A 101,867-nucleotide genomic window follows, 5' to 3' on the forward strand; every position below is an offset into this window, starting at 1 on the left:
ACCTGCTGGCGCAGGTACTCGGGGCGGGCGTTGGTACGCCAGATCTGAGCCCAGGCCAGGAAGAAGCGCTGCTCGGGGGTAAAACCATCGAACTTAGGTCGCGCTCCGTTGCCATAAGTTTTCTGTAGTTGCTTTTCCAGGGCTGAGTAAGCAATGTTCAACCCCCCGAGGTCAGCTAGGTTTTCACCCATGGTCAGCTTCCCGTTTACAAACACGGAGTCGAGAGGTGAGAAAGCGGAATACTGCTTCCCTACCATATCGGCGCGCTGCTCAAACTTGGCAGCATCCTCCTTGGTCCACCAGTCGCGCAGATTGCCTTCCGAGTCATACTGACGGCCTTGGTCATCGAAGCCATGGGTGATTTCGTGACCAATCACGGCGCCCATACCGCCGTAGTTTACCGCGTCATCGGCCTTGGGGTCGAAGAACGGGGGCTGCATAATGCCGGCCGGGAACACGATTTCGTTCATCGGCGGATTGTAGTAAGCATTTACCGTGGGCGGCGTCATGCCCCACTCAGCACGGTCGATGGGCTTACCAAACTTGCTGTTGTTGTCCATGATGGCCCACTTGCGAGCCGCCAGCACGTTCTGCAAGTACGACTCGCGCGAGATATTCAGGGCCGAGTAGTCCTTCCACTTGTCGGGGTAGCCAATTTTTACGGTGAAGGCGTTCAGCTTTTTCAGCGCCTCCTGCTTGGTGGTTTCGCTCATCCAGTCAGCCTTGCGGATATGCTCCCCCATGGCTTCCCGAATGTTCTGCACCATCGTCATTGCTTTGGCCTTGGTGTCGGGTGTGAAAGCCTTGTCCACGTAGAGCTGACCGAAGGCTTCACCCAGGGCGCGGTCGGTAGCGGCATTCATGCGCTTCCAGCGGGGCTGCTGCTGCTTGGCACCACTGAGTACCTGCGAAAAGCGGAACTGCTCGTCGCCAAACGCCTTGGGCAGCGCCGACGTGAGAGAGGAAGCCATGTGCCACCGCAGGTAGGTTTTCAGGTCGCCCACTGGCTCCTGCTTAAGCATGGTGCTTTCCTCTTTGAAAAACTCCGGCTGGCCTACAATTACCGTTTTAGCCGCGCCCAGCTTCATGGCGGGCAGCATGGCCGTCAGCCCCAGGTTGGGGAACTGCTTATTGGCCTCGGCCACGGTCATTTTATTGTAGTTAGCCTGGGGGTCGCGCAGGGCCACGCGGGTACGGCTAGCTTTGGCCAGGCGCGTCTCCAAGCGCATCACCGTGGCGGCATTTTTGGCGGCTGCGGCCGGGCTGTCGCCCAACAGCTTGAAGGTGTTGGTGAGGTAAGTGTTATATGCCGAGCGGATGCCTTTAGAGCGGGCATCGTCTTTCAAGTAGTAGTCACGGTCGGGTAAGCTGAGGCCGCCCTGATAGAACTGCACGGCATACTCAGTGCTTTTCTTTTCATCCTGACCCACGCCCACATAGAAAAAGGCACCGGTGCCATACAACTGCTGACGCACCAACTCATTCTGCACGCCTTTCAAGTCTTTGATAGCGTTGATGCGGGCTAGCTCGGGCTGGAGGTATTTCAAGCCGGCTTTTTCAATAGCCACCGTATCCATACCGGAAGCGTAGTAGTCCCCAACTTTTTGGGCGTTGGTGCCCTTCGCCGCTGAGGTGTTGGTTGCTGCTTCCTGCAGAATTTGCCGCATCACAGCGTTATTCTGGTCAGCCAGCAAATTGAAAGAGCCCCAGCGCACTTCCGACGCTGGAATAGGGTTGTTTTTAAGCCAGCTACCGGAGGCGTACTGGAAGAAGTTGTCGCAGGGCGATACCGAGGGGTCGATATTGGCCACGCTGATGCCTACGCCTGGGGTGGTAGCTTCCTGGGCTGGGGCGGCCGGAGCAGGTGCGGTTGTGGCGGCAGCGCTGGGAGTCGCCGTTTTGCTGGAAGCACAACCAGCCAGGGCCAAACCGGCAGCTGCCACGGTGGCCAGCGTCAGGTTATTACGGTTTTTCATGCAAAGGAATGGATTAGGGGAATGGAATGGGAAGCAAGGTAAACACAAAATCCGCGGGGGCTACGTTCAGCTTTGTGCTCTCGTATGGCCGTTTGCGGCCCGCAAAGACGTTTGCCTACCAGGGACGTTGCATTGCTTATCCGCGTTGAATGCGCCACTAGCGCCTAGCACACTAGGCCCTGCGTACGGTAGCGGGCGTGTCGTCGTCTGGCATCATTGCCCTTCCTTCGTCCTGGGTTGTGGTGCCCATGCCTGCCTTCTGCGTAACTTGCACCCACATGCCGCCTCTGTACAACCGCCGCCCAGAACCAGGGCTCTCCGCTCTTCCACCTGCCGCTTTGCCCCTAGCCGAGCTACTGGCGCGCGTGCGGCAAACGCTAAGTGAGCGGTTTGCTGATTCTTACTGGGTAGTAGCTGAAATTGCCGACCTCACCCTTCCTCGCTTCGACGGCGCCCATTGTTACCTCACCCTCACTGACCAGCATACCACGGGCCGCGGTGCCCAGCTGAAGGCCCAGGCGCGCGCTACCATCTGGAGCCAGCGTTTCCAGCAGCTCGCCCCTGCTTTCGAGGAACATACCGGCCTTACCTTACGCCCTGGCCTCAAGTTGATGCTGCGGGTACAAGTGAAGTTTCACGAGCAATTTGGCTTAAGTTTGGATGTGCTGAGCATTGACCCTACGTATACCGTGGGTGACTTAGCACGCCAGCGCCTTGAAACACTGCGGAAGCTGGAAGCCAAGGGGTTGCTAGAGCGCCAGCGCCGCCTCGTACTACCTATTGGGGTGCAGCGCGTGGCGGTCATATCTTCGCCCACGGCGGCGGGCTGGCAGGACTTTGTGCAGCAGTTGCGAGAGGCACCCTACGATTTCGCTCTTACCTTATTTCCGGCCACCATGCAGGGCGACGATGCCCCTGCCAGCATTCGGGCAGCGCTAGCATCCATTCGAGCCCGCCGACGCCAGTTTGATGCGGTAGTACTTATCCGGGGCGGGGGTTCCAAAACCGATTTGCTAGCCTTCGACGACTATGGGCTGGCAGCAGCCATTGGAGCTTTCCCATTGCCGGTACTCACTGGTATTGGTCACGAGCGCGACGAGGCGGTAGTAGACCTTACTGCCCATACTGCACTAAAGACCCCAACGGCCGTAGCCGCCTTTCTTATTGAGCGCCTAGCGCGCTTAGAGGCCGCCCTCGATGGCTACGGTAGCCGTATTCGTGAGCTGGCACTAAGCCGGGTACAAGATGCTCAGGACCACTTACGCCGCTTGGCACGACGGGCGCACCAACATGCTCGCCAGCAACTAGAGGAACAGCGCGACGCCTTGCACGCCCGCATTCGCGTAGCTGCGGCTGCTCCTCGCGCCCAATTGCGCCAGCTCGAGCAGCAGTTGTCGCGGCGACGGCACCAGTTGCACCGGGCCGCGCGGCGCGGGCTCCGGGAGCAGGAAAGCCGGTTGCGCACGCTGGGTCGCGCCTTGGCGCGCCGCTTCCGCCATCTGCATCGGCGGCGGCGGGAACAGCTTCTGCACCGGCGCTACCAGTTACAGCTTGCTACTCAGCGCCTGCTGCACGCGGCGGCCCTGCGGTTAGCCCGCTTGGAGGCAATGCCTACTGGTCCCGTGGGCACAGTGCGCCTGCTCACTCCTACTGGCAAGCCCATCATCAAAGCCTTACGTGCCGGCGACGAAGTGCTACTACGCCTACCCGACGCTGTCGTTCCTGCCCGTATTGGTGGGCAGCTTCCGCTGTTTCGCCCCTAAGTTTTTGCTTTACTCTCATGCCTCAGAACACTACCTATCGCCAAGCCATTGAAGAGCTAGAGACCATTCTGCGCGCTCTGGAAACCGATGCTGTAGACGTAGACGACCTCACGGCCCGCGTGCAGCGTTCCGCTGAGTTGATTCGCCTTTGCAAGCAGAAACTCCGCTCCGCTGAATCGGCTATTGACCAAGTTTTCGAAAATTTGGACGATGAAGATGATGCTGCATATTCAGATGAAGAATAGAGTATAGCCTCTAGCTGGTCGCTCGTCTCTCTGAGGCAGTAGCTCTTTTATAGGCTTGTTTTTCAACTGTTAAGCTCTGCCCTCAACTGAGCGTTTTACTACTTCAGCTTACCTACCGCTGCACATTTAGGCAACCAGCATAGCCGCATAGGAAAGCAAGTGAGGCCACAGAAAAAACTCAGTATATGGATGTTCCAAGCTATTCTCCTTATTTTACTACCCTCTTCCACTGATTATACTCTAGCATGCAGGCTCAGTTATACAAAATAGCTGAGGCGCAGGTGGCTGGTATAGGCAGACATTCACGGAAGAAACCGTTTTAAAAGCAAGAGTGCTATTCTGTCGCTTATGTCAAGCAGACGTTCATTTACAGCCGACTATTTATTCTCCTAGCAGCAGGGGTACTCTACCGTATGGACAGTCGGCTATTTCCCGTTTTACTGGCTACTCCAGTGCTGCTGCTCCTTGCCTTGGGCATAGTAGCCTTCGTACTGCGCTACCAGCGCCGGTTGCTACGCCAACAGGAACAAATGCGGGAAATGGGGGAAATGGCGCAACAACAAGCCCTAGAAGCGGCCCTACTAGCTCAGGAGGAAGAGCGGCGGCGCATTGCCGGCGACCTGCACGATGGAGTGGGTACTACCTTGGCTATTGTTAAGCTTCACTTGAATACACTGGCCCAACCTGAGCTAACTCAAGAGGCATCCCTACTCCTCGACCAGGCAATTGGGGAAGTGCGTCGTATATCCCGGAACCTATTGCCAGCAGCCCTGCAAAAGTTTGGGCTTCCCTTTGCCCTTGATGCGCTGGCCCGCACCATGCCCGCCGATGGCCCCACGCATATTACCCTTGAGCAGCACGGCACCCCCCGTCGCCTCGATTCTCACTACGAGCTAATTGTGTATCGGGTGGTGCAGGAGCTACTTGGCAATGGGCTCCGCCATGCCCACGCGGCACACATCGACATTCAGGTGGAGTTTGGGGTCGATACGCTGTCATTGTATTACGCTGATGATGGCGTGGGCTTCGACCCAACTGCCACCGACCAGCCTCCCCTTCCGGGAAATCGTACCGGCCTGGGACTCACCAACCTCCGCAGTAGAGTAGCCGTATTGCGGGGGGGCCTGCGCCACGAGTCGGCGCCGGGGCAGGGGAGCCGGGTTTGGATTTCTTTACCTATCCCTTATCTTTCTAAAAATCAGCCTGCTACCCCCTCTTACGCATGAACACACCTGCAATTCGCTTAGCTGTGGTGGACGACCACATCCTTTTTCGGAAGGGACTAAGCGCCCTCATCAGCGGCTTCCCAACCATGGAAGTCCTCTTCGAAGCCGGCGACGGCCAAGAAGCCTTGGAGCGCCTCGACCAAGGCCTCGTACCTGACGTGCTGCTCATGGACTTGCAAATGCCCGTATTGGATGGCCTGCAAACCGTACGGCTTCTACGCGTACAGTATCCCCAGGTGCGCACCATCATCATTTCCATGCACGACGAGCCAGAGCTAATTGACAGCCTGCGCTCAGAAGGCGCTCATGGCTACCTACTCAAAAACGCTAGCCCAGAAGAAGTGCATTCGGCTATCTTGAGCATGGTGAGCAGCCGCCCCTCGCCCTACCGCCTGCAGAAGTCTTCTATCTAGTCTTTCGCTATTCTACCTACTCCCGATTCGGCTATGAATCAAGCGGGGCTGCTTCTACTCTGAAGCAGCCCCGCTTGGTTTTTACCGGTTGGCGTACCTACCTCAGCAAGCACCTGTAAGTTGGCCTTTACCCGCCAAGGCGTGTTATTCTAGTTATTCCAGTTCCGTAGCGGGGTCCCAGAACAGCTTCTTGAATTCCACTACTTGGTCGTTTTCCACGCGTACGCCTTCCGCCTCCAAGGCTTCTTGCATGGCCGTGGGGGTAGCAAAGTGATGACGGCCCGTGAGTAGGCCGTTGCGGTTTACTACCCGCTGAGCCGGCACGTTCTCTAGGCTCAATGCCGGGGCCGCAGCTATGAGCGCGTAGCCTACCATGCGGGCACCATGTCGGGCTCCGAGGTAATGCGCAATTGCTCCGTAGGTGCTCACGCGGCCAGTTGGTATCAGGCGCACTACCTCATGCACGTCCTGAAAGAAATTACGTTCGGTTTTGGGTGAGGGAGCGGCAGTTTTCATACGTACCTGATACGGGGAACCGGTCGGGTACGATGTGGCTAAACAAGCTCAACACTAGCAAAAAACTAATTTTTTATATCAACCTACCAGGATAGCTACCCGTAAGGACAAAGGCTTGGCGGCCCTAGCGGCACTCAGCTACGTTCCACCCATTCTCTTACCTAAAAAGCTATGTCCGACAAATTAGAAACCCTGGAAGACTTATTCCAACACGAATTGCAAGACCTGTACAGTGCCGAAAACCAACTGGTAAAAGCACTACCCCAAATGGCTGCTGCTGCAAAAGATGAGCGCCTGCGCGCTGGCATTGAGCGCCACCTGCAAGAAACCGAGCAACAAATAGTACGCCTTGAGAGCATTGGCAAGTCGCTGGACATTGATCTGGACGGCGAAACCTGCAAGGCAATGGAAGGCCTCGTAAAAGAGGGCCAAAAAACTTTGTCGGAAAATGCTACCGACGAAGTAATGGATGCGGCCATCATTGCTGCTTCCCAGCGTATTGAGCACTACGAAATTTCAGGCTACGGCACGGCTGCTCACTACGCTGAGCGCTTGGGCTACGACGAAGCTGCTCAGCTTCTGCGTCAGACACTGGATGAAGAGCAATTGACGGACACCAAGCTCAATGACTTAGCTAAAAGCTATATCAACCAGAAAGCCATGTAGTGACACCTTGAGTGGGCAGAGAGAAAGGGAAGTTACTCTTCTTTCTACCGGCTCAGTGTTTCACTTCCATTAAAAAGCCTGCAACCCGCAGGCTTTTTTTGTGTCTTAACCGCATTGTTTCCCCCCAACCTTGCTTGCGAAGTAAACCCAAATTCGCTGGTTAGCGTTGTGGACTTTTGCCCGTCTGCCCCCGGACGGATTTTATTTTACCGGGCGCCCACCCTCTCGCTTGCATGCAAACTCAAGAACAAGAAGATCTGGAAGTTACTACCGCTAGCCCTACCCCTCAACGCTCCGGCGGGGCTAGCCGCCGCATCCTGTGGCTGCTGGTTACGCTTGGTATTATTGGTGCACTTGTCTTCGTGAAGATGAAGTACTTCCCTTCCCAAAATGCGGAGGCCAAAGGCGGCGGCAAAGGGGGTGCAGGCGGCGGCAAAGGCGCACCCGGCGGGGCGGGCGGTAAAGGCGGTGGGCAGAAGCTGCCGGTGCAAGTGTACGTAGTGAAAGCTACCAGCCTGGCTGATGAAGTAGCCGCTACGGGCTCCATCTTGGCCGAGGAATCGGTGGTACTGAAAAGCGAAATTTCGGGTAAAATCACTAGCCTCAACATTCGGGAAGGCCAACCGGTACGCAAAGGCCAGCTCCTGCTGACCATTAATGCCGACGAAATTCAGGCTCAGTTGCGCAAGCAGGAGTTCAATATCAAACTCTTCCGCGACCAGGAGAAGCGCCAGCGCACCCTTCTGGATAAGGAATACATCAGCGCCCAGGAATACGAACAGGCCAACAATCAACTCCTGACGGCTCAGGCCGATTTGCAGGCTCTGCGCGCTTCGCTCACCAAGGCTTACATCCGGGCGCCTTTTGATGGGGTCCTGGGTTTATCGACGATTACAGTAGGTACGTATGTGAGCCCCGGGGCCGAAATCACGACCCTTTCGCGCGTGAAACCGGTGAAAATCAGCTTCACTGTGCCTAGCCGTTTCTCTAACCTAGTGCGTACCGGTGACCCCATCACCATCACCGACGAGGCTTCCAACAAGAAGTACGAAGCTAAGGTGTATGCCCTCGACCCGCAGATTGACCCCGTGAGCCGCACCCAAACGGTGCGCGCCCGCTACGCTAATACCAACAATGAATTGCGCCCCGGTGCCTTTGTGAAGGTTAACCTGCAACTCGGCCAAACGTCAGAGGCTTTGCAGGTACCCACTGAGGCGGTTATTCCCGAGGCTGCCGGCTACAATGTGTACACTGTGCAGCAAGGCAAGATGGTGCCCAAGAAGGTGAAGATTGGCGTGCGCTCCACACGCCTGATCCAGATTACTGAAGGCGTCGCCGTTGGAGACTCAATTATCCGTACTGGTATCCTCCAGGTTAAACCTGGTGACGCCGTACGCGTCACTAAGTAATACAACCCTACCTGCGGCGAGGCAGCGGGCGGGCACGTGCTTCATGCTGGTGCGCGCCGTGCTGCTGCGTAGTAGGCTTCCCACCGCGAATCACTGCGTGAAAACAACGTATGAGCTTATCCTCCACTAGTATTAACCGGCCAGTACTCGCCATTGTGATGAGTATGGTCATTGTAATTTTCGGGGTGATTGGGTTTCGCTACCTCAGCGTCCGGGAATATCCGAGCGTAGACCCACCCATCATTACTGTATCGGCCTCTTATACTGGTGCCTCTGCCGATGTAATGCAGGGCCAGGTAACAGAACCGCTGGAAGAAGCGCTGAACGGTATTCAGGGTATTAAAAACCTCACGTCGAACAGCCGCGACGGCCGTACTCAGATTACGGTAGAGTTTGACCTGGATGCCGACCTGGAAACGGCCGCCAATGACGTGCGCGACAAAGTGTCGGGGGCTCAGGGCCGCCTACCCCGCGACATTGACCCGCCAGTAGTGAGCAAGGCCAACGCCGACTCTCAACCCATTGTGATGACCTACCTCAGTTCTAGCCAGCGCAACCTGCTGGAGCTGACGGACTACGCCAACAATACCCTGAAGGAGCGCCTGCAAACTATTCCGGGCGTATCGGAAGTGCGGGTGTATGGAGAGCGGAAGTATTCGATGCGCCTCTGGCTAGACCCCGTGAAGCTGTCGGCGCTGGGTGTAAGCCCCGTGGACGTGCAAGCAGCTCTTACCCGCGAAAACGTAGAACTGCCTAGCGGCTCGGTGCAAGGCGAAGCCACCCAGCTTACCCTCCGCACCATGGGCCGCCTTACCTCCGTGGAGGACTTCAACAACCTGATTATTCGGCAAGACGCCTCGTCTTTGGTGCGCTTGTCCGACATCGGGTACGCGGAGCTTTACCCTGAAAACGACCAGACGATTTTCAAGGTGAACGGCGTGCCAATGGTTGGCTTGGCCGTTATTCCGCAGCCGGGTTCCAACCAGATTGACATTGCTGATGAGTTCAATAAGCGTATTGAGCTCTACGGCAAGGATCTACCCAAGGATTTAGTGCTCAAGCCGGGCTTCGACAACTCAGTCTTTATCCGCAAATCCATCAATGAGGTAGAGCATACCATCATTGAGGCCTTCGTGCTGGTAGTAATTATTATCTTTCTCTTCCTGCGCGACTGGCGCTCTACCCTTATTCCGGTGGTTGCCATTCCAGTGTCGTTGGTGGGTATCTTCTTCGTGATGTACTTGATGAACTTTTCCATCAATGTGCTCACGCTACTGGCCGTGGTGTTGGCAATTGGTCTGGTAGTAGACGATGCTATTGTGGTGCTGGAAAACATTTACTCCCGCATCGAAGAGGGCGAGGACCCCAAAACTGCCGCCATCAAGGGTTCCGAGGAAATTCTCATGGCCGTTGTCAGCACTACCATTGTACTGGCGGCGGTGTTCCTGCCGGTAGTGTTCCTCACGGGTATCACGGGCCGCTTGTTCCGGGAGTTTGGCATTGTGGTGGCTGGCTCGGTATTGATTTCAGCTTTCGTGTCGCTGACTTTGACGCCCATGATGTGCTCGGTGCTGCTCAAGCGCCAAGAAAAGCACAACTGGTTTTACCGCAAAACGGAGCCTTTCTTCGAGAGGATGATTGGGGGCTACCAACACAGCTTGGAAACCTTCTTGCGCAACCGGTGGATGGCTTGGCTGGTAGTAGCTGGCACGGGCGTAGGCATCTGGTTTTTCATGAAAACTATTCCTTCGGAGTTAGCCCCAGTGGAAGACCGTAGCCGCATAAATATCAATGCTACCGGCCCCGAAGGTGCTTCCTTCGAATTCATGGATGCTTACATGGCCCAGCTTACCAAACTGGCTATGGATACGGCCGGGGAGAAAAACCTGAGTAGCGTATTTGCCGTGACGTCGCCGGGCTTTGGTGGCGGTTCTAACTCGGGTAACGCCCGCGTGTTGCTTTTCGATGCGGATGAGCGTAAGGTTAGCCAGCAGCAGATTTCCGATAAGCTAAGCAGCGGAGTGAAGAAGCTCACGGCCGCTCGTACCTCCGTATCCCAGGATCAGAGTATAGGCGGCGGAGGCGGGGGCCTACCGGTGCAGTTCGTAATTCAGACTCAGGATTTTGATAAGCTGCGCACGGCCGTACCAAAGTTCTTGGATGCTGCCCGCCAAGACCCCACGTTCCAGTTTGTGGATGTGAACCTGAAGTTCAACAAGCCCGAGCTGCGCGTAAACATCGACCGGGAAAAGGCGCAAAGCCTGGGCGTGTCGGTGCAAAGCATCAGCCAAACGCTACAGTCGGGCCTGAGTGGGCAGCGCTACGGGTACTTTATTCGGGAGGGCAAGCAGTACCAGATTATCGGGCAGGTAGCGCGGGAAGACCGCAGCCAGCCCTTAGACGTGCGCCTGCTATCCGTGAAAAACGCCAATGGCGAGCTGATTCAGCTTGACAACGTGATTCGCCTGGAAGAAAGCAGCACGCCTCCCCAGCTCTACCGCTTCAACCGCTACAACTCCGCTACCTTCTCAGCAGCTCTTGCTCCTGGCCGCACCCTCGGCGGCGGTATTGCCGCCATGCAGGCCCTGGCCGACAAAACCCTCGATGATACTTTCTCCACCGAATTATCTGGTGCCTCCCGCGACTTCCAGGAAAGCTCTTCTTCTCTGGTATTTGCTTTCGGCCTAGCCCTTGTACTAATTTACTTGGTACTGGCGGCACAGTTTGAAAGCTTCCGCGACCCCGTTATCATCATGGTGACGGTACCGCTGGCGCTTTCGGGCGCGTTGCTTAGCCTGTGGTACTTCAACCAAACGCTCAACTTGTTCTCTCAGATTGGCATTATCATGCTGGTGGGCTTGGTTACGAAAAACGGTATCCTCATCGTGGAATTTGCCAACCAGCAGGTAGAAAACGGCAAAGACTACATGACGGGCCTGATTGAGGGCGCTACTGCCCGCTTCCGGCCCATTCTGATGACCTCCTTGTGCGCCATTCTGGGCATCCTACCCATTGCCGTTGCTACGGGCGCGGGCGCTCTAAGCCGACGGGCCATGGGTATTGGGGTAGTAGGCGGCCTGTTCTTCGCCACCGCCCTCACGCTGTACGTGGTGCCGGTTATGTACTCTTACTTCGCCACGGCCAAAAAGCACAGCCAGAAGGTGGAGAAGAAACAAGAGGCCTTAGCTGCCTAATAACTACCGTTTTCCGCTCCTGCTACTCCTAAGAAGTTGTTTCCTTTCAGAATGCTCTGCTTCCGCCTACTTGTTTGTTGCCTACTGGCTAGCCCCCTGGCAGCATGGGCCCAGCAACCCACCCAGCCCACGGCCCCACCACTTGAAAAGCCCCAGTCGAAGCCCCAAACGGAAAAGCCCGAAACAGTGGCTTCTGCCCCTCAGCTTACCTTGGCCGAAGCCATCCGTATTGGGATAGAGAATAACTACGATGTGCGCCTTTCGCAGCAGGATGTGCGCATTGCGGAAAACAATGTCACCCGGGGCAACGCTGGGCAGCTACCCACGGTAGCTGGCAATTTTACTCGCACGTTCAACGTCAATAACACCCGACAGCAGCGGGAACAGTCTAACCCGGTTGTTATCAACGGGGGGCGGGCAAATGCGCTGAACACCAATGTAACGGCCAACTGGACCATTTTCGATGGGTTGGGCATGTTTATCGCCTACGACCGACTGCGCGCACTGGAACAAAGCCAGCGGCAGCTGACCCGAGCTACGATGGAGGAAACAGTAGCCAACATCATGGATGCCTACTATGCCGTGGTGCGGGAAGCTGGCAAAATCAACTCTCTAGAGGAAGCCCTCAAAATTGGGCAAGCTCGTATTGATCTGACCCAGGCCCGCGTGGATGTAGGCGTGGCCGCTAAGGTGGAAGTACTCACCGCCCGCGTCGATTACAATGCCGACCGCTCTTTATTGGTGCAGCAGCAGGAAGTGTTGAAAACGGCTAAGGTGAATCTCAATAATCTATTAGGTCGCACACCAAGCATTGATTTTCTGCCGGCTGACTCCATTGTGGTAGCCCGCACCCTCGACCGAACCACAGTAGGGCAAGCCATTCGCCAAAGCAATCCGCGCTTGCAGCAAGCCAAGATTAACACCCAAGTAGCCACGTTTGACCGCAAGCTGGTGCGCGCCAGCCGTTTTCCACAGGTTGACTTAGTAGGCGGCTACGGACTAAACCGTAACATTAATAATGCTTTCCTCATCAATACAGCTACTGGTAGTGTATTAGGCTCCAACGTTAACCGGGTGTACGGACCGAATTACGGCGTTGCTGCCTCAGTACCAATCTTTGATGGGTTCAACCGCACCCGTCTGGAACAGAACGCCCGCATTGCCGAGGCGCAAAGTCGCCTAGCCCTCGACCAGACCCAATTACAGCTCGATGCCGAAGCGGAGCAGGCATATGCTCAGTATCAGAACCGCCTTCAACTACTGGAATTGGAAGAAGGTAACATTCTGCTGGCCCGCGAAAACGTAGCTATTGCCCTGGAACGCTACCGCCTAGGCCTGCTCACCCCTCTAGACCTTCGGGTAGCACAACGCACCCAGCTCGACGCTGAAGTACGGCTGCTTGATATTCGCTACCAGGCCAAACAAGCTGAAATAGTATTGCGCCGCCTCAGCAGCGGCCTCGTTCAGCAGGGCGAGTAACCAATAAGCAAGCGTAGTATTACGCTTCAATCGGGCAATACGCAGTCTACTAGCTAAACAGGCGGCTACTAATCCTAAAAGGGGATTGGTAGCCGCCTGTTATTTTTATTCACCTAGGAAATAGTACCATTAGAAGAGATTGGCAACGCACCGACCGAAATAGCTGAAAACGGCTATATCTGTCCAGTAAGTTTGAATCACAAATACGGCGAACGGGCTTACCGGTTTGCCAAAAAAGCTTCACTCTCCTACTGCAATCCTCTTCACGCTCTGTTTATGAAAGCCTCATTCTACCGCCTGTTTTTGTTAGTTGTATTGGTAGTAACTACTGCGCTTGCTGCCTCTTCTACTGCTCAAGCTAGTCCGTTTAACCGTCTCATGCCCACGGTGCGGGCTAAGATGAAAGGCCAACAGATCGTACATCGTCCTATCTACCGTGCCTACAAGCCATACCGCCACCGCTAGGCCGTAGAGTAGTAAAATCTATACATGCACCGAGGGCCGGGCACGCAGTAGTTACGCTGCATGCGCCTCGGTGCATGTACGTGTTACTGCTGCGGTAAAGCTTGGAGCTCTTTCAGTGCCTCTATCGTTTCCTTACGCTTAGCTGCTTCTTTTTCATCTTCATCAACAGGCTCACGGGCCGGGCCGCTAAAGAAAGCCAAGATGTTTTCGCGTAAGGGCGGTGTGAGACCCGCAAAGTCTTTGTCGGCCAGCTTGCGTAGCAGTTCACCGTAGGTTTCATCTGTTAAGGCATACTCGCCGAGCTTGGTGGGTTTGCCTGTATCAAAATCGGTATTGGGTAGGCGCTGGGTGCTAACAGTGGCCGTGTCTCGGGGCTCTTTCTCTATAATTGTGCAATAGTTGCGCATCACGGACCGGAAGCTGGCTTTAAATAGTTCTTGCGCTTCTGGTGTAGGCAATTTGAAAGCGAACGGACGCAGGGGGCCTATTTTAGGCAGCACACGCACAAAGTAAGACAGAACGCGGGCGCCCGTACCTGGGTGCTCGTAGCCAGTACCGTAGCGTTTGCGGTACTCCCGCTCGCTCTCCTTGTATATGTACTCGCGGCGGCGCGCTTGGGGGCTAAGCCGGCGAATTTCTTTTTTCTGGGATTGCCAAGCTGCTCGGCTGGCAATGGGAATAAGCTGGCGCACCGCAAACCGGAAAGAGCCAACAGCCAGGTCTACATTGAAGATGATCTGGCCCAGTTCCAGCCCATACGTTTTCTGGAAGGCGCGCTCTAGCGCAGGCTTGCTCACCTGAAACCCAATGTAGCGCTGGTAGTCGCTGGTGCGGTAGCGGCCGGCGGCTACTTGTACTACATCGAAGGCAAACTCTAGCTGGGTGTGCTGAATGGGGGCTTCCTCGTAGGTGATGTTACTGCCGAACTTCGCTTTCAGATCGGGGTACACGCTGGGCATGGCCCGGTTGGTACCTTCCGGATGGCCCTTGATATCCGCCACGTAATGCGCTAGGGCACCCAGGGCAAAAGCGTACTCATTCCGATCGTGTGCCTCGTCGAGCATGTTGCGGACGAAGTCACCGGTACGCACGTAATGAGTTAGGTTGGTGAACAGCTCGGAGCCAAATGGGTAAAAACCCATGTCCTGAATAATGGACCCACCGTAGGCATAGCTCTTGGCCTCATTGAGTTGGTCTTCCGTAGCGCCGGGGTAGCGCTGTTGCAAGAGTGGCACTAAGCACGGCTGCCAACAGGAGTCGACGTTGGCTTGGTGAGTTAGAACAGAGTACGCGGCGGCGGGGCGGGCCGTGAGCCCAAGCAGGATGGCTGCCAGCCCAAAAATCCATTTTAGCATAGTAAAGAGCTTGGTCGGCCTACGTAGCTCGGCCACAAGCCCTGACTCTACGCGCTGGGCAGTGCCCTGGTTGTAGGCATGCACATTAGAACTTTGCTAGTTTTTCCCTGACCGCCAGCATACAGACACAAAATCCTCTTGATCAACTATTTACTATTGCCATAACTAAGAACCCCACCTAGTTGTAGACTACGCAGCCCTGGCCGCTCCAGAGCAGCTTTAAGACTCGTCTGAATTCATAATGTTTCCAAATTTCAGCTTTATCCTCTTTTTATAACACAACTCCTCCGCTGCGAAGTTATTTTTGCCGCTATGAAATCGGTGGTGTCGCTATTTCTGGGAGTACTTATGCTGATCAGTAGCCTGATTCCGCAGAGCGACCTATCCGAGCTGGGCAAGCTGCCCCAGTTGCTGGAGCACTACCGTTTTCACCGCGCCCTGGCAGGTGGGCACCTTTCGCCACTTGCTTTCTTGGTGTTGCACTACGGCCCGCACGGCTCCGACCACCGCCGGCACCCCTACTCCTCTCGCGACGCCGAGGGCCACCACAGCCTTCCGCTGGAACAGCACCACCACGACTGCGTGATGGTGAGCTTTATGCTACCCACCCTGCGCTTTCTGCTTTTGCCAAGCCCAGCCGAGTGGCCCACCGAGTTGTACCACATGGCCCCGGGCTCTTTGTATGCGTTTAGCGTGCATGCAGCCCTATTGCAGCCGCCTCGAGCGTAAGTAGTGTGCCGCCCCAGGCGGTAGTGCGCCCCGCGCAACCTAGGCCACTGTCACTCATACGGCTACTGGCCTATCTGGCTCTCAAGAGCCCCTCCTATTCTTTTCTTGTTCTGCCGCGCAGGTGCATAGCTGATCAGCTAGCCTCTGATGCATGCCGTTACTACTCTTTGGCGGAGTAACAGCTGAAGCGCATCGTCCCAACACGCCTTTTGGGTCCGATTCGCGTGCGTGGCCGCAGCACATTTGCCTTGAGTGCCCGCGGGCATTCCAGACCCTCCTTTCTCTATGCTTTCCCGAATCATAGCGGCTAGTATCCGCAACAAGCTGGTAGTAGCGCTGCTCCTGCTGGCCTTGGTGGCCTGGGGTGGCTACTCGGCAGCTCATCTGCCCCTCGATGCCATTCCCGACGTCACGAACAACCAAGTTCAGGTAATTACCCAATCGCCAGCCCTGGCGGCCCAGGAGGTAGAGCAACTGCTCACCGTGCCGTTGGAGCTGCAGCTGCGTACCGTACCCGGCGTCACCGAAATCCGCTCTACCTCCCGGGTCGGCCTTTCGGTAATCACCGTAGTATTCGAGGACGAAGTCAGCACGCTGGAAACCCGGCAACTGGTAGCCGAAAAGCTGCGCTCCGCTGAGGCCGACCTGGGTAGTGGCCTCGGCACGCCTACTATGGCCCCCATCACCACCGGCTTGGGCGAGATTTTCCAGTACACCCTGGGCGTGAAGCCAGGCTACGAGCACCGATACTCCCTGGCCGCTTTGCGCGATGTGCAGGACTGGGTAGTAAAGCGTCAGTTGGCTGGCGTGCACGGCGTGGTAGACGTGAGCAGCTTTGGAGCTACGTGCGCCAGTACGAAGTGAGCGTAAACCCAGAGCGTCTGAATGCCGCGGGGGTTAGCCTGCCTGAGCTCTACACCGCGCTCCAAGACAACAATGCCAACACTGGCGGCTCTTACTTAGAGCGGGGCCCCAATGCCTATTTCATTCGGGGCGAGGGCCGGGCGGCTTCCTTGCAAGACATTGGCAGCATTGTAGTGAAGCGAGTGGGTAGTAATCCACTGTTGGTGCGCGACGTTGCCGACGTGCGCTTTGGTCACTCCGTACGCTACGGCGCCATGACCCGCAACGGCCGCGGCGAAACCGTGGGCGGCATCGTGCTTATGCTCAAAGGAGCCTCCTCGGAGCAAACCATCAAAGGAGTGAAGGCCCAGGTAGCTGAGATTCAGCAGACGCTGCCGCCCGGCATTGTGGTAGAGCCGTTCCTGGACCGCACCAAGCTTATCGACAAAGCCATTCACACGGTTTCCAAAAACCTGATCGAAGGCGGCGTTATCGTGGTGGTGGTACTGCTGGTGCTACTCGGCAACCTACGGGCCGGGCTGGTAGTAGCCTCCATGATTCCGCTGTGCATGCTATTTGCACTAGCCTCATGCGCCTCTTTGGCGTGTCGGCCAACCTCATGAGTCTGGGCGCGCTGGACTTCGGGTTGATTGTGGACGGGGCCGTCATCATTGTGGAAGCCATGATTTTTCACTTGGTGCATTTCCGGGAGCGGGCCGCCAATGAAACTATGGACCAGGTGGCCGAAACGGCAGCTACCCGCATGATGCGCTCCGCTCTTTTTGGGCAGCTTATCATTCTTATCGTGTATCTGCCCATCCTAGCTCTCACCGGCATTGAGGGCAAGATGTTCCGGCCCATGGCCCTCACCGTGAGCTTTGCCATTGTGGGCGCCATGCTGCTGTGCCTCACCTACGTACCAGCCGTAGCTGCCTGGGCCCTCCGCAAAGAAGTGAAAGAAGAAGGTACCCTGGCCTACCGCATTATGGAGTTTCTGCTGCGAGGCTACCGGCCGCTTATTCGGGCAGCGCTGGGGGCGCGGGTGCTGGTGGCAGCCGTAGCGGTAGGCCTGCTGCTGCTTGCTAGCTGGCTGTTCACGCGTATGGGCGGCGAGTTTATTCCGCAGCTGGATGAGGGCGACTTTGCCGTGAACGTGACCCTTGCGCCGGGCTCTTCCCTCACCCAAAGCATTGCTACTACTACCAAAGTGCAACAGGTGCTGCTAAAGCAGTTCCCGGAGGTGTTGCAGGTAGTAGGAAAGATTGGTACGTCGGAGATTCCTACCGACCCGATGTCGCTGGAAGACTCCGACCAGATTGTGGTGCTGAAAGACCGGGCCGAGTGGACGTCCGCCGAATCCCGGGAGGAACTGGCCAGCAGAATGAGTGAGGCGCTGGCTGGTATTCCGGGCGTAAACCTAGAGTTTCAGCAACCCATCCAAATGCGCTTCAATGAGCTGATTTCGGGAGTAAAGTCGGATATCAGCATCAAGATTTACGGCGACAACCTCGATCTGCTGTATGAAAAGGCCAACGAAGCCGCTACCCTCATTCGGCCACTGGCAGGGGTAGGCGACTTGAAAGTAGAACAGATTGCTGCCCTACCCCAGCTGCGCGTCACCTACGACCGCACTAAGCTAGCCCAGTACGGCCTGCGGGTGTCGGAGCTGAATACACTGCTGCGGGCCTCGTTTGCCGGCGACATTACGGGGCAGGTGTACGAGGGAGAGCGGCGCTACGACCTGGTGGTACGCCTCGATTCGGCCCGCCGCCGTAGCCTCGACGACCTGCGCGGCCTCTACGTTGACTTGCCCGACGGCCAAAAAGTACCTCTGGAAGAAGTAGCCGATGTGTCGTTCCGCAATGCGCCTACCCAAGTATCCCGCGACAATGCCCGCCGCCGCATCAACATTGGGGTGAATGTGCGCAACCGCGACGTAGAAAGCCTGGTAGAAGAAATTCAGCAACAGCTCAGCACCCAGTTGCGGTTGCCCAGCGGCTATACGCTCCAATACGGCGGCCAATTTGAGAATCTGCAGCAGGCAAAGTCACGCTTGGCGGTAGCAGTGCCAGTAGCACTGGGGCTAATTTTCGCGCTGCTCTATTTCTCTTTCGGCTCGGTGAAACAAGCTGTGCTCATTTTCACGGGGATTCCGCTGGCTGCCATTGGGGGGATACTGGCCCTTTGGATGCGGGGTATGCCCTTTAGTATCTCGGCCGGGGTGGGCTTTATTGCCTTATTTGGCGTAGCAGTACTAAACGGCATCGTATTGGTAGCCAGTCTCAATGAGCTGGCCGTGGCCGGTGTACGCTCGGTGGAAGAACGGGTGCTTCGCGCTACGGCCGAGCGGTTCCGACCGGTACTGCTCACGGCCGCCGTGGCCTCCCTAGGCTTTCTGCCAATGGCCCTCTCCAATTCGGCCGGAGCCGAGGTGCAAAAGCCTCTAGCCACCGTTGTTATCGGGGGGCTGATTTCGGCTACCCTGCTCACGCTAGTAGTACTTCCCGTGCTCTACACCTTCTTCACCAAAGATGGCGAGGCAAGCCCCATTGCGGTAACGCCCGAAGCAGTTGAAGAAGCCAAGGAAGCGCATCATCTGTAAGCCCTGCCTTGCCCGGTTTTCCCCTGGATATGACGAGGAGGCCAACGGCCGAACCCAAGAAACTACTGCAATGCTCTATCGTCTCGTATGTGCATGTTTGCTGCTGCCCAGCCTAGTATGGGCCCAGACTACTCCCCGCACGCTACCACCGCCCCAATCTAGTACTTCCGCCCCACTAACACCAAACAGCGCGCTTTCCTTACAACAGGCCCTGCAAACAGGCCTGGGGCAAAGCTTGCTGGTGCAAACCGGAACCTTGGAAGTACAGCGCCAACGCGCCCTAAGCCGCACGGGCTACGATGTACCCCGGACGGTAATAGACTACCAATACGGTCAAATCTCAGGTCCCCTAGCGGACCAAAGCGTGAATATCGTGCAGCAGTCGCTTTGCCGGGAGTGTACTCGGCTACTCGCCGCTTGCTAGAAAGCCAAGTATCAACGGCCGAGCAGCGGGTACGGAGCCAGCGGCGGGAGTTGGCTCGCACTATTGGCAGCACGTATTACGAGTTGCTGCTGAGCTACCAGCGGGCGGCCTTGCTTCGGCGCCAAGACAGCCTATACCGCCGCGCCGCCCGCGCCGCCAGAATCCGTTACCAGACCGGCGAAACCAACCGCTTGGAACAAGTATCGGCAGAGGCCCGGTCGCGGGAGCTGCAAAACCGCCTTGCGCTTACCCGCACCGGCATTCTAGTGCAGCGGCAGCAGCTTGGTACGCTACTCAACCTAGGCCAACCCGTTACCATTGACACGGCGGCTGCCCTAGTGGCTCCGCTAGCCCCCACTGATACGGCCGGGCTTTCCGTTGGCTCTAACCCTACCCTGGCCTTGCTGGAACAGGAAGCAGAGGTAAGCCGGCGCCAAACCCGCGTGGAGCAGTTGCGGCGCCTGCCCGATGTGCGCGTGGGGTATTTCAACCAGACCATCAATAAGGAGCGAGGATTTCAGGTGGCACAAGCTGGGGTGGCGTTGCCTCTGCTCGGTGGGGTGCAGAAAGGCCGCATTCAGGCCGCCCGCATTGGCGAGCAAACGGCGGCGGCTCAGCTTCAGTACGCCACTGCCCAGCTGGCGGGCCAACTCCGGGGCATGCGTCAGCAGTTGGCCCAGGCGCGTACCTCCCTCACGTATTACGAGCAAACGGCCCTACCCCAAGCTCGCCTCATCTTGGATACTGCCGAGAAGAGCTTTCGCGCCGGCGACATTGAATACGTGGAGTACGTCGTCAATACCGAGCCAGCCTGGCAAATTCGTTTGGCCTACCTCGACCAAGTGCGCCAATACAACGAGCTGGTTTTGATGCTGCAAGCACTAACTGGCCCCGACCTGTAACATTTTCACTATAAGAAACCCATAGCAACCCAACCTACGGGCTTCGCTTCCTCGGCGCTTGCAACACGGCATTCCGGCTACGCGCCGACGGTGACAACAAATCGGCCTTTTCATATGAAATATACTTTTCTCCTACTGCTAGCTGGCTTGGCAACGGCCTGCGGCCGTGATACCCCTCCTGAAACCAAGACGGTGGCCCCAGCCGCTACGCCCGCTCCCCCCACCAACCCCGACCAGGTTAGCATCAGCCCGGCGCAGGCCAAGGCAGCCGGTATTGAGACGGGCTCCTTCGCCTGGAAAAACATGACCTCCGATGTGCAGGCCAATGGCAGCATTGACGTACCTCCCCAAAATCAGGCGTCTATTTCGGCGGTGATGGGCGGGTATGTGCAGTCGGTGGCCGTGCTACCGGGGCAGCAGGTAAGCCGGGGTGGAACGGTAGCCGTGCTGCGCCATCCTGATTATTTGAAGCTCCAGCAAGACTACTTGCAGAGCAAAGCCCGAGTCACGTTTCTGCGGCAGGAGCTGACGCGCCAACAGACCTTGGACGCGGAAGATGTGGGCGCCAAGCGCAAACTACAGCAAGCCCAGAGCGATTATCAGTCGGAGCAGGCGATACTGCGAGCTACGGCCGGCCAGCTGCGCATGCTAGGAATTGGTATGACCCAGCTTGACCGGGGCGTTATTTCCCCCACGGTGCCCCTTGTCTCGCCCATCGGCGGGTACGTGAAATCCGTCAACATCAACCCCGGCCAGTTTGTAGATCCTCAGGCTGTGCTGGTAGAAGTGGTGGACCGCTCCGATTTGCACTTGGAGCTAAAAGTGTTCGAACGGGATATTGTACGGGTGAAAAAGGGCCAGCGCATCCTATTTAAAATTCCTAGCCGCGGCTCCAATGAAGATCTGACGGCCCGCGTGTTTCTGGTGGGCAAGGCCTTCAATGATGACGCCCGCACGGTGAGCGTGCATGCCCACTTGGAGCCCGAGCGCGACGATGTGCTGCCTGGCCAGTACGTGGCGGCCCACATTCAAACCGCTGGTGCACGCCAGCGCACATTACCCGAAGATGCTGTTATCCAAGCCGGGGAGTTTAGCTACATCTTCGCCCAGGCAGCAACGGGTGGCCACACCTTCCAGCGTTACAAAGTAAAAACCGGCCCTGCCGAAAACGGCGACGTGGCCGTGACGCTGCTAGAGCAGCTTCCTGACACAATGCGCCTAGTTCGTCATGGCGCTTACTTCCTAGATGCCGAGCTTAAGAAAGGCATGGACGCAGAAGAGTAAGCATTGAACAAAGAACTGTATAACAGCTTCGTATCTAGCATTGCCGGTTGGCGAGCCAAACCCCCAAGCTAGCGCACTACCAGCCGGCCGCGCAGCATGTGCATGCCACAGGTAAACTCGTACGTGCCCGGTTGCGCAGGCGTAAGCTCAATGGTAGTAGTTTGGAAAGCTGACAGCTCCCGGCGGATGCGAAAATCAGGTAGTAGCAGTTCTTCGGAGCAGCTATTATCCTCGGCGCGGTGAAATCGTAGCTGTACGGGGCGGCCGTGCTCAACTTCTACCACTGCAGGAGAGTAGCCACCCTGCACCTGAATGTCTATAGCTTGCACACCTCCATCAGCGGCCACGGCCTGCGCGCTAGTTTGATGGGTAAAGAAGAAGTACCACACTACCAGTCCAATCAACAAAAGACCGCCACTTGTTACAAACAGTTCTGCAGTATCCATAGCTGTAATTGAAAAAGAGTAGGTGCCTGCGAGCTAGCGCCGCAAGCGCAGAGAGTTTGTAAGCACCGAGACTGAACTTAACGCCATAGCACCGGCGGCCAGCATCGGCGACAAGGTGATACCGAATAGGGGGTACAACACGCCCGCCGCCACGGGAATACCCAGCACGTTGTATACAAAAGCAAAGAACAGGTTCTGCCGAATGGTGCGGATAGTTTGCTTCGACAGCTCAATGGCCGTGGCTACACCGTGCAAATCGGAGCGCATGAGGGTGATACCGGCCGCTTCCAGCGCTACGTCAGTGCCCGTACCTACTGCCAGACCAACATCAGCCCGGGCTAACGCGGGAGCATCATTGATACCGTCGCCCACCATGGCTACCACGCGGCCCTCGGCTTGCAGCTCCTGCACTTTGCTGGCCTTGTCCTGAGGTAGTACTTCGGCAAAGTACCGCTGTACGCCTACTTGCTGCGCTACAGCCGCGGCAGTTTGCGCATTGTCGCCAGTAAGCATGACGACTTCCAGCCCTTGCCGCTGCAAACGCCGGATGGCTTCGGCAGCGGTGGCCCGCACAGTATCTGCCACCGCTAGTACTGCCACCGCCTGGCCTTCTTCAGCCACAAACAGCACGGTATTCGCAGCGGCCAATAGAGCAGTAGCTGCTTCAGCCAAGGCGGTTGGTAGAGGTATGTTGTGCTCCGTCAGCAAGCGGCGGTTACCAATTAGCAGAGCCTTGCTCTCAACTGTACCCGCTGCTCCACGGCCTTCCAGGGCCTGAAACTCGGTGGTCTTACCCATTATCACTGCTCCCTGCTGCTCGGCGTAGCGCACTACTGCCGCCGCCAAGGGGTGTTCGGATTGCCGCTCTACTACGGCCACGCGACGCAGGAGGCCCGCCACATCGGGGTAGCCGGGGGCTAGCGTAAATTCCGTCACGGCCGGCTCCCCTTCCGTGATGGTACCGGTTTTATCGAGCAGAATGGTATCTACTTTGTACGCTTTTTCGAGGGCCTCAGCATTTCGGATAAGCACGCCCTGCTCCGCTCCTCGCCCAGTGCTTACCATAATAGCGGTGGGCGTTGCCAGCCCCAGAGCGCATGGGCAGGCAATGATGAGCACGGCCACGAAGTGCACTAGCGCCAGCGGTAAGCGCTGGTCACTTGCAGCAAAGTCAAACCAGACCACGAACGTGAGTAGAGCCAAGCAGACTACAGTGGGCACAAAAATGGCGCTGACTTGATCGGCGAGGCGCTGAATGGGCGCCCGGCTACCCTGGGCTTCCTCTACCAGGTGCACAATGCGGGCCAGCATAGTGTCGGCACCTAGCTTGGTTACCCGAAAGCGAAACGAACCGGTTTTGTTAAGGGTGGCCCCGTACACGGAACTACCTAGATACTTGGCAACGGGCAGGCTTTCTCCTGTGAGCATGCTTTCATCTACCGCCGACTTGCCTTCTATTATCTCGCCGTCGGTGGCTACCTTTTCACCCGGGCGCACCAGCACTACATCATCGAGGTCAAGCTGCTCTACGGGCACATCTTCCTCCCGTCCGTCTGGGCGCACTACGCGGGCCGTACGGGCTTGCAGGTTCAGCAATGCCCGAATAGCAGCTGAGGTGCGGGTTTTGGCCCGCGCTTCCAGCACTTTACCAAGCAGAATAAGAGCAATGATGGTTGCCGTAGTGTCGTAGTACACCTCCGGGGTCAAACCCCGACTGGTGAAAAAACTAGGCACTACCGTAGCAGTTAAGCTGTACAGAAACGCGGCTCCGGTACCCACTGCCACCAGTGTGTCCATGTTGGCAGAGCGGTGGCGGAAAGCATTCCATGCTGAAATGTAAAACTCCTGTCCACTGTAAAGCAGCACCGGCAGCGTCAGCAGCAGTAGCCCGTAGTTCAGCACTGGCATGCTGATGCGGTGCATAAGCGTAGGCCAGAGCATTAGCATAGATAAGGGCATGATGATGACCGTGAGACCCACGGCTACCCACAACCGACGCTTAAGATGCGCGTAATCAGTAGCTTTTTGGCTTTCCAGCAGTGCTTGGCGCTCTTGGGCAGTGGTATCGGGGCGGGGCTCTGCTACTTGGAATCCGGCCTGTCGTACCACTTCCTTGAGCACCGCCCGGTTGGTGGCAGTAGGCAGGTAGTCAATGGTAGCCTTTTCGGTGGCGAGATTTACCCGAGCATCCTGCACGCCGGGGGCACGCTTGAGGGCACGCTCTACGGCGGCAGAGCAGGAGGCACAGCTCATGCCCATAATATCCAGGCTGGTTTTGGCAGCTTCCTGCGCGGCCTGGGGTTCCATAGGTGAAAGAGTGTCGTTCATAGTTTTGGAGCAGTAGGCATCTAGGTGCTTACTATCATCAAAGTAACAACCAAGTAGGGCCGCTGGTAGTGCGGGATTTAGGTGGGTACTGTACGAAATTCCGCCGCTACAGCCTCCTAGAGCTAAAAGCCCCGCCTCGCCAGTAGAAGTGGCAAAGCGGGGCGCTAAAGTAGGATGCGTGCGTATGAGAAGTAGCTAGCTGCTGAGCCGCTGGCGTAGTTCCTGCACTTCTCGCTCCAAGTCGAGCGTGCGGAACATTACTTTGGCTTCCAGATCGGAGTAGGCGCGCTCCAGTTGGTCTTGTAGCTGCTTTTGCTCGGTCACGTCGGTATGGGTACCGCACCACCGCACAATCTGGCCAGCGTCGTCCAAAACAGGTAGGGCCCGGCTTAAAAACCAGCGGTATTCGCCGTCTGCGCGCCGTAACGGAAAGGTATCTTCCCAGGCCTCACCCGTTCGAATTGCGGTTTGAAACTTCGTTCGGACCTGCTCGGCGTAGTCTGGGTGGTGTACGTGCTGCCAGTCTTGGTTATGCACGTGCTCGGATGAGGTGCCCGTGTACGCAAACCACCGGTCGTTAAACCAGAAAATACTACCCGCTTCGTCTGCCATCCATGCCATCTGCGGAATGGCATTTGCCAGCGTAGTGAAGTCCTGCTCCCGCTTGCGCAGGGCTAGCTCGTTCATCTTCTGGTCGTGAATGTCGGTGCAGGTGCCAAACCATTTTACTATCTGCCCTTCACTGCTATACACTGGTAGGGCTTGCCCCAGAAACCAGCGGTAGGTGTTGTCCTTGGCTTTGAAGCGGTATTCTATCTCGTAGAATTCGCCGGTAGCCAAGGAATGTCCCCAAATCTCGCGGGCCCGTTGCCGGTCATCAGGATGCAGAAGGTTGTTCCACATATCGGGACCCACACTATCCGCTAAAGTATAGCCCGTGAAGTCGGTCCAGCGCTGGTTGAAGTAAGTGTGAAAGCCCGTGGGGTCCGTGGTCCAGACAAGCTGAGGAATCAACTCGGCCAAAAAGGAAAAGTCCGCCTCTGCGCCCGTATTTCCGCCCGCGCTTTGGCGCGACACTTCTACGTCGATTGTGCTAATAATCCACTGTTGCACAATGCCGACATCGTTCATCTGCGGATAGCCCGTGCTCCAAACCCACCGGTACTGGCCGTCCTGCCGGCGAATACGAAATTCGACCTGATATATCTGGTTGGCTGCTAAAGCTGCCTTCCATTGCTCGCTCAGGCGCTTCTGGTCGTCGGGATGCACGAGTGACAGCCACTGCGCCTGCACCTCGCTCAGCGACAAACCCAGGAAGTGCAACAGCTGCGGGCTGGCATACACTACTCTGCCGCTCGCATCGGTGGTGCCTAGCATACCAGCAGCCGATACACTACTGCTGGCAGGAAGAGGTTGTTCTGTATTCAAATCGGCTATAGCCATGTAAGAAAAATGGTTTGGCGTCTGAAGCACCTCAAGGACGCGCCAATTGCATCTCCATTCCTGACTGGAAATATAGATTAAGTAAGCTTTCACTGCCACTGCGCGAACGACGCAGGCGTGTTACCAAGGCGCGGGTTTGCTCCCAGGTTAGGCTAAGTTCCAGATACGGCCGGTTCAGCAGCGCATCGCGGAGCACCGACCAGTGCCCACTATCACGTTGGTTAGGAGTCTGGACTTGCACGGCGCCGGGTTCCAGGTAAAACCGCTCCGCCTGTGCGAGTACACTTCCCGGCTCGGTGCGGTTCAGCACCCGATCTGCCACGCGCCATTCACCGGTGAGATACTCATCGGGCAACTGCTGCAGATTGACATCAAAAAGCAAGTCGGACATATATAGAGCAGTTAAACGCAGCCTCGCCTAGTATAGTTGAGCTTACTATCTCAAAGATAAGGCATGTGCTGGCAGCTAGTGTTACTGGTACGCTACGTTTTGAAGATACTACCCCAACATGAAAAGTTGCTGAAGTTGCCACTTCCTAAGCACTGTTCTTCGCCTAGGCGCAATAAAAAAGCCCTGCTTCTAGCTGAAGCAGGGCTTTTTGCAGAGGAGGAGGGATTCGAACCCCCGGAAGTTTAACCTTCAACGGTTTTCAAGACCGCCGCAATCGACCACTCTGCCACTCCTCTGGCAATTCGTACCCGAAGGTGCGAAAAAATTTGTAAAAACACACTTTCTCACCTGTTATGAGAAGTACTTAGTGCAGAGAGGGGGGGATTCGAACCCCCGATACCGTTGCCGGTATAACGGATTTCGAATCCGTCGCATTCGACCACTCTGCCACCTCTCTGTAAGGTTCCAAATCAGTGGTTTGGGATGGCAAAAGTAGAGAGCATTTAGTAAGGCGCAATAGACCAGCAGCATTTTTTTCTTCGCTACGATCTTGTGTGCTCATTTTCAGCCACAAAGTATTTACTGGTTACCACTTAGGGTTTGCGCAGGCGGCCTGTTACGGCATCAATGCTCACGTTTACCTCAAACCCTAGAATCAGGGTCATGCACACGAAATCTAGCCATACCATGAAGCCTACTAGCGTGCCAATAGAGCCATAAAAGTGGTTATAGCTATCGAAGATTTTAACGTACAAGATGAACAGGAAGGACACCAGAAATATCAAGAGGGTAGCCACTATTGCTCCCGTTGAGATAAAGGGCCATTTGTCGTGCACGGGCGGCACGTAATAGTACACCAAGCAGGTAGTAAGCAGAAACAGTCCCACCACTGACCCATACCGGAGCACAGCCGTGAGCTGGTCCGTCATGGCCTCCGGCACAATCTCGTGGTACACTAGGGCGTCGATGATGTAGGTTCCGAAGAAGATGCTGGCTACGGAGAACAGTAGTACCGATGATAGGACCACGGTGAGCAGCGTAGCAATAACCCGTTTACGAACGTAAGTGCGTTTCTTGAACGAAGGATATTTTTTCTCGAAAGCATCGAGCAGCGCCATGATGCCGTTGGAGCTAAGCACTAGAGCAGTAGCAAAACCAAACGAGAGCAAACCGCCGTGGGGGATGTTTACGATGTCCTCGATGGTACCCGAAACGGCCACGTACATTTCTCGAGGAATTAGATCGGCCAGGAACTGTAGAATATCCAGATTCAGGTTTGGAATAGGGATATACGGAATCAGCGTAAACAGGAAGATGATGGTGGGAAAGATGGCAATAGTGAAGTTGAAAGCCATGTAGCTGGCCCGCTTTGCTACACCATCTAGCTTAATTTCCTGCATAATGCGGTCCACCACGTCGTAGACCGACGCTTTTCCATTGTGAAACCGTAGCCGCTTAAGCCACACGATAAACTTGCGGTAGCTGCGGCGGCGGCGCACATCTGGAAGATGGTAGCGACGGACAGGAAGGCGCATAGTTTTCATAGGCCAACAAAGGAAGCAGGAGTGATAAAGGCCGCTGATACGGGGTATCTGCCGGCTAGCACCTCAACATCAAGTTTTACCAAATAAGGTCCCTCCTACTCTCCAGTCTCGGGCTCCGTGCCCTTCAAGAAGGCGGCAGGTGCGGGGGCGGTAGCGGGCCGTTTTTCGTGCGGTGGTGTAAGCGGGCCCGCCGTTTCCTCGTCGGAGAAATACCCAACTAGCTTCTCCTGTATGTGCCCTGGAATAGGTACCGGCCGGCCGGTAGCCATGCTCACAAACACCATAAGCGTATGCCCCTCCGTGAGTAGCTCTTTGGCTTCGTTGTAGATTTCGTACTCAAAAAGAATCCGCGACCCTTCCGCAGGCTGCTTCAATAGCAACCGCACCGTCAGCAGGTCATCGTAGCGGGCAGGAAGGCGGAAACGGGTACGAATTTCACCCACGGGCATCCCTACTCCTTCGGCTTCCAAATCTTTGTAGCTAATGCCTAGCTGCCGGAACGCTTCGGTGCGACATACTTCAAAGTACGCCGCGTAGTTTCCGTGATACACGTAACCCATTTGATCGGTTTCGGCATACCGCACGCGGATGTTAGTATCGGAAGTGTACATGAATTGCAACAGGGTGCTAGGGTGGAGAACTACAGATAGAGTAAGAACAAGCTCAGCTAATATATTTTACAGCACATTAGGCGCGTCGGGCGCCGGCTACATGCTGCCTAGTAGCTGGAGTTACTTCATGATGCCAGCCCGGCTCAGAGCCGCCTGGTACCGGCGCGCGTTTACCAAGTGCCCCGCCTCGTTGGTAGCAAACGCATGGTAGCCGCTGAAGTCTTCTTTGGCGCAGAAGTAGAGGTAATCGTGGCTTTCGGGGTTCAGCACGGCGTCAATGCTAGCAATGCTGGGCAGGTTGATAGGGCCGGGCGGCAGGCCCGCGTATTTATACGTGTTGTAGGGCGAGTCTTTAGCTAAGTGCACATTCAGCACACGCTTGATAGTGAAGTCGCGGTTGGCGTATACGACGGTGGGGTCGGCCTGGAGTTTCATTCCGCGCTTGAGCCGGTTGAGGTACACGCCCGCTACCCGGGGGCGCTCGTCGGGGTGCTGCTGCTGCTCAGCTTCCACAATGCTAGCCAGAATGCTCACTTCCGTGCGAGTAAGGCCTAATTTCTTACGCTGGGCGTCGCGTTCAGGCGTCCAAAACTTCTCATACTCCTTTTTCATCCGCTGCATTAGGTTGTCGGCGGACGTATTCCAAAGCAGCTCATACGTGTTCGGGATGAACATCGTCAGAATACTCGTGGTGTCGAAGCCTAAGCTTTTAGTGTATGCTGGGGAATTCAGCAAGGAATCGAACTGGCTAGGGCGAGCATCAATGGTGGTACTAAGCTTGCGAGCCAAGTCCTCACGGAGACGGATGTTTTGGAACGTCAGCATGAGGGGCAGCTTGTTGCTTCCAGTGCGTAGGTCGTTAATCAGCTGGCGGTTGGTGTAGCCGTCTTTCAGCTCGTACCGTCCTGGCTTCACCAGCTTCTCGTATTTCATAAGCCGGGCCACGAAGTGTAAGCTCAGCTTATCGATAATTACTCCGCTGGCGTCAATGGAGTCCAGCACTTGCTTGGCCGTCTCGCCGCGGCGCACTACCACGTACGTAGGACGGCCTTTGGTTTCTACGTTCGGGGTGAAGAATATCTGATAGAAATAGTACGAGAACGTAATGAGCAGCAGCCCGATAATGCCCGTGGTATACGCAAAGCGGTTGCGGCGCTTCGTGGCTTTAGCTTTGTAGTCGATGCGGGTTTTGGCCATGAATGACAAGTAGAAAGCAAACAGGTACAGAGGGGGTTAGGACAAACCCTTTGGGTAACCAAGGGGTTTGAGGTAGCTTTGGGCCTCCAAAAGTACGCGGAATCTGCGGCGGAAGTATAGTCTAGCCTCTTTGGTTCATCAGCGTCTTTTGTCCTACTCCCCTAGTACCCTTTCACCCTCCTATTTTATTCTTGATGAAACACACGTACTCTTCCTGGCCGCGCCGCGTAGCTGTGGTTGCCACGTTACTGAGTTTTGCTTCGGTAGCTCACGCTCAAACGCTACTAGGCCAGTACTCCTTCACGGGTGCCACCGGCTCAGAAGCCACTTTTAATGCGGATGCCCAACCTACTAATGCCCAGCTCAGCCCCGTTACCCGTGGAACCGGTGTAGTAGCCTCTGCCGGATCAAATACCTTCGCTGCTACTGACTGGAGCACTGCTGCTCTTGATGCTACCGACTACTTCAGCTTTTCTGTAACGCCTAGTGCTGGGTATACTCTCCGCCTAGACAGCTTGCGCCTAGATGAGCGCCGCTCCGGCACTGGTATTCGCGACTGGGCCATCCGTTCCAGCCTCGACAACTTCACTGCTAACCTTCTGGCAGTCAATGTACCCGACAACACCGATACCCGCAACAACACTTTGATAACTTTACCAGCTGCATTTGCGGCAGTGGCCTCGCCGGTAGAGTTCCGCATTTATGGCTACAATGCTGAGGCTGCTGCGGGAAGTTGGCGTATCGATGATCTGCGGGTACTTGGCACGGCGGTGGCTAGCTCCACTACTGTACCTACGATTACTTTTGGAGCTACTGCTGCTACGGTAGCCGAAAACGCTGGCACCGTGCAACTACCTATTACGCTAAGTGCAGCCAGCACTCAGGCTATTACTGTAGAAGTAGCCGTTGCAACTGCTGGGGGTACAGCTACCTCTCCCGCTGATTACACCTTTGCGACGCAAACGCTGACGTTTCCGGCCGGCTCTACGGCCGCTCAAAACGCTACGCTGACCATTGTGGACGACGCTGCGTTTGAATCAGCAGAAACTGTTGTTCTATCGTTGCGGAATGTGTTGCCAGCTGGTGCTGCTACTGCGGCCGGCTCCTATACCCTCACCATCACCGATAATGATGTTGCACCTACTCCTGTTATTTCGCCTATTGCCACTCTCACGGTAAACGATGCGACGGGTGTGCCCATGCAAAATGGTGCTGCCGTAGCCGTTCGTGGCACGGTATACGGCACAAATACCCGCACGACGGGCTACCAACTGACGGTTATCGACAACACCGGCGGTATTGGCATTTTCTCTTCTACTGCTATTGGCACCATTGTGCTGGCAGAAGGTGATTCGGTGGAAGTAGCTGGCACCCTGGGTCAGTTTAATGGCCTTACTCAGATTACCCTTACCAGCATCACGCCCGCCGGCCGCACCCGTCGCACCTACCAGCCCCGCGTTATCACCACGGCCCTCACGGAAGCCGAAGAGTCGGAGTTAGTACGTATTCCGGGCCCACTTACGGCTACCAACCCTGGCCAGTGGCTAACGAACTCGCCTGCTACAACTACGGGCTACAACGTAACAGTAGCAGATGCTAACGGCGTAGCCTACCAGATTCGTATCAACAACGGCACTACCTTATACAACCAGCCAGCTCCGGCCGGTCCGTTCTCGCTCACGGGCATTGGCTCCCAGTTCGACAATTCATCGCCTTACACGGAAGGCTACCAGATCATTCCGCGTGGCTTGTCTGACTTAGTGCTCGGGCGTCGTGAGGCTGCGTTTGCCGCTACCGTTGCTGTCTTCCCGAACCCGGCTACTACCCAACTCACCGTGCAGGTAGGCGCGGCTGGTCGTGGGGCTACGCTGGAGGTATTTAACAGCCTGGGCCAGCGCGTACAGCAAGCGTCAGTACTGACAAATGAATCGCAGCTAGACATATCAGCACTGAAGAGTGGGGTATATTCTGTTCGCCTCACTACCAAAGCAGGTAGCGTTTCTCGCTTGTTCGTGAAGCAATAAACTTTACCAATTCCGCATAAAAAAGGCTCCGGCACAATGCGCCGGAGCCTTTTTTATGTTCTCAAATAGCAGATAAAGGCAACTCTACGCGTCTTTTTATCGAAAGAGTAGCAGGTTTACTCCTCTCCTTGTACATTGACCGCCCCGCTGCTTCTTGGCGCGGAGGGCCCTGTTCACCCAAATTTCCCGTTTCGCTATGGCTGCTACGCTGCTTCGCATTCACCCCGATAACCCACCTCAGAACCGCCTCCTACAGGCCGTAGACGTACTTCGCAACGGTGGCGTTATTATCTATCCAACCGATACAGTGTATGGGTTGGGGTGTGATATCCACAATGCAAAGGCCGTGGAGAAGCTATGCCGTATCAAGGGTATTCATCCCGATAAGGCTAATTTATCCTTTATCTGCTCCGACCTCTCGCACATCACCGACTACGCTCATGGCATTACTACGCCGGTGTATAAAGTGCTAAAAAAGGCGTTGCCGGGCCCGTTCACCTTTATTTTTGAAGCTAGCCCCAAAGCGCCGCGATACGGCGGCGTGAAGCGAAAAACCGTTGGTATTCGGGTACCGACAATAACATATGCACGAGCCTCGTGCGAGAGCTAGGCAACCCTATCGTGTCCACGTCCATTCACGACGACGACGAATTGCTGGAATACAGCACCGACCCAGACCTGATCTTCGAGAAATACCGGCCTTTGGTTGACCTAGTGATTGATGGGGGCTTTGGTAATAACATTGCCAGCACTGTCGTCGACTGTACAAACGAAGATTTTGACATCATCCGTCAAGGTGCCGGCGATATAGAGCAGTATCTGTAACTCAGAACTAGGCAACCTAAATAAACTGGCTATGCTTAGCCAGTTACAAGTTTCGCTTGTGCTTCCAGCGGCGGTGCGACCAGAGGTAGTCGGGCGGACTAGCCTGAATATCTCGTTCAAGCTGCCGAGCAAAGGCTTCCGTGAGTACGTGGGAGCCTTTTATAAGCGATGTTTCACCGTCGTGGAACTCAGTAAACGTAATTTCATAGTAGCCACGACGTACACGCCGAATTCCTACGTACACTGCTGCACAATGCAGTTGAGCAGCCAACTTATCGGCTCCCGTGTAGAAGGGCGTGTCTTGGTGTAAAAAGGTAGTCCAGTACGGATGATCTTCGGGGCCAGCAGCTTGGTCAGTGAGTAAGCTCAAGGTACGGCCAGTACCTCTATACTGCACTAAGTCGCGCAGGGTAGCCAGCATAGGGACCAGATGGGCTCCGGTGCGGCTACGCAGGCGGCGCATGAAATCCTCAAAGAAGGGGTTCATCAGCGGCTTGTACACTCCGCCAGCCTGCCCCGGGTAGTTTAGTGCTGCCGCCGCCAGAATCCATTCCCAGTTGCCAGCATGAGAACCCAGGGTCAGCACCTGCCGCTTCTTTGCGAATAAATTGCTGAGTACTTCTGGATTGGTGAAGCGTACTCGGTGCCGCAGTTCGGTTTCAGATATGGCACGCAGTTTCAAAATCTCCACGATAACCTGGGCGAAGTGCCAGTAGAATTTCTTCCCAATGCGGCGGATTTCGGCTTCCGTTTTATCCGGAAAGGAATTGCGCAGGTTTTGTAGTACTACCCGCTGCCGGTAGCGTAGCACATACGCCATAAGGACATACAGCACCCCAGCTACAGCATACAGCGCAGACAAGGGTAAGCTAGCTATACCTACCAGTACCCACTCTAGCGGGCGGTAGTACCAAGACGCTGACTTCTTTTTACTCATTCATTAGGGCGTTACGGCCCCGGCAGGCGCGTAATCGTCGGGGTTACGACTTAATTTGGCTGTTTGAGAGGCAAGCAGTTGATTCTTGGCATTACGCACTTCCACAAGTAGCACGTACTCGCCGGCCGGCACCTTGCTAATATCTACTTCACCTGACACTACAGTAGGCTTGCCCGAAGCGCCCGTGACGCTACCAGTAGTAGTCACCAAGTCTTTCGTAGCAGTAGGAGTTCGTAATCGATACCGCAACGTGAGCGGCTGATCGGCTGTGGCATTATGTAGCTCGGAGTAAAAGTACACCTTCTCGGCTCCACGAGCATACAACCCACCGGGGGCACGGGTTAGACTAAAGCCGTTCCGAATAAAATTGTTGCCATCGGCTATAGTGCGCGAGGCAGGTTTTGCTAGCAGCACAATATCGCTTAAAACAGGCTTAATAGAGGTTGATTGCAGGACAAGCGGGACTTCCACAATGTTGGCGGTACCTCCTTTATACTGGTCACGGACTTGGCCTCGCAGCACATAGCTTCCATCAGGCACTACAATGCGCTTTTGAAAGCTAATGGGGTTTTTAATAACCGCAGTGGTGTCGCGCAGCACAGGGGGCTTCAATAGTACTGTTTCCTGGTACACTGCTGCCCCGTCAGGACGAATGATTTCTAGCGTAACAGTGGCTGCCGCTTGAAAGAGCTTAGGACCACGGCGCTTGTACGTCAACGACTGCCCCGAAACCGTAGCGTATACTTCCACCACTGCGCCTTTTACGGCCACGTTTTCATTGCGAAAGCGTGCAACATCTAATACCAGTTGCGGGGGGGCGGCAGCTTGTGCTGCGCCTAGTAGAAGAAAGAATAATAGAGTAAGTGCAGCACGCATCATGTCAGCTTGTCGGGTTCAAAGATATTGCTTTCCTTAAAATGCCTTTCGGCAGGATAATGGTTCGGTTCGTTCGGCAGAATGCTCTTCCTTACCGCTTAATGGTTTCTCAGAGCCCATAATCGCCTTTCGTATGCCCGTTCTGTTTGAAACCCACTACCATCCACCTATTGCATTTTTTGGTGAATTAATTGGCAACCAGACACTATGGCTGGAAACCCAGGAGCACTACCGCAAACAAACCTATCGGAACCGTTGCCTTATTCTCACTGCACAAGGAGTAAAGCCTCTTACCGTGCCAGTAATAGATGGCAACCGCAGCGAAAAAGTGCTGATTAACGTCGTAGAGATTGATTATCGTCAGAACTGGATTCATCAGCACTGGCGCACATTGCAAACCGCTTATGGTGGCACACCGTATTTTGAATATTACGCCGACTATCTGCACGATATTTACGTACAGAAGCCTAGGTTGCTTTTTGACCTTAATCTGGCTTTTCTGCGTTTCTACTTACGCTGCTTACGCCTGCCGCTTTCCCTTCAGCTTACTACTGAATATTTGCCCTCTTATCCCTCCTTTCCCCCTCACGTTCCTACTGCATCTGTGCTAGACCGCCGCGACTGGCTGACACCAAAAACTGCCGAACCTGACAGGAAGTCGGGTAAGTCGTATCGCCAAACGTTTGGTAAAGATTTTGTACCGGGACTCAGCATCTTAGACCTGCTATTCATGCAGGGACCGGCCGCCGGCAGTTTCCTTACGTAGTGTACTTGCCGCCTCCGAACCTTCGCCCGTCACAATCTGTTTTCAGATAACAACGGCCAAAACCCGCATTTGCTGCCTCCACTTACACTTGCGGGGTTCCGTTTTTCTTCACTACCTTATCTGCATGGAAGCTAAATTCTCAAATCGAGTCAAGGAGGTCATCTCCCTGAGCCGGGAAGAGGCCATCCGGCTCGGGCACGACTATATCGGTACCGAACACTTATTGCTGGGCATGATTCGCGAAGGGGAAGGCACGGCCATCGGCTTGCTCAAGAAATTGGGCGTTTCGGTGGACGAGCTGAAGTATGCCCTTGAGCAGGCCACTCGCAACACGGCCACGCAGGGCACGAGCATCACTGGCTCTATCCCACTGACGAAGCAAACCGAGAAAGTCCTCAAGATTACCTACCTCGAAGCTAAAATCTTCAAAAGCGAAATCATTGGCACCGAGCACCTGCTCCTGTCGATTTTGCGCGATGAAGACAACATTTCGTCTCAAATCCTCAGCAAATTCAACGTGAACTACGAATCCGTGCGCGATTCGCTGGACTACCACGGTAACACGGCGAACAACCCAACTAACGGCCCTGAGGCCGACGATGATGACAACGACCGCCTCTTTGGAGGTGGTGCAGGCCGCGGCGGTGCTGGCGCCGGCGCTACTCCAAAGAAAGGCAACGAAAAGTCGCGCACTCCGGTGCTCGATAACTTCGGCCGCGACCTGACTAAGCTAGCTGAAGAGGACAAGCTCGATCCTATTGTAGGTCGCGAAAAAGAAATTGAGCGTGTTGCCCAAATTCTGTCACGCCGCAAAAAGAACAACCCTATTCTGATTGGTGAGCCTGGTGTTGGTAAGACGGCTATTGCTGAAGGCCTTGCCCTGCGCATCATCCAGAAGAAGGTATCTCGTGTACTGTTTGGTAAGCGCGTAGTTACGCTTGACCTTGCTTCACTGGTGGCTGGTACTAAGTACCGCGGTCAGTTTGAGGAGCGCATGAAGGCCGTAATGAATGAGTTGGAGAAGTCGCCCGACGTTATCCTATTCATTGACGAGCTGCACACGATTGTAGGCGCTGGTGGCGCATCTGGTTCACTAGATGCTTCCAACATGTTCAAACCTGCCTTGGCTCGTGGCGAGATTCAATGCATTGGTGCTACTACGCTCGACGAATATCGTCAGTACATTGAAAAGGACGGCGCCCTTGCCCGTCGTTTCCAGATGGTAATGGTAGATCCTACCACTCCAGAAGAGACGATTGAAATCCTGAACAACATCAAGGACAAGTATCAGGACCACCATCACGTTCTGTACACCGACAAGGCAATTGAGGCTTGTGTGAAACTGTCGGACCGCTACATGTCGGACCGTTTCCTCCCCGATAAGGCCATCGACATTCTTGACGAGGCTGGTGCCCGTGTCCACATCAACAACATCGTGGTGCCCGAAGATATCCTCAAGCTTGAAGAGCAGATTGAGAATATCAAGACGGAGAAGAACCGCGTTGTGAAATCGCAGAAGTACGAGGAAGCTGCTAAGCTCCGCGACACGGAGAAAAAGCTGATCGATCAACTCGACCAAGCCAAAAAGGACTGGGAAGAGGAAACCAAGAAAAAGCGCTACACCGTAAAAGAGGAGAATGTAGCTGAGGTTATTGCCATGATGACTGGCATTCCTGTTTCCCGCGTAGCTCAGAACGAAAGCTCTAAGCTCCTGAAAATGGGTGATGAGCTGAAGGGCAAGGTGATTGGTCAGGATAAGGCCATTGCTCAGCTTGTGAAGGCTATTCAGCGTACTCGCGTAGGTTTGAAAGACCCTAAGAAGCCAATCGGCTCTTTCGTATTCCTAGGCCCAACTGGTGTAGGTAAGACGGAACTGGCGAAGGTGTTGGCTAACTACCTCTTCGATAAGGAAGATTCGCTCGTGCGTATCGATATGTCGGAGTACATGGAGAAATTCAGCATCTCGCGCCTGGTGGGCGCACCTCCCGGCTACGTAGGCTACGAAGAAGGCGGTCAGCTCACAGAAAAGATTCGTCGCAAGCCATATTCGGTTATTCTGCTGGATGAGATTGAAAAAGCTCACCCCGACGTGTACAACCTGCTTTTGCAAGTGCTAGATGACGGCATTCTGACCGACGGCCTTGGCCGCAAGGTGGACTTCCGCAACACCATCATCATCATGACCTCTAACATTGGAGCTCGTGACTTGCAGGACTTCGGGGCTGGCATTGGCTTCGGCACTAAGGCTCGTCAGGAGAACATGGACGAGATTACGAAGGGCACTATCACTAATGCTCTGCGCAAGACCTTCTCACCAGAGTTCCTCAACCGTTTGGATGATGTTATCGTGTTCAACTCGCTTGAGAAGCACGACATCCACCGCATCATTGACATTTCGCTATCGAAGTTGCTCAACCGCATCCAGACACTGGGTTACCGTGTAGAGCTGACCGATGCTGCTAAGGACTTTGTAGCCGAGAAAGGCTACGATCCGAAGTATGGTGCACGTCCGCTGAACCGGGCCATCCAGAAGTACATTGAAGATCCAATTGCGGAGGAAATCCTGAAAGCAGAAATCGCCCAGGGCGATGTTATTACGGCCGATTACACTGCCGATGCTGAGGAGCTAACCTTCTCCGTAAGTAAGAGCGGTGAAATGCCCAACCTTGCCAGCGATGAGCGCCCGGAAGAAACTCCCGAGCCCAACGATGACGAGCCAGACACTAAGAAGAAAGGCGAGTAATCGTCATTCAATATGAGAAAGGCCGGCTCCCACCTAGGAGCCGGCCTTTTTTGTAGCTTAATAAGCTAACCGTTATTAGTACAGTAGTACAGGTTCTAACTCATTAACCTTAGTACTTTCAAGATACAAGTGTCAACAACAGCACCTCGATATCCTAGCCATTGCTAAGCCGCCCCACAATTCTGGTGCGGCTTTTCTTTGTTGGTGCGTTACCTTTGGTTTCCTGACCTAACTAGTACACTCTGCATTTCCTACTCCCGCCCAATGTCTGATTCACGCGCTGAAGCCCACCTGAGTAAACTCGAAATTCTTGAACGCAAAAACCAGGAAGCTTTATTGGGCGGCGGCCAAGCCCGCATCGACGCCCAACACAAGAAAGGCAAGCTTACTGCCCGCGAGCGGATTGATCTGTTACTTGATGAAGGATCGTTTGAGGAGATAGGAAAGTTTGTAATGCACCGCTCTAAGGACTTCGGTCTTGACAAGGAATACTACCTAGGCGATGGAGTAGTAACGGGTTATGGTACCGTCAACGGCCGCTTGGTATATGTGTTCTCCCAAGATTTCACCGTTTTCGGCGGCTCTCTTAGCGAAACCCACGCCGAGAAAATTGTAAAAATCATGGACCTAGCCATGAAGAATGGAGCCCCCGTGATTGGGCTTAATGACTCAGGCGGGGCCCGTATTCAAGAAGGAGTAGTAAGCTTAGGTGGCTACGCTGATATCTTCTACAAGAACACCCTGGCCTCAGGCGTAGTACCTCAGCTCTCGGCTATTATGGGGCCGTGCGCAGGCGGCGCGGTGTACTCGCCCGCCATTACCGACTTCATTCTGATGGTGGAAGATACGAGCTATATGTTCGTGACCGGCCCCAACGTAGTGAAGACGGTGACCCATGAAACCGTTACGAGTGAGGAGTTGGGCGGTGCTAGCACGCATTCTACCAAGAGTGGCGTGACGCACTTCACAGCACCCAACGAGGTAGCGTGCATTAACCAACTCAAGGCCCTGCTGAGCTACATGCCGCAGAACTGCGAGGAAACGGCACCCGCAGTACCCTACGAAACGGGCTTGGATGAGTCGCGGCCGGTGCTGGACTCCATCATCCCTGACAACCCAAACCAGCCGTACGACATCCGCGAAGTAATTGAGGGCATAGTCGATACTGATTCGTTCTTAGAAGCACATCAGAACTTCGCTGAGAACATTGTGGTCGGGTTTGCCCGCCTTGGTGGTCGCAGCACTGGAATAGTAGGCAACCAGCCGGCAGTACTGGCCGGTGTGCTCGATATTAATGCCTCGACCAAAGCGGCGCGGTTCGTACGGTTCTGCGACTCGTTTAACATTCCGCTGCTGGTGCTGGAAGATGTACCGGGCTTTCTACCGGGCACCGATCAGGAATGGCGGGGCATTATTACCAATGGTGCAAAGCTGCTCTATGCCTTCTGCGAAGCTACGGTACCGCGTATCACGGTTATCACCCGTAAGGCGTACGGTGGAGCTTACGACGTAATGAACTCCAAGCACATTGGAGCCGACATGAACTACGCTTGGCCTACTGCCGAAATTGCCGTAATGGGCGCCAAAGGAGCCGCCGAAATCATCTTCAAGCGAGAAATTGCTCAGGCGGCTGACCCGGAAGCGAAGCTGCAAGAGAAGGTAGATGAGTACCAGGAAAAGTTTGCTACTCCCTACCGCGCGGCCCACCGCGGCTTCGTAGATGAAGTAATTTTACCTTCTCAGACGCGCCAGAAGCTAATTCGGGCGTTTAAGATGTTAGAAAATAAAGTAGACACCTTGCCGCGCAAGAAGCATGGCAACATCCCCTTGTAAATAAAGTCCCTGTTACGATCGAGCGAGGTAGCGCGAAGGACTGAGAGCTACCCTGTTCTGACCTAGAAAAACAACCTGGTGCGAAAAGGTCCTTCGCATAGCCCAGGATGACACCTACCGTATGCGTCAAGAATCGTTTGACTTCCTCCAGAAGTACCTAAATAACCCCTCCCCTACTGGTTTCGAGAAGGAAGGACAGAAACTCTGGCTCGAATATATCAAGCCCTACATCGACGAGTATTTTGTCGACACCTATGGTACCGTAGTGGGCGTTATCAACCCCGAAGCTGAGTACAAAGTAGTGATTGAGGCCCACGCCGACGAGATCAGCTATTTCGTAAACTTCATCACGGAATCGGGCTTCTTGTATCTGCGTAAAAACGGAGGTTCCGACCCCTTGGTAGCGCCAAGCAAGCGCGTAAACATCCACACAAAAAAAGGCATAGTGAAGGCCGTATTTGGCTGGCCAGCTATTCATGTGCGGAAAGTAGAGCAAGACAAAGCCCCTACTATTGAAACTGTGTATTTGGACTGCGGTGCGTCTTCTAAGGAAGAAGTAGAGCAGTTGGGTATTCACGTGGGTTCGGTAGTAACCTTCGAAGATGAGTTCACCGTCCTCAATGACCGGTACTACGTAGGCCGCGCCCTAGATAACCGTATCGGTGGCTTCATGATTGCTGAAGTAGCCCGCATGCTAAAGGAAAACGACAAGAAGCTACCTTTTGGCTTGTATGTGGTAAATGCCGTGCAGGAAGAAATTGGCTTGCGCGGCGCGGAGATGATTGCTCACCGCATTAAGCCCGATGTTGCCATCATCACCGACGTGACGCATGACACGCAGTCGCCGATGTATGAGAAAAAAACTGCCGGCGACATTTTCTGCGGAAAAGGCCCCGTAATCACCTACGGCCCGGCGGTACAGAATAACCTGCGCGACCTTATCATTGAGACGGCTCAGGCAGCGGAGATTCCCTTCCAGCGGGCCGCCGCTACCCGTGCCACGGGCACCGACACCGACGCATTTGCTTATTCGGGAGCAGGCGTGGCTTCGGCCCTGATTTCGCTACCCTTGAAGTACATGCACACCACGGTAGAAACCGTGCATAAAGACGATGTGGAGCATGTAACGCAGCTTATCTACGAAACGCTGTTACGCATTGAAGACAAGCAGGACTTCCGCTATTTTAGCTAAGTAGTGCCGTTGGGCTGCCCGTCGAAGAGGCGCTGTTCTGTGGTATGCAGAGCGGCGCCTCTTCTGCGTATGGCTATCGTTTGAAGCAGGTCAACTTTTTATTTCATGCTGGATTTTCTTCCGCCGCTTACCGTTACCGACCAAATGGGACGGCGTGTGGCAGTGCCCTACCCCCCGCAGCGAATCGTGTCGCTTGTACCTTCCCAAACCGAATTGTTCTACGACCTGGGCCTGGGTAGCCGGGTAGTAGGCGTTACGAAGTTTTGTATTCACCCGCGGACAGCGCGGCAGCAGGCCCAAGTAGTAGGCGGCACGAAAAATTTTGATTTCGCGAGAATTGCCAGCTTAAAGCCCGATTTGATTTTGGGCAATAAGGAGGAAAATTTTGAAGAGGGAATTGCAGAGCTGGCAAGTAAGCACCCGGTCTGGATGAGCGACATCACAAACCTGGAGGCCTCCCTGGATATGATCCGGCGCGTTGGACTCATAACCGGCCGACAAGCGAAAGCAAATTCGCTAAGCGCAGCAATAGCAGCATCTTTTACGGCTTTACAGGTTTCTGATTCGCTTGTGCCTGCTGCCTACTTTATTTGGCGTAAACCCTATATGGTAGCAGCAAGCGGCACGTTCATTAATGATATGCTGCAGCGGGCGGGCTTTCAAAATGTGTTTGCGCAGCTACAGCGCTATCCTGAAATTACCCCTGCTCAACTAGCAGAGGCTGCACCACACCAGATTTTGCTTTCTTCGGAGCCTTACCCGTTCGGCGAAAAACACCGAGTGGAGTTTCAGGCCATCTGCCCAGGGGCTACCATTCGAATCGTAGACGGCGAGTTATTCAGCTGGTATGGCAGCCGGCTCCTACACTCAGCGGATTACTTCCGAACTCTCTGATACGTGCGGTTTACTTTCGCCCGCTTCTCTTTCAAAATAGATTACCAAACAACTGCGCCCACTAGTATGCTAGCGGGGCGCAGTTGTTTGGTAATTGAGAAGCAGATTAGCGGACCTCGAAACCTATTTTTCCCAATTCCTGCCAGAACTGTGGGTAGGATTTGCGCACTACACGGGGAGCCTCAATAGTTAGAGGTCCACGCAGGGCTAAGGGCGCAAAAGCCATAGCCATGCGGTGGTCGTGATAAGTAGCTACCGTTTGATTTTTAACTTCGAAGCCATCAGCTGAAACGCGGAAGCGGCCCTCTCCTTCGTCCGTGAGGGCACCACCAAACTTTGCTAACTCCTGTTGCAGGGCAGCAATCCGATCCGTTTCCTTAATGCGCAAGCTTTCCAGGCCTGTCATGATAGTAGGCACACCAAGAGCAGCAGCTACCACGGCTACAGTTTGCGCCAGATCGGGGCAGTCGGTAAAATCCTGCTCTACGGCGGCGGCAGGTGCCGTCTGGGTCAGGCGCACCGATTCATTAGCTAAGAATTCGGTCTGGACCCCAAGCTGTGCCATAATACCCACAATAGCTTGGTCGCCCTGCCAGGAGTATCGGCGTAGCGTGGGCAAGGTTAGGTGGGAGCCGCTGGTGCTAAGGCTACCATTGCATACCAATAGCTAGCCGCCGACCAGTCGCCTTCCACGGTGTAATCGGTGGGCTGGTAGGCCTGGGAGCGCACTTCCAACACCTCGCCCAAGTCGCGGCACTGAGCACCAAAGTGCTGCATCAGTGCCTGCGTCATGCGGATGTAGGGGCGCGAGCCGACCTTACCCGTAAGCCAGATACGCAAGCCACTTGGCAAGGTGGGCCCAATCATCAGAAGGGCCGAGATGTACTGGCTGCTGATGTCGCCGCGCACTGTTAGCTCAGTAGGATCTTCCTCTGCTGGCTGGGGCGTACGCCCTTGCAGGCGCAAGGGTGGGTAGCCCTCCTGCCCGGCATACTCTATCCGGGCTCCCAATTGGCGGAGCGCTTCTACCAGAACCCCAATGGGGCGCTCCAGCATGCGAGCAGTACCTACCAATTCGGTTTGGCGCCCGGTCATAGCAAGATAAGCCGTCAGAAAACGCATCACTGTGCCGGCATCTTCAGCATCGAAAGTAGCGGCAGCGGGGTCTTGGAGCAGCCGCTCCATGAGTTGGGTATCGTTAGCGTCCGACAGATTACGTAGCTGGCCGCCACCAGCCAAGGCTTGAATAATCAGGCGCGGTTGCTTTCACTTTTGGAAGCCGGAACTTGCGCACTTCCGCGCAGAACTTGGCTTGGCCACGTCAGCTGGAGAGAAGCAGGGTACTCAGGGGAGGATGAAATCGTCATGCAAAAAAAATGAGGCCGGGTACTAGCTAGCATCCGACGCTAACCGCAGGCTCAATAGCAGCGGCAACAAACAGAAATACCGGCCAACTCAGAGCCGGTGGTAGTAACGCAAGGAAGCAGCAATTTCGGCAGGAGTTACGGGTTGGTCATACACGGCACGGCCAATTCCTTCCAGTAGGGTGCAGTTGATAGTGGAACCCACGTTCTTCTTATCCTGATAAGCAAACTCCGCAATAGCCTCCGTCTCAAGTGTTACGAACTGCACTTTCTCGAAAACCGAAAACAGGAAGGTCTCAATCGTATCAAGTTCCTGCTCGCTCAGAAGCCCCTTTTCGCGGCTCAGCCAAGCCTCGCATATCATTCCGGCAGCTACAGCTTCGCCGTGCAGAATTTCGCGGCCAGGCTGAAGTAGCAAATAGCTCTCTAGGGCATGGCCGACGGTATGCCCGTAATTGAGCACTTTGCGTAGGCCACTTTCCAACGGATCTTGGGCTACTACCTGTTCTTTCAATAGTACCGACTCCCGAATCAGGGGCAGCCATTCCTCCACGAACATACCAATGCTCCGGTTCTGCTGGAAGGCGTCGGCATCGGCAATCAGCCAGTGCTTTACTATCTCGGCGTAACCAGCTTCAACTGCCGCGGGTCCAGGGTCTGCAAGAACTGCGGATCAATGCACACGGCCGCTGGCTCCTGAAATACGCCCAGTTGGTTTTTGAAGCCGAGGAAATCAACGCCTGTTTTGCCTCCTACACTAGCATCTACCTGCGCCAGCAAGGTAGTGGGCACCTGAATGAAGCGAATACCCCGTTTGTACACCGCCGCACAAAAACCACCCAAGTCCGTCACTACCCCACCGCCCAAGTTCACGAGCACGGCGTGGCGGTCTGTGTTCTGCTCCGTAAGCTGCTGCCACACGGTATCACAGGTAGCAAGCGTCTTAAATTCCTCGCCGGCGGGAATTTCAATTAGCCGATGAGTAGGCGGCAAATGCGGTTGTAGCAGGGGGTAGCACAAGCGGGCCGTGTTAGCATCGGCTAGTACCCAAACCTGTCCTACAGCTGGACGGCGGAGCAGTTCTGCCAGTGCGGGCAGCGCTTCTGCGCCCAAAAATAATGTGTCTGTCAAGGTCGTGTCGGTTTCAAAAAAACTTATGCGCTTTGGTAGCGTGAAATTGCCCAAAATTCACTTGTTTTGATGCAACTATTTAAGCTTTATATCGCTCATAGTAGCGCAACTTAAGCTCTATTATTTTATGAATTCTTTCTTACGTCAGTTATTCATTACTGGTGGGGCTGCAGTATTCTTGGCAGCATGTAACCGTGACTCATTACCAACCGCAGAGGAACAGCTAGTGGGCCGTTGGGAGTGGGTGGAAAGTTCTATTGTTTCGGATCCGGCTCTTACTCCGGCCGTTACCGGGCACCGGATTCGGATTGAGTTTGACCGGCGCGGGCGGGCTCGGTTTTTCGAGGACGGCACTTTGCGGGGTGCAGCAGCATATTCTGTACGGCGCGCCGCCCGTAGCAATGCCAAAAACAAATACCGTCACGTTATTATTTACCGTGGTTACCAAAGCAGTCAATACTATCTAGTCTCCGGCAACCGGTTATATCTCCAGGACGCCAACGGCAAGCTTAGTAACCACCAGTACATCCGCGTAGCTAATTCTACTACTCCTGTAGCAGCTAACGCTCAGTAAGTATAGAATTACGCAGCATAGCGACGGTATTGGCTATAAGCTACCTAAGTGGCGAGGCGAGGCGCAACCTTCGAAAAAGCAAATTGCAGTTAAGTAACTATCCGGTTTGAAACGATGTTAACCGGCTATCTTTGCCCTGCGAAGTCCGCCCACTCGTCGCTAAACTGACTGCTTAATGTCCCTTACGCAAGCCCCCCCCCTATCCTTCGAGGATACTGCCGTTGCTTTCGCCTCCAAATCGGATGGGGAGCTACGCAAAATGTACGCCCTGTTTGCAGCCATGAATAACAACTCCCTTGTGAAGACGGGCGGAGGCCTCATGAAAACAGCGCTGAAGTGGCATGTGCCCGGCACTAAGTTTTTGATCAAGAACTCCATCTTTGACCAGTTCTGCGGGGGTGAGAGCATTCAAGAATGTTTGCCAGTTATCCAGGAGCTAGCCCGCTATCAGATCGGTACCATCCTCGACTACTCAGTGGAAGGAGAGGGTACCGATAAGAGCTTTGATGAAACCACCACCGAGCTGCTGGCTACCATTGATTTGGCCCATCGTTCGGAATCGATTCCATTCTCCGTATTTAAAGTAACTGGTGTAGCTGATAGCGCCATTTTAGAGAAGGTGCAACGCGGGGTAGCCCTCACGCCTACTGAGCAAGCCAGCTACGAGCGCAGCAAAAAGCGTATTAACGCCATCTGTGCGCGCGCCCACCAGTATGGGGTACGCGTATTTATTGATGCTGAAGAAAGCTGGTTCCAGGAAACCATTGACCAGTTGACGTACGAGATGATGCAGCGCTACAACCGGGAGTCGGCCATTGTTTGGAACACGTATCAGCTGTACCGCCAAGACCGGCTCGACGCTATCAAAAAGGCTTACGAGGATGCAGTGCAGGGCGGCTACTACCTAGGGGGCAAGCTGGTGCGGGGCGCTTATATGGAAAAGGAAGCCCGCGTAGCAGCTAGCCAGGGCCGCCAAAACCCAATCAACCCGAGCAAGCAAGCTACCGACGACCTCTATAATGAGTCGTTACGTTTCTGCGTAGAGCATGCCGATCATATTAGCATTTGTGCAGGTACACATAATGAGGCTAGCTCTCTACTGCTTACTGAGCTTATGCAGGAAAACGGCTTGCAGCCCAACGACCCACGCATGTGGTTTGCGCAGTTATATGGCATGAGCGACAACCTCACCTACAACTTGGCTAATGCGGGCTATAATACGGCCAAATACGTGCCTTATGGTCCAGTTGCGTCGGTAATGCCCTATCTCCTGCGGCGTGCTGATGAAAACACCGCTATTGCCGGCCAAACCAGCCGTGAATTTTTATTAATTCAAAAGGAGATGAACCGCCGTAAAGCGCAGAAACGCTAGTTTTTGTAGCCCGGCACAGTTTTGGTTAGCGCCCGCCCGCCGTCTTTACTCGGATGTAAAGACGGCGGGCTTTTTTTTGCTACATTCCGCTCCCCTAATACTTTCTCCCTCATGATCGGCCGAGTACGCAGCCATTTAATTCGCTTTGCCCGCACCCAGGTGGGTACTACTAGCTACCTCAACTTGGTTCAGGAAGCTGAGCTTGGCCTTAACCTAGACATTTCCCACGAGAAAGCTCGACTCAATGAACTCCTTGCCGAGCTTTCTGAACAGGAACATGCTGCCGGCCGTCCTATTCTTAGTTGCTTGGTGAAAGTAGAAGGCTCAAAGGGCCAGGGCGACAACTTCTATAAGTTGTGCGAGCGGCTAGGACTGGGCGAATGGCGCACTCTTAAGCAACAGGAAGACTTCCTGAAAACAATGCGCCGCGAGTGCAGAACATTCTGGCAAGATTCGGTCAATTACGAAAAATTCGCCTAAGTACAAGGCCTAAAGTTGCTTAGCTGATGAGGCTAGGAGGTAAAATAGATTTATAAGCAGATTTTTTTGCAACCCCATTCTGACTGCTCCCGTTAAGCTACTCAGATCACCTGCTGCTCCCTTTCCACTAGTACAACCCAGCAGGCGAAAGCAAAACTCTCTCCTTTCAATCATTTAAATCTCCCACTCCATGAGCACTAACGATTCGATCAATCCGACTAATTCAGGTACAGGTTCAGGCGCTAACTACGGTACTGGCTCGGCTGGCACTGGCTACGGCACTGGCGCAAACACTACCTCTAGCGGCAATATGGGCAACTCTAGCACCAGCGACTCGGGTGTTGCTGGCTCAGACAACAGCGCACACCATGACTACAGCGCCACGCAAAAAGGCGGTGCAATTGCTGGTTCAGCAGGCGCAACCATCGGTGCTGGCGTAGACGCAGTACAGAATGCTGCTGGTGACGCAGCACGTGCAGTAACTGGTAGCAACACCACCTACGGTACTTCTACTTACGGAACATTCCGCGACCGTGACAGCGCCGAGCGTGCTTACCAGTCGCTTTCGTCACGTGGTTACTCTAAGGATGACGTAAACGTATTGATGTCGGACGACACCCGCAAGACGCACTTCGGCAGCGATACTCCTGACACTGAGCTTGGCGACAAAGCCATGGAAGGTGCTGGCGTAGGTTCAGCAATCGGTGGTACGGCTGGTGCTGTAATCGGTGCAATTGCTGCCATTGGTACTTCAGTAGCACTACCCGGTTTGGGCTTAGTAATTGCTGGTCCTATTGCTGCCGCTCTGGCGGGTGCTGGTGCCGGTGGTTTGACGGGCGGCCTAGTAGGAGCCTAGTAGGCTCGGGTATCCCAGAAGAGCACGCTTCTGAGTACGAAAGCGACATCAAGAGCGGTAACATCGTAATGGGTGTGAAACCCCGTAGCGAAGAAGATGCTCGCTACTTTGAAGAAGAATTCCGTCGCAACAATGGCGAGAAAGTACGTCACTACTAAGCAGACCGCTTTTTAGTCTTGAAGGCCCTTCCACTTGAGTGGAAGGGCCTTTATTTTTTGTATATTGATCATTCCATAGGACTTTACGGAGGCTATTCTGTTGTATCTCAACCCCCTGCTTTCAGGTTCTTATGGTTCACCTTTCAGCAAATGCAACCTAGAGTCGGTTACTTACTTCTTTCTCTCAGGCAAGCAGCTAACAGGGCACTTATTTTACTGGTTTTGGCGTTTTTGCTTATAACCAGTCTTTCTGGTAGCACGTAGCATTAGCGTGTGTTGCCTTCTCAATTGACTTTTTCATTTCATCCCGATTCTTCATGTCCTCCACCCGAATTAAAATAGGCCTGTATGCCTCGGTGCTGATGGCAGTGTTTGTGCTGGCTTCCTACAAGCTGTACCGGCGCAACGACAACCGCACGCCGCAGAAGGACGAAGTCCTGGTAAAGGCAATGCTTCAGGCTCTCACTCAGGCTCACTACCAGCCTGAGAAGATTGACGACACATTCTCTAAGCGGGTGTTCGACTTGTACCTCAAGCGTCTGGATTCTAGCAAAAAGTTCTTGCTGCAATCGGACGTAGACCAACTGCGCAAATACCAAAACGACATTGACAACGAGGTGCTGCGGGGCACGCACGAGTTCCTAGACGTGAGCACGCAGATCATGGACCAGCGTGTGAAGGATGTGCAGGCTCTCTACCACGATATTCTATCGAAGCCTTTCGACTTTACCACGGACGAGACGTTTGAGACTGAGCCCGATAAATCTACGTTTGCGGCCAATGCAGCAGCGCAACGGGAAGAGTGGCGCAAGTTCCTGAAGTACCAAACTATGGTACGCGTATCAGAGCTGATGGACGAGCAGGCCAAGAAGAAAGACAAGCCGCTGGCTTCTACCTCTGCTCAGCCTTCTGTAGCTACTACTTCAGAGCCTGTGCGCACGCCAGCCCAAATGGAAGAGGAAGCCCGGAAGCGGGTGATGAAGTACTTTGATGCTTACTTCAAAGACCTTCAGCAAAACGATGCAAACGACCGGTTGGCTACGTACGCCAATACCATCGCCAACACCTATGACCCTCACACGGAGTACTTCGCTCCGCGCGACAAAGAGACCTTTGATCAGGCCATGACTGGCCGTTTCGAAGGGATTGGCGCCTCATTACAGGAGAAGGATGGTCAGATCAAGGTATCTGACATCATCCCAGGTAGCGCCTCCTACCGTCAGGGCGAGTTGAAAGCCGGTGACATTATTATTCGCGTGGCTCAGGGAGCTGCTGAACCGGTATCAGTTGAAGGCCTTCGTCTTGACAAAGCTGTATCGATGATCAAGGGTAAGAAAGGCACGGAGGTACGCTTAACGGTGAAGAAACCCGATGCAAGCACCAAGGTCATTTCTATCATTCGTGATGTAGTAGTGCTTGAGGAAACCTTCGCGCAGTCGGCTACCATCAATGACAATGGTAAGAAGATTGGCTACATCAAGCTGCCAACGTTCTACGCCGACTTTAACGACAATGGCGGCCGCAGCTCAGCAGCCGACGTGAAGAAGGAGCTGGAGAAGCTGAAGCAAGAAAATGTGCAAGGAGTAGTACTTGACCTGCGCTTCAATGGTGGTGGCTCCTTGCAGGATGCCGTAGAAATGGCGGGCCTGTTCGTTGATAGCGGACCAGTAGTACAGGTGCGTGGTGGTCAGGGCGCAGCTAGCATCCTCAACGACCGTGACCCTCGTGTGCAATACAGTGGGCCACTAGTGCTGCTCGTAAACAAGTACAGTGCTTCGGCCTCTGAGATTCTGGCAGCGGCTATGCAAGACTACAAGCGTGGCGTTATCATGGGTTCGGCCAGCACATACGGTAAGGGAACTGTGCAGCGCATCTTCGATCTGGATGACGCAATGCCTGCCGAGTTTAATAACATCAAGCCTTTTGGCTCGCTCAAGCTGACCACGCAGAAGTTCTACCGCATTAATGGTGGCTCTACGCAGTTTAAAGGAGTAGTACCTGATATCATTCTTCCCGACGCGTATAGCTACCTCGACCAGGGTGAGAAAGAGTCAGATTATCCTTTGAAGTGGGATGAGATTACCCCTGCTCGCTACCGCGTTTGGAGTGGTGCTCCTTCCATCGATAAGTTAAAGCAGGCTAGTGCTTCCCGCGTGGCTTCAAGCGCCAGCTTCAAGCAGTTGTCGGACATGGTACAGCGCATGGTAAAGCGTAAGGATGATACCAAAGTATCATTGAAGCTGACTAACTACCGTGCTGAGCAGCAGCAGGCCAAAGTGGAGTCGGATAAGTACGAAGCCATCCAGAAGACAGCTCCAACTTTGAGCATTGCGCCCCTATCGGCTGACATTCGCGCCTTAGGCACCGATACTATCAAAGTAAATCGTGCTTCACGCTTTACGAAGCCTTTGAAGAAGGACATTACCTTGCGGGAGGCTGTATCTGTATTGAAAGACCAGATCTAAGCTACCAAGAGCTACGAATGAAAAGCCCCTGTACTACTTTGTATAGGGGCTTTTTCTTGCCCAATGCATACAACTAATCTTAGTAGTAAATAAGCCATAAAAATAAATTTTGCTTATGCGCTTTCATCAAAACATAAAACATTGAATTACAAATGATTAAAAACATAAAATACATGTCAATATTTTTAGCAAATAAGAACTAAGAAAGTGCTACATTGGTTTATAAAGCATGACAACGACGAACATGGAAACGACCATTATTCCGCTCGTAACGGACGAGCAGAAACAAGCGGAGGAAACGTGGCGCAAATCCATTCCTGCCCAGGTTTTCCTGAACTACTTCTTTGCCATCAACTATCACATTCAGGAAGGCGACGACGCGCAGGGTGGCCTACAGCATCTTCCCTTCTTCCGGGCTCACCAGGCTGAGTTGACAGATGCTGATGTGCAAGCAGTAACCAAACTGCTTAGTGCTTGCTGGAGCACCGAGTATGCCTTACGCTCTACGGCAGAGCTAGGCGACGAAGACTACCTGCGTAACGCATTACACTGGACCTTCCCCCAGGCGTATCATACCATCATGGCTGGCTTACAAGCCTTCCTGTACACGGCTGGGGTGCGTAGCAACAACCCATCGTTGATTCGCCGTGAGGTGGGCCGGTTGGTCGTACGCAATGCCTACCCCCGCCCTATTTCCTTCTATGCCGCCGGTGCCTACGGCGACTTTAGCATCCACCGCCTGCCACTGGCTGGCTACAAGGCAGGCCTGCACATTGCCGGCAAGGAGATTGACGCCCAGGCGCAGATTGGTCAGTTCTTACGCACTACGCGCAAGATCAAAGCCGTCTCGACCCGCCAGCAGGTACAAGCCAACCCCAATACCGCCATCCGCAGTCAGAAAACGGGCAAGGCGTTGGATAAGTGGACGGCTTCGCACTGGCAGCAAATTACGTGGCGCCTTGGCTACACGACCATCTTTGATCTACTAGGTCGTCTGCGTATTTCTCAGACGAGCCGCGAGATTGAGCGCTTCGTGGAAGCCGAGATTGACTTCAAGCTCTTTCACCAGTCTTTGCTAAACATTGTAAGCTACCTCAATGGTATTCACGAGACCTACGTAGCGAAAGCAATTGGCCTGGAGCGTTACCAGCAGTTGGTAGCAGGCCTGCCTAAGCACTTGCAGAACACCTTTGTTCATGAGCGTCTGCAAATCCGCGTTGAGCCAGTGCTCCGCGACGACGAGCCGACCATGCGTATGGCGGCCTAAGGTACCCGAGCTTTTTTATCATCCGACCGCATATACACGTAAGCGCTGGCCTCTTAGGCCAGCGCTTTTTGTTTGCTCCTGCTTTTCAGCTACGGCAGCTCAGTTACGGTATTCGCTACGAACTACCTAACTCTTCCTCGGTTTATGCAAATAAGTGTGTGAGCCACGCTATTTTTGCAGCTTGACTTTTTCGACCCCATGCGGGTCCTCTACTTACGCCTCGCCCCATGCAGCACCTCAGCGAACAGGAGATAATTCGTCGTAACAAGCTGGAAGAGCTTCAGAAGCTCGGTATTGAGCCTTATCCGTCTGAACTGTTCGATGTAAACTTTTACGCCCAGGAAATCCTGGACAACTACCACCCAGAGCTCAACAACTTTCAGGAAGTAAGCCTAGCAGGCCGTCTGATGTCAATTCGGGTGAAGGGTAAGGCCTCGTTTGCTGAGTTGCAAGACGCTTCTGGCCGCATTCAGCTCTACATCAACCGCGACGAAATTTGCCCTGGCGAAGACAAGGAGCTGTACAACACGGTATTCAAAAAGCTGGTAGACCTCGGCGACTTCGTGGGGGTATCGGGCCACGTGTTCAAAACGATGGTGGGCGAAACGTCGGTGCATGTCACCGGCTTCACGTTGCTAAGCAAAAGCCTACGCCCCCTTCCCGTTGTAAAGGAGCGAGTGGATGAGGCTACGGGTGAGAAAATCACCTATGACGCGTTTACTGACCCCGAGCAGCGTTATCGGCAGCGCTACGTAGACTTGGTTGTGAACCCGCACGTGCGCGAAGCTTTCATTAAGCGTACGCAACTAGTGCAGGCTATGCGCAACTACCTCAACGACAAAGGGTACCTGGAGGTAGAAACGCCCATTTTGCAGCCTCTGTACGGAGGTGCTGCTGCTCGTCCGTTCAAAACCCACCACAACACGCTGGACATGACGCTGTACTTGCGCATTGCCAACGAACTGTACTTGAAGCGCCTGATTGTGGGTGGTTTCGATGGAGTTTACGAGTTCTCCAAAGACTTCCGCAACGAGGGCATGAGCCGGTTCCACAATCCCGAGTTCACTCAGATGGAACTGTACGTAGCCTACAAAGACTACTACTGGATGATGGACCTAGTAGAGGAAATGGTAGAGCGCGTAGCACTGGCCCTGCACGGCAAAACCGAAGTGCCGGTAGGGGAGAACATCATCAACTTCCAACGGCCGTGGAAGCGCTTCACCATGGCCGAGTCTATTGAGCACTTCACTGGCTTCAACATTGACGGCAAGAGCGAAGACGAGCTACGAGCTGCTGCGAAGGAATTGAAAGTAAGTCTTGACCCTAGCATGGGCAAAGCCAAAATCATTGACGAAATATTTGGGGAACACGTGGAGCCGAAGCTAATTCAGCCTACGTTCATCACCGACTATCCCGTAGAAATGTCGCCGCTGGCCAAGAAGCACCGCTCGAAGCCAGGCCTAGTGGAGCGCTTTGAGGCTATTTGCAATGGCAAAGAAATCTGCAACGCTTTCTCGGAACTCAATGACCCTATCGACCAGCGCGCCCGCTTTGAAGAGCAGCTGGAGCTAGGCAAGCGCGGCGACACCGAAGCCATGGTACTCGACGAAGATTTCTTGCGGGCCCTGGAATACGGTATGCCACCTACCGCTGGCCTAGGCATCGGCATCGACCGCCTGAGCATGATTATGACTAACTCTAGCTCGATTCAGGATGTGCTCTTCTTCCCTCAGATGAAGCCAGAGTACACCAAATCGGAGAATGCTCCTAAGCCTGAAGGAGACGAGTAATTATATCTGGGCCTTACATGCAGAAAGCCTCCCGCAGTAAAGAGCGGGAGGCTTTCTTTTTATAACTAACTCAAGCAATTGGCAGGATAGTAATGCCTGGAGAAGCTTGCGATGGGCATGTACGATTTTACTACCAAGGGTTGTTAACCATTCCTTACTAGAAGCTCTACAGCCGGCAATTTTACAACAGGTTCTTATCCAACCTCGAATAAGTTGGTTATATCTTCTTTAACGGCCGTGTCAAAAGAAGGTTACCAAAGCGTGATTTTTCTTCGAAACTTTTCAAACCCAAAGCCTCTAAAGTCAGAAAGCCTCCCGCTAAAATAAATGCGGGAGGCTTTCCTTATAATACAATTGACTCACCCTTCCGATTGGGTAACACAGAAGAAATGTGCGATGGACAGCGTACGATTTTACTGGCGGGTTGTTTGACCAGATCCTGTCAGAAGCTCTACGGTCGGCAATTTTGCTTCAGTATCTTCTCCAATCTTCTCTTGAGCCGATTGTATATTCTTTAACGCGGGGTGCTACCTAAGGTTACAAGTAGTGCAACTTTTTTTAATGGACCGGGCCTGAATACCTTCCATCACCACCTGTTCCGTCATAATCCGAATCAAGATCATCGTAGGAATGGCTGCCGTAGGTGGTGTCCACTTCGGTGGCACTCATTGAGCTGAGCAGATTATCGGCGGCAGTGCGGTCAGAAGACTGCTGCTCAGTGGTAGTAGCTTGGCCGGAGAGCGAGCTTAGGCGCGACTTGCCATCTTTCAGCAGCTTGCTTAAATCGTCGCCGAGTTTAGAGGCTGATTTCTTTAGGCTGGAACGCGTTTCGTTACCAGTCTCGGGGGCCAGTAGCAACCCAGCTACGGCGCCTACGGTGGCACCGGCTAAAAGCGAGAGGATTACTTTTCCTTTGGTGTCTTGCATGGCAGATATAGCAGTTGAAGTGAACTAGTGGGCCGTATATTGCCCGCACCAGATATAACGAATTGTTTCGCGTGGAGGTTAAGCAAAACGCCCCCGTCTTCCGAAGAAAACAAGGGCGTTTACTAATACGAACTAGACGGTTAGGCCTACAGGTCGTTGAGGAGCTTTACAACTTCGCTCTTGGCTTTGCCGAGCTTGTTTTGCAAGCGGCCTACGAGCTCGTCGCCCTGGCCTTCAGCGTACTCCAGATCTTCGTCGGTCAACTGGGCGTACTGCTGCTTCAGCTTGCCTTTAGCTTCGTCCCAATTGCCTTGCAGCTTCAGCTTTGAGCCAGCGCCGGTTAGGCCTAGGTCTTCCAGCTTCTCTATATAGCCTTTGAATTTAGAATCCAGATCTTCGCCGTATTTCGACAGTTGCTCACCTAGCTGGCCGCTATATTTCGTAGCCGCCTCGCCGATTTTGCCACGCGTAGCTTTGCCTTTGTCGGGAGCCATCAGCAAACCAGCAATGATACCAGCACCGGCACCGGCCAGAGCAGCAAGGAGAATTTTACCGGAGTTGTCTTCTTCGTGATACGACATGATATTGGGGGAGAGAATGGGGTGAAAAAAGAGGTTCTAGTTCAGCGACACGTAGTAGCTACCCGGGAGCGGGAATTACTAGCTGCTCAAGGTAAGCAGCACGTATCAATCTAGGGGGACTATACGCAGGTAAGTTGACGGGGTTATAGAATCCGGGCAAAAATTAGCAAGGCTAAATATTTCACAAGGTTGACCCCGTTTAGTACTAGCTACCGTACTTTGCCTCTGCTCACCTCCTATTTTACCTGGACTTTACTCTACCACTCATGAAAAACTTTCTTGCCTGCATAGTTGCCTTGCCCTTGCTTATCACCTGCCAGCGTCCTGCCACTACGGCTCAGCAACCCTGCATTGATGAGAGCAAGATTCGCAAGGATGCCATATGCACCATGGACTACAACCCCGTGTGTGGCTGCGACGGCAAAACCTATGGCAACCCATGCCAAGCTACCAACGCCGGGGTTACGCGCTTTACCGAAGGCGCCTGCGCCGGCCAGTAATCATTCCCGGGGTAGTCTTTCCCATATCCATCGTGCCGGTTGCTACGCCGCGCACGGGGCAGAGTACCTTGCCCATCACTTCCCACCACTACGCGTTGCATTACATGTCCGAGAAACGCTATTTCCGCCAGCAAAATCCATTCGTTGTTCCCACTACCGATGGCAAACTCATTGAAGAGCATATTGGCTTAGCCAGCACCAATACGCCCCGCTACAGTGTGGCTCATATGATAGCGCCGCCCCAATGGAGTGAACCGCACCAGCGCCCAGAATTTGATGAAGTAACCATTGTAGTGCGCGGGCGCAAGCGATTTGAAATCGACGGCGACGTAGTAGAGTTGGGTGCCGGTGAATCGTTGTTGATTAAGGCGGGCGCCCGGGTGCGCTACTCCAATCCGTTTGGGGAAGAATGCGAATACTGGTCAGTATGCGTGCCCGCGTTTAGCCCAGCTACGGTGCACCGCGAAGAAGAATAGCCGAATTGTAGCTGGCCCGCCGCGGCTTCGTGTATGAACTTACTGTATCTGGTGTTTGGAGAGAATGTGCGCATTCACTTCCAGGCACACTTTTCTATTCTCACCTTTCTGCGCCACCGGCCGGCCGGGCTGGGCACCATCACCGTTGTGACAGATGCGCCCGACTTCTACCGCCACTTAGCCGACCACGTAACGGTGCTGCCAGTGAGTGCGGCTACGCTGCAAGCGTGGCGCGGCGAGTTTGACTTCTTCTGGCGCATCAAGATCAAAGCTCTGGAGCACGTTGCGGCCCTATATCCTGGGGTGCCCCTCCTCTACCTGGACTCCGACACCTTTCTGCACGGCTCCTTTACCGATCTGCACAAGGGCCTGGCGGCGGGTTACGCCTACATGCACGAGCCGGAGGGCGCCCTAGCCGCGTTGGGCAGCAAAACTGAAAAGCGCATGTGGCAGCAGATTGGCAGAAAAACCTTCGGCGGCATTACCCTGCACGAGCGGCATCAGATGTGGAACGCAGGCGTGGTGGGCATACCAGCCCAGGGCGGGCCCGAGGCCATTGCGCTAGCCCTACGTATCTGCGACGACCTAAGCCGAGCTGGCGTTACCCCGCGGCTTATCGAGCAGTTTGCCCTAGCCCTGGCCTTACAGGAGCGGTTTGAGCTACGGCCGGCTCGCCCCTTCATTGGGCACTACTGGAGTAACAAGGAGGAGTGGAACGAGGCCATTGCATCGTTCCTGCTCGAATCGAGTTTGAAGGGGCGCTCCGTAACAGAAGATGTTGCCGCAGTAGCCCACTTTAACTTTCAGGCGGTACCCGTAGTGAAGAAGCTCAAGAACACCCGCTGGCGCTTAGTACGACTGGTAGACCGACTTTTTCCGCCCCGGCAAGTACGCTACGTGGAGTAAGCCCCCGTCGGCCTATCCCTGTACTACATCTGTTGTCAACTGTACTGCCACCGAGCAAGGGCTTTGTGTCGCCGGAATCGAGTTGCCTAACAATCAGAATGCTCCTCCAGAATGTCAGCTAACGGGTGTGGGCCTGGCACCAGCACCGGCTTATTCATTACCTTTCTTCTCTCACTGCTCACTTCCGCCCGCTATGGATCAGCGCATTATCAATCTGTTTGACGAGTATACCCACGCACCACTCAGCCGCAAAGAATTTCTGGATCGGCTGGTGAAGCTAGCGGGCGGCACGGCCCTGGCCGCAGCCGCGCTGGCTGTGTTGGAGCCCGGCTACGCGCAAGCCGCAACTATTCCCGCCGACGCCGATGATCTGGTAACAGAGGACGTAAGCTGGCCTGGGGCGGCTGGCGTTACTATGAAGGGCTATCTAGTGCATCCCAAAGGCAAGAAAAAGCGCGGCGCAGTTGTGGTTATCCACGAAAACCGGGGCCTTACTCCGCACATTAAAGATGTAACGCGGCGCGTGGCTAAAGCTGGCTACGTGGCGTTGGGCGTAGATGCACTATCGGTGTTTGGAGGTACGCCAACGAATGAGGATGAGGGCCGAACGCTCATTGGGAAGCTCGACAAGCAACACAACCTGAGCAACTACCTGGCCGCGCTTGATTACCTGCGCCAGCGCCCCGACTCAAACGGCAAAACCGGCTGCGTAGGCTTCTGCTGGGGCGGAGCCATGGCCAACAGCCTCGCTACCCACGATCCTAAGCTGAATGCGGCCGTGGCGTACTACGGCACCCAGCCTCCCACGGAAGAAGTTCCCAACATCAAGGCCCACGTACTGCTACACTATGCGGGCCTCGATGAGCGCGTAAATGCTGGTAAGGATGCCTACGAAGCGGCCCTCAAGGCCAGCAATATCCAGTATGAGCAGTACGTATACCCCAACGTAAACCACGCATTCAACAACGACTCTTCGCCTGCTCGCTACAACGCCGGGGCAGCTCAGCAAGCCTGGGAACGAACCTTAGACTTATTCAAGAAGCAGCTAGGCTAACTTTCGTCTTTTACCGGATGAAACCGCTAGTGTTGGCTTTGGTGCTTACAACCCCTCTGCTATGGCTAGGTGGTCCCCCCAACTCGCTGTTAGAGGCTGTCTGCATAGTAACGGCTTTCCTACTGCCTCCTAGCAGCCATACTCCTTATGGCCTGGTTTTACCGCTTGGTTTTACCGCGCTTTAATACCCGGTTCAGCTATTATCGACACCGGCTATTCACGTGTACGTATTTTGAAAAAGCTCCTATTACTTGGTACCTGTATAGTGTTTGGCTGCGCTGAACCGAATGGCATGAATAGCTACTTTGTGTCGCAGCCCAACCACAGCAACTCTCAAGACTTTGAGCAGCGCATGCTTGATAACGCTGAGCATCTTGGCGCTCAGTTTCGCATTCGACAAATCTCCTTTGATTCGGAGTGTATCTATGCGAAAGAAGACCTGACGGCCTTGGTGCTACAGTTTGTGCGCGACCTGGGCCAGTTTCCAGCCGTGTGTGTTGAGGATGGCCTGGACACTCGCACCCAGGAGTACTTTACCCGGCTCTACATCCGAGGCCAGCAGTACGAGTTTCGTACTTCAGCGGAAGGTGACTACGTAAATTTAGATAAGGTAATGCCTATGCTCCAAACCATTGCCCGTGAGCAGCAGCCAACCCACACGTTCGAGATTATTCATCCACCCTACGACCAGACAGGCATCGTTATTTTTGCCGCCCTTACCGATTTGCAGGAGGCCGTAGATCGGGGCTACCCTTGTTCTCTGCCCAGTAGCCACTGGGTTTGGCAAAAGCACGAGTGGCCTTGGGGGGTGTATTCCGACGTGACGGTAGATCACATGCCCGAGTTATCGGAACTTCAGACCCGCTACTACCAAACGCTTCACCAACTGTACACCGCCGGCTACAACGTGCCTCAGCTAACGGCTGAGCGCATCTACCTCACCGATATGTTTGAGCAAGGAAAAATTGACATCTGTATTGACGGCTCAAACCACACCTCATTCAACGACGTGCTGACAGGTGGCAAAGTGCGTTGTTTCTGGGAAGGATGGGGCGTCGTGCTGGCTTACACGCTGGTGCAGCACTACGGCGGGCAACCGGCCCTCTACAACAAAACCTCCAGGCAGGTTACGCGGCTTACACCATCGGCCTATCTGCGCCAGGCGGAGGTAGCTTTTGGCCGCCGCCCTGCTACTACTCACTAGTTAATCTATTAAAAACCAAGGGCCCCACCGAATTATCAGTGGGGCCCCTTGTTTTATCTCAGACTATAAACTGCTACATCCGAGCTTCGGGCTTGGCGGTAGGCAGCGTTTTGCGGGGCAACTTCTGGTCGCGCATGGCGGCCTGGTACACGAAGGACGCCACTACCACGGAGGCCTGCTTCATGTCGTCGGCAGGTAGGCGCTCGTAGGTATCCATGTTGGTGTGGTGAGTACGGGTACCGTAGTCCAGCGGGTCCTGAATAAACTGGAAGCCAGGCAAGCCCACGGCGTCGAAGGCCAGGTGGTCGGTGCCGCCGGTGTTGCGTAGCGTAACGGTGGTAGCCCCCATATCGGCAAAGGGCTTCAGCCATTCCTGGAAGATAGGAGCGGCAGCTTCGTTGCCTTGGGCGTAGATACCCCGGATTTTGCCAGCACCATTGTCAAGGTTGAAGTAGGCAGCCAGCTTTTCGTGGTCGGGCAGCAGCTTCATAGTGGCGGGGTCGGCGAAGTGGTTCTTTACGTAGTTACGCGAGCCGTGCAAACCCTGCTCTTCCTCGCCCCATAGTGCAATGCGAATGGTGCGGCGCGGCTGCACGCCAGCAGCCTTCAGGATGCGCACAGCCTCCATCATTACGGCGCAGCAGCGGCGTTGTCGGTGGCACCTGTGGCGGCGTGCCAAGAATCCAGGTGGCCACCTAGCATTACTACCTCATTTTTCAGCTTTTTATCAGTACCTGGAATTTCGGCTACCACATTGTAGCCTTTCAAGTCTTGGCTTTGAAAACGGGTGCGCGTTTCTAGCTCCAGCTCCACCGGAATACCAGCGTCGGCCAGGCGAATGAGGCGCAACTGATCTTCCGGGGCCATTTCCAACTCGGGCAGTACGGGCTTGGCATCAGCAGCGTAGGGGGCCCCGTTGGAAGTGAAGAACGTACCATCGGAGCCGCCGCGGGTGCTCAGGATAGCCACCGCGCCCTCGCTCAAAATCATATCCGACATCTTCGTGCGCAGGGCCATCATGGTACGGCGCTGCGCCATGCGCTGCTCCATTTCCGCATCGTTGGGTTTGGCAGCTGGGGCCTCCAGTTTGTACTCGGCCATCTTCTGCAGCTCCTCGGCTGTGTAGCGCTTGGCGTCGGCTTCAAAGCTTGGTTTAGGAACGTTTGTTACGTCCAGCAGCACAATCTTGTCCCGCAGCTTTCCTTTGTACTTGTCCAGTTCTGCTTCGGTGGTGGCCTTTACTACTACTACCTGCTTTTTCAGGACCCCACTGGTGCTGGGCGTCCAGGCTTTGGGAGCCCCAATGAGGGTATGATAGTAAGGTGCCGTCATGGCTACGTACGACTTCTCAATGTCCCAGCCGCGGCCGAAGGTACCCCAAGGCTCGATGGTTGCCTTGGTAAGGCCCCAGCTGGTGAGTTGCTTTTGGGTCCACTGGTTGGCGCGGTTCAACCCGTCGGAATTAGCGAGGCGCGGGCCACACACGTCAGTCAGGTAAAAGGCTGTTTCCATCACCTTCGAACGATTCAGACCTTCATCCTTGATTTTAGCCAGCATGGAGGGGTCGGCTTTGGTGCCCTGTTGGGCCCATGTTGGGGCGGCTACGGCCAAACTGCTGGCTAGGGCAATGAGTCGAAGTGTGTTCATGCGGAAAGTTGGTTGTAGAGAGAATGAGTTGGACTATAAAGAACCAGAATTACACCAGGCGTTGCGTGCAGGCACTTCCTATTACCTAAAAGCAGTTGCTATGCGCTTCCCTACTTGCCTCCAAATGGCGCTGTCTACGGACAGCACAGGCGCCGATTGTGGCGCTGACAAAGCAGAAGAAAGCGGCATCCTAGGTACAGGTTGTATAAATAATTAGCCAAGTGATAAAAAATTTCATCAGATTTTAATCAATTTTTAATCCTATTAAAACTACAGTAAATTCTACCGCAATTAGTAGGTAGACGAAGGCTCTCAGAGATGCAAAAGCAGCCTTGCAATGGGCAGTAATGCAGAGCTAAGTACTCACTTACTGCTTATGAAATATCTTCATTAGCAGTACACATATTGTGCATTAATTATAATTTATATCCATTTATGTTGACAATATTATCTATCAATTACGTATTGTTTGCTTTTTTATTAATCATACTACACCACTATACTTACCGGGCTTTCAGTTTCGTAACGGCCTTCTATTCACTAAGCTCACTTATATGAAACAACAGTTACTCGTAACACTTCTGGTGGTTGCTGGGCTCTCAGAGCAGGTGGTAGCCCAGAGCCGTCAGGTTTCCGGGCGTGTCACGGACCAGAGCACGGGTCAGCCCATTCCAGGGGCTACGGTGCTCGTGAAAGGCACTACCATTGGGGCCTCCACCAATGCTGATGGGGCCTATTCGATTAGCGTGCCCGCAACGGCAACTACTCTTGCCATTTCTTCCATTGGCTTTGCGGCGGTAGAACGGCCCGTGGGTACTGCAACTACTATTGATGTAGCCTTAGCTACAGATACCAAGCAACTGGGCGAAGTAGTAGTAACCGGAGCACTAGGTATTCAGCGCCAAGCCCAGGAAATTGGCTATGCTACTTCTACTATTAGTGCCAAGGAACTCAACCAAGCTCGCGTAACCAACGTCACGAATGGCTTAGCTGGCAAAGTTTCGGGCTTACAAATCCAGACGGTAAACAACGGCATCAACCCAAGTGTGCGCGTTACGCTACGAGGAACTCGCTCCATAACAGGGGAAAACCAAGCTCTGGTGGTAATTGACGGGGTGCAAACTACTCAGGATGTACTCACCTCACTTAACCCCGACGACATTGCCGACATCACCATTCTGAAGGGGGCCAACGCAGCGGCGCTTTACGGTTCTCAGGCCACCAATGGCGCCCTAATCATTACGACCAAGAAGGGTAGCAGCACGCCTTCGGTTACCTATACTCACACGTCGCAGCTTGAGCAAATCAGCTTTTGGCCCAAGATGCAAAATGAGTTTGGGCCGGGCTCCGATGAATGGGTGCAGAAGTATACGCCCTACGAAAACCAGCAGTACGGCCCGCGCTTCGACGGGACGGTGCGCGACTTGGGCTACCTCACGCAGTTGGGCAACATCCAGCGCATTGCCTATGAAGCCCGGCCCCAGGAGCGCAAAGACTTCTTTAACACGGGCTACCAGATGCAGAACAACGTGTCGTTCTCAGGTGGCAGCGCCGACACCAAGATTTACGTTTCCTACCAGAACGTGCACAACAAAGGCATCGTGCCGAAGGACAAGTACGACCGGAACACGTTCCGGGCCAATGCCTCCCAGCAGATGGGCAAGCTGTCGGCGGGTTTGAACGTATCCTACTCCAACTTTAAGGTAGATCAGACCACGGCCGCGATATATCAGCAGTTGCTGAACACGTCTTCGCTTATTCCACTGACCCAGTACAAGGACTGGCAGAACAACGAATTTGCTAACCCCAACGGGTACTACAACGAGTACTACGCCAACCCCTACTACACCCTCGACAACAACCGCCGCAACATCAACCGCGGCACCCTGGTTGGCAATATCGACCTAGGCTATAAGATTACCGAGTGGCTATCGGCCCAGTATCGCATTGGTCTGACGAGCATTACGGAAGACAATAAGAGCTGGCAAGACAAGTTCAACTTTACCGCCTACACGCTGGGTCGGCGCATCAATGCCCGCAACAATATTGCCGGGGGCGTAGCCGAGCAGAGCAGCACCCTCAACCGGCTCAACTCCGACCTTTTCTTCAACATCGCGAAGAACTTCGGGCCGGTTTCGGTGAAGGCCATTGTGGGCCAGAACCTACAGATGAACAACGCCAACTACCTCTCTGCCAGCGCCAACGCCTTATTCGTACCTAGCGTGTTCAACCTAGCAAACCGGGTAGGCGAGCTGGCGGGAGGACAAGCACGGTACAAGTACCGGCAGGTAGCTTTCTTCGGCGACCTGACGCTGGGCTACCGAGACTTGGTGTATCTGCACGGCTCCGCCCGCCAAGAGTCTGTTTCCATTCTCAGCAAGGAAAACCGCTCCTACTTCTACCCCAGCGTGGATGCCTCGCTGGTACTTTCCGAAGCCATTCCGGTCCTGAAGGAGTTTTCCTTCTTCGACTACGGCAAGCTGCGCGGCGGCTACTCCAAGGTGGGCCAAGTGAACTTGCCAAGTTCGGCGCCGGGGGTAGCTAGCACCTTCGGAGCCTACAGCTTGTCCTCGGTATATAACACCGGTAGCGGCTTCCCATTCGGCTCTCAAGCCTCGCTTACGTTGGGCAACCAAGTAGTTTCGCCCGATCTGAAGCCAGAGTTTACGCACTCCACGGAAGTAGGCACGGAGCTGAGCTTTCTGCGCCAGCGCATCAACTTGGCGGCCACCTACTACTACCAGCGCTCCATCAACCAAAGCATTGCGGCCAGCATATCCAACGCCAGCGGCTACAGCTCTTTCCTGCTGAACGCGGGTAAGGTGCAAAACAACGGGGTGGAAGTAGACCTAAACGTGACGCCCATCGAAACACTTGGTGGCTTTACCTGGAAAGTGGGGGCTAACTACAACTACAACAATAACAAGGTGCTGAAGATTACGGAGCAAGCCAAGCAGCTGCCCCTGTCTTCGGGAGACAACGCGCAGGTATACGCCATTGAGGGCCAGCCCTACCCCGTGCTGCTGGGCTCTGACTACAAGCGCGACGACCAGGGCCGCATCATCCTGACTTATCTGAACCTAGGGCCCGATGCTTCTGGTAATCCGCGCAACGGTTGGGTGCCCTCGCAGGCCAGCCAGCTCACCAACTTTGGCAACACGCTGCCCAAACACAAGTACGGCCTCAATACCAGCTTAGCTTTCAAGGGTGTCACACTGGCGGCGCAAGCCGAGTACCGCACGGGCTACTATGTGTACCACGGCATTGGCTCTACCATGGACTTTACGGGTGCTTCGGCACGTAGCGCGGAGTACGGACGCCTGCCCTTCCTGCTGCCCAACTCGTCCGTGCTGTCGTCTGACGGTACCACATACGTGGAGAACACCGACAAGCTGACGCCAGGCGGTGCCGAGTTCTGGGCCAACAGCTCCTACAACCGAAACATTGCGGCCAACTACGTGACCAAGGGCGACTTCTTTAAGCTCCGCGAAGTGTCGTTGAGCTACGCACTGCCGGCGGCACTACTGGCTAATACGCGCTACATCAAAGGCGTATCCTTAAACCTGTACGGCCGCAACTTATACACCTGGGTGCCCAAAGAAAACCAGTGGACCGACCCAGAATTCAGCAATCAGACGGGTAATGCCATCGGTATCAACAACACTGATCAGACGCCCCCTACCCGCTTCTATGGCGCTAGTCTGTCGGCTACCTTCTAATTCCACGCAGTTATGAATTCTATAGCAAAGCTTTTGGTTGCCCTGGCCCTCGTTTCTCTCACAACGGGCTGTGAATCTTTTCTCGACGTCAATGACAACCCCAACAGCGTTACGCCCGACCAAGTAGTACCGTCGGCCGTGTTGGCGCAGGCGCTTAAAGTGACCGGCGACACTTATGGCCTCACCCTGAATACCTACGGCAGCTGGACGGCCGGCTACTGGGGCAAAACCGGTACGGTGAACGGCTACAACGAGGAGCGCACCTACACCTACAGCAGTACCTACCAGCAGGGTTTTTGGGGCAGCACTTATGATAACCTAAAGGACTACGACAACATTGACAAGGCAGCTTCTGCCCAAGGCTTGCTCTACCATGCCGCCATTGCGCGGATTATGAAAGCCTTTAACTTTCAGCTATTGGTAGATCAGTACGGGGATGTACCCTATTCGCAGGCGTTTCAGGCCGATGCGGCTACCCCTATTATCTCGCCCCAGTACGACAAGGCCGAAGATATTTACAAAGACCTAAGCCTACAGCTAGAGCAAGCCGTGGCATCCATCAAAGGTGCCCCCTCTACAACTCAAGGCGTGGGTAGCGAGGACGTGGTGTTTGGGGGCAATATGACCAACTGGGTGAAATTTGCCAACACCCTGAAGCTGCGCATTCTGCTGCGCCAGTCTTTTGTAACCTCTCTCGACGGCTATGTGCGGGCCGAGATGACCAAGCTGCAAGCGGCGCCCGATGGGTTTGTAACGACCGACGTACAAGTGCAGCCTGGGTATGCTCAAACTACTGGCAAGCAGAACCCCTTCTGGAACCAGTACCGCGCTACGGCTGCCGGCACGGGTGCTTCGTCGCGCAACTGGCAGGCGGGTACGCAGTACATTATTGACCAGTACGTGAACAACAAAGACCCCCGGGTGGCCCAGCTATACTACCTGGCTACGGATGGCGATTTCAAGGGCACCTACAAAGGGGTGGTACTGGGCGACCCGAACCCCCTACCCGGCAGCACGCAAATATCCCGCTGGAAAGACTACGGTGGCATCTTGAAAGGCTACGATGCGCCCGTGCCACTGATGCTGGCCGCCGAGAGCTACTTTTTACAGTCAGAAGCCAAATCGAGAGGCTACCTAACCGGGGGCGACGCCGCCGCCAAAACCGACTTCAATAACGGCATTCGGGCTTCCTTTGTGTACTACTACACGCCCGCTCCTAGCCAATCGACTACCGCTAACAACGTGTCGGCCAACGCCGTGCCGGACTACACGAAGTACTTGGCCGACAACACTGCGAATCCCTTGGTGAGCTGGGACGCTACGGGAGCTTCTAAGCTGGAGAAGATCATTTACCAGAAGTACTTGGCTATGAACTCCGTGACAGCCATTGAAGCCTGGAACGACTACCGCCGAACTGCCTTCCCCAAGTTCCCGGCATCGTTGCAGTCCAGCTCGCCCCGCGCCGATAAACTGCCCGTTCGGCTACTCTACCCGCAAACGGAGGTCAGCACGAACGCCAGCAACCTGCCCGGCAACGTCAGCCAGTTTACTACTAAGATATTCTGGGACGTAACAGACTAAAACGCTGCTTGCAGCCACCACACAACGGGGCGGTAGTAACATGGTCACTACCGCCCCGTTGTGTGGTAGGGCCACTGCTCAGTGGGTGCAGACCTATTATAAGCCTCGCGTGCTTGCTACCAAAAGCTTCCTTACAGTAACTTATCGGGGGTGATGGGCAACTCCCGAATACGTTTGCCGGTGGCGTGATATACCGCATTGGCAATGGCGGCGGTAAAACCAATAAGGCCTATTTCGCCCATGCCTTTGGCTCCCATGGGGTCAAGATGCAGGTCGGGTTCGTCCACGAATACTACCTCAATGGGTGGAATATCTGCGCAGACCGGCACGTGGTACTCGGCCAGTTGGTTGTTCACGAAACGGCCATAGCGGTGGTCCATGCGTGCGTCCTCCATCAAGGCCATTCCAATGCCCCATACTACGGAACCATATACCTGGCTGCGGGCCGTTTTGTGGTTGAGCACCCGTCCTACATCCAAAGCCGATACTACCCGACTCACGCGCACTGCCCCGGTATTCTCGTGCACCCGCACCTCCACAAAGTTGGCGCAGAAGGACTTCCCAGAATACTTTTCCTGCTCCGGCCCTTTATCGGCGTCGCGGGTAAGATCAAGGCCCATTAGGTTGTGCTGGCGCAAAATGGCGGCGTAAGTCAGGTGGTTTTTCGGGTGGCGCGCTTGGCGAAAGCCGCCCGTTTCGGCCACTACTTCCGGGGCCGTTAGCTGGCGCTTGGCCCACTCGGGAGCCCGCAGCGCCAGTTCCAGCAACTGCTGGCGCAAGGCAGTACATACGGCATGCACCGCCGATCCTACCGAGGCAGCCGTGTGCGACCCAAATTGCCCGGGGGCGGGCGGCAGGGAAGAATCACCTAACTCGAAGCGTATATTCTCCACCGGGATACCACTAGCATCGGCCGCAATTTGGCTCATAATGGTGGCCGTACCCGGTCCAACATCGGCGGTAGCGCTCTGAACTACCAAGCGGCCATCGGCGAAAAGCTGGGCCCGGGCGCTTGCTTTGCTTCGTTCGGCTTTATAGATACCCATACTCATTCCCCAGCCTACCAGCCACTCCCTGTCGCGAGTGGCACGGGGCTGGGCCGGGCGCTTGCTCCATCCAAACCGGGCGGCTCCTTGTTCATAACACGCCCGCAAGTAGTTGCTCGACCAGGGCTTGTCACCTACCGGGTCTACGGAAGCGAAGTTCTGCAACCGAAGCGCCAGCGGATCCATATTGAGCGCGTACGCCAGCTCATCCATGGCCGATTCCAAGGCGAAAGAGCCGCTTGATTCGCCGGGGCCGCGCGTCCAGGCGGGGGTACTTAGGTCCAGGGGCACTAATTGATAGCGAGTGTTGAGATTGGGGCTGCGGTAGGCCGATTTGGTAGGGTCCACAATGCGCTCGGCAAACTCCTCGTAGCGCGACGTTTGCCCAAAAGCTTCGTGTGTGATGCCTACGAGCTGCCCATCTGGGGTGGCCCCCAGCCCTACCTTTTGCAACGAATGGGGTCGGTAGCCTACCAGGTTAAACATCTGCTGGCGTTGCAGCACCACTTTCACCGGTCGCCCCACCAGCTTGGCTCCTAATATGGCGGCTACCTCCTGGGGCCAAATGCGGGAAGCTCCCCCGAAAGCCCCACCCACGAACGGCGAGTGCACCTGCACCCCATCTTCGGGTAGCTGAAACATGCGCCGCAGATCTTGCTTAGCTAGGGCCGGGGCTTGGGTTTTATTGTATACTGTGAGTTTCTGGGAGCTTTCCCACCGGGCAATGGCAGCGTGCGGCTCCATGGGGTTATGTACCTGTACGGGGGTGCGGTACTCCTGCTCCACGCGCACGGGGGCCTGCTGATAGGCATTGGCCTGGCCACGCAAGTAGTCGTCGGCCTTTTTGGGCTTCTGGCCGCGGTTGCGGTGAGCGGCCAGATTTGTCTCGGGTGGCGTGGCATCGTACTGCACCCGCACGAGCGTGGCCGCGTGCTGGGCATGCTCTAAGGTATCGGCAATAGCCAGAGCTACGGGCTGGTTGCTGAAGTGAATCTGGTCGTCGTAGAAAACGCGCAGCTCTTGCCCTTCTAGCCGGGGGTTGTTGTTGGCTTTAGTGTCTTGGTAGGCGGGCACGCCAGGTGAGTTGCGGTGGGTAAGAATGGCTAGCACGCCCGGTGCCTTTTCCGCCGCACTTGTGTCTAGCGTGCGCATACGGCCCTTGGCAATGGAGCTGGTCAGAAGTACGCCGTGCACCACGCCCGGTACCGCATGCTCGGCGGCGTATAGGGCTTGCCCCGTTACTTTCTGACGGGCATCAACTCGGCTAAGGGGCTTACCAATACTGAGGTCGGTAACAGGGGTATCTTTCATAAACAAGTGTATGCAGCTCCGGCAGTTCTTCTCCCGCTCCTCCGTCGTGCGGTGCGTTGGTGTACGGCAGCCCTCCCCGTTTGGCTTCACGACGCCAACGCATAACCATATCTTGTTCGTTTGCGGGCTGCTGCGCTCTACCCCACCAACTGAGTCAAGCTCCCTTGGCACTTGCCGTTCCTGCTACTTTGCTTCTTACAGTTTCATGGGCAAATGCTACGGTTGTGCTCTCATGGAAACTCTACCCTGAAGTAAACTCATCCCATTTTGATTTGTAATTTATTAATCACTTCACCCATAAAACATTATTCGTTAGGGCGTTTCCCTTTATGACAAACACTTGCATTTATCCAGTATTATTTCTAAATATTCTAAGCAAATACTATTTTATCCCACCCATGAACGTGCTAAAACGCAACAATGTGCATGTGCTGGGCCACGGAACCCGGACGTTACTTTTTATAAACGGGTTTGGCTGCGACCAAAGCATCTGGCGCTACATATTGCCCCCGCTCACCGATCAGTTTCACCTGGTGCTCTTCGACCACGTTGGCGCGGGTCTTTCGGATACGTCGGCCTACGATCCTGCGAAATACGCCTCGCTGAATGGGTACGCGCAAGATGTACTCGAGATTTGCGAGGCGCTGCGGCTAACCGATGTAACCGTGGTAGGGCATTCGGTGGGCGCTACTATTGGCATGCTAGCTGCTATTCAGGAGCCCAGCCGCTTCCAGCAGCTGCTCCTGATTTGTCCGTCGCCGTGCTACCTCAACGAGGCCGGCTACCACGGCGGGTTTGACCGGGCCGATATTGACTCCTTGCTGGCCTTCATGGAAACCGACTACGTTGGCTGGGCCGAGTCCTTCGCGCCCTTTCTGATGGGCAACCCCGAGCGTGCTTCCCTGGCCGCGGAACTGGTGCATAGCTTCTGCCAGAATGACCCCGCTATTGCCAAACAGTTTGCACGCGTCACCCTGCTATCTGATAACCGACTGGATGCCACGCGTCTGACCACCCCTTGCCTGCTCGTGCAGTGCGCCGAGGACATCATTGCCCCGCAGGAGGTCGGCGAGTATTTGCAAGCCGCCATTCCAGGAGCTATTCTTGTTACCCTACCCGTATCAGGCCACTGCCCCCACATCAGCGCCCCCCGCGAAACACTGGATGTTATAGAATCGGCGCTGGAAGATGGAAGCCGTTAGGGTCGGCACACGCCCGGGCGCTTCTCGTGCGCTACCTCACCGGAAGGCGAAAGGTAACGTTAGGCCTGGCATCCGGGGAGGAGTAGCAGGAGCCCCAAACTTTACGCATCTTAGGGTCCTACTGAGCTAGGTGCGGTATGCCTAGCCTGCTACCCATCATCTTCTTACGATCTGCCCGTCGTGCTACTGCGCCTGCTTGTATCTGCTTGTTTTATTCTAGGTTCCTTCTGGTCCGTTGCCCAAACTACCGATAGTAGCTATGCCGCCAAGCTGGCGGCCCCAGGGGTGCAGATGATTCGGGTGGATGGCAAGTACAACGTGTGGACGCAGAAGATCGGCCAGGGCCACATAAAGCTTCTGCTACTGCATGGCGGCCCCGGCAACACCCATGAGTACTTCGAGAACTTCCCAGAGCACTTAGCTAAGGAAGGCGTTGAAATCTATTACTACGACCAGCTCAACTCCTACCATTCCGACAAGACGGAAGACAAAGACGTCTGGAATATTCCCCGCTTTGTGGAAGAGGTAGAGCAAGTGCGTCGGGGCCTGGGGCTGGAGAATTTTTACCTTCTGGGGCATTCCTGGGGTGGAATGCTAGCTTTGGAATACGCCGCCAAATATCCCCAGCACCTCAAAGGTCTTATCACCTCCGATATTGGCTACAAAGCCACCGTGTTCAACAAGCACCGCTACCAGCTGTACGCCAACATTATTCGACGACATGCGGCGAAGGAAGGCAAAACCGTAGTGGGCCTCGACACAATGGGCCTGAAAACGCTGTCTACTTTTATCACCCCGGCCGTGCAGGCGGAATTTCGGCAGCTACACATGATGCGCCTAACCCCGGAACCGGCCACCTTTACGCGCAGCCAAGCGCACATCATCCGGAAATACGCGGGCTATATACTGCCCACAATGGTTGCTTGGGATTTCTCCGACCGCCTGGCTTCCATCACAACCCCCACCCTGGTTATTGGCTCGACCTATGACTTCGTGCCCACGGAAGATATTGCTTACATGCAGCGCCACATTCCGAACTGCCAGAAGTACATCTGCCCGGAAGGCTCGCACTACGCCATGTGGGACGACCCGCAGCATTATTTCCCGGCCCTGATCAAGTTTTTGAAGAAGACCGAGCGGAAAGGGTAGTTTGTATTACTATAAATCTACCCCTCCCATGACCGTCGAATACATCCGCTACCGTTATTGCGGCCGAGCAGCAACCTGCTTTCGTGGAGGCCATCCGCCAGGCTAATCAGCTGCTGGCTACTGCGCCCGACTGTCTCAACTACCAACTGGCTCACTGCGAGGAAGACCCTACCCTATTCATCTGGCGCATTGAGTGGGCCTCCGTAGAGCAGCACCTAAATGGCTTCCGTAAGAGCCCAGAGTTTGAGGCCTTTTTTCAGCTAGTAAAGCCGTTTTACCAAAGCATCCAGGAAATGAACCATTACGCGGTAGTAAAATAAACAGTAGCCTTCAAACAATAATTATTTTTACTTCATGACGCCATATTATAGGTTGTATAAGACCATTTTCTCAATTTCAATGAGAGAAATAAAAATAGTGTTAGCCTGTACAAGTATATTCTTCACAAGTTGTAATACTGCTAGCCAGGAGCTGCGCTTTAAACCACCTGTCCAAATCGACTTAGCTGCTCATCAAATTATTAAAGCGCGTTTTAAACTGACTAGTATTGATTCAGTGCCGGACTATTGGGGTGGTTTACAACCTGCATACCCTATGGCCAGCGTCTTTAGCCCTTCGTATGAAGACTGTAATGAGCCAAAGTGGAAAAGTCGGGGAATGATAATGGGGTGTAGAAAAATATTGATTAAAAAAGACACTTCCTATGTGTTAATTGGCACCACAAATGAGTTGCAGCATATTTATTCACCTATAACTAGCAAACAAGAAGCTCTTAGTTATGCTAGCATATATTTTAGTTATTTTCCCATAACAACGTCTTCATTTTTTAAGGATAAATACACTTACAAATTGAGCAAACTAATATCAAAGGCTGATAGTCTAGAAAACTATTTTATTGTGCACCTATATGATAAAAAGTTTTTTGGCTGTGGGCCTCACCCCTACTATTACGCAACTATCAAAGTATTCAGAGACGGTAATGTGCAGGAAATGCAGAAGCTTGAAGCCTTTCGGGACCCCGAGGATGACGCCCTATGTGTTGACTAGAATATGAAATCCTTATGCGTATGTAGAATACCCCAAAATAACCCCTACCCCCTTACGCTCGTCTAACCGGCTACCGCTCACCTAGCCTATGTTGCATGAGTCTTTGGGAGATTATAAAACGCCTATTTCCGTACGTACGGCCCTACCGGGGGCTGGTTATTGCCACCCTGCTGCTCACGCTGGTGGGCTCATTGGCCGCCCAGGTAAATCCGTTTGTGCTGCGCTACACCGTGGACACAGTGCAGGGCCTACTCAACCGAGATGCTACTTTGGCGGCGGGCCTGCCCATGCTGCTACTGGTGAGCGGGCTGCTGCTAGGCAAGGAAATTATCAACACGTTTATTCAGTTCGGGCAGAAGTTCTACGGGGAGAAAATCCGCATCAACGTATCCAGCACTCTCATTCGAGATGCTGTGCACAAGGTACTCAGCTACCAGCTCGGCTTTTACTCCGATAGCGGCAACCAAACCGGCAAGCTCCAAACCCGCATTGACCGGGGCGTGGAGAGCCTAATGAAGCTGGTGCAGAACTTCTTCATTGACATTCTGCCGCTGTTTGCCAACTCCATTGTGGCGCTGGTGGTCATGTTCACGGCCAACGTGTACGTGGGGCTAGTAGCCGTAGCGGTGCTACCAGGATACTTCTGGCTGAGCTACCGCCAGGCCGATAAGCTGAACGGCACCCGTCGGGCGTTGTGCGGCCTGCGCGAAGCCCGCAGCCAGGGCCTCGTCAATCTCATCGACTCGGCCGTGGTCATCAAGAGCTTTGTGCGCGAAGACTACGAGGAACAGAAGCAGGCCCAGACTCAGCAAAACCTACAGGAAGCCCAACTTCAAACCCGCAAAACCAATTTCCTGTACGACGGGCTTAAGACATTTACTGAGCAGATTGGGGTAGTACTTATTATTATCCTAACGGCCTATTTGGTGCTAGACCGGCAGATTTCCATTGGGGCCATCATGTTCCACATTCTACTGTTCAATAACGTGTCGGCGCCCATCCGGCAGTTGCACCGCATCTACGATGAAATGAACGACGCCCTCACCTACTCCGAGGGCTTCTTTGACATTCTTGATGCGGCCGATGCCAAGGAGCCAACTGGCCCGCTCAAGCCCGACCACCTCCGCGGCACCTTCGACATCTGCAACGTAGACTTCACTTACCCGAGCGGTACCCAAGCCCTGCACGACGTTTGCCTGACCATCGAAGCCGGCAAAACTACTGCCCTAGTGGGCCTGAGCGGAGCTGGTAAGAGCACCATCATCAACCTACTCTGCAAGTTCTACGCCCCCGACCACGGCAAGATGCTGCTCGATGGCAAGCCCCTGGCCGACTACGATACCCACGCCCTGCGCCAGCAAATTGGGCTGGTACTCCAGAAGAATCACATTTTTAAGGGCACCATTGAGGAGAATATCCGCTACGGCGTGATGGACGCCAGTTTGGAGCGAATACAGGCAGCTGCCAAGCAAGCCTACTTGCACGAGCAGATTATGGAGCTGCCGAAAGGCTACCAGTCCGACGCCCAGCAACTCTCGGGTGGGCAGCAGCAGCGCATTGCCATTGCCCGCCTATTCCTGAAAAATCCGCCCATTATCTTCCTCGATGAGCCTACCGCTTCCCTTGATGCCATTGCCACCGAGCAAATCAAGAACTCCCTCGACGCCATCAAGCAGGGCCGTACGGTAGTCATCATCTCCCACAGCCTCGCCCAGATTGTGGACTCCGACTGCATTTACGTGATGAAACAGGGCCGCATGGTGGAAAGCGGCACCCACGAGCAGCTCTACGACCTGCGCGGCACCTACCGCGAAATCTTCGACGCCTCCGCCCGCAGTCTCAATATCGAGAAGCTGGCCCGCGTGCTGGTGGATGACGGGGACGAGGTAGGCGACACGGTGGCGTGAGGAGGTTTACTAGCTGTACGATGTATCAGCTTCTTTAACTTTACCACCTCAAGCCCAACCATATGAAAATACTTGTACGCTCCTTAGCATTGATAGCACTCATTGCCACTTTCGGCAGCCTATTGTATAGTATTTATGGATATTACGTATCCAAAAAAATCAATACTGACGAAGAAGAATTGTACACTTATATTCAAACACACACTAGCAGTCTTGAGCTACCTTCTTTGTATGGAACTACCACTACTTTAACTACCAATGTAGTTTTAGACAGTATCAACTCTTTGCTAGAGCCCAATATCATAATGCCCGGTGGCATGTACAGCTCTACTCTAGACAGAAGAAAAGCAAGAAGTATTAACCAAAGGCTAGATCTTGAATGTTTATACTTTTTATCAAAATCCAATTTTATTAATGACATATTACCCAAAAACAAATTTACTTCTATCCCTGAATTCTATGGAGTACATATACAACAAGAGTATGAATTATTAACATCAAGGGTATTAGACAGGAATTTTGGTCGAATGGTTATCGGATTACTATTCTTTATAGCTTGGCTATTTTTATTTATTATTATAATAAAACACACTTCTATGTCAATTTATGAAGAAGACAAAATATATTTTAGATACAAGTGGAGCAATAATTCTAATTTAATTGGCAGAAGATTAATTTCATTATTATACAACACCATATTCTTTGTAGCTATTTTTTCTACCTTGATCTTTAGCATCTGCAATAGAATATATCCCAACTCAGACTTCGACGATTTTTTTATGCCACATCAAGCAGTCGTCGCAATTTGCTTCATTGGCATGTTCTTCATTTGGGCGCTAACTTCAATGGGGTGGTGGGTTTTCAGTAAAAGAGTATAATACTCCTCAGATAGCTCTAAATGATGCGAATTTGGAGTACTATAGCTCGTGACCGGGCTACGAAAGAGAGCCGCGCCAGTAGCAAGCAGATACTGCGTCGTTTTGGCGGAACAGTTGAAAATGCGTGTCATACACTGGCATGACTCACGCTGCGCTAAACTCGCGCCGTTAGTGCTACAAACAATAAAAAATATCATGAACCTCGACCTGACCGGCATTACCAGCAAAGCCGCCATCCATCAGCTATTCAAGGAAAAGCTGGGCTTTGAAGACTGGTACGGCCCGAGCTGGGACGCTTTCTGGGATTCCATTATAGCCATTGTGGAAATGCCACCCGTACTGACGCTGACCAACTGGGAGGAATTTGCCCGCTGCTGCCCGCGGGATATGGAAATTCTGCGGCAGGTAATGCAGGACTATGAAGTAGAAATGGCGCCGAAACGCATTGTACTGGGATAGAGCAACCAGCAACGGCTACATTTGGGCAGCCTATTTGCCTTTTGCCCGATGAAGTATTTCCTCTTGACTGCGCTGCTGAGCGCTAGTTTTGCCAGCTACGCCCAAAAAGCCCCGTACTCCTTCCAAACTATTCCCCTGCCACTGGAAATTGCAGACCGTAACAACCAGTTTTCCGGGCTGCACCTATATAAAGACGAACTGCTGCTACTGTCGGAAAGCCGCTTGCAGGAACGCGCCGAGGCCAAAGTGTACGCACTTAACCTGAACACCCTAGACAAGCAGTTGGCCGGCAAGGCGCAGGACATAGCGTACCGGAAGTATGCTATCCGGGGCCTTAGCACCATCAGGGCGCGCTAGATAGCGCTCGGCAGGAATACGAAGGGCTGGAAGGCCTCACCATGCTGGGCGACACGGCCTACTTCACTATTGAAACAGCTACGTCCTCAGCTTATTGCTACCTCATCAGGGGCCGGCTGGACACGGATACTACCATCACCCTAGATGCCCACTACCTGGTGCCCCTGAGCAAGCCAGTTCTGACTGATGGCGACCACATCCATAACGCAGGATTTGAGGCTGCTACTGGGTACAATGGCAGCTTGCTGCTACTGTTCGAGTACAACTATTTCCGGCACGACAACTACGCATTGCGCCTGCCTAGTGTGATTCGCCTGCCCGATATCCCGCAGCAGATACCGGTGCAGCGCCTCCCTTTCCGCCTTACCGACCTAACCTACGAAGGCCGCAACCGCTTCACGGCCATCAACTATTTCTACACCGGAGCCGAGGACAGCGTATACCGCCCTGCCCCTACCGACCCTAATAGCCGGTTTATCCGCAATGGCACCACTTACCAAAATTATTGCCGTCTTATTCGGCTGCGGTACCGGCGTGGTAAGGTGAGTTGGAAGCCCTTCATAGAGCTTCCCCGCGAGTATATGACCTACAACTGGGAAGGCTTAGCAGCGTACCGGCGCGGGTATTTCTTAATCAACGACAAGTATGGTCCGTCGGGCCAATCGACTTTGCTGTATTTGCAAAAAAAGTAAGCGCCTCCGGCCGCTTTCGAGGCAGCTGGCAATAGCGAACTTTAGTGTTTACCAGTAACATTACCGCCGCACCTAGCTTTCTTGTTATGCTCTGCCGCGCTTTGCTTTTTTCGCTTTTGTTGCTCAGCTACCTAGCTTCGGGCCAAGCAGTACCGTACGGCAACAATCCGAAAGCCGGCCACTACGCCACGGTGCGGGGCGTGAAGCTCTACTATGAAACCTACGGCGTAGGGGCTCCCCTACTGCTCGTGCACGGCAACGGCGGTACCAGCCAGGACTTCCAGAAAAACATTTCTTACTTCGCTCAGCGCTACCACGTTGTGGCCTTGGACAGCCGCGCCCACGGGAAGTCCACGGACCCGGCCGATTCGCTGAGCTTTGAGATGATGGCCGACGACTGCGCGGCCCTGCTCACGCATTTGCATCTCGACTCGGCCTACGTGCTGGGATGGAGCGACGGCGGCATCACGGCGCTGGTGCTAGCCCTCCGCCACCCGGAAAAGGTAAAACGCCTGGCTGCTACCGGAGCCAACCTGTGGCCCGACTCTACGGCCCTCATGCCGGAGCTGTGGCACCAGATGCAGCGGGGCTACCAGGAGGGCAAGAACCAAACCTTCACCGATCCTAAGCGCAAAAACGACTGGAAGGTATTCTTACTCGACTGGCAGGAACCCCATATTTCGCTGGCGGCTCTAGCCAATATCAAGGCACCGGCCTTCATCATAGCCGGCGACCAGGACGTGATTCGGCCCGAGCACACGCTGGCTATCTACCAGAGCCTACCCCGCGCTTGGCTGTGGATTTTGCCCAACAGCAGCCACGCTACCTTGCAAGAGCACGCCGACGAGTTCAACCGCAAGGTGGATGCCTTTTTCCGAGCCAAGCAAATCTCGCCCGTTACGCACTAGAGCCGAATACAGCCCGCCAACGTACTACCTCCACACACTAGCATCATGCCCGGCGAAACCGACCTTGCCCACTTACTGCGCACCATGAAACCCGAGCGCCAAGCCGGCACCTACGTGTTTTGCACCGTCGCCTCATTGGAAGGATTGGCCCTGACAGATTGCCTTGGCACCTTTCAGGAGCGGGAAGGATTCACCCTGATTCTTCCCCAGCCTACTGCCGACCGTCTGCACCTACCGTACTCTTACGTGGCAGCCTGGATAACCCTCACTGTGCACTCGGCGCTAGAGGCAGTTGGCCTGACGGCTGCCGTAGCTCAAGCCCTGGCGCGCGGTGGGGTGAGTTGCAACGTAGTGGCAGCCTACTACCACGATCATCTTTTCGTGCCTGCACACGCGGCGGATACGGCACTGCACCTTTTGCAGCACTTAACGGAGGCAAACGGCTAGCTCCTCCTCGGGAAGAACGCGCCGCAACATTCTATCAGAATTGTTCCGTGTATTTCATAGTTGCTTGCGCCCAGTCCTCGTAAACTGAACAGATAGGGCCGCTGGCCTACGTAGCTGCCCTTGGCTACCCGTACAGTTTACTTGAATATGCAGAACTTCACCGTAGAACGCCTTTCCTTCGATACGCTTACTGAACTTCCTCACGCTTGGCAAGCGCAGGACTACAAGGCCTTGTTGCTTAAAACCGGGTATGACAACCCCGAGGAACTAGGCCCCGATGAGCTGAAAGAGATGTGCCTTATGGGCCTCACGGACCTGGAACCCGCGGAGGCCGCGCAACTGGTATTGGAACACCTCTTTGCAGACGAGCTGACCCCAGGCCAGATAGAAAACCTCGCCCACCAGATGCTCACGGAAAAGCTGTGGGAAGAAAACCCGAACTTAGGGCAGCACGAGGGCTTTTTCAAAGCCACCCAGCTACTTTACACCGCTTACAACGGCAAATTTCCGCGCGCCGAAGCCGTCCGGTTTCAGGTGCAGCTTACGGCCGACAGCCCGGAGTTCTTTCAGGTGTTCGACACTACCCCGGAAGCACCACTCCTGCGGTTACTGGCGCAGGGCATGCCCGACAACACCCTGCTCAAGCGCCTGTTTCACGAGCAACTCGATGGCACCAGCTTTCCCGAAGCGGCTTCCATCATCTGGCAGCTACAGCCCAGTAAGCCCAACGACACGTCTTTAGTATTCGATGTGGTGAGCTCTGCCTACTGGCTAGATGACTTTAAGTACGCCGACACCTACCAAGCAACCACCCAGGCCGATACCGTGGTAGAAGAACACTAACCGGTATCTGTTTCAGTTAAATGATTACAGAATATAGCCCCATCCAGAGACAGCCACAAAGGTTTTCTCAGGATGGGGCTATGGCTTAGTAGCGGTGCGCAACGGGTATTCTGGCACTACTACCCAGAACGACTAAAAGGTAGTTGGCTAGCTTACCGTAGGTGGGTTAGGGTGCCTAATAGGGCCCGCTCCGGCCAGTTGGGACACCATATCGTCGAGGATGGCTTTGCTATAGCCAATACGGTTGGCGTACTCCATGCATAGCCCGTACTCACGCGGGTCAATTTGTCCATCTTGGAGCATCATTTGCACTAGGGTTTGGAGCTCCAAGGTCCGCTGTAGTCCCTCGGCGGGCACTACAAAGCTCAGGATGCCAATGTTATCGGCAATGGGCTGCACTTCTTCCGGCTTCAGCCCCAGACGGTTGCCAATTTGAAGCAAAAAGTCGCTTTCCTCTTCGCCTACCTCCCCATCGGCCGCAGCCAGAAGCACTAAGTTTTGGAAAAAGGCCAGCTTCTTTTGCTGGGTGTTCAGGACGTCTTCGAGGTTATGTTGATGCTGCATAGCGTTGAAAAACTAAGGGTCAGCCGGCACGTTCCGCACAGTATGTAGCTATCAACGATGCCCTTTCCGGAAGGTTTCTCGCGCATTTCTAGTGTCGAGCCAACAAACAATACGATTCGCGTCGCGTTATTTGCCGACGCCTAGCCCTGCCAGGCGACGCCCTCAGTAGACCACGAACTTAGCCCTAATGCATGATTACTTCGTTGCGACGAGGAGACGGCAGTGTATACCTCACCGTTGAACACAACCACTACGAAAACTGGATTCATGCGCATTGGTATGGCCGTCAGACCCTAAGCACAGTAATGGACGGTGGCCTCACCTACCTGGAAATGTTGCGGCAAACGCCCTGCCCCAAGCTTCTGAACGACCACCGCGACTTGGTAGGCACCTTCACCGAAGCCAACGAGTGGATTCAACAGGTCTGGACTCCGCTGATTTGCGCGGCGGGGTTGCGCTACATCGGTCAGGTGGTGTCCTCCGATATTTTCGGTCAACTATCCATTGAAGATTTGCAGTACCGCATTGGCGACCAACTAGATATTTATCTGTTTGATAGCCTGGATACTACGCAAAACTGGCTGCGCATACAGCCTTAATTTGTTTGTTTTAGCACGCGCTTTCTAGTGCGGAAGCTTTGGCAGCCAAGGCTCTGGGGCAGCCAGCACGCGCTTCAGCGTATATTGCCGGGCTTGTTGCGCAGTCAGCTGCCGAGACCATGTTACTCGCTGCGCCATCTTGGCGCCGGGCCCGGAGGAGCCGTACTCCTCGTAGCGTACCGTTTTCTCGCTCTCTGGCTTTTTCCAATTGTCCCAGCCCGTAGCACGAATATGGCTTCCCATTCGAGTACGCAGGTAGGTTACTTGCGCGTAGGGTTGCCAGGGTCGGCCTAAGGACACGTCCGTAGCAGGGTAGTATCAGCGGTTAACCGGCAGTAGCGAAACACGAAGCCATATGCCTGGTCTGGCGGGGTAGCGGCGGCTGTTATGTGGGAGTTCTTCTTGCTGTGAATGGTACAATGGTCGAAAACGGCCGTGCTGGACCCAAATATGAAGTCGGTGGTGCCTTCAATGAAGCAGCGCAGAAAATACTGCCGCGAGTGATTCTTAGCGAGGAACAACGTGTCCTGGTCGCCAAGGATGCGGCAATTGCGAAAGTAACACCGGTCGGCGGCTACGTGCAGGGCCACCGCTTGCCCGGCCGTGCGACCCGCCGTGTTTTGAAACGTAAGGTTCTCGGCCCCGAACCCGGCCCCTTCTATCAGCACTGAGTGGGAAGTATTAGTATTGATAGTACCCTTCCCGCTGTGGTCGTCGAAGGTGAGCACCGTATGGTCCCGGTCTTCTCCCCGCAGCACCAGGTTAGGTTTGTTGGCTGGCACTAGTAGCTTTTCCCGGTACACTCCGGGGCGGATTATAATTAGAACGGGCGTGACGGAGTTAGTGGGGGCTGCATCTACGGCTTCCTGCACTGTGCGATACTGCCCGCTGCCATCCTGGGCCACAACCAAGGTGGCACCCTTTCCCCAGGCCTGCCCCAGCGCAAACCAGGTCAGCAGGAGACTTAACAAACTGTACTTCAGAAGGTAGCCGAACGGCGCACAGGTGCAACTTATGCGCCCCCAAGCCCGCTGTGCAAACTTTAGCGCAGCAATTTCTGCGCACACGATGTCAGCAACGTTGTCATTGGCGCTTGCTAGGTAGCGTTGCGTAGCAGGCTTGTGAGTAAAAGGGCGGGCCCAATACAGATTCATAACATTGAGGTAATATGACGGTCACATTTAAGTAATAGGTAATGCCGCACTTTGCGTTAGCATTACCATTTTATGAAGAAACTGTTAACCAGCCTGTTGATCTTAGTAGGTGGCTATGCCCACGGACAGGTCAATGACTCAGTACACAAGGCACCGGCAGCGGCTAAGAAATGGTTTGAAACGTTTGCTATTCGGGGCTACCTGCAAGCACGTTACAACCGTCTCCTGGAAACCAACCCCGACTTAACCTGCGAGCAGTGCGACCGGTCGTGGGGGCGCAATGGCGGCATTTCTTTCCGGCGCATCCGGGTGATTTTATACGGGCAGCTACACGAACGAGTGTATTTCTACCTGCAGCCCGACTTTGCCAGCACCCTCAGCGGTAGTACCTCGCTGAACAGCACGTTGCTGCGCGATGCCTACATGGACGTGGGCCTTACCAAAAGCAACAGCTTCCGGGTGCGGGTGGGGCAAAGCAAAATTCCTTTTGGCTTCGAGAACATGCAATCCAGCCAAAACCGCCTTCCCCTGGACCGCAACGACGCCATCAACAGTGCTTTTTCCAACGAGCGGGATTTGGGTGCCTTTGTATACTGGGCGCCCCCAGCTATTCGCAAGCGCTTCAGCAACCTAGTAAAGGAAGGCCTGAAAGGCTCCGGCGACTATGGGGTAGTGGGCCTGGGCGTATTTAACGGGCAAACCGCCAACCGGCCTGAGCTTAACAACCAGCGCCACGTGGTAGCCCGCGTCAGCTACCCCCTGACTATTGGGCAACACATCATCGAGCCCAGTTTGCAGGCCTACTCTGGTGAGTACGTGATAGCGCGAGACCAACTATCGACCGGCACCAAGCACCGCCCCGACCTGCGCTACCCTGACCAGCGAGTGGCGGCCACCTTCGTACTCTATCCCCAGCCCTTCGGCATTCAAACCGAATACAACGTGGGCCGGGGTCCGGAATTCAACCCAAGCACGGATAGCATTACTACCCAGCGCCTGCACGGAGGCTACGTGCTGCTCAACTACCGGCTTCAGTACAAGCAGCACCAGCTATACCCCTTTCTGCGCTTTCAGTACTACGATGGAGGCAAAAAGCACGAGCGAGACGCCCGCAGCTACACGGTGCGCGAAGCGGAGCTAGGCGTAGAATGGCAGCCCTTCCCCAGCTTTGAGCTGGTAACCATGTACACGCTTTCGTCGCGGCGCTTCGAGGATTTTCAGCGCCAAGACAACCAGCAGCGCGGCGGCTTGCTACGGTTACAAGCACAAGTCAACTTCTAGTGCTGCAACTACTTGCTCTTACTCCTTGGTGGGGTCCCAGCCGCGTAGCACCGTAGCAAGCGTATACTGTTGAGCCTCGGCGGCGGGCAGTTGGCGCGACCAAGCTGCCCGCTGCTTGGGGGCCGCTCCCGGGCCTTGGCTCTGATATTCAGCGTATCGGGCCGTTTGCTTGTTGCTTTCCTTGTCCCAATGGTCCCAGCCTTCGGGCCGAATCTGCTTACCTAGTTCGCAGTTCAGGAATACGGTTTTGGCGTAAGGGCGCCAGGGCCGGCCCAGGTAAAAGCTGCCGGCGGGCGCATTGCCCGTAATCTTGCAGCGGTTGAACACGTAGCCGTAGCGCGTAGTATCGGGAGTAGAGGCTGCCGTTACGAAACCACTGGTTTTGCAAAAGATGGTGCAGCCCTCAAACCAGGCTGTGCTGCTCCCGAAGATAAAATCTACGGTTCCCTCGATGTAGCAATCTTGGTAGTACTGGCGGCTGCCGTACCCGTAGGTGTACAGCGTATCCTGAAAACCCAAGAAGCGGCAATTTTTAAACCGGGCTTTGTCGCCGGCTACCCACACGGCCACGGCCTGCCCTACCGGCCCGGAGGTGTTTTGAAAGGTGAGGTTTTCGGCGCTGAAGTCGCCGCCGTAGATGTAGATGCTGGACGAGCCGGAAGTGCCTTTGTCCTCGCCAAAGATGTTTTTCTTCTGGTTGTAGTCATCATAGGTCAGCACCGTTTTCTCGCGGTCCTCACCAATGAGCTTGACCAAGTTCTTGGAGCCGGCCACAATGAGCTTCTCTTTGTATATCCCTTTCTTGATGAAGATGGTAGTAACCTTCTTACGAAAATCAGGAACGGCATTGAAGGCTTCTTGCACCGTGCGGAACTGACCAGTACCGTCTTGGGCTACTACAAAATCGTAGCCAAGGGCCCGGCCCAGCGTCAGCCAGGCAAGCAAAAAGAAAAGCAGGATGGATTTCATAGCGCGCGGGTGGGTAGGGCGGCAACTTATCCGAAATCCGCTGGATTCGGCCGCATTCACCTGGTTTTTTCCGCGCAAACGTTGTCGGGAACGTTGCCACTCCCTACCTCCCAGCCAGCAGCAAAGCCACCTCACGCCCGGCGCAGTGCCAAACGGGAGGTGGCTTTTCGACACTAGGCAACCTTTCCTACCCCTTGTGAAATGGACAGCCCATTGCGGCAGCCTTCTCACTGCCGGCGGCCGGCATAGGCAGTGCCGCCAAGGCACCTTTGCCAGTGGGGCGCACATTGGTTAGCACAAAGCCACTGGCGGGGAGCGTGGGCATGCGCGTCAGGTCGTAATACAGATCCTGGGCCGGCACATCGTAGCGGATACCATCGTTGAGGAAGGCTACGGCTTGCTTCATGGCCTCAATGGTAATCCACTCGCCGGCGCAGCGGTGGCCGGTGAGGTACTCGCCGCCGCCCTGCGGAATGAAATCGTAGGGATTATCCTGCCACTGCCGGAACCGCTCGGGCCAGAACACCTCGGGGTCCTGCCACTGCCGCTCGTCGCGGTTGGTACCGTACACATCCAGCAGCACCATTGTCCCCTTCGGAAACTGGAAGCCGTGCCAGGTGAAATCCTCGCGCACTATTGCACCCACAAAGGGGGTAAAGGGGAAGTACCGACGTACTTCCTGTACAAATACCTCCGCATAGTCGTCGGTGGGGTTGCGCAGCAGCTGGCGGTAGGCGGGGTGTTCATGCAGGGCCAGAGCTGCAAAGGTGATATAGGTAGCAATAGCCACAATGGGCCGGGTAGCATTCAGTAGCTCAATGGCGGCCATTTGCACATCCAGTAGTTCGCCGTCTGCATCCCGGTACCAGGCCACAGTGTGCGCCGGGGAGCCTTCCCGCACCGGCAATTTTCCCTTCCGAATGGCCCGGATAATACCGCGCATCCACTTCTCGCCGCGGCTGCGGGCCTGCTTGCCGCGCCAGTGCCGAGGCCCTACCCCACCGAAGCCATCCACCATGTCGCCAAAGTCGCGGGCGCGCTTGCTTACCTCGTCCTCTGCCAAGGGAACTTCGGCCCAGGCACAGGCCGCCCGACACAAAATCTCTTGGGCTTCGCGGAAGAGCACAACCTTATCTAGTTGCTCCCAGCGGTGGGCATAGCGCTGCCACTCTCCGGCTAACAGACTCATGAGCCGTTCCCGACTGGCGGGCCCCATTAAGGCCATAAACATTTCCTTGCGGCAGCGGTGCTCCCCATTGTCGCGGGTCTGAATGGCATCTACGCCCATAAGCGTGGTTTGCACTCGGCGCGGTACGGCCCCTTTCCGGATGAATAGCTTGGGGTTGTAGAACAGCTCGGCGGCCTCGGCTCCGTGCAGACAAATGGCCGGTAGGCCCATTAGCCGAATCTGGAAAATATCGGAGTCGAAGCGCTGGCTACGGTTGTATAGGAAAGGGTAGCCTTCGCGCAGTACGTCCAGGGTACTGTCGAAACTTGGGTCGCGGAAAATCTTGGGCATGGCAGGTAGAATATATTGCCGAAACGGATGACCTATACCTACGGGCCGCTGATGTGGAGGATGCTGATGAGTTGAAGAAAGACTAGTGTGCCTTATAGATATCCTGGCTTACCTGTCTGCTTTGCACTCTCTACCTTTTCACATCTCTCCAGCAACATTGACCTAGCCAAGGAAAGGAGTAGCTGAATCTTTACTTGCTTATTAGCCCAGCTACTTGCCATCTGACATACAGCAAGGAGTCCTTTCCTCTAATGATGCTTCTTCTGGATTAATCACCGGCCACAAATTGCGCCCGATTCATTAGACAAAACGGAAAAAGCCCGACCAGAAGGCCGGGCTTTTGCATTTATAATGAGGGCAAACCCCCTATGAGTTTTGCGACGTGCCAGCGGTGATGACCTCTACAATTTCCTCTGAAATGCCGGTGGTGCTGAAGCCGCCGTCGTGCATGAGGTTCTGCATAGTCACGTAGCGGGTCAGGTCCGAGAACAGGCTGATGCAGTAGTCGGCGCAGGCTTCGGCCGGAGCGTTACCCAAGGGCGACAGTTTATCGGCGTAGGTGTAGAAGGCATCAAAGCCGCTGATACCAGTGCCGGCCGTGGTTTTGGTGGGCGACTGCGACACCGTGTTCACACGTACTTTCTTCAGTTTGCCTAGGCGCTGGCCGTAGCTACGGGCAATGCTTTCGAGTACGGCTTTGGCCTGCGACATATCGGTGTAGTCGAGGAAGGCGCGCTGGGCGGCAATGTAGCTTAGGGCTACTACCGAGCCCCACTCGTTGAAGGCATCCTGCTTCTCAGCCACGGCCAGCATCTTGTGCAACGACAGAGCCGATACATCCAGAGTTTTCTGGTACCACTCGTAGTTCAGCTCACCGTAGTGCTTGCCCTTGCGAATGTTGGCGCTCATGCCAATGCTGTGCAGTACGAAATCGAGCTTGCCGCCGAGCTGCTCCTGGGCGCCGCTGAACAGCTTCTCTAGGTCCTCCATAGAGGTGGCATCGGCCGGAATGATGGGGGCGTTGCACTGCTCCGAAAGCTTGTTGATTTCGCCCATGCGCATAGCAAGCGGGGCATTGGTCAGTACAAAGCGGGCCCCTTCGGCATGTGCTTTCAGGGCTACCTTCCAAGCAATGGATTCTTCGTTTAGTGCCCCGGAGATGATGCCGACTTTGCCAGCAAGTAGGTTATTGGCCATATGGTGAGTTGGGAAAATTAGACTTGGAGGTGCAAAAGAGGTAAAAAAATGTCATTCCGACTGAAGAAGGAGTGTGAGTGCCCCGCAAGAAGCCGCTCTACCTTCCTTCTTTGGTCGGAATGACAAAATTCTATTTCCTTATCCTACCAACTCTTCGCCTCGCATGGCTAGTAGCTCACGGGCACTTTGGTACGCGTGCTGGCTGGGGTTGGCCCCAGAAATCATCTGCGCAATTTCGTGAATGCGCTCCTCCAAGTTTAGGGGGCGAATACGGCTGACAGTGCGGTCGGCGCGGTCCTCTTTATATACAAAGTAGTGCGCATCGCCGGCCGCGGCCATTTGGGGCAAATGGCTGATGGTGATGAGCTGGTGCTTACGGGCCATCTGTTGCATCATTCTACCAACTTTCACCGCAATTTCTCCGCTGATACCCGTATCAATTTCGTCGAATACGATGGTAGGCAGTGCCGTTTTATCGGCCAGCATGTACTTGATGCACAGCATCAGGCGCGAAAACTCCCCGCCCGAAGCGGCTTTGCTGAGCGTTTGGGGCTGGGCGCCTTTATTGGCCGTGAACAAAATACTAATAACATCAATGCCACTGGTAGCGGGCAGGCTTTCCTGGTGCTGCACCACAATGCGCGAGTGCGGCATACCCAAATCAACCAGCAGCCCGGCCAACTCCTTCTCGAACTTAGGAAACACTTTACGCCGGGCTTCCGAGAGGCGCGTCGCCTGCTTTTTCACCGTAACCAAGGCGTTATCAGCGTCGCGGCGGAGGCGGGCAATCTGCTTATCTAGATTCAATACCGAGCCTACCTTGTCGCGCAGGTCGGAGCGCACGGCTAGTAGTGCTACTACGTCGCGTACTTGGTGCTTGCGCTGCAAGTTATAGAGCACGTTCAAGCGGCTTTGCAGCTCATCAATGCGGGCGGGGTCGCCTTCTGTGCGGCGCTCGGCGGCCTCTATCTCATCGGCAATGTCGTGCAGCTCAATCAAGCAGGAATCGAGGCGCTCTTTCAACTCCTTAAACGAATCGGAGTAGGCGGCTACTTGGCCAAGCAACGACGCAGTTTCCTTGAGGCCACTAGTAACGCAGTATTCGCTTTCCGAGAGGCTTTGCAGAGCGTGCGTGAGCTTGAACTTGATTTCCTCGGCGTGCTCCAGCTGTTTCACTTCCTGCTCTAACTCGTCCTGCCGTTCGTTATCGAGGCGGGCATCCTCCAACTCATTTAGCAAAAAGCTGTGGTAGTCGAGCTCCTTGTTGGCCTGGGCTACTTGATCTTCTAAGGCTTTCAGGTCGGCTTCCAGCTTCCGATACTGGCGGTAAGAGCCGCTGTACTGGGCTCGGGTAGGCACTAAGCCAGCGTATAAATCCAGCAGATTCAGTTGAAATACGGCATCTCCGAGCAGCAGCGTATCGTGCTGGGAGTGAATATCCATGAGATTCGCCCCAATGTTGCGCAGGGTTTCCAGCGTCACAGGCGTATCGTTTACAAATGCTCGGCTTTTGCCGGCCGGGCTAATCTCACGGCGCAGAATACATTGCGTATCATAGTCCAGGTCTTCGGACTCGAAAATATCCTGCAGGTGGTAACTGCTGATGTCAAACTGGCCTTCTATCACGCACTTCTTCTCCGTGTCGAACAGCATGCGCGAGTCGGCCCGGTTGCCGAGCAGCAAGCCGATGGCGCCCAGCATAATGGACTTACCCGCGCCAGTTTCACCAGTAATAATATTGAGTAGCGCCGAGGGTTGCAGCTGCAACTGCTCAATCAGGGCGTAGTTTCGGATGCGCAGGTCTACCAGCATAGCAATCCATGAATGAGGGCCGGGCAGCCGGCCGTAGCTGACAAAGAAAAAGCTACCACGCCGGCCTCTATGACGGGCGTAGTAGCTTTAACAAAGCTACTAACTCATTTAGTTAATTGCCAATTTTTTTCGCTGAAGATTTTTAGCACTGGGTTCTTATTTTCTACCGCAAGATGGTTTGGTAGCGGGCCGAGTTGGTGGGGTCAATTTCCGAAAGGGTATTTACTAGCTGCACTTTCTGCTGCTGATCCGTGCCGGTTCGGAATACGTTGGCAATTTCCTCCGACTTTGTGGTGAAGAAAGAACGGGCCAGCAACGTGTTTGGGCGACGCACTACGGCTTCCTGAATACCTTGAATAGCCGTGGCAATGCTGACGCGGGCTTCCTCCGGCTTCGTGATAAAGATGTCCATGCCCTGCCGGTAGTAGGCATACATTCCTCGCCGGAAGGCCTCTAGCTGAGGGTCTTGCAAGTTACTAAGCAGCATGTACCGATTAGGCTCCGCGTTGTCTGTCCAGCCATTATCTGCCTCGCCCGTTACGGCAGACCCCTGCGACGAAGCGTTGTTGAGAATAACGCGGGCGCGGTCGTAGTACGGAGAGCCTCCCAATGGAGCAAAGCTGTCTTGGTCCATGCCAATAATAGTGTAGGCGTAGAAGGACAGCAGCGACGACAGGTTGCCGACGAAGGTATTCTCCGAGTAGTCAATCGGGTTTTGAGGCGAATACTTGAAAATCCAGCCCTTATCGGCGTAGCTCAGCAGATTAGTTTCGTAGCCGGTACCATACACCGGGCGCGTGCTGAGCACGCGCACTGTAGCGCGGTAAGTGCCGTTCTCTGGTATCTCCGTAATGCCCACGAAAAAGCGACACCGAATGCGTTCCTGCGGCCGATAGGTAATGTTGGTGAAGGGACGGGTGTTGAGGAATGTTTGAATATCGTTCTGCAACTGCTGCACCAATTGACGGTCCGAGATGGTCACGTTTTCGGTAGTGACACGCACTTCGGCCAGCAACTCCTGGGCCTTGGTAGGGCGAGCCAGCAGCAGTGCGGGCACCAAGAACAGTGGCAGCATAGAATTACGCATGGCGAGACAAGCGGGCAAAGATGGTCTGAACAATGTCGCGAGCCACATCGGCTTTGGGCTTCAACTCAAAGGTAGTCATTTGGCCTCCTGCTTCCAGTAAGGTTACCTTGTTGGTATCGTGCCGAAAGCCAGCCCCGGCATCGCGCAGAGAATTTAAGACCACGAGGTCAAAGTTCTTCCGCTGCAGCTTGTCGAGGGCGTGAGCTTCTTCGTTTGTAGTCTCCAACGCAAAACCTACAGAAAATTGTTCGGGCCGCTTGGTTTTCCCCAGCGTGGCGGCAATGTCCACGTTTTTTACTAGCTCCAACGTGAGCGTATCACCAGCCTTTTTGATTTTTTCCGGCGCTACGTGGGCGGGTTTGTAGTCGGCCACGGCGGCGGCAAAAACCCACACATCGGCAGTGCCTGCTACGGCGGCGGCGGCAGCGTACATTTCATCGGCCGTTTGTACGCGCTGGGTATGAATGTGGGGATGCCCTGGATTGGGCAAGCTTGTTGGGCCGCTAACCAGCGTAACGTCAGCCCCGGCCGCGGCAAAGGTTTCGGCCAGCGCGTAGCCCATTTTGCCGGTACTATGGTTGCCAATGAATCGTACTGGGTCCAGGGGTTCGTAGGTGGGGCCCGCAGTAACGAGGACGCGCATGTGTTGCATGAGATACTAAAAAGTAGCCGAGGCCACTTTAGCAGCAAACTAGTGCCCGCGGCTAAGTAGCTCGGAAAGGTAGATTATTGGTGCTCCTTTTTCTCTTGAAAAAAGTCTTCTAGGGCTGCCACAATGGCCTCTGGCTCTAGCATGCGACCGGGTCCGCTGAGGCCACTGGCTAGTTCTCCCGCTGGCGAATCCCACACAGTAGTACCATACTGGCGTAGGTGTCTAAGGTTAGCCTGCGTAGCTGGGTGCTGGTACATATCCAGATCCATAGCTGGCGCCACAAATACCGGGCAGCGCGCCGACAGGTATACGGCATCCAGCAGGGTGTCGCAGAGGCCATTGGCGAGGTGGCCCAGTGTGTTGGCCGAAGCAGGAGCCACTACCAGCGCATCCGCCCACAGGCCCAAATGCACATGGTTGTGCCACTCGCCTGCCACTTCATCTTTCAGAAAGCCTTGCAGCACCGGCTTTTTCGAAAGCGTGCTTAGGGTGAGCGGCGTCACGAAGGCTAGCGCCGAGGGAGTAAGTACTACTTGTACCTCCGCCCCGACTTTCACAAGCAGCCGCACCACTAGCGCCGCTTTGTAGGCGGCAATACTACCGCACACGCCCAGCAGAATTTTTCGGCCGAGCAAGGAAGATGCCGGTGTACTCATCGAAATATACAGAAGTAAGGTGGTCAGGACGGCTACAGTTTAGCAACAAGCTCACCCCCACAAACGAAACGGATTACACAGACCCGTTCGGAGCGGTATCTATGTAATCCGTTTTTAGGGAGTACTGTGCAGTTTACTCGGGCTTGCGCGCTTCGGTTACTTCTTCCTCAGCCGGAGTGCGGAAGTGCACTTTGCCTTCCAAGAACTCTTCTACCGCGAGGTTGGTCGGCTTGGGCAGACGCTCGTAGTGCTTGCTGATTTCGATCTGCTCACGGTTTTCGAATACCTCCTCCAGATTGTCGACGGTAGTAGCAAATTCTGCCAGCTTACCATTCAGCTCCTCTTTCAGCTTCACAGAAATTTGGTTGGCGCGCTTCGAGATGATGGCAATGCTCTCGTACACGTTGCCAGTTGCAGCCGCGAAGTCCGACATGTTGCGGGTCACGATGGAAGCAGGGACGCTATTTGGAGTCTTCATCTTATGTAGTGTGTGTTGAGGTGCAAATGAAAGATATATGCAAACGAGCTAGGAAGTAGGGCACTTTCCGCTACGGGCGGTAGCTCATCGTGCTAGGCACATCCTAGGTCTTGTTTGCCTTACTTAGCTGCTGTTGGCTCGGTAGGCTTTAGTTTAGCTACTTCGTCGCGGGCAAAGTCGTACATACGCTCGGCGTCTTTGAGATTCTTGCTCTGCGGGTACGTGTCAATGAAATTCTGGTAGAAGGCAATAGCTTCTAAGTAACGCTCCCGCTGCTTCTGCTCTACACTTTCCTTCGCCAAGTCGTACTGCGCGTTTAGCTTAAGAAAGGCAGCCTGCTCGTTGTAAGCCGAGGAAGGATATTGCTGCTGGAAGTTCGTAAATGCCGTCACGGCGGACTGGTAGTAGCGCAGATCGTAATACAACCGGGCGCTACGGAAAGCTTTATTCTCTAGCTTCTTTTGTAGCTCCTGCGACATTCCTTCGGTTTCCGAGCGGAATTTGCTTTCGGGGTAGCGGTTCAGGAATTCCTGAATGCCTTCCAGGGCCGAAAGCGTATTGGTTTGGTCGAGTTGAAACTCCGGAGAGTCACGAAACAGCGACTTAGCGTGCAGGAACATAGCTTCCTCAGCCAAGGTAGAATTCGGGTACGTGTCGTAGAACTGCTGGAAGTAGTACGCGCTCAGCGTGTAGTTACGCTGCTGGAAGTTGGTATTGGCGAAGTAAAACTGCGCTTTCTCTGCTTCCGGGCGGCCTTTGAGCAAGGGCAGCAGTTCTTCTAGTAAGCTACCAGCCTTGAAGTAATCCCCCTTCTCATAATACTGAGTAGCGGCTTCGTACTTCTTATTGACGTCGCTACTCTTGAGCAGCTTCTGATAGCCGCTGCACGAGCCAAGTAGCAACGCGCTCAATAACAGGACGAAAAATGTAGGACGAAAGAAGTGCATAAGGGCGCAAAGGTAACGATTACAGAGCCGAATCAAAAACGAGCAAGTTGGGGCGGCGAAATGCCTGTCATTTCTTTGTAGCGGGGGCCGCTCGCTTAGCGGCGGGGCGTTTGGTACCCCCTTTTGCCGAGCGGGTAGTGGATTTGGATTTGGGGGTGGCTTTCTTCTTGCGCGGCGGTGCAAAGCGCGTTCCTAACGTTTGTCGCCGCGTGGGGCGTTCCTTGGGGCGCCAATTGAAGTTGGCCAAGCGCTGGTCTTCAGGCTTAAGCTCCTTGGGCGGAATAAAGCTGGCATCGGGGTTGGTGAGGAAAGTGATGGTTTGCAGGGTGCTTTCGCCGAAGCGCAATACCATATTGGCCGATACCGCTTTATTCATACCGGAAACAGCCGTATCTCCCTCAAGAGCGTAGTAGAGGCTCTCGGCGTTGCCAAGCACGTCTACTTTTTTTATTTTATTTTCTTTAAACCAGGCCACCATATTGCGGCCCTTCACCTGGTTGTAGTTCAGTAGCGTGTCCTGACCGATGATGAAGGCGTGCCCAAATAGGCGCATTTGGTCAATTTTTCCCCGGCGCTGCTGAATCTCCATGCTATCAGCAGTAAGCTGATTTTTGTTGTTCCAGAGAACCGGGTCGTGGCTGAGGTAGATGATGGAGTCCTGGCGGTCGTAAGTCAAGGAGTCGCAGCGCCCCTGCAAGTCGGGCCGGAAGATGCGAACCTTGCGGTAGGCGTAGATAACGCCAGCCACATTCTTCGGCGGCCGTCCTTCCAAGCTCACGAGCGTATCGGCGGCTAGGTACAGCGTGTCTTTGTCGTTGATGTTGCGCATTACGGGCGTACCATACACCTTAGCCCGGCCCTGAACGCGCCAATACTTGCCCACGTCGCCGCGAATCACAATGTTGTCCTTCTTGGCCGTCATCGACACGTTGCCGGTAGCCACCCCGTACTGCTGGGCTTCGTTGTAATACAATTTGTCGCCGCCGAGCAAGTAGTTTGGGGTTTCGATGCGGGCGTTGCGAGCGAAGTTCGATACTTTAGTCAGGGTGTTGTAATTGCCGTTTTCGGCGTAGAGGTTGCCCTGCTTGCCAACAATACGGGTAGGCCCAAAGAAGTAGGCGATTTTGGTAATGGTATTGTATTGCAGGGTATCTGTGTCAATCTTGTTTTCGGTGGTAACTAGCTTCACATTGCGCTTGAAGCTGAACACTTTAGACACGGTATTGTAGTAGCCGAACTGGCTATCCAGCGTATTTTCGGGGTCTTGCAAGTGGCCGCCCGTACTATAATAGGCTAGGTTACGGTTTAGGTCGTAGTCGAGCAGTTGGGTTGTTAGAGTCATGCGCGGGTCGCGCATGGTCACGTTGCCAGTCATGCGGGCCGTGCGGGTATCACCATCGTAGAAACCCCGGTCGCCGGTAATGGTGATGGTGTCATTCTGGATAATGCGCACGTTGCTGAAAGCTTCCAACGCATTGCGGTCTACGTACTGGTAGGCCGAGTCGCAGTACAAGAGCGTGGTTCCTTGGCGGAACCCCACGTTGCCAATGAGCTTGCGGATTTGCACCCCGTTGAAGGCACCCCCTACTAGGCGTTGCGTGCCTTCCAGCAGTTGAATCTTTTCACCTTTCTGGAGGGGGGTAGCTTGAGCTTCGGCGCGCGAGGCAGGGCGTTGTTGGGCGGCGGCGAGCAGAGGCAGCAGCGCAAGAAGCAGGAGGAATAGAGACTTCGGGAACGACATTTACGCACAAAGGTACAGAAGGCCCGTCGCTAACGGCCATCTTTGCAGGATAGTACATGCCAAGCATTCTGAGAACAGAAAAGCCCGGCATTAAAGCTAGAAATTAGAACGCAGCTATTCCCTCTTCTGAGGTAAAGAGCGCCCCTTTTGTTTGCCTTCATCTGTTCTGTAGAACACCCTCTCCCCATGCTCGACCGCATTCAATCTTACATTCAGGAACATACCCTCTTCACTCCTACGGACAAGCTGCTGGTAGCCGTCAGCGGCGGCCTCGACTCGGTGGTGCTGGCTCACGTGCTGCGCAAGCTGGGCGCACAGTTCGCCATTGCTCATTGTCACTTTGGCTTGCGTGGCGAGGAAGCCGATGCCGATGAGCAGTTTGTGCGCAAGCTGGCGAAGCAGTACGATGTGCCCTACTTCGCTGAGTTCTTCCAAACCAAGAAGTTTGCTGAGCAGGAAGGCATTTCTACCCAAATGGCGGCCCGCGCCCTACGCTACCAATGGTTTGAAGAAGTGCGCAGCACCCAAGGCTTCGACTACATCGTGACGGCGCATCACCAGCGCGATGCTGCCGAAACTATGCTGCTCAACCTCACCCACGGCACTGGCCTGGCCGGCCTGCACGGCATTCGGCCGAAGAATGGCTACCTCGTGCGCCCCCTACTAGCCGTGGGCCGCGAAGACTTGTACGACTACTTGGTAGAAAACCGCCTGATTTGGCGGGAAGATGCCTCCAATGACAGCCCCGTATACCAGCGTAATCTTCTGCGCATAGAAGTGCTGCCCGTATTGCGCGAGATTAACCCCAGCCTCGACCAGACGCTTCACATCACGGCGGAGCGCGTGGGTGGGGCCGAGGAAATTGTGCGCCGGTACGTGGAAGAAACCGCCGCCCAGGCACGCCGCGACGACCCCGAGGCCACCTACCTTGATATCCGCACCCTGCAAAAAACGGCGGCTACCACGCTGGTACTGCATGAGCTGCTCCGTCCCTTCGGGTTTTCCTACGTGGTAGTGAAAGACATTGTGCACAGCTTTGGGGCCGAGCCGGGGCGCCGGTTTGAGTCGCCGACGCACCGGTTGGTGAAGGACCGGGAGCAGTTGGTAATCACGCCTAAGAACCTCTCAAAATTTGGCACCCACCAACTTGCGGCGGGGCAGGAAGTACTTAAGATTGATGGCTTACACTTGCGCACGGAGCTGCACGAGGTAGCGGAAGGCTTTGACATTCCGAAAGGAAAGGCCGTGGCCGCCCTAGACGCCGATGCACTGAAGTTTCCACTCACGGTACGAGCCTGGCAGGAGGGCGACTGGTTTATGCCCATTGGGATGAAAGGCAAGAAAAAGCTCTCCGATTTTCTCATCGACCAAAAAGTACCCCTCAACCTCAAAGACAACGTGCAGGTACTCGTATCAGGCGACGGCAAGATTGCCTGGGTTATTGGCTTCCGCCCCGATGACCGGTTTAAGGTGACCGAGGAAACGGAGCGGGTGCTGGTAGTGAAACGGATGTAGGTTGTTTCCGGGCCGCGCGCCGCTTTCAAGCCGCGTTATGACTACGGCTCATCCTGTTGGAAGGCCACAATAGCAGGGGTTGAATAAGATTAGGAAGTGGTGAAGAACTTTCCGGGTAAAGGGCTACCGAGCCACGCGTTTTCGGTTACTTTTACCCGAACCATTCCTTACCTCACCCTAATTCCTCACCCAATGAAAGTTACCGTAGTTGGAGCTGGCAATGTGGGCGCTACCTGCGCCGATGTACTGGCCACCCGCGAAATTGCCAACGAAATCGTGTTGGTGGATATCAAGGAAGGCTTTGCCGAAGGCAAGGCCCTCGACATCTGGCAGAAGGCCCCCATCATTGGGTACGACTCTCGCACCGTGGGTGTCACGGGCGACTACAGCCGCACCGCCGATTCAGACGTGGTGGTAATTACCTCTGGCCTACCTCGTAAGCCTGGCATGACCCGCGACGACCTGATTTCGACCAATGCAGGCATCGTAAAGTCGGTAACGGAGCAGGTGGTAAAGTACTCGCCCAATGCCATCATCATCATCGTAAGCAACCCGTTGGACGTGATGACTTACCAAGCTCACCTCACCTCCGGCTTGCCCCGCGAGAAGGTGTTTGGCATGGCAGGCATTCTAGATACGGCCCGCTACCGGGCTTTCTTGGCGGAAGCTCTCAACGTGAGCCCCAAGGATATTCAGGCCGTACTCATGGGTGGGCACGGCGACACGATGGTACCCCTTCCCCGCTACACCACGGTAGGAGGTATCCCCGTAACGGAGCTAATTGGCAAAGAAGAACTAGATGCCATTGTGCAGCGCACGGCCGTGGGCGGTGGCGAGCTGGTAAAGCTGATGGGCACCTCCGCCTGGTATGCCCCCGGTGCGGCGGCGGCTCAGATGGTTGAAGCCATTGTGCGTGACCAGCGCCGCGTGTTCCCCGTATGCATCAAGCTAGAAGGCGAGTACGGCATCGACGGCGTGTATTTAGGCGCTCCGGTTATTCTGGGCAAGAATGGCATTGAGAAAGTACTAGAGCTACAACTCAACGACGAGGAAAAAGCCCTCCTGGAAACCTCCCGCGGCCACGTGAAAGAAGTAATGGATGCCCTCGATAACATGAGCAAGGCTAGCGCTTAGGCTACCACTAGCTAGTAAGACCAAAGGCCCGCCGAAGTTCTTCGGCGGGCCTTTGGTCTTACTAGCAAACTCCTACTTCTGGCTGGCCCGGAATAGCTTTTGCTTTTCGTCTTTAGATAAACTCTCGTAGCCGGAGCGGGAAATCTTATCCAGAATCACATCAATCTCATCCTGCTCGGGCTTGGGGAAAGAACCCTTCTTGGCCGAGGCGGCAGCTTCGGCTGGGGTAGCATTCCGGTGCGTAACCCGGAGGTTAGGACGGCCCGTAGCCAAGCGCACAAACCAGTCGCCGACGGCTTGTACCGGACGGCCAAGGTCGCGGCCCGCTTGGAGCTGCTTGATAAATGCAAAACCGAGAATTGCTCCGCCAATGTGAGCTAAGCCCCCGCCGGGGTTGCCCTCATTGATAGCCATGATGGACAACAGAATAACAACGGCAGCAATGTACTTGATACGGACTGGTCCAAAGAGAAACAAGCTGAACGTGTAGTCGGGTAGCAGGGTAGCGGCCGCCATAATAATAGCCGTTACTGATGCCGAGGCCCCAATCAGCGTGGCACCTAGGTGCAGCCGTAGCACCGGTATTAGGTTGAAGCCTACTATGAACAGCAGTGCACCGGCTAGGGCGCCCAGCACGTATAAGCTTACGAGGCGCCGGTCGCCGAGATACTCCCGAATGAGGGCACCAAACCAGTACAGGTTGAGTAGGTTGAAGAGGATGTGAAAAAAGCTTTCGTGGGTGAAAGCATAGGTGAGCACCGTCCAGGGGTGGCGCAGCAAGCTAGGCAGTGCCGATGGCAGCTGAAACTGCCGAATTACGTTGTCGTAATAGGGCCCCACGCTCGAGAGCGTCATGACGGCTTTTACTAGCACCAACACTACAAACACCAGCACGTTTATCAGCAGCAGCTGATTGAGAGCATTGTCGCGGCGGCTGAAAGCAGTGCGGATATCGTTTGCGATACTCATGAAGAACAGGAATTAGAAGCAGCCAACGGAGAAAGGAGACGTGGCTGTGGCGGGAAGTACTGCAATTTTCATGCAATCTACCTCGGCCCTGCCAACTCCCTACCGGGCTAGTATAGGCGGGCGCGGTTACGCTGCCAAAACATCAACACGATGAAGCCTACCAGCATTCCCCCCAGGTGAGCAAAGTGTGCCACGTTGTCACCCGGCGTCCGCTCCACGCCCGTGTAGAACTCATATAATCCATAGAGCACCACCATGTACTTCGCCTTAATGGGGAAAGGCAGCGGGAACATAAACAGCGTAGTATTGGGGAAGAAAAAGGCAAAGGCCAGCAAGATTCCAAACAATGCCCCGGAGGCGCCTACCATAGGCACTACCATTCCCCGGGCGTATACCGTTTCCATGCTAGTAAGAACTCCTGAAATCAGGCTGGCATCGTCGGGAGTTTTATGGAGCTGCCGCATGATGGGTGCGTAGGAATCTTCCGCTTCGGGTGTGTTATGCTCCACAAAATCCAGCAAATGAATATCGGTAGGCTCCTGGCGAAACACCTCGATGTCGTGGTGCATGCGGTTTAGCTCATAGGTACGCAACCCATTATACAACAGGCCCGCCCCTAGCCCGCAGATCAGCCAGTAGGTGAGAAAGCGCTGGCCGCCCCAGCGCTGCTCTAGCAGCGGCCCGAACACAATCAGGCCCAGCATATTGGAGAACAAGTGCCCAATTCCTCCATGCATAAACATGTAGGTAAGCGGCTGCCACACCTGAAACAGAGGTGAGGCGAATGGATACAACGCCAGAAACCCCAGGTGATTGGGCAGCTGCAGGCTGATAAAAAATACCAGCACGTTGGCAATTAGCAGATTTCGGACCGTGGGGGTAAGCTGAAACATTACGTACCAGTTTGGCTGATAAAAGGTGAACGAGACGTACGCGCCTCTGCTGCCGCTAGAGCAAGTAGAGCGTGAGCGCGCTAGGGCCTACGGAAAAAGTCCTGCACTTGGCTTAACTCAAGCAGCACCAAGGTTCGGCGGCCATCGGGCGTGTAGTTGGGTACGGAGCAGGCAAAGAGCTTGTCCACCAGCGCCGTCATCTCTAGTTCCGACAAGCGGGCGCCCGCAGCACTGGTTGCCACGCGCCGGGCCAACACCCGAGCCATCTGCTCACGCCGGTCCAGCTTTACGGGGCCAGCATGGTTGCGAAACTGTTCGATAAGCCCTTCTAGCAGCTCCTTCTCGTCGCGGGCGGGCACGTCGGTTGGAATGCCTTCCACCGCAATAGTATACTTGCCAAAATCGGAGAAGCGGAAGCCCAAAGCTTTCAGGGCTTCTTCTACTTCACGCAGAATGGCAAAGTCTTGGGGCGTGAACGTGACGGTACGCGGAAACAGCAGGGTTTGCGAAGCGCTATTTTCGCGCTCTAGGCTCTGGGCGTACTGCTCAAACAAAATCCGTTCCCGCGCTGCCACTTGGTCAATCAGCATTACCCCCGATTTCACGGGCACAAGTAAGTACTGCTGGTGCAGTTGCAATACTTTGTTGCCGGGCCCTGTGGAGGATTCCCGCAGGGGTAATTCCGGCGAGGTAGCCACTGCCGCTGGGGCTGCGTTGCTCGCAAAAGCGGGAGGTGCTGGCGTGGGAGCAGGCGCGGGTACTTCTGACGCTATTGGCTTGGCAGGCCGCCCTGCTTCGTCGTCTGTGGGCTGTGCGGCCACCAGGGCCGCCGCGGAGGGCACGGGTACCCCTACCGCAGTAGCTTCGTGCTCCACATCGGGCACGCTCAGCTGGCTGAGGCTCTTGTAAAAGTCCTCCAGGTCGCGCTTGGCTTGCTCCGTAGGCCGCGGGGGCAGTTGGCGCTCGAATGCTTCAGGCCGCACGCTCTTGTCGCCTTTTTCGCGCGGGGCCGGCGTGCTGGCAGCTCGCGAGGCGGCTGAGGCTAGGGCATCCGGCTGGAAGTCCTGAGCAAAAGGATTTTTCTCCACCCCCGACAGACGCAAAGGTTGAATGGGTGCGAAGTTCACGTTGCCATCAAAGTCTAAGGAGGGCGCCATGTTGTGCAGGCCCAGGCTCTGCTTCACAGCTGCCCGCACAATGGCGTATACCGTCTTCTCGTCCTCGAACTTGATTTCGGTTTTGGTGGGATGCACATTGATGTCGATGGTCTTGGGGTCAAGCTCCAAGAACAACACGTAGAACGGATGGGTGTCTTTGGGGAGGAGCCCCTCGTAAGCAGCCAGCACGGCATGGTTGAGGTAGGCTGAGCGAATGAACCGATTGTTGACAAAGAAGAACTGGTCGCCCCTACTTTTCTTGGCCGACTCCGGCTTGCCAATAAACCCACGTACGGCAATGAAGGGCGTTACCTCCTCCACCTGCGCAAGCTGCTCCTTGTAGCCATTGCCCAACAAGCTCACAATGCGCTGGCTCAGCTTGCCCGCCGGCAGGTTGAACACCTCTAAATCGTTCTGAAACAGCGAGAAGCTGATATTTGGGTTAGCTAATGCCACGTGCTGAAACTCATCCAGAATGTGGCGCATCTCCACCGCGTTGCTTTTGAGGAAATTGCGGCGAGCGGGCACATTAAAGAACAAGTTCTTCACGGCAATGCTCGTACCATCGGGGCAAGCTACGGGCTGCTGGCTACTGATTTGAGAACCTTCTACCAGCAGCAGTGAGCCAGTATCCTGTTCGCGCTGCTTGGTGCGCAACTCTAGCTGAGCTACGGCCGCAATACTGGCCAGGGCCTCCCCACGAAAGCCCAGAGTACGAATGCGAAACAGGTCGTCGGTGGTGCGGATTTTACTGGTAGCATGACGCTCCAGGCTCATGCGCGCATCAGTGGGGCTCATACCGGCTCCATTGTCTACCACTTGCACAAGCTGTTTGCCGGCATCTTTTACAATGAGCTGCACTTGGGTGGCGCCAGCATCTACGGCATTTTCTAGCAGTTCTTTTACGGCAGAAGCGGGGCGTTGCACTACCTCACCGGCAGCAATTTGGTTAGCTAAATATTCAGGAAGCAGTTGAATGATATCCGCCATACAGAAGCTAAAATCGAAGAAAAAATGCGGGAAGCCGCACGGCTGTTATGAGCAGCTATCCGCCTGATAACAACCGGCGTCGGGAAATAATCCGTAAGTTTGCGGCCAACTTTTGTGGGCGCTGCATGAGACGGAATCTTCGGCTCCTGCGTTGGGAAGTGTAGAAGGTAGGAGCTAAACGGTCCGCAACTGTGGTCCGACGCCCCACCGACGTCGCGGCCCGGCACCCTTTTTGGAGGGACAAAAGTAGGGCTTTTCAACTCGCCTTCCATCTTTCATTACCCCTCAGCACGAACCACCGGAGCCGATGCTCAAAGACTTTCGGATTGGAATATTTTTGTTAGTACTGGCCATTACGGGTCTGCTTATTTCGTCTTCCTCACCACGGGAAGAAGGGGAGCGGCCAATGTCAGTAGCCGAGCAGAATTGGGTAGACAGCGTGTTTAACTCCCTGACGCCCGATCAGCGTCTGGGTCAGCTGTTTATGGTAGCGGCCTACTCCAACAAGGACCGCAAGCACGCCCAGTACACCGAGTTTTTGATTAAGAACTACAATATCGGTGGCCTAATGTTTCTGCAGGGTGGCCCGCGCCGCCAGGCCCTGCTGACCAACCGCTACCAGGCCGCAGCCAAAGTACCCCTGCTAGTAGCCATGGATGCTGAGTGGGGCTTGGATATGCGCCTTGATTCCAGCATGCACTTTGCTAAGCAAATGACGCTGGGGGCCATGGACGATGATCAGTACGTTTATCAGATGGGCCGCGAAATTGCCCTGAAGATGAAGACTCTGGGCGTGCACGTGAGCTTTTCGCCCGTCATCGACGTCAACTCCAACCCAGATAATCCAGTTATTGGCAACCGCTCGTTTGGGGAGAATAAGGAGCAAGTAGCCAAGCGCGGCATTGCCTACATCCGCGGCTTACAGGACCACGGTATTGTGGCCGTGGTCAAGCACTTCCCTGGGCACGGCGACACGGATGTTGACTCCCACGTGGCCCTACCGGTTATCAACTCCGATCTGGCCCGCCTCACAAACGTAGACCTGTATCCATTCCAGAAGTCGTTTGAGCAGGGCGTAATGGGCGTGATGGTGGGTCACCTCTACATGCCGTTGTTCGATACTGTCCGCACTCTTTCGGCCACTATTTCGAAGAACTTAGTGACGGGCCTACTGAAGGAAAAGATGAACTACCGAGGCCTGGTGTTTACTGACGCACTGAACATGAAAAGCGTGTCGGACCTCTACAAGCCCGGCGAGTTGGATGCCTTAGCCCTGGCCGCCGGCAACGACGTGCTTCTGTTTTCGGAAGATGTGCCCGTGGCTCTGCAAAAGATTAAAGAGAGCATCGCGGCCGGCAAAGTAGATCAGGCTGACGTAGACCAGCGGGTGCGTAAAATTCTGCGGGCCAAGTATTGGGCGGGCCTGAATCATTACCAGTCCATTGATGTGCCCAATCTGATGACCAACCTGAACCGCCCCCTGAGCCGGACGGTACAGCAGCAGATATACGAGCACGCGACTACCGTCGTCAAGAACGAAGACGGCCTCCTCCCCTTCAACCGCTTGGACACGTTGCGCATAGCCGCCGTGACTATCGGCTCTGATGCGCCTACCTACCGGGAGATTATGGGTAAGTACCAAAGCGGCCCCGTATACGCCGTACCCAACCGCTACGCCGTCGACTCCACATTCGCCCGGATTAGCAGCCGCCTCACGCCCTACAACGTGGTGGTGGTGAGCTTGCATAACATGAACAATACGCCCACCCATAGCTATGGCATTGGGGAGGGCGCGCTGAAATTCCTGAAGGAGCTTCAAGCAAATAAGAACATCAAAACGGTGGTTGTGGCTTTTGGCAACGCCTACTCGCTGAAGCACCTCGAAACAGCCCGTACCTTGTGTGCGGTTATGAGGACAACTACGCGTCCCAGCTAGTGATGCCGCAAATCCTGTTCGGGGCATTGTCGGCGAAGGGGCGCCTACCCGTCACCATATCCGAAACATTAAAAGCCGGCACGGGCCTGCCTACGCCTGATTTGCGGCGCCTACGCTATGGCACCCCGGAAGAAGCCGGCCTCGACTCTCGTACCCTAGCTCAGATTGACAATATCGCGCTGGAGTCGGTAGCGTATGCTGCTGCACCAGGCTGCCAAGTGCTGGTAGCTAAAGATGGATGGTGGTGTTTGACAAAAGCTACGGCTATTGCACCTATGATAAATCGCAGCCCGTCAATAGCAGCACGCTTTACGACTTGGCCTCGGTGACTAAGGTAGCAGGGACGCTGCAGGCTATTATGTACCTCAAAGATCAGGCAAGCTCAACCTGGATGACAAGGTAGCGGCCTACTTGTCGGAGCTGAAGGGCACCAACAAGAAAGACATGACGGTGCGCGAGGTACTTATGCACCAAGCGGGCCTCAAGCCTGGCATCGCTACCTGGGAAAAGACCATTACCAAGACGGGGCCCAAGCCTACCTTCTACGCCAGTACTGAGTCGCCCCAATTCTCGAAAGAAGTAACACCCGACTTGTACAGCCTAAGCACGTCGGAAGACTCTGTCTGGCTGTGGGTGCAGCGCTCCACGCTACTGCCTAAGGTAAAGGGCAAGTACCCCGTGGAGTATTCCGACCTCAGCTTTATCATTCTGAAGCGCGTGGCTGAAAAGGTACTGAAGCAGCCCATTGAGGACTTCCTACAAAAGACCTTCTACCAGC

General features: G+C 54.6%; 86 protein-coding genes, 2 tRNA genes and 4 pseudogenes. 55 read left to right on the top strand and 37 right to left on the bottom strand.

What is annotated here, in order from left to right; translation table 11 throughout:
• Positions 1-1,976: M13 family metallopeptidase (locus VI25_RS09370; protein WP_045689936.1), on the bottom strand; the 1,976-nt coding region annotated here is incomplete at its 3' end.
• Between the two features lie 278 nt (positions 1,977-2,254).
• Between VI25_RS09370 and xseA the strand changes: the two genes are divergently transcribed.
• From xseA to VI25_RS09390, 4 genes are all read left to right on the top strand, one after another.
• Entirely contained in the window at positions 2,255-3,739 is a 1,485-nt protein-coding gene (xseA, locus tag VI25_RS09375) for an exodeoxyribonuclease VII large subunit (protein ID WP_055562454.1), read from the top strand.
• Between the two features lie 17 nt (positions 3,740-3,756).
• Positions 3,757-3,984 (top strand): exodeoxyribonuclease VII small subunit, encoded by a 228-nt coding sequence (gene xseB / locus VI25_RS09380; RefSeq protein WP_045689935.1) that lies wholly within the window; start codon positions 3,757-3,759, stop codon positions 3,982-3,984.
• A gap of 413 nt (positions 3,985-4,397) precedes the next feature.
• A complete protein-coding gene (locus VI25_RS09385) occupies positions 4,398-5,210 on the top strand; it encodes a sensor histidine kinase (protein WP_045689934.1) in 813 nt (270 codons plus the stop codon).
• Positions 5,207-5,623 carry a response regulator transcription factor gene (locus VI25_RS09390; protein ID WP_045689933.1) on the top strand — a complete coding sequence of 139 codons (417 nt, stop codon included), beginning with the start codon at positions 5,207-5,209 and terminating at the stop codon, positions 5,621-5,623. The genes VI25_RS09385 and VI25_RS09390 overlap by 4 nt, the downstream gene beginning before the upstream one ends.
• 153 nt (positions 5,624-5,776) lie before the next feature.
• Here VI25_RS09390 and VI25_RS09395 read toward each other — a convergent pair whose 3' ends face one another.
• Positions 5,777-6,139 (bottom strand): MGMT family protein, encoded by a 363-nt coding sequence (locus VI25_RS09395; protein ID WP_045689932.1) that lies wholly within the window; start codon positions 6,137-6,139, stop codon positions 5,777-5,779.
• Between the two features lie 171 nt (positions 6,140-6,310).
• Between VI25_RS09395 and VI25_RS09400 the strand changes: the two genes are divergently transcribed.
• The 5 genes from VI25_RS09400 to VI25_RS09420 all read left to right on the top strand — a co-directional run bounded on the left by VI25_RS09400 (position 6,311) and on the right by VI25_RS09420 (position 13,352).
• A complete protein-coding gene (locus tag VI25_RS09400; RefSeq protein ID WP_045689931.1) occupies positions 6,311-6,805 on the top strand; it encodes a ferritin-like domain-containing protein in 495 nt (164 codons plus the stop codon).
• Positions 6,806-7,038: 233 nt separating this feature from the next.
• Positions 7,039-8,214: an efflux RND transporter periplasmic adaptor subunit gene (locus tag VI25_RS09405; RefSeq protein ID WP_052695476.1), complete on the top strand. Its 1,176-nt coding sequence runs from the start codon at positions 7,039-7,041 to the stop codon at positions 8,212-8,214.
• A 110-nt stretch (positions 8,215-8,324) separates the two neighbouring features.
• Complete coding sequence (locus VI25_RS09410; protein WP_045689930.1) at positions 8,325-11,408, top strand: efflux RND transporter permease subunit; 3,084 nt, start codon at positions 8,325-8,327, stop codon at positions 11,406-11,408.
• A 51-nt stretch (positions 11,409-11,459) separates the two neighbouring features.
• Positions 11,460-12,887: a TolC family protein gene (locus VI25_RS09415; RefSeq protein WP_052695475.1), complete on the top strand. Its 1,428-nt coding sequence runs from the start codon at positions 11,460-11,462 to the stop codon at positions 12,885-12,887.
• Between the two features lie 276 nt (positions 12,888-13,163).
• A complete protein-coding gene (locus VI25_RS09420) occupies positions 13,164-13,352 on the top strand; it encodes a hypothetical protein (protein ID WP_045689929.1) in 189 nt (62 codons plus the stop codon).
• Between the two features lie 83 nt (positions 13,353-13,435).
• Here the strand turns inward: VI25_RS09420 and VI25_RS09425 are convergent, their stop codons facing one another.
• A complete protein-coding gene (locus VI25_RS09425; protein WP_052695474.1) occupies positions 13,436-14,791 on the bottom strand; it encodes a zinc dependent phospholipase C family protein in 1,356 nt (451 codons plus the stop codon).
• Positions 14,792-15,019: 228 nt separating this feature from the next.
• Between VI25_RS09425 and VI25_RS09430 the strand changes: the two genes are divergently transcribed.
• The 6 genes and pseudogenes from VI25_RS09430 to VI25_RS09460 all read left to right on the top strand — a co-directional run bounded on the left by VI25_RS09430 (position 15,020) and on the right by VI25_RS09460 (position 21,491).
• Positions 15,020-15,436 carry a hypothetical protein gene (locus VI25_RS09430; RefSeq protein WP_052695473.1) on the top strand — a complete coding sequence of 139 codons (417 nt, stop codon included), beginning with the start codon at positions 15,020-15,022 and terminating at the stop codon, positions 15,434-15,436.
• A gap of 285 nt (positions 15,437-15,721) precedes the next feature.
• Complete coding sequence (locus VI25_RS27715; RefSeq protein ID WP_052695472.1) at positions 15,722-16,300, top strand: efflux RND transporter permease subunit; 579 nt, start codon at positions 15,722-15,724, stop codon at positions 16,298-16,300.
• Positions 16,297-18,881, top strand: a pseudogene (locus tag VI25_RS24015) (efflux RND transporter permease subunit). The gene VI25_RS27715 and the pseudogene VI25_RS24015 overlap by 4 nt, the downstream one beginning before the upstream one ends.
• A gap of 70 nt (positions 18,882-18,951) precedes the next feature.
• Entirely contained in the window at positions 18,952-19,305 is a 354-nt protein-coding gene (locus VI25_RS09450) for a hypothetical protein (protein ID WP_152981556.1), read from the top strand.
• Complete coding sequence (locus VI25_RS09455) at positions 19,278-20,207, top strand: TolC family protein (protein ID WP_045689927.1); 930 nt, start codon at positions 19,278-19,280, stop codon at positions 20,205-20,207. Before VI25_RS09450 ends, VI25_RS09455 begins: the two co-directional genes overlap by 28 nt.
• A 114-nt stretch (positions 20,208-20,321) precedes the next feature.
• Positions 20,322-21,491 (top strand): efflux RND transporter periplasmic adaptor subunit, encoded by a 1,170-nt coding sequence (locus tag VI25_RS09460; protein WP_045689926.1) that lies wholly within the window; start codon positions 20,322-20,324, stop codon positions 21,489-21,491.
• A 68-nt stretch (positions 21,492-21,559) separates the two neighbouring features.
• Here VI25_RS09460 and VI25_RS09465 read toward each other — a convergent pair whose 3' ends face one another.
• The 9 genes from VI25_RS09465 to mltG form a co-directional block, all read right to left on the bottom strand.
• Complete coding sequence (locus VI25_RS09465) at positions 21,560-21,937, bottom strand: cupredoxin domain-containing protein (protein ID WP_045689925.1); 378 nt, start codon at positions 21,935-21,937, stop codon at positions 21,560-21,562.
• Between the two features lie 33 nt (positions 21,938-21,970).
• The gene (locus tag VI25_RS09470) at positions 21,971-24,265 is read right to left on the bottom strand and encodes a heavy metal translocating P-type ATPase (RefSeq protein WP_052695469.1); all 2,295 of its coding nucleotides are present in this window, start codon (positions 24,263-24,265) and stop codon (positions 21,971-21,973) included.
• A 195-nt stretch (positions 24,266-24,460) separates the two neighbouring features.
• Positions 24,461-25,708: a PAS domain-containing protein gene (locus VI25_RS09475; RefSeq protein WP_052695468.1), complete on the bottom strand. Its 1,248-nt coding sequence runs from the start codon at positions 25,706-25,708 to the stop codon at positions 24,461-24,463.
• A 31-nt stretch (positions 25,709-25,739) separates the two neighbouring features.
• Positions 25,740-26,099 (bottom strand): hypothetical protein, encoded by a 360-nt coding sequence (locus VI25_RS09480; protein WP_045689923.1) that lies wholly within the window; start codon positions 26,097-26,099, stop codon positions 25,740-25,742.
• Positions 26,100-26,310: 211 nt separating this feature from the next.
• Positions 26,311-26,395 (bottom strand) — tRNA-Ser (locus VI25_RS09485).
• 74 nt (positions 26,396-26,469) lie between these two features.
• A tRNA-Ser gene (locus VI25_RS09490) sits at positions 26,470-26,556 on the bottom strand.
• A gap of 136 nt (positions 26,557-26,692) precedes the next feature.
• Positions 26,693-27,643 carry a YihY/virulence factor BrkB family protein gene (locus VI25_RS09495; protein ID WP_236704990.1) on the bottom strand — a complete coding sequence of 317 codons (951 nt, stop codon included), beginning with the start codon at positions 27,641-27,643 and terminating at the stop codon, positions 26,693-26,695.
• Positions 27,644-27,738: 95 nt separating this feature from the next.
• The gene (locus VI25_RS09500; RefSeq protein ID WP_045689939.1) at positions 27,739-28,254 is read right to left on the bottom strand and encodes an acyl-CoA thioesterase; all 516 of its coding nucleotides are present in this window, start codon (positions 28,252-28,254) and stop codon (positions 27,739-27,741) included.
• 120 nt (positions 28,255-28,374) lie between these two features.
• Positions 28,375-29,451: an endolytic transglycosylase MltG gene (mltG, locus tag VI25_RS09505; RefSeq protein WP_082455468.1), complete on the bottom strand. Its 1,077-nt coding sequence runs from the start codon at positions 29,449-29,451 to the stop codon at positions 28,375-28,377.
• Positions 29,452-29,645: 194 nt separating this feature from the next.
• On the opposite strand from mltG, the gene VI25_RS09510 reads away from it, so the two are divergent.
• Entirely contained in the window at positions 29,646-31,475 is a 1,830-nt protein-coding gene (locus tag VI25_RS09510) for a T9SS type A sorting domain-containing protein (RefSeq protein ID WP_052695467.1), read from the top strand.
• A gap of 196 nt (positions 31,476-31,671) precedes the next feature.
• Positions 31,672-32,300 (top strand): annotated as a pseudogene (locus VI25_RS09515) (L-threonylcarbamoyladenylate synthase).
• A gap of 43 nt (positions 32,301-32,343) precedes the next feature.
• On the opposite strand, the gene VI25_RS09520 reads toward VI25_RS09515, so the two are convergent.
• Entirely contained in the window at positions 32,344-33,237 is an 894-nt protein-coding gene (locus tag VI25_RS09520) for a lysophospholipid acyltransferase family protein (protein ID WP_045689921.1), read from the bottom strand.
• Positions 33,238-33,240: 3 nt separating this feature from the next.
• Positions 33,241-34,116, bottom strand: a complete 876-nt coding sequence (locus VI25_RS09525) for a hypothetical protein (protein ID WP_045689920.1) — start codon at positions 34,114-34,116, stop codon at positions 33,241-33,243.
• Between the two features lie 130 nt (positions 34,117-34,246).
• Here VI25_RS09525 and VI25_RS09530 point away from each other — a divergent pair, with 130 nt between their 5' ends.
• The 5 genes from VI25_RS09530 to VI25_RS09550 all read left to right on the top strand — a co-directional run bounded on the left by VI25_RS09530 (position 34,247) and on the right by VI25_RS09550 (position 41,541).
• Positions 34,247-34,879 (top strand): WbqC family protein, encoded by a 633-nt coding sequence (locus VI25_RS09530; RefSeq protein WP_045689919.1) that lies wholly within the window; start codon positions 34,247-34,249, stop codon positions 34,877-34,879.
• A gap of 124 nt (positions 34,880-35,003) precedes the next feature.
• Positions 35,004-37,622: an ATP-dependent Clp protease ATP-binding subunit gene (locus VI25_RS09535; RefSeq protein WP_045689918.1), complete on the top strand. Its 2,619-nt coding sequence runs from the start codon at positions 35,004-35,006 to the stop codon at positions 37,620-37,622.
• Between the two features lie 264 nt (positions 37,623-37,886).
• On the top strand, positions 37,887-39,455 hold the full coding sequence (locus VI25_RS09540) for an acyl-CoA carboxylase subunit beta (protein WP_045689917.1): 1,569 nt from the start codon (positions 37,887-37,889) through the stop codon (positions 39,453-39,455).
• 121 nt (positions 39,456-39,576) lie between these two features.
• Entirely contained in the window at positions 39,577-40,647 is a 1,071-nt protein-coding gene (locus VI25_RS09545) for a M42 family metallopeptidase (RefSeq protein WP_055562455.1), read from the top strand.
• Positions 40,648-40,752: 105 nt separating this feature from the next.
• Positions 40,753-41,541 (top strand): ABC transporter substrate-binding protein, encoded by a 789-nt coding sequence (locus tag VI25_RS09550; protein ID WP_045689916.1) that lies wholly within the window; start codon positions 40,753-40,755, stop codon positions 41,539-41,541.
• A gap of 106 nt (positions 41,542-41,647) precedes the next feature.
• Here VI25_RS09550 and VI25_RS28415 read toward each other — a convergent pair whose 3' ends face one another.
• The 3 genes and pseudogenes from VI25_RS28415 to aroB all read right to left on the bottom strand — a co-directional run bounded on the left by VI25_RS28415 (position 41,648) and on the right by aroB (position 44,090).
• Entirely contained in the window at positions 41,648-42,160 is a 513-nt protein-coding gene (locus VI25_RS28415; RefSeq protein WP_316934293.1) for a 3-phosphoshikimate 1-carboxyvinyltransferase, read from the bottom strand.
• Positions 42,161-42,162: 2 nt separating this feature from the next.
• Complete coding sequence (locus VI25_RS28420) at positions 42,163-42,780, bottom strand: hypothetical protein (RefSeq protein ID WP_316934294.1); 618 nt, start codon at positions 42,778-42,780, stop codon at positions 42,163-42,165.
• 216 nt (positions 42,781-42,996) lie between these two features.
• A pseudogene (gene aroB / locus VI25_RS28855) lies at positions 42,997-44,090 on the bottom strand (3-dehydroquinate synthase).
• 73 nt (positions 44,091-44,163) lie between these two features.
• Here aroB and VI25_RS09565 point away from each other — a divergent pair.
• The 7 genes from VI25_RS09565 (at position 44,164) to lysS (ending at position 52,998) form a co-directional block, all read left to right on the top strand.
• Complete coding sequence (locus tag VI25_RS09565) at positions 44,164-44,610, top strand: hypothetical protein (protein ID WP_045687652.1); 447 nt, start codon at positions 44,164-44,166, stop codon at positions 44,608-44,610.
• A gap of 175 nt (positions 44,611-44,785) precedes the next feature.
• Positions 44,786-45,982: a proline dehydrogenase family protein gene (locus tag VI25_RS09570; protein WP_055562457.1), complete on the top strand. Its 1,197-nt coding sequence runs from the start codon at positions 44,786-44,788 to the stop codon at positions 45,980-45,982.
• Positions 45,983-46,093: 111 nt separating this feature from the next.
• A complete protein-coding gene (locus tag VI25_RS09575) occupies positions 46,094-46,462 on the top strand; it encodes a hypothetical protein (protein WP_045687650.1) in 369 nt (122 codons plus the stop codon).
• A gap of 190 nt (positions 46,463-46,652) precedes the next feature.
• On the top strand, positions 46,653-47,318 hold the full coding sequence (locus tag VI25_RS28425) for a hypothetical protein (protein WP_316934295.1): 666 nt from the start codon (positions 46,653-46,655) through the stop codon (positions 47,316-47,318).
• A gap of 475 nt (positions 47,319-47,793) precedes the next feature.
• Positions 47,794-49,941 (top strand): carboxy terminal-processing peptidase, encoded by a 2,148-nt coding sequence (locus tag VI25_RS09585; protein WP_052695043.1) that lies wholly within the window; start codon positions 47,794-47,796, stop codon positions 49,939-49,941.
• Positions 49,942-50,170: 229 nt separating this feature from the next.
• Positions 50,171-51,208 (top strand): hypothetical protein, encoded by a 1,038-nt coding sequence (locus tag VI25_RS09590; protein WP_236704993.1) that lies wholly within the window; start codon positions 50,171-50,173, stop codon positions 51,206-51,208.
• Positions 51,209-51,435: 227 nt separating this feature from the next.
• A complete protein-coding gene (lysS, locus tag VI25_RS09595) occupies positions 51,436-52,998 on the top strand; it encodes a lysine--tRNA ligase (protein ID WP_045687648.1) in 1,563 nt (520 codons plus the stop codon).
• Positions 52,999-53,556: 558 nt separating this feature from the next.
• On the opposite strand, the gene VI25_RS09600 is transcribed toward lysS, so the two are convergent.
• Positions 53,557-53,925 (bottom strand): YtxH domain-containing protein, encoded by a 369-nt coding sequence (locus tag VI25_RS09600; RefSeq protein ID WP_052695042.1) that lies wholly within the window; start codon positions 53,923-53,925, stop codon positions 53,557-53,559.
• Positions 53,926-54,071: 146 nt separating this feature from the next.
• A complete protein-coding gene (locus tag VI25_RS28430; RefSeq protein ID WP_072144786.1) occupies positions 54,072-54,506 on the bottom strand; it encodes a CsbD family protein in 435 nt (144 codons plus the stop codon).
• Between the two features lie 266 nt (positions 54,507-54,772).
• On the opposite strand from VI25_RS28430, the gene VI25_RS09610 reads away from it, so the two are divergent.
• The 5 genes from VI25_RS09610 (at position 54,773) to VI25_RS09630 (ending at position 58,646) form a co-directional block, all read left to right on the top strand.
• Positions 54,773-55,006 carry a Kazal-type serine protease inhibitor domain-containing protein gene (locus VI25_RS09610; protein ID WP_045687647.1) on the top strand — a complete coding sequence of 78 codons (234 nt, stop codon included), beginning with the start codon at positions 54,773-54,775 and terminating at the stop codon, positions 55,004-55,006.
• A 104-nt stretch (positions 55,007-55,110) separates the two neighbouring features.
• Positions 55,111-55,482: a cupin domain-containing protein gene (locus VI25_RS09615; protein WP_045687661.1), complete on the top strand. Its 372-nt coding sequence runs from the start codon at positions 55,111-55,113 to the stop codon at positions 55,480-55,482.
• Between the two features lie 33 nt (positions 55,483-55,515).
• On the top strand, positions 55,516-56,388 hold the full coding sequence (locus tag VI25_RS09620) for a hypothetical protein (protein WP_045687646.1): 873 nt from the start codon (positions 55,516-55,518) through the stop codon (positions 56,386-56,388).
• 193 nt (positions 56,389-56,581) lie between these two features.
• Positions 56,582-57,442, top strand: a complete 861-nt coding sequence (locus VI25_RS09625; RefSeq protein ID WP_045687645.1) for a dienelactone hydrolase family protein — start codon at positions 56,582-56,584, stop codon at positions 57,440-57,442.
• 292 nt (positions 57,443-57,734) lie between these two features.
• On the top strand, positions 57,735-58,646 hold the full coding sequence (locus VI25_RS09630) for a hypothetical protein (RefSeq protein WP_152981558.1): 912 nt from the start codon (positions 57,735-57,737) through the stop codon (positions 58,644-58,646).
• A 73-nt stretch (positions 58,647-58,719) separates the two neighbouring features.
• Here VI25_RS09630 and VI25_RS28860 read toward each other — a convergent pair.
• Positions 58,720-60,293, bottom strand: a pseudogene (locus VI25_RS28860) (M20/M25/M40 family metallo-hydrolase).
• 554 nt (positions 60,294-60,847) lie between these two features.
• Between VI25_RS28860 and VI25_RS09640 the strand changes: the two are divergent.
• Together VI25_RS09640 and VI25_RS09645 are read left to right on the top strand one after the other, a co-directional pair.
• The gene (locus tag VI25_RS09640; RefSeq protein ID WP_045687642.1) at positions 60,848-64,012 is read left to right on the top strand and encodes a SusC/RagA family TonB-linked outer membrane protein; all 3,165 of its coding nucleotides are present in this window, start codon (positions 60,848-60,850) and stop codon (positions 64,010-64,012) included.
• 12 nt (positions 64,013-64,024) lie between these two features.
• Positions 64,025-65,593 (top strand): SusD/RagB family nutrient-binding outer membrane lipoprotein, encoded by a 1,569-nt coding sequence (locus tag VI25_RS09645; RefSeq protein ID WP_045687641.1) that lies wholly within the window; start codon positions 64,025-64,027, stop codon positions 65,591-65,593.
• Positions 65,594-65,724: 131 nt separating this feature from the next.
• On the opposite strand, the gene VI25_RS09650 is transcribed toward VI25_RS09645, so the two are convergent.
• Positions 65,725-67,950, bottom strand: coding sequence for a xanthine dehydrogenase family protein molybdopterin-binding subunit (locus tag VI25_RS09650; RefSeq protein ID WP_045687640.1), 2,226 nt, complete (start codon positions 67,948-67,950; stop codon positions 65,725-65,727).
• A 398-nt stretch (positions 67,951-68,348) separates the two neighbouring features.
• Here VI25_RS09650 and VI25_RS09655 point away from each other — a divergent pair, with 398 nt between their 5' ends.
• The 12 genes from VI25_RS09655 (at position 68,349) to VI25_RS09710 (ending at position 77,839) form a co-directional block, all read left to right on the top strand.
• A complete protein-coding gene (locus tag VI25_RS09655; protein ID WP_045687639.1) occupies positions 68,349-69,152 on the top strand; it encodes an alpha/beta fold hydrolase in 804 nt (267 codons plus the stop codon).
• A 180-nt stretch (positions 69,153-69,332) separates the two neighbouring features.
• Positions 69,333-70,301 (top strand): proline iminopeptidase-family hydrolase, encoded by a 969-nt coding sequence (locus tag VI25_RS09660; RefSeq protein ID WP_052695041.1) that lies wholly within the window; start codon positions 69,333-69,335, stop codon positions 70,299-70,301.
• Between the two features lie 56 nt (positions 70,302-70,357).
• The gene (locus VI25_RS09665; RefSeq protein ID WP_262489940.1) at positions 70,358-70,621 is read left to right on the top strand and encodes a putative quinol monooxygenase; all 264 of its coding nucleotides are present in this window, start codon (positions 70,358-70,360) and stop codon (positions 70,619-70,621) included.
• A 79-nt stretch (positions 70,622-70,700) separates the two neighbouring features.
• On the top strand, positions 70,701-71,348 hold the full coding sequence (locus VI25_RS09670) for a hypothetical protein (protein ID WP_045687638.1): 648 nt from the start codon (positions 70,701-70,703) through the stop codon (positions 71,346-71,348).
• Positions 71,349-71,443: 95 nt separating this feature from the next.
• Entirely contained in the window at positions 71,444-73,255 is a 1,812-nt protein-coding gene (locus VI25_RS09675) for an ABC transporter ATP-binding protein (protein ID WP_045687637.1), read from the top strand.
• Between the two features lie 62 nt (positions 73,256-73,317).
• Positions 73,318-74,133 (top strand): hypothetical protein, encoded by an 816-nt coding sequence (locus VI25_RS09680; protein WP_045687636.1) that lies wholly within the window; start codon positions 73,318-73,320, stop codon positions 74,131-74,133.
• Positions 74,134-74,328: 195 nt separating this feature from the next.
• Complete coding sequence (locus VI25_RS09685) at positions 74,329-74,592, top strand: barstar family protein (RefSeq protein ID WP_045687635.1); 264 nt, start codon at positions 74,329-74,331, stop codon at positions 74,590-74,592.
• Positions 74,593-74,640: 48 nt separating this feature from the next.
• Complete coding sequence (locus tag VI25_RS09690) at positions 74,641-74,949, top strand: hypothetical protein (protein ID WP_045687634.1); 309 nt, start codon at positions 74,641-74,643, stop codon at positions 74,947-74,949.
• A 41-nt stretch (positions 74,950-74,990) separates the two neighbouring features.
• Positions 74,991-75,641 (top strand): hypothetical protein, encoded by a 651-nt coding sequence (locus VI25_RS09695; protein WP_045687633.1) that lies wholly within the window; start codon positions 74,991-74,993, stop codon positions 75,639-75,641.
• Positions 75,642-75,727: 86 nt separating this feature from the next.
• Positions 75,728-76,549, top strand: a complete 822-nt coding sequence (locus tag VI25_RS09700) for an alpha/beta fold hydrolase (protein WP_045687632.1) — start codon at positions 75,728-75,730, stop codon at positions 76,547-76,549.
• Between the two features lie 45 nt (positions 76,550-76,594).
• On the top strand, positions 76,595-76,996 hold the full coding sequence (locus tag VI25_RS09705) for an ACT domain-containing protein (RefSeq protein WP_045687631.1): 402 nt from the start codon (positions 76,595-76,597) through the stop codon (positions 76,994-76,996).
• A 147-nt stretch (positions 76,997-77,143) separates the two neighbouring features.
• Entirely contained in the window at positions 77,144-77,839 is a 696-nt protein-coding gene (locus VI25_RS09710; RefSeq protein WP_045687630.1) for a hypothetical protein, read from the top strand.
• A gap of 147 nt (positions 77,840-77,986) precedes the next feature.
• Here VI25_RS09710 and VI25_RS09715 read toward each other — a convergent pair whose 3' ends face one another.
• Positions 77,987-78,403, bottom strand: a complete 417-nt coding sequence (locus tag VI25_RS09715) for a TerB family tellurite resistance protein (protein WP_045687629.1) — start codon at positions 78,401-78,403, stop codon at positions 77,987-77,989.
• Between the two features lie 191 nt (positions 78,404-78,594).
• Between VI25_RS09715 and VI25_RS09720 the strand changes: the two genes are divergently transcribed.
• Positions 78,595-79,002, top strand: coding sequence for a hypothetical protein (locus VI25_RS09720; protein ID WP_045687628.1), 408 nt, complete (start codon positions 78,595-78,597; stop codon positions 79,000-79,002).
• A gap of 24 nt (positions 79,003-79,026) precedes the next feature.
• Here the strand turns inward: VI25_RS09720 and VI25_RS27720 are convergent, their stop codons facing one another.
• Positions 79,027-79,245: a pectinesterase family protein gene (locus VI25_RS27720; RefSeq protein ID WP_262489938.1), complete on the bottom strand. Its 219-nt coding sequence runs from the start codon at positions 79,243-79,245 to the stop codon at positions 79,027-79,029.
• Positions 79,246-79,292: 47 nt separating this feature from the next.
• Positions 79,293-80,156, bottom strand: a complete 864-nt coding sequence (locus VI25_RS09725) for a pectinesterase family protein (protein ID WP_262489939.1) — start codon at positions 80,154-80,156, stop codon at positions 79,293-79,295.
• A gap of 72 nt (positions 80,157-80,228) precedes the next feature.
• Here VI25_RS09725 and VI25_RS09730 point away from each other — a divergent pair, with 72 nt between their 5' ends.
• A complete protein-coding gene (locus VI25_RS09730) occupies positions 80,229-81,437 on the top strand; it encodes a porin (RefSeq protein WP_045687627.1) in 1,209 nt (402 codons plus the stop codon).
• An 18-nt stretch (positions 81,438-81,455) separates the two neighbouring features.
• Here VI25_RS09730 and VI25_RS09735 read toward each other — a convergent pair whose 3' ends face one another.
• The 10 genes from VI25_RS09735 to VI25_RS09780 all read right to left on the bottom strand — a co-directional run bounded on the left by VI25_RS09735 (position 81,456) and on the right by VI25_RS09780 (position 92,495).
• Positions 81,456-82,406 (bottom strand): pectinesterase family protein, encoded by a 951-nt coding sequence (locus VI25_RS09735; protein ID WP_045687626.1) that lies wholly within the window; start codon positions 82,404-82,406, stop codon positions 81,456-81,458.
• A gap of 187 nt (positions 82,407-82,593) precedes the next feature.
• Positions 82,594-83,925 (bottom strand): cytochrome P450, encoded by a 1,332-nt coding sequence (locus VI25_RS09740; RefSeq protein ID WP_072144787.1) that lies wholly within the window; start codon positions 83,923-83,925, stop codon positions 82,594-82,596.
• Between the two features lie 366 nt (positions 83,926-84,291).
• The gene (locus tag VI25_RS09745; protein WP_045687625.1) at positions 84,292-85,122 is read right to left on the bottom strand and encodes an enoyl-ACP reductase; all 831 of its coding nucleotides are present in this window, start codon (positions 85,120-85,122) and stop codon (positions 84,292-84,294) included.
• A 138-nt stretch (positions 85,123-85,260) separates the two neighbouring features.
• On the bottom strand, positions 85,261-86,934 hold the full coding sequence (gene recN / locus VI25_RS09750; protein WP_045687624.1) for a DNA repair protein RecN: 1,674 nt from the start codon (positions 86,932-86,934) through the stop codon (positions 85,261-85,263).
• A gap of 163 nt (positions 86,935-87,097) precedes the next feature.
• Positions 87,098-88,009: a DUF4835 family protein gene (locus VI25_RS09755; protein ID WP_161806909.1), complete on the bottom strand. Its 912-nt coding sequence runs from the start codon at positions 88,007-88,009 to the stop codon at positions 87,098-87,100.
• A 4-nt stretch (positions 88,010-88,013) separates the two neighbouring features.
• The gene (locus VI25_RS28435; RefSeq protein ID WP_316934296.1) at positions 88,014-88,673 is read right to left on the bottom strand and encodes a phosphopantothenoylcysteine decarboxylase; all 660 of its coding nucleotides are present in this window, start codon (positions 88,671-88,673) and stop codon (positions 88,014-88,016) included.
• A gap of 74 nt (positions 88,674-88,747) precedes the next feature.
• Positions 88,748-89,329: a flavoprotein gene (locus VI25_RS28440; RefSeq protein ID WP_052695039.1), complete on the bottom strand. Its 582-nt coding sequence runs from the start codon at positions 89,327-89,329 to the stop codon at positions 88,748-88,750.
• 133 nt (positions 89,330-89,462) lie between these two features.
• Positions 89,463-89,807, bottom strand: a complete 345-nt coding sequence (locus tag VI25_RS09770) for a DNA-directed RNA polymerase subunit omega (protein ID WP_045687623.1) — start codon at positions 89,805-89,807, stop codon at positions 89,463-89,465.
• Positions 89,808-89,926: 119 nt separating this feature from the next.
• Positions 89,927-90,754, bottom strand: coding sequence for an outer membrane protein assembly factor BamD (locus tag VI25_RS09775; protein WP_045687622.1), 828 nt, complete (start codon positions 90,752-90,754; stop codon positions 89,927-89,929).
• A gap of 67 nt (positions 90,755-90,821) precedes the next feature.
• Entirely contained in the window at positions 90,822-92,495 is a 1,674-nt protein-coding gene (locus tag VI25_RS09780; RefSeq protein WP_052695038.1) for an OstA-like protein, read from the bottom strand.
• Between the two features lie 186 nt (positions 92,496-92,681).
• On the opposite strand from VI25_RS09780, the gene tilS reads away from it, so the two are divergent.
• Together tilS and mdh are read left to right on the top strand one after the other, a co-directional pair.
• Positions 92,682-94,010 carry a tRNA lysidine(34) synthetase TilS gene (gene tilS, locus VI25_RS09785; RefSeq protein WP_045687621.1) on the top strand — a complete coding sequence of 443 codons (1,329 nt, stop codon included), beginning with the start codon at positions 92,682-92,684 and terminating at the stop codon, positions 94,008-94,010.
• A gap of 192 nt (positions 94,011-94,202) precedes the next feature.
• Positions 94,203-95,144 (top strand): malate dehydrogenase, encoded by a 942-nt coding sequence (gene mdh / locus VI25_RS09790; RefSeq protein ID WP_045687620.1) that lies wholly within the window; start codon positions 94,203-94,205, stop codon positions 95,142-95,144.
• A 72-nt stretch (positions 95,145-95,216) separates the two neighbouring features.
• Here mdh and VI25_RS09795 read toward each other — a convergent pair whose 3' ends face one another.
• From VI25_RS09795 to mutL, 3 genes are all read right to left on the bottom strand, one after another.
• Complete coding sequence (locus tag VI25_RS09795) at positions 95,217-96,113, bottom strand: rhomboid family intramembrane serine protease (RefSeq protein ID WP_045687619.1); 897 nt, start codon at positions 96,111-96,113, stop codon at positions 95,217-95,219.
• Positions 96,114-96,220: 107 nt separating this feature from the next.
• On the bottom strand, positions 96,221-97,006 hold the full coding sequence (locus VI25_RS09800; RefSeq protein WP_045687618.1) for a rhomboid family intramembrane serine protease: 786 nt from the start codon (positions 97,004-97,006) through the stop codon (positions 96,221-96,223).
• 80 nt (positions 97,007-97,086) lie between these two features.
• Positions 97,087-99,153: a DNA mismatch repair endonuclease MutL gene (gene mutL / locus VI25_RS09805; protein ID WP_045687617.1), complete on the bottom strand. Its 2,067-nt coding sequence runs from the start codon at positions 99,151-99,153 to the stop codon at positions 97,087-97,089.
• 307 nt (positions 99,154-99,460) lie between these two features.
• Between mutL and VI25_RS09810 the strand changes: the two genes are divergently transcribed.
• The 3 genes from VI25_RS09810 to VI25_RS26735 form a co-directional block, all read left to right on the top strand.
• Entirely contained in the window at positions 99,461-101,089 is a 1,629-nt protein-coding gene (locus tag VI25_RS09810) for a glycoside hydrolase family 3 protein (RefSeq protein ID WP_052695037.1), read from the top strand.
• 2 nt (positions 101,090-101,091) lie between these two features.
• Positions 101,092-101,418: a hypothetical protein gene (locus VI25_RS26730; RefSeq protein WP_236704996.1), complete on the top strand. Its 327-nt coding sequence runs from the start codon at positions 101,092-101,094 to the stop codon at positions 101,416-101,418.
• Between the two features lie 82 nt (positions 101,419-101,500).
• Positions 101,501-101,867 (top strand): serine hydrolase (locus VI25_RS26735; protein ID WP_055562459.1); only part of this gene is annotated, 367 nt, incomplete at its 3' end.

It is taken from the genome of Hymenobacter sp. AT01-02 (assembly GCF_000961955.2).
GTDB lineage: Bacteria > Bacteroidota > Bacteroidia > Cytophagales > Hymenobacteraceae > Hymenobacter > Hymenobacter mucosus.

What these genes read in the sequence shown, in the direction of transcription:
- xseA (WP_055562454.1), top strand. Translation starts at nt 2,255, where the DNA reads ATGCCGCCTCTGTACAACCGCCGCCCAGAACCAGGGCTCTCCGCTCTT.
- xseB (WP_045689935.1), top strand. Translation starts at nt 3,757, where the DNA reads ATGCCTCAGAACACTACCTATCGCCAAGCCATTGAAGAGCTAGAGACC.
- VI25_RS09385 (WP_045689934.1), top strand. Translation starts at nt 4,398, where the DNA reads ATGGACAGTCGGCTATTTCCCGTTTTACTGGCTACTCCAGTGCTGCTG.
- VI25_RS09390 (WP_045689933.1), top strand. Translation starts at nt 5,207, where the DNA reads ATGAACACACCTGCAATTCGCTTAGCTGTGGTGGACGACCACATCCTT.
- VI25_RS09395 (WP_045689932.1), bottom strand. Translation starts at nt 6,139, where the DNA reads ATGAAAACTGCCGCTCCCTCACCCAAAACCGAACGTAATTTCTTTCAG.
- VI25_RS09400 (WP_045689931.1), top strand. Translation starts at nt 6,311, where the DNA reads ATGTCCGACAAATTAGAAACCCTGGAAGACTTATTCCAACACGAATTG.
- VI25_RS09405 (WP_052695476.1), top strand. Translation starts at nt 7,039, where the DNA reads ATGCAAACTCAAGAACAAGAAGATCTGGAAGTTACTACCGCTAGCCCT.
- VI25_RS09410 (WP_045689930.1), top strand. Translation starts at nt 8,325, where the DNA reads ATGAGCTTATCCTCCACTAGTATTAACCGGCCAGTACTCGCCATTGTG.
- VI25_RS09415 (WP_052695475.1), top strand. Translation starts at nt 11,460, where the DNA reads ATGCTCTGCTTCCGCCTACTTGTTTGTTGCCTACTGGCTAGCCCCCTG.
- VI25_RS09420 (WP_045689929.1), top strand. Translation starts at nt 13,164, where the DNA reads ATGAAAGCCTCATTCTACCGCCTGTTTTTGTTAGTTGTATTGGTAGTA.
- VI25_RS09430 (WP_052695473.1), top strand. Translation starts at nt 15,020, where the DNA reads ATGAAATCGGTGGTGTCGCTATTTCTGGGAGTACTTATGCTGATCAGT.
- VI25_RS27715 (WP_052695472.1), top strand. Translation starts at nt 15,722, where the DNA reads ATGCTTTCCCGAATCATAGCGGCTAGTATCCGCAACAAGCTGGTAGTA.
- VI25_RS09450 (WP_152981556.1), top strand. Translation starts at nt 18,952, where the DNA reads ATGCTCTATCGTCTCGTATGTGCATGTTTGCTGCTGCCCAGCCTAGTA.
- VI25_RS09460 (WP_045689926.1), top strand. Translation starts at nt 20,322, where the DNA reads ATGAAATATACTTTTCTCCTACTGCTAGCTGGCTTGGCAACGGCCTGC.
- VI25_RS09465 (WP_045689925.1), bottom strand. Translation starts at nt 21,937, where the DNA reads ATGGATACTGCAGAACTGTTTGTAACAAGTGGCGGTCTTTTGTTGATT.
- VI25_RS09470 (WP_052695469.1), bottom strand. Translation starts at nt 24,265, where the DNA reads ATGAACGACACTCTTTCACCTATGGAACCCCAGGCCGCGCAGGAAGCT.
- VI25_RS09475 (WP_052695468.1), bottom strand. Translation starts at nt 25,708, where the DNA reads ATGGCTATAGCCGATTTGAATACAGAACAACCTCTTCCTGCCAGCAGT.
- VI25_RS09480 (WP_045689923.1), bottom strand. Translation starts at nt 26,099, where the DNA reads ATGTCCGACTTGCTTTTTGATGTCAATCTGCAGCAGTTGCCCGATGAG.
- VI25_RS09495 (WP_236704990.1), bottom strand. Translation starts at nt 27,643, where the DNA reads ATGAAAACTATGCGCCTTCCTGTCCGTCGCTACCATCTTCCAGATGTG.
- VI25_RS09500 (WP_045689939.1), bottom strand. Translation starts at nt 28,254, where the DNA reads ATGTACACTTCCGATACTAACATCCGCGTGCGGTATGCCGAAACCGAT.
- mltG (WP_082455468.1), bottom strand. Translation starts at nt 29,451, where the DNA reads ATGGCCAAAACCCGCATCGACTACAAAGCTAAAGCCACGAAGCGCCGC.
- VI25_RS09510 (WP_052695467.1), top strand. Translation starts at nt 29,646, where the DNA reads ATGAAACACACGTACTCTTCCTGGCCGCGCCGCGTAGCTGTGGTTGCC.
- VI25_RS09520 (WP_045689921.1), bottom strand. Translation starts at nt 33,237, where the DNA reads ATGAGTAAAAAGAAGTCAGCGTCTTGGTACTACCGCCCGCTAGAGTGG.
- VI25_RS09525 (WP_045689920.1), bottom strand. Translation starts at nt 34,116, where the DNA reads ATGATGCGTGCTGCACTTACTCTATTATTCTTTCTTCTACTAGGCGCA.
- VI25_RS09530 (WP_045689919.1), top strand. Translation starts at nt 34,247, where the DNA reads ATGCCCGTTCTGTTTGAAACCCACTACCATCCACCTATTGCATTTTTT.
- VI25_RS09535 (WP_045689918.1), top strand. Translation starts at nt 35,004, where the DNA reads ATGGAAGCTAAATTCTCAAATCGAGTCAAGGAGGTCATCTCCCTGAGC.
- VI25_RS09540 (WP_045689917.1), top strand. Translation starts at nt 37,887, where the DNA reads ATGTCTGATTCACGCGCTGAAGCCCACCTGAGTAAACTCGAAATTCTT.
- VI25_RS09545 (WP_055562455.1), top strand. Translation starts at nt 39,577, where the DNA reads ATGCGTCAAGAATCGTTTGACTTCCTCCAGAAGTACCTAAATAACCCC.
- VI25_RS09550 (WP_045689916.1), top strand. Translation starts at nt 40,753, where the DNA reads ATGCTGGATTTTCTTCCGCCGCTTACCGTTACCGACCAAATGGGACGG.
- VI25_RS09565 (WP_045687652.1), top strand. Translation starts at nt 44,164, where the DNA reads ATGAATTCTTTCTTACGTCAGTTATTCATTACTGGTGGGGCTGCAGTA.
- VI25_RS09570 (WP_055562457.1), top strand. Translation starts at nt 44,786, where the DNA reads ATGTCCCTTACGCAAGCCCCCCCCCTATCCTTCGAGGATACTGCCGTT.
- VI25_RS09575 (WP_045687650.1), top strand. Translation starts at nt 46,094, where the DNA reads ATGATCGGCCGAGTACGCAGCCATTTAATTCGCTTTGCCCGCACCCAG.
- VI25_RS28425 (WP_316934295.1), top strand. Translation starts at nt 46,653, where the DNA reads ATGAGCACTAACGATTCGATCAATCCGACTAATTCAGGTACAGGTTCA.
- VI25_RS09585 (WP_052695043.1), top strand. Translation starts at nt 47,794, where the DNA reads ATGTCCTCCACCCGAATTAAAATAGGCCTGTATGCCTCGGTGCTGATG.
- VI25_RS09590 (WP_236704993.1), top strand. Translation starts at nt 50,171, where the DNA reads ATGACAACGACGAACATGGAAACGACCATTATTCCGCTCGTAACGGAC.
- lysS (WP_045687648.1), top strand. Translation starts at nt 51,436, where the DNA reads ATGCAGCACCTCAGCGAACAGGAGATAATTCGTCGTAACAAGCTGGAA.
- VI25_RS09600 (WP_052695042.1), bottom strand. Translation starts at nt 53,925, where the DNA reads ATGCAAGACACCAAAGGAAAAGTAATCCTCTCGCTTTTAGCCGGTGCC.
- VI25_RS28430 (WP_072144786.1), bottom strand. Translation starts at nt 54,506, where the DNA reads ATGTCGTATCACGAAGAAGACAACTCCGGTAAAATTCTCCTTGCTGCT.
- VI25_RS09610 (WP_045687647.1), top strand. Translation starts at nt 54,773, where the DNA reads ATGAAAAACTTTCTTGCCTGCATAGTTGCCTTGCCCTTGCTTATCACC.
- VI25_RS09615 (WP_045687661.1), top strand. Translation starts at nt 55,111, where the DNA reads ATGTCCGAGAAACGCTATTTCCGCCAGCAAAATCCATTCGTTGTTCCC.
- VI25_RS09620 (WP_045687646.1), top strand. Translation starts at nt 55,516, where the DNA reads ATGAACTTACTGTATCTGGTGTTTGGAGAGAATGTGCGCATTCACTTC.
- VI25_RS09625 (WP_045687645.1), top strand. Translation starts at nt 56,582, where the DNA reads ATGGATCAGCGCATTATCAATCTGTTTGACGAGTATACCCACGCACCA.
- VI25_RS09630 (WP_152981558.1), top strand. Translation starts at nt 57,735, where the DNA reads ATGAATAGCTACTTTGTGTCGCAGCCCAACCACAGCAACTCTCAAGAC.
- VI25_RS09640 (WP_045687642.1), top strand. Translation starts at nt 60,848, where the DNA reads ATGAAACAACAGTTACTCGTAACACTTCTGGTGGTTGCTGGGCTCTCA.
- VI25_RS09645 (WP_045687641.1), top strand. Translation starts at nt 64,025, where the DNA reads ATGAATTCTATAGCAAAGCTTTTGGTTGCCCTGGCCCTCGTTTCTCTC.
- VI25_RS09650 (WP_045687640.1), bottom strand. Translation starts at nt 67,950, where the DNA reads ATGAAAGATACCCCTGTTACCGACCTCAGTATTGGTAAGCCCCTTAGC.
- VI25_RS09655 (WP_045687639.1), top strand. Translation starts at nt 68,349, where the DNA reads ATGAACGTGCTAAAACGCAACAATGTGCATGTGCTGGGCCACGGAACC.
- VI25_RS09670 (WP_045687638.1), top strand. Translation starts at nt 70,701, where the DNA reads ATGAGAGAAATAAAAATAGTGTTAGCCTGTACAAGTATATTCTTCACA.
- VI25_RS09675 (WP_045687637.1), top strand. Translation starts at nt 71,444, where the DNA reads ATGAGTCTTTGGGAGATTATAAAACGCCTATTTCCGTACGTACGGCCC.
- VI25_RS09680 (WP_045687636.1), top strand. Translation starts at nt 73,318, where the DNA reads ATGAAAATACTTGTACGCTCCTTAGCATTGATAGCACTCATTGCCACT.
- VI25_RS09685 (WP_045687635.1), top strand. Translation starts at nt 74,329, where the DNA reads ATGAACCTCGACCTGACCGGCATTACCAGCAAAGCCGCCATCCATCAG.
- VI25_RS09690 (WP_045687634.1), top strand. Translation starts at nt 74,641, where the DNA reads ATGAAGTATTTCCTCTTGACTGCGCTGCTGAGCGCTAGTTTTGCCAGC.
- VI25_RS09695 (WP_045687633.1), top strand. Translation starts at nt 74,991, where the DNA reads ATGCTGGGCGACACGGCCTACTTCACTATTGAAACAGCTACGTCCTCA.
- VI25_RS09700 (WP_045687632.1), top strand. Translation starts at nt 75,728, where the DNA reads ATGCTCTGCCGCGCTTTGCTTTTTTCGCTTTTGTTGCTCAGCTACCTA.
- VI25_RS09705 (WP_045687631.1), top strand. Translation starts at nt 76,595, where the DNA reads ATGCCCGGCGAAACCGACCTTGCCCACTTACTGCGCACCATGAAACCC.
- VI25_RS09710 (WP_045687630.1), top strand. Translation starts at nt 77,144, where the DNA reads ATGCAGAACTTCACCGTAGAACGCCTTTCCTTCGATACGCTTACTGAA.
- VI25_RS09715 (WP_045687629.1), bottom strand. Translation starts at nt 78,403, where the DNA reads ATGCAGCATCAACATAACCTCGAAGACGTCCTGAACACCCAGCAAAAG.
- VI25_RS09720 (WP_045687628.1), top strand. Translation starts at nt 78,595, where the DNA reads ATGATTACTTCGTTGCGACGAGGAGACGGCAGTGTATACCTCACCGTT.
- VI25_RS27720 (WP_262489938.1), bottom strand. Translation starts at nt 79,245, where the DNA reads ATGGGAAGCCATATTCGTGCTACGGGCTGGGACAATTGGAAAAAGCCA.
- VI25_RS09725 (WP_262489939.1), bottom strand. Translation starts at nt 80,156, where the DNA reads ATGAATCTGTATTGGGCCCGCCCTTTTACTCACAAGCCTGCTACGCAA.
- VI25_RS09730 (WP_045687627.1), top strand. Translation starts at nt 80,229, where the DNA reads ATGAAGAAACTGTTAACCAGCCTGTTGATCTTAGTAGGTGGCTATGCC.
- VI25_RS09735 (WP_045687626.1), bottom strand. Translation starts at nt 82,406, where the DNA reads ATGAAATCCATCCTGCTTTTCTTTTTGCTTGCCTGGCTGACGCTGGGC.
- VI25_RS09740 (WP_072144787.1), bottom strand. Translation starts at nt 83,925, where the DNA reads ATGCCCAAGATTTTCCGCGACCCAAGTTTCGACAGTACCCTGGACGTA.
- VI25_RS09745 (WP_045687625.1), bottom strand. Translation starts at nt 85,122, where the DNA reads ATGGCCAATAACCTACTTGCTGGCAAAGTCGGCATCATCTCCGGGGCA.
- recN (WP_045687624.1), bottom strand. Translation starts at nt 86,934, where the DNA reads ATGCTGGTAGACCTGCGCATCCGAAACTACGCCCTGATTGAGCAGTTG.
- VI25_RS09755 (WP_161806909.1), bottom strand. Translation starts at nt 88,009, where the DNA reads ATGCTGCCACTGTTCTTGGTGCCCGCACTGCTGCTGGCTCGCCCTACC.
- VI25_RS28435 (WP_316934296.1), bottom strand. Translation starts at nt 88,673, where the DNA reads ATGCAACACATGCGCGTCCTCGTTACTGCGGGCCCCACCTACGAACCC.
- VI25_RS28440 (WP_052695039.1), bottom strand. Translation starts at nt 89,329, where the DNA reads ATGAGTACACCGGCATCTTCCTTGCTCGGCCGAAAAATTCTGCTGGGC.
- VI25_RS09770 (WP_045687623.1), bottom strand. Translation starts at nt 89,807, where the DNA reads ATGAAGACTCCAAATAGCGTCCCTGCTTCCATCGTGACCCGCAACATG.
- VI25_RS09775 (WP_045687622.1), bottom strand. Translation starts at nt 90,754, where the DNA reads ATGCACTTCTTTCGTCCTACATTTTTCGTCCTGTTATTGAGCGCGTTG.
- VI25_RS09780 (WP_052695038.1), bottom strand. Translation starts at nt 92,495, where the DNA reads ATGTCGTTCCCGAAGTCTCTATTCCTCCTGCTTCTTGCGCTGCTGCCT.
- tilS (WP_045687621.1), top strand. Translation starts at nt 92,682, where the DNA reads ATGCTCGACCGCATTCAATCTTACATTCAGGAACATACCCTCTTCACT.
- mdh (WP_045687620.1), top strand. Translation starts at nt 94,203, where the DNA reads ATGAAAGTTACCGTAGTTGGAGCTGGCAATGTGGGCGCTACCTGCGCC.
- VI25_RS09795 (WP_045687619.1), bottom strand. Translation starts at nt 96,113, where the DNA reads ATGAGTATCGCAAACGATATCCGCACTGCTTTCAGCCGCCGCGACAAT.
- VI25_RS09800 (WP_045687618.1), bottom strand. Translation starts at nt 97,006, where the DNA reads ATGTTTCAGCTTACCCCCACGGTCCGAAATCTGCTAATTGCCAACGTG.
- mutL (WP_045687617.1), bottom strand. Translation starts at nt 99,153, where the DNA reads ATGGCGGATATCATTCAACTGCTTCCTGAATATTTAGCTAACCAAATT.
- VI25_RS09810 (WP_052695037.1), top strand. Translation starts at nt 99,461, where the DNA reads ATGCTCAAAGACTTTCGGATTGGAATATTTTTGTTAGTACTGGCCATT.
- VI25_RS26730 (WP_236704996.1), top strand. Translation starts at nt 101,092, where the DNA reads ATGCCGCAAATCCTGTTCGGGGCATTGTCGGCGAAGGGGCGCCTACCC.